The 115,343-nt window shown below is 46.7% G+C and carries 104 protein-coding genes (1 of these 104 running past the window's edge); 48 read left to right on the forward strand and 56 right to left on the reverse strand.

Annotated features, from left to right (window positions below; translation table 11 throughout):
- Nucleotides 1-159 precede the first annotated feature (159 nt).
- On the reverse strand, nucleotides 160-3,390 hold the full coding sequence (locus tag K6Y21_RS06000; protein WP_233070877.1) for a hybrid sensor histidine kinase/response regulator: 3,231 nt from the start codon (nucleotides 3,388-3,390) through the stop codon (nucleotides 160-162).
- A 108-nt stretch (nucleotides 3,391-3,498) separates the two neighbouring features.
- On the opposite strand from K6Y21_RS06000, the gene K6Y21_RS06005 reads away from it, so the two are divergent.
- A complete protein-coding gene (locus K6Y21_RS06005) occupies nucleotides 3,499-4,695 on the forward strand; it encodes an EAL domain-containing response regulator (RefSeq protein WP_233070878.1) in 1,197 nt (398 codons plus the stop codon).
- A 38-nt stretch (nucleotides 4,696-4,733) separates the two neighbouring features.
- On the opposite strand, the gene K6Y21_RS06010 is transcribed toward K6Y21_RS06005, so the two are convergent.
- The 5 genes from K6Y21_RS06010 to K6Y21_RS06030 all read right to left on the reverse strand — a co-directional run bounded on the left by K6Y21_RS06010 (nucleotide 4,734) and on the right by K6Y21_RS06030 (nucleotide 10,944).
- Nucleotides 4,734-6,014 (reverse strand): peptidoglycan DD-metalloendopeptidase family protein, encoded by a 1,281-nt coding sequence (locus tag K6Y21_RS06010; protein ID WP_233070879.1) that lies wholly within the window; start codon nucleotides 6,012-6,014, stop codon nucleotides 4,734-4,736.
- 519 nt (nucleotides 6,015-6,533) lie between these two features.
- Nucleotides 6,534-8,105, reverse strand: a complete 1,572-nt coding sequence (locus tag K6Y21_RS06015) for a GGDEF domain-containing protein (RefSeq protein ID WP_233070880.1) — start codon at nucleotides 8,103-8,105, stop codon at nucleotides 6,534-6,536.
- Nucleotides 8,092-9,564, reverse strand: a complete 1,473-nt coding sequence (locus K6Y21_RS06020; RefSeq protein ID WP_233070881.1) for a tetratricopeptide repeat protein — start codon at nucleotides 9,562-9,564, stop codon at nucleotides 8,092-8,094. The genes K6Y21_RS06015 and K6Y21_RS06020 overlap by 14 nt, the downstream gene beginning before the upstream one ends.
- Nucleotides 9,565-9,610: 46 nt before the next feature.
- A complete protein-coding gene (locus K6Y21_RS06025) occupies nucleotides 9,611-10,363 on the reverse strand; it encodes a hypothetical protein (RefSeq protein WP_233070882.1) in 753 nt (250 codons plus the stop codon).
- Nucleotides 10,364-10,458: 95 nt separating this feature from the next.
- Nucleotides 10,459-10,944, reverse strand: coding sequence for a GNAT family N-acetyltransferase (locus K6Y21_RS06030; protein ID WP_233070883.1), 486 nt, complete (start codon nucleotides 10,942-10,944; stop codon nucleotides 10,459-10,461).
- Nucleotides 10,945-11,091: 147 nt separating this feature from the next.
- Between K6Y21_RS06030 and rlmA the strand changes: the two genes are divergently transcribed.
- Nucleotides 11,092-11,940 carry a 23S rRNA (guanine(745)-N(1))-methyltransferase gene (gene rlmA, locus K6Y21_RS06035; protein WP_233070884.1) on the forward strand — a complete coding sequence of 283 codons (849 nt, stop codon included), beginning with the start codon at nucleotides 11,092-11,094 and terminating at the stop codon, nucleotides 11,938-11,940.
- Nucleotides 11,941-11,943: 3 nt separating this feature from the next.
- Here the strand turns inward: rlmA and K6Y21_RS06040 are convergent, their stop codons facing one another.
- A complete protein-coding gene (locus K6Y21_RS06040; RefSeq protein ID WP_233070885.1) occupies nucleotides 11,944-12,903 on the reverse strand; it encodes a hypothetical protein in 960 nt (319 codons plus the stop codon).
- Between the two features lie 192 nt (nucleotides 12,904-13,095).
- Nucleotides 13,096-14,475: an OprD family outer membrane porin gene (locus K6Y21_RS06045; protein ID WP_233070886.1), complete on the reverse strand. Its 1,380-nt coding sequence runs from the start codon at nucleotides 14,473-14,475 to the stop codon at nucleotides 13,096-13,098.
- 422 nt (nucleotides 14,476-14,897) lie between these two features.
- Here K6Y21_RS06045 and K6Y21_RS06050 point away from each other — a divergent pair, with 422 nt between their 5' ends.
- From K6Y21_RS06050 to K6Y21_RS06060, 3 genes are all read left to right on the forward strand, one after another.
- Nucleotides 14,898-15,464 carry a cytochrome b gene (locus K6Y21_RS06050; RefSeq protein ID WP_233070887.1) on the forward strand — a complete coding sequence of 189 codons (567 nt, stop codon included), beginning with the start codon at nucleotides 14,898-14,900 and terminating at the stop codon, nucleotides 15,462-15,464.
- A 2-nt stretch (nucleotides 15,465-15,466) separates the two neighbouring features.
- Nucleotides 15,467-16,045, forward strand: a complete 579-nt coding sequence (locus K6Y21_RS06055; protein ID WP_233070888.1) for a YceI family protein — start codon at nucleotides 15,467-15,469, stop codon at nucleotides 16,043-16,045.
- Between the two features lie 127 nt (nucleotides 16,046-16,172).
- Nucleotides 16,173-16,490, forward strand: coding sequence for a DUF1289 domain-containing protein (locus K6Y21_RS06060; RefSeq protein WP_238486358.1), 318 nt, complete (start codon nucleotides 16,173-16,175; stop codon nucleotides 16,488-16,490).
- Between the two features lie 8 nt (nucleotides 16,491-16,498).
- On the opposite strand, the gene K6Y21_RS06065 is transcribed toward K6Y21_RS06060, so the two are convergent.
- Nucleotides 16,499-17,005, reverse strand: a complete 507-nt coding sequence (locus K6Y21_RS06065; RefSeq protein WP_233070889.1) for a L,D-transpeptidase family protein — start codon at nucleotides 17,003-17,005, stop codon at nucleotides 16,499-16,501.
- Entirely contained in the window at nucleotides 16,995-18,857 is a 1,863-nt protein-coding gene (locus K6Y21_RS06070) for a permease (protein WP_233070890.1), read from the reverse strand. Before K6Y21_RS06070 ends, K6Y21_RS06065 begins: the two co-directional genes overlap by 11 nt.
- A gap of 221 nt (nucleotides 18,858-19,078) precedes the next feature.
- Between K6Y21_RS06070 and K6Y21_RS06075 the strand changes: the two genes are divergently transcribed.
- The 4 genes from K6Y21_RS06075 to K6Y21_RS06090 all read left to right on the forward strand — a co-directional run bounded on the left by K6Y21_RS06075 (nucleotide 19,079) and on the right by K6Y21_RS06090 (nucleotide 22,623).
- On the forward strand, nucleotides 19,079-19,633 hold the full coding sequence (locus tag K6Y21_RS06075) for a PepSY domain-containing protein (RefSeq protein WP_233070891.1): 555 nt from the start codon (nucleotides 19,079-19,081) through the stop codon (nucleotides 19,631-19,633).
- A 30-nt stretch (nucleotides 19,634-19,663) separates the two neighbouring features.
- Nucleotides 19,664-20,341 carry a winged helix-turn-helix domain-containing protein gene (locus tag K6Y21_RS06080; protein WP_233070892.1) on the forward strand — a complete coding sequence of 226 codons (678 nt, stop codon included), beginning with the start codon at nucleotides 19,664-19,666 and terminating at the stop codon, nucleotides 20,339-20,341.
- Entirely contained in the window at nucleotides 20,322-21,707 is a 1,386-nt protein-coding gene (locus K6Y21_RS06085) for a sensor histidine kinase (protein ID WP_233070893.1), read from the forward strand. The genes K6Y21_RS06080 and K6Y21_RS06085 overlap by 20 nt, the downstream gene beginning before the upstream one ends.
- A 334-nt stretch (nucleotides 21,708-22,041) precedes the next feature.
- Entirely contained in the window at nucleotides 22,042-22,623 is a 582-nt protein-coding gene (locus K6Y21_RS06090; protein ID WP_233070894.1) for a TetR/AcrR family transcriptional regulator, read from the forward strand.
- Nucleotides 22,624-22,709: 86 nt separating this feature from the next.
- Here the strand turns inward: K6Y21_RS06090 and K6Y21_RS06095 are convergent, their stop codons facing one another.
- From K6Y21_RS06095 to K6Y21_RS06130, 8 genes are all read right to left on the reverse strand, one after another.
- Nucleotides 22,710-23,171 (reverse strand): DUF4357 domain-containing protein, encoded by a 462-nt coding sequence (locus K6Y21_RS06095; RefSeq protein WP_233070895.1) that lies wholly within the window; start codon nucleotides 23,169-23,171, stop codon nucleotides 22,710-22,712.
- 174 nt (nucleotides 23,172-23,345) lie between these two features.
- Complete coding sequence (coaA, locus tag K6Y21_RS06100) at nucleotides 23,346-24,302, reverse strand: type I pantothenate kinase (RefSeq protein WP_233070896.1); 957 nt, start codon at nucleotides 24,300-24,302, stop codon at nucleotides 23,346-23,348.
- Nucleotides 24,303-24,364: 62 nt separating this feature from the next.
- Nucleotides 24,365-25,504, reverse strand: a complete 1,140-nt coding sequence (locus tag K6Y21_RS06105) for a sugar efflux transporter (RefSeq protein WP_233070897.1) — start codon at nucleotides 25,502-25,504, stop codon at nucleotides 24,365-24,367.
- Nucleotides 25,505-25,716: 212 nt separating this feature from the next.
- Entirely contained in the window at nucleotides 25,717-27,084 is a 1,368-nt protein-coding gene (gene hemN / locus K6Y21_RS06110; RefSeq protein ID WP_233070898.1) for an oxygen-independent coproporphyrinogen III oxidase, read from the reverse strand.
- A gap of 151 nt (nucleotides 27,085-27,235) precedes the next feature.
- Complete coding sequence (locus tag K6Y21_RS06115; protein WP_233070899.1) at nucleotides 27,236-27,685, reverse strand: DUF2489 domain-containing protein; 450 nt, start codon at nucleotides 27,683-27,685, stop codon at nucleotides 27,236-27,238.
- Nucleotides 27,686-28,258, reverse strand: a complete 573-nt coding sequence (gene yihI / locus K6Y21_RS06120) for a Der GTPase-activating protein YihI (protein WP_233070900.1) — start codon at nucleotides 28,256-28,258, stop codon at nucleotides 27,686-27,688.
- Nucleotides 28,259-28,261: 3 nt separating this feature from the next.
- Entirely contained in the window at nucleotides 28,262-28,900 is a 639-nt protein-coding gene (locus tag K6Y21_RS06125) for a class I SAM-dependent methyltransferase (protein ID WP_233070901.1), read from the reverse strand.
- Nucleotides 28,901-29,024: 124 nt separating this feature from the next.
- A complete protein-coding gene (locus K6Y21_RS06130) occupies nucleotides 29,025-29,648 on the reverse strand; it encodes a c-type cytochrome (RefSeq protein WP_233070902.1) in 624 nt (207 codons plus the stop codon).
- Nucleotides 29,649-29,791: 143 nt separating this feature from the next.
- Here K6Y21_RS06130 and yihA point away from each other — a divergent pair, with 143 nt between their 5' ends.
- The gene (gene yihA, locus K6Y21_RS06135) at nucleotides 29,792-30,442 is read left to right on the forward strand and encodes a ribosome biogenesis GTP-binding protein YihA/YsxC (protein ID WP_349629472.1); all 651 of its coding nucleotides are present in this window, start codon (nucleotides 29,792-29,794) and stop codon (nucleotides 30,440-30,442) included.
- Nucleotides 30,443-30,891: 449 nt separating this feature from the next.
- Here the strand turns inward: yihA and polA are convergent, their stop codons facing one another.
- Nucleotides 30,892-33,654, reverse strand: coding sequence for a DNA polymerase I (gene polA / locus K6Y21_RS06140; protein ID WP_233070903.1), 2,763 nt, complete (start codon nucleotides 33,652-33,654; stop codon nucleotides 30,892-30,894).
- Between the two features lie 886 nt (nucleotides 33,655-34,540).
- Between polA and K6Y21_RS06145 the strand changes: the two genes are divergently transcribed.
- The gene (locus K6Y21_RS06145; RefSeq protein ID WP_233070904.1) at nucleotides 34,541-34,984 is read left to right on the forward strand and encodes a DUF3010 family protein; all 444 of its coding nucleotides are present in this window, start codon (nucleotides 34,541-34,543) and stop codon (nucleotides 34,982-34,984) included.
- 895 nt (nucleotides 34,985-35,879) lie between these two features.
- The gene (locus K6Y21_RS06150; RefSeq protein ID WP_233070905.1) at nucleotides 35,880-37,892 is read left to right on the forward strand and encodes a methyl-accepting chemotaxis protein; all 2,013 of its coding nucleotides are present in this window, start codon (nucleotides 35,880-35,882) and stop codon (nucleotides 37,890-37,892) included.
- Between the two features lie 68 nt (nucleotides 37,893-37,960).
- Here the strand turns inward: K6Y21_RS06150 and K6Y21_RS06155 are convergent, their stop codons facing one another.
- Entirely contained in the window at nucleotides 37,961-39,592 is a 1,632-nt protein-coding gene (locus K6Y21_RS06155) for a hypothetical protein (RefSeq protein WP_233070906.1), read from the reverse strand.
- A gap of 272 nt (nucleotides 39,593-39,864) precedes the next feature.
- Complete coding sequence (gene epd, locus K6Y21_RS06160) at nucleotides 39,865-40,899, reverse strand: erythrose-4-phosphate dehydrogenase (RefSeq protein WP_233071094.1); 1,035 nt, start codon at nucleotides 40,897-40,899, stop codon at nucleotides 39,865-39,867.
- 198 nt (nucleotides 40,900-41,097) lie between these two features.
- Between epd and K6Y21_RS06165 the strand changes: the two genes are divergently transcribed.
- The 4 genes from K6Y21_RS06165 (at nucleotide 41,098) to K6Y21_RS06180 (ending at nucleotide 48,626) form a co-directional block, all read left to right on the forward strand.
- A complete protein-coding gene (locus K6Y21_RS06165) occupies nucleotides 41,098-44,328 on the forward strand; it encodes a transporter substrate-binding domain-containing protein (RefSeq protein ID WP_233071095.1) in 3,231 nt (1,076 codons plus the stop codon).
- A gap of 136 nt (nucleotides 44,329-44,464) precedes the next feature.
- Complete coding sequence (locus tag K6Y21_RS06170) at nucleotides 44,465-45,193, forward strand: glutathione peroxidase (protein ID WP_233070907.1); 729 nt, start codon at nucleotides 44,465-44,467, stop codon at nucleotides 45,191-45,193.
- 252 nt (nucleotides 45,194-45,445) lie between these two features.
- Complete coding sequence (locus K6Y21_RS06175) at nucleotides 45,446-46,894, forward strand: dihydrolipoyl dehydrogenase (protein WP_233070908.1); 1,449 nt, start codon at nucleotides 45,446-45,448, stop codon at nucleotides 46,892-46,894.
- A 427-nt stretch (nucleotides 46,895-47,321) separates the two neighbouring features.
- The gene (locus K6Y21_RS06180; protein WP_233070909.1) at nucleotides 47,322-48,626 is read left to right on the forward strand and encodes a hypothetical protein; all 1,305 of its coding nucleotides are present in this window, start codon (nucleotides 47,322-47,324) and stop codon (nucleotides 48,624-48,626) included.
- 13 nt (nucleotides 48,627-48,639) lie between these two features.
- Here the strand turns inward: K6Y21_RS06180 and K6Y21_RS06185 are convergent, their stop codons facing one another.
- The 8 genes from K6Y21_RS06185 to trxA form a co-directional block, all read right to left on the reverse strand.
- Nucleotides 48,640-49,653: an FAD-binding oxidoreductase gene (locus tag K6Y21_RS06185; protein WP_233070910.1), complete on the reverse strand. Its 1,014-nt coding sequence runs from the start codon at nucleotides 49,651-49,653 to the stop codon at nucleotides 48,640-48,642.
- A 209-nt stretch (nucleotides 49,654-49,862) separates the two neighbouring features.
- Complete coding sequence (locus K6Y21_RS06190) at nucleotides 49,863-51,656, reverse strand: choice-of-anchor I family protein (protein ID WP_233070911.1); 1,794 nt, start codon at nucleotides 51,654-51,656, stop codon at nucleotides 49,863-49,865.
- A gap of 310 nt (nucleotides 51,657-51,966) precedes the next feature.
- Nucleotides 51,967-52,662 (reverse strand): NAD(P)H-flavin reductase, encoded by a 696-nt coding sequence (gene fre / locus K6Y21_RS06195; RefSeq protein ID WP_233070912.1) that lies wholly within the window; start codon nucleotides 52,660-52,662, stop codon nucleotides 51,967-51,969.
- A gap of 15 nt (nucleotides 52,663-52,677) precedes the next feature.
- A complete protein-coding gene (locus tag K6Y21_RS06200) occupies nucleotides 52,678-52,941 on the reverse strand; it encodes a 2Fe-2S iron-sulfur cluster-binding protein (RefSeq protein ID WP_233070913.1) in 264 nt (87 codons plus the stop codon).
- 18 nt (nucleotides 52,942-52,959) lie between these two features.
- Entirely contained in the window at nucleotides 52,960-54,441 is a 1,482-nt protein-coding gene (gene ubiD, locus K6Y21_RS06205) for a 4-hydroxy-3-polyprenylbenzoate decarboxylase (RefSeq protein WP_233070914.1), read from the reverse strand.
- A 123-nt stretch (nucleotides 54,442-54,564) separates the two neighbouring features.
- Nucleotides 54,565-55,695, reverse strand: a complete 1,131-nt coding sequence (locus K6Y21_RS06210) for a hypothetical protein (protein ID WP_233070915.1) — start codon at nucleotides 55,693-55,695, stop codon at nucleotides 54,565-54,567.
- A gap of 125 nt (nucleotides 55,696-55,820) precedes the next feature.
- Complete coding sequence (gene rho, locus K6Y21_RS06215) at nucleotides 55,821-57,086, reverse strand: transcription termination factor Rho (protein ID WP_233070916.1); 1,266 nt, start codon at nucleotides 57,084-57,086, stop codon at nucleotides 55,821-55,823.
- A gap of 237 nt (nucleotides 57,087-57,323) precedes the next feature.
- Nucleotides 57,324-57,650, reverse strand: coding sequence for a thioredoxin TrxA (gene trxA, locus K6Y21_RS06220; RefSeq protein ID WP_233070917.1), 327 nt, complete (start codon nucleotides 57,648-57,650; stop codon nucleotides 57,324-57,326).
- Nucleotides 57,651-57,760: 110 nt separating this feature from the next.
- Between trxA and rhlB the strand changes: the two genes are divergently transcribed.
- Together rhlB and gppA are read left to right on the forward strand one after the other, a co-directional pair.
- A complete protein-coding gene (rhlB, locus tag K6Y21_RS06225) occupies nucleotides 57,761-59,041 on the forward strand; it encodes an ATP-dependent RNA helicase RhlB (RefSeq protein WP_233070918.1) in 1,281 nt (426 codons plus the stop codon).
- Nucleotides 59,042-59,173: 132 nt separating this feature from the next.
- On the forward strand, nucleotides 59,174-60,673 hold the full coding sequence (gene gppA, locus K6Y21_RS06230) for a guanosine-5'-triphosphate,3'-diphosphate diphosphatase (RefSeq protein WP_349629473.1): 1,500 nt from the start codon (nucleotides 59,174-59,176) through the stop codon (nucleotides 60,671-60,673).
- Nucleotides 60,674-60,724: 51 nt separating this feature from the next.
- Here the strand turns inward: gppA and K6Y21_RS06235 are convergent, their stop codons facing one another.
- From K6Y21_RS06235 to yjeH, 4 genes are all read right to left on the reverse strand, one after another.
- Nucleotides 60,725-61,618, reverse strand: a complete 894-nt coding sequence (locus tag K6Y21_RS06235) for a cation diffusion facilitator family transporter (protein ID WP_233070919.1) — start codon at nucleotides 61,616-61,618, stop codon at nucleotides 60,725-60,727.
- A gap of 347 nt (nucleotides 61,619-61,965) precedes the next feature.
- Complete coding sequence (locus tag K6Y21_RS06240; protein WP_233070920.1) at nucleotides 61,966-62,844, reverse strand: LysR family transcriptional regulator; 879 nt, start codon at nucleotides 62,842-62,844, stop codon at nucleotides 61,966-61,968.
- 12 nt (nucleotides 62,845-62,856) lie between these two features.
- Entirely contained in the window at nucleotides 62,857-63,888 is a 1,032-nt protein-coding gene (gene hemB, locus K6Y21_RS06245) for a porphobilinogen synthase (protein WP_432757978.1), read from the reverse strand.
- A gap of 82 nt (nucleotides 63,889-63,970) precedes the next feature.
- On the reverse strand, nucleotides 63,971-65,224 hold the full coding sequence (gene yjeH / locus K6Y21_RS06250; RefSeq protein WP_233070921.1) for an L-methionine/branched-chain amino acid transporter: 1,254 nt from the start codon (nucleotides 65,222-65,224) through the stop codon (nucleotides 63,971-63,973).
- A 196-nt stretch (nucleotides 65,225-65,420) separates the two neighbouring features.
- Here yjeH and K6Y21_RS06255 point away from each other — a divergent pair, with 196 nt between their 5' ends.
- The 10 genes from K6Y21_RS06255 to K6Y21_RS06300 all read left to right on the forward strand — a co-directional run bounded on the left by K6Y21_RS06255 (nucleotide 65,421) and on the right by K6Y21_RS06300 (nucleotide 78,671).
- Nucleotides 65,421-66,266, forward strand: a complete 846-nt coding sequence (locus tag K6Y21_RS06255) for an outer membrane protein (protein WP_233070922.1) — start codon at nucleotides 65,421-65,423, stop codon at nucleotides 66,264-66,266.
- Nucleotides 66,267-66,332: 66 nt separating this feature from the next.
- Complete coding sequence (locus K6Y21_RS06260; RefSeq protein WP_233070923.1) at nucleotides 66,333-66,605, forward strand: hypothetical protein; 273 nt, start codon at nucleotides 66,333-66,335, stop codon at nucleotides 66,603-66,605.
- A gap of 63 nt (nucleotides 66,606-66,668) precedes the next feature.
- Nucleotides 66,669-68,336, forward strand: a complete 1,668-nt coding sequence (locus K6Y21_RS06265; protein WP_233070924.1) for a L,D-transpeptidase family protein — start codon at nucleotides 66,669-66,671, stop codon at nucleotides 68,334-68,336.
- 147 nt (nucleotides 68,337-68,483) lie between these two features.
- Nucleotides 68,484-68,642 (forward strand): trimethylamine N-oxide reductase system protein TorE, encoded by a 159-nt coding sequence (gene torE, locus K6Y21_RS06270; protein ID WP_233070925.1) that lies wholly within the window; start codon nucleotides 68,484-68,486, stop codon nucleotides 68,640-68,642.
- Nucleotides 68,643-68,688: 46 nt separating this feature from the next.
- On the forward strand, nucleotides 68,689-69,870 hold the full coding sequence (torC, locus tag K6Y21_RS06275) for a pentaheme c-type cytochrome TorC (RefSeq protein WP_233070926.1): 1,182 nt from the start codon (nucleotides 68,689-68,691) through the stop codon (nucleotides 69,868-69,870).
- A gap of 58 nt (nucleotides 69,871-69,928) precedes the next feature.
- Nucleotides 69,929-72,394 (forward strand): trimethylamine-N-oxide reductase TorA, encoded by a 2,466-nt coding sequence (gene torA / locus K6Y21_RS06280; protein WP_233070927.1) that lies wholly within the window; start codon nucleotides 69,929-69,931, stop codon nucleotides 72,392-72,394.
- Nucleotides 72,394-73,041, forward strand: a complete 648-nt coding sequence (gene torD / locus K6Y21_RS06285; protein WP_233070928.1) for a molecular chaperone TorD — start codon at nucleotides 72,394-72,396, stop codon at nucleotides 73,039-73,041. Before torA ends, torD begins: the two co-directional genes overlap by 1 nt.
- A gap of 222 nt (nucleotides 73,042-73,263) precedes the next feature.
- Nucleotides 73,264-74,262, forward strand: coding sequence for a DUF6929 family protein (locus K6Y21_RS06290; protein ID WP_233070929.1), 999 nt, complete (start codon nucleotides 73,264-73,266; stop codon nucleotides 74,260-74,262).
- A gap of 102 nt (nucleotides 74,263-74,364) precedes the next feature.
- Entirely contained in the window at nucleotides 74,365-74,640 is a 276-nt protein-coding gene (locus K6Y21_RS06295) for a peptidylprolyl isomerase (RefSeq protein WP_233070930.1), read from the forward strand.
- Between the two features lie 110 nt (nucleotides 74,641-74,750).
- Nucleotides 74,751-78,671, forward strand: a complete 3,921-nt coding sequence (locus K6Y21_RS06300; protein WP_233070931.1) for an AsmA family protein — start codon at nucleotides 74,751-74,753, stop codon at nucleotides 78,669-78,671.
- 3 nt (nucleotides 78,672-78,674) lie between these two features.
- Here the strand turns inward: K6Y21_RS06300 and K6Y21_RS06305 are convergent, their stop codons facing one another.
- The 7 genes from K6Y21_RS06305 to ubiE form a co-directional block, all read right to left on the reverse strand.
- Complete coding sequence (locus K6Y21_RS06305; RefSeq protein ID WP_233070932.1) at nucleotides 78,675-79,454, reverse strand: TatD family hydrolase; 780 nt, start codon at nucleotides 79,452-79,454, stop codon at nucleotides 78,675-78,677.
- On the reverse strand, nucleotides 79,455-80,213 hold the full coding sequence (tatC, locus tag K6Y21_RS06310) for a twin-arginine translocase subunit TatC (RefSeq protein ID WP_233070933.1): 759 nt from the start codon (nucleotides 80,211-80,213) through the stop codon (nucleotides 79,455-79,457).
- Nucleotides 80,214-80,618, reverse strand: coding sequence for a Sec-independent protein translocase protein TatB (gene tatB, locus K6Y21_RS06315; protein ID WP_233070934.1), 405 nt, complete (start codon nucleotides 80,616-80,618; stop codon nucleotides 80,214-80,216).
- A gap of 6 nt (nucleotides 80,619-80,624) precedes the next feature.
- Nucleotides 80,625-80,870 (reverse strand): twin-arginine translocase TatA/TatE family subunit, encoded by a 246-nt coding sequence (gene tatA, locus K6Y21_RS06320; RefSeq protein WP_233070935.1) that lies wholly within the window; start codon nucleotides 80,868-80,870, stop codon nucleotides 80,625-80,627.
- 108 nt (nucleotides 80,871-80,978) lie between these two features.
- Nucleotides 80,979-82,613, reverse strand: coding sequence for a ubiquinone biosynthesis regulatory protein kinase UbiB (gene ubiB, locus K6Y21_RS06325; RefSeq protein ID WP_233071098.1), 1,635 nt, complete (start codon nucleotides 82,611-82,613; stop codon nucleotides 80,979-80,981).
- Complete coding sequence (locus tag K6Y21_RS06330) at nucleotides 82,613-83,227, reverse strand: ubiquinone biosynthesis accessory factor UbiJ (protein WP_233070936.1); 615 nt, start codon at nucleotides 83,225-83,227, stop codon at nucleotides 82,613-82,615. The genes ubiB and K6Y21_RS06330 overlap by 1 nt, the downstream gene beginning before the upstream one ends.
- Before the next feature lie 9 nt (nucleotides 83,228-83,236).
- The gene (gene ubiE / locus K6Y21_RS06335; RefSeq protein ID WP_233070937.1) at nucleotides 83,237-84,007 is read right to left on the reverse strand and encodes a bifunctional demethylmenaquinone methyltransferase/2-methoxy-6-polyprenyl-1,4-benzoquinol methylase UbiE; all 771 of its coding nucleotides are present in this window, start codon (nucleotides 84,005-84,007) and stop codon (nucleotides 83,237-83,239) included.
- Nucleotides 84,008-84,565: 558 nt separating this feature from the next.
- On the opposite strand from ubiE, the gene K6Y21_RS06340 reads away from it, so the two are divergent.
- The 4 genes from K6Y21_RS06340 (at nucleotide 84,566) to K6Y21_RS06355 (ending at nucleotide 91,299) form a co-directional block, all read left to right on the forward strand.
- Nucleotides 84,566-87,679 (forward strand): HAMP domain-containing sensor histidine kinase, encoded by a 3,114-nt coding sequence (locus tag K6Y21_RS06340; RefSeq protein ID WP_233070938.1) that lies wholly within the window; start codon nucleotides 84,566-84,568, stop codon nucleotides 87,677-87,679.
- A 221-nt stretch (nucleotides 87,680-87,900) separates the two neighbouring features.
- Nucleotides 87,901-90,033, forward strand: coding sequence for a protein-disulfide reductase DsbD family protein (locus K6Y21_RS06345; protein WP_233070939.1), 2,133 nt, complete (start codon nucleotides 87,901-87,903; stop codon nucleotides 90,031-90,033).
- A gap of 9 nt (nucleotides 90,034-90,042) precedes the next feature.
- A complete protein-coding gene (locus K6Y21_RS06350; protein ID WP_233070940.1) occupies nucleotides 90,043-90,795 on the forward strand; it encodes a DsbA family protein in 753 nt (250 codons plus the stop codon).
- 3 nt (nucleotides 90,796-90,798) lie between these two features.
- A complete protein-coding gene (locus tag K6Y21_RS06355; protein ID WP_233070941.1) occupies nucleotides 90,799-91,299 on the forward strand; it encodes a protein disulfide oxidoreductase in 501 nt (166 codons plus the stop codon).
- A 17-nt stretch (nucleotides 91,300-91,316) separates the two neighbouring features.
- Here K6Y21_RS06355 and K6Y21_RS06360 read toward each other — a convergent pair whose 3' ends face one another.
- Nucleotides 91,317-91,607, reverse strand: a complete 291-nt coding sequence (locus tag K6Y21_RS06360) for a GNAT family N-acetyltransferase (RefSeq protein WP_233070942.1) — start codon at nucleotides 91,605-91,607, stop codon at nucleotides 91,317-91,319.
- Between the two features lie 207 nt (nucleotides 91,608-91,814).
- The gene (locus tag K6Y21_RS06365; RefSeq protein ID WP_233070943.1) at nucleotides 91,815-92,381 is read right to left on the reverse strand and encodes a DedA family protein; all 567 of its coding nucleotides are present in this window, start codon (nucleotides 92,379-92,381) and stop codon (nucleotides 91,815-91,817) included.
- A gap of 246 nt (nucleotides 92,382-92,627) precedes the next feature.
- Between K6Y21_RS06365 and K6Y21_RS06370 the strand changes: the two genes are divergently transcribed.
- Entirely contained in the window at nucleotides 92,628-93,149 is a 522-nt protein-coding gene (locus tag K6Y21_RS06370) for a DUF874 domain-containing protein (protein ID WP_233070944.1), read from the forward strand.
- Here the strand turns inward: K6Y21_RS06370 and K6Y21_RS06375 are convergent.
- On the reverse strand, nucleotides 93,146-95,308 hold the full coding sequence (locus tag K6Y21_RS06375; protein WP_233070945.1) for an exonuclease domain-containing protein: 2,163 nt from the start codon (nucleotides 95,306-95,308) through the stop codon (nucleotides 93,146-93,148). The two genes, K6Y21_RS06370 and K6Y21_RS06375, sit on opposite strands and share 4 nt — an antisense overlap.
- 291 nt (nucleotides 95,309-95,599) lie before the next feature.
- Here K6Y21_RS06375 and K6Y21_RS06380 point away from each other — a divergent pair, with 291 nt between their 5' ends.
- Nucleotides 95,600-96,454, forward strand: coding sequence for a delta-class carbonic anhydrase (locus K6Y21_RS06380; RefSeq protein WP_233070946.1), 855 nt, complete (start codon nucleotides 95,600-95,602; stop codon nucleotides 96,452-96,454).
- Nucleotides 96,455-96,654: 200 nt separating this feature from the next.
- Here the strand turns inward: K6Y21_RS06380 and K6Y21_RS06385 are convergent, their stop codons facing one another.
- Nucleotides 96,655-96,933, reverse strand: a complete 279-nt coding sequence (locus K6Y21_RS06385) for a DUF1330 domain-containing protein (RefSeq protein WP_233070947.1) — start codon at nucleotides 96,931-96,933, stop codon at nucleotides 96,655-96,657.
- A 114-nt stretch (nucleotides 96,934-97,047) separates the two neighbouring features.
- On the opposite strand from K6Y21_RS06385, the gene K6Y21_RS06390 reads away from it, so the two are divergent.
- Nucleotides 97,048-97,950, forward strand: coding sequence for a LysR family transcriptional regulator (locus K6Y21_RS06390; RefSeq protein ID WP_233070948.1), 903 nt, complete (start codon nucleotides 97,048-97,050; stop codon nucleotides 97,948-97,950).
- A gap of 237 nt (nucleotides 97,951-98,187) precedes the next feature.
- Here K6Y21_RS06390 and K6Y21_RS06395 read toward each other — a convergent pair whose 3' ends face one another.
- Nucleotides 98,188-98,886: a VC0807 family protein gene (locus K6Y21_RS06395; protein WP_233070949.1), complete on the reverse strand. Its 699-nt coding sequence runs from the start codon at nucleotides 98,884-98,886 to the stop codon at nucleotides 98,188-98,190.
- A gap of 307 nt (nucleotides 98,887-99,193) precedes the next feature.
- Between K6Y21_RS06395 and K6Y21_RS06400 the strand changes: the two genes are divergently transcribed.
- From K6Y21_RS06400 to K6Y21_RS06410, 3 genes are all read left to right on the forward strand, one after another.
- Nucleotides 99,194-99,670 carry a hypothetical protein gene (locus K6Y21_RS06400; protein WP_233070950.1) on the forward strand — a complete coding sequence of 159 codons (477 nt, stop codon included), beginning with the start codon at nucleotides 99,194-99,196 and terminating at the stop codon, nucleotides 99,668-99,670.
- Nucleotides 99,671-99,736: 66 nt separating this feature from the next.
- Nucleotides 99,737-100,015 (forward strand): hypothetical protein, encoded by a 279-nt coding sequence (locus K6Y21_RS06405; RefSeq protein ID WP_233070951.1) that lies wholly within the window; start codon nucleotides 99,737-99,739, stop codon nucleotides 100,013-100,015.
- Nucleotides 100,016-100,096: 81 nt separating this feature from the next.
- Nucleotides 100,097-100,651, forward strand: coding sequence for a GNAT family N-acetyltransferase (locus K6Y21_RS06410; RefSeq protein WP_233070952.1), 555 nt, complete (start codon nucleotides 100,097-100,099; stop codon nucleotides 100,649-100,651).
- Between the two features lie 234 nt (nucleotides 100,652-100,885).
- On the opposite strand, the gene K6Y21_RS06415 is transcribed toward K6Y21_RS06410, so the two are convergent.
- The 3 genes from K6Y21_RS06415 to K6Y21_RS06425 form a co-directional block, all read right to left on the reverse strand.
- Complete coding sequence (locus K6Y21_RS06415) at nucleotides 100,886-101,359, reverse strand: DoxX family protein (protein WP_233070953.1); 474 nt, start codon at nucleotides 101,357-101,359, stop codon at nucleotides 100,886-100,888.
- Nucleotides 101,356-101,505, reverse strand: coding sequence for a hypothetical protein (locus K6Y21_RS06420; RefSeq protein ID WP_233070954.1), 150 nt, complete (start codon nucleotides 101,503-101,505; stop codon nucleotides 101,356-101,358). The genes K6Y21_RS06415 and K6Y21_RS06420 overlap by 4 nt, the downstream gene beginning before the upstream one ends.
- Nucleotides 101,506-101,625: 120 nt before the next feature.
- On the reverse strand, nucleotides 101,626-102,573 hold the full coding sequence (locus tag K6Y21_RS06425; protein ID WP_233070955.1) for an AraC family transcriptional regulator: 948 nt from the start codon (nucleotides 102,571-102,573) through the stop codon (nucleotides 101,626-101,628).
- A 71-nt stretch (nucleotides 102,574-102,644) separates the two neighbouring features.
- On the opposite strand from K6Y21_RS06425, the gene K6Y21_RS06430 reads away from it, so the two are divergent.
- From K6Y21_RS06430 to K6Y21_RS06455, 6 genes are all read left to right on the forward strand, one after another.
- Nucleotides 102,645-102,776 carry a peptide deformylase gene (locus K6Y21_RS06430; RefSeq protein ID WP_233070956.1) on the forward strand — a complete coding sequence of 44 codons (132 nt, stop codon included), beginning with the start codon at nucleotides 102,645-102,647 and terminating at the stop codon, nucleotides 102,774-102,776.
- Nucleotides 102,777-102,923: 147 nt separating this feature from the next.
- Nucleotides 102,924-103,178 carry a hypothetical protein gene (locus K6Y21_RS06435; RefSeq protein WP_233070957.1) on the forward strand — a complete coding sequence of 85 codons (255 nt, stop codon included), beginning with the start codon at nucleotides 102,924-102,926 and terminating at the stop codon, nucleotides 103,176-103,178.
- Between the two features lie 238 nt (nucleotides 103,179-103,416).
- Nucleotides 103,417-103,896, forward strand: a complete 480-nt coding sequence (locus tag K6Y21_RS06440) for a GNAT family N-acetyltransferase (protein ID WP_233070958.1) — start codon at nucleotides 103,417-103,419, stop codon at nucleotides 103,894-103,896.
- 72 nt (nucleotides 103,897-103,968) lie between these two features.
- Complete coding sequence (locus K6Y21_RS06445; RefSeq protein ID WP_233070959.1) at nucleotides 103,969-104,778, forward strand: AraC family transcriptional regulator; 810 nt, start codon at nucleotides 103,969-103,971, stop codon at nucleotides 104,776-104,778.
- A gap of 44 nt (nucleotides 104,779-104,822) precedes the next feature.
- Nucleotides 104,823-105,221 (forward strand): VOC family protein, encoded by a 399-nt coding sequence (locus tag K6Y21_RS06450; protein ID WP_233070960.1) that lies wholly within the window; start codon nucleotides 104,823-104,825, stop codon nucleotides 105,219-105,221.
- A 128-nt stretch (nucleotides 105,222-105,349) separates the two neighbouring features.
- A complete protein-coding gene (locus K6Y21_RS06455) occupies nucleotides 105,350-105,973 on the forward strand; it encodes an HD domain-containing protein (protein WP_233070961.1) in 624 nt (207 codons plus the stop codon).
- A 76-nt stretch (nucleotides 105,974-106,049) separates the two neighbouring features.
- Here K6Y21_RS06455 and trpB read toward each other — a convergent pair whose 3' ends face one another.
- The 3 genes from trpB to K6Y21_RS06470 form a co-directional block, all read right to left on the reverse strand.
- Entirely contained in the window at nucleotides 106,050-107,273 is a 1,224-nt protein-coding gene (gene trpB, locus K6Y21_RS06460; RefSeq protein ID WP_432757979.1) for a tryptophan synthase subunit beta, read from the reverse strand.
- A gap of 167 nt (nucleotides 107,274-107,440) precedes the next feature.
- Nucleotides 107,441-107,746, reverse strand: coding sequence for a hypothetical protein (locus tag K6Y21_RS06465; RefSeq protein ID WP_233070963.1), 306 nt, complete (start codon nucleotides 107,744-107,746; stop codon nucleotides 107,441-107,443).
- A 69-nt stretch (nucleotides 107,747-107,815) separates the two neighbouring features.
- A complete protein-coding gene (locus tag K6Y21_RS06470) occupies nucleotides 107,816-108,226 on the reverse strand; it encodes an NUDIX hydrolase (protein ID WP_233070964.1) in 411 nt (136 codons plus the stop codon).
- Nucleotides 108,227-108,445: 219 nt separating this feature from the next.
- Between K6Y21_RS06470 and K6Y21_RS06475 the strand changes: the two genes are divergently transcribed.
- Nucleotides 108,446-108,880: an MAPEG family protein gene (locus tag K6Y21_RS06475; RefSeq protein ID WP_233070965.1), complete on the forward strand. Its 435-nt coding sequence runs from the start codon at nucleotides 108,446-108,448 to the stop codon at nucleotides 108,878-108,880.
- 1 nt (nucleotide 108,881) lies between these two features.
- On the opposite strand, the gene modC is transcribed toward K6Y21_RS06475, so the two are convergent.
- The 3 genes from modC to modA are packed head-to-tail and all read right to left on the reverse strand — an operon-like array spanning nucleotide 108,882 to nucleotide 111,451.
- The gene (gene modC, locus K6Y21_RS06480; RefSeq protein ID WP_233070966.1) at nucleotides 108,882-109,988 is read right to left on the reverse strand and encodes a molybdenum ABC transporter ATP-binding protein ModC; all 1,107 of its coding nucleotides are present in this window, start codon (nucleotides 109,986-109,988) and stop codon (nucleotides 108,882-108,884) included.
- Nucleotides 109,985-110,680: a molybdate ABC transporter permease subunit gene (modB, locus tag K6Y21_RS06485; RefSeq protein WP_233070967.1), complete on the reverse strand. Its 696-nt coding sequence runs from the start codon at nucleotides 110,678-110,680 to the stop codon at nucleotides 109,985-109,987. Before modB ends, modC begins: the two co-directional genes overlap by 4 nt.
- 18 nt (nucleotides 110,681-110,698) lie before the next feature.
- Nucleotides 110,699-111,451, reverse strand: coding sequence for a molybdate ABC transporter substrate-binding protein (gene modA / locus K6Y21_RS06490; protein WP_233070968.1), 753 nt, complete (start codon nucleotides 111,449-111,451; stop codon nucleotides 110,699-110,701).
- Nucleotides 111,452-111,610: 159 nt separating this feature from the next.
- On the opposite strand from modA, the gene K6Y21_RS06495 reads away from it, so the two are divergent.
- The 3 genes from K6Y21_RS06495 to K6Y21_RS06505 are packed head-to-tail and all read left to right on the forward strand — an operon-like array spanning nucleotide 111,611 to nucleotide 113,195.
- The gene (locus K6Y21_RS06495) at nucleotides 111,611-112,021 is read left to right on the forward strand and encodes a bactofilin family protein (RefSeq protein WP_233070969.1); all 411 of its coding nucleotides are present in this window, start codon (nucleotides 111,611-111,613) and stop codon (nucleotides 112,019-112,021) included.
- A gap of 48 nt (nucleotides 112,022-112,069) precedes the next feature.
- The gene (locus tag K6Y21_RS06500) at nucleotides 112,070-112,978 is read left to right on the forward strand and encodes a DMT family transporter (protein ID WP_285229724.1); all 909 of its coding nucleotides are present in this window, start codon (nucleotides 112,070-112,072) and stop codon (nucleotides 112,976-112,978) included.
- A 10-nt stretch (nucleotides 112,979-112,988) separates the two neighbouring features.
- Complete coding sequence (locus K6Y21_RS06505; RefSeq protein WP_233070970.1) at nucleotides 112,989-113,195, forward strand: DUF3565 domain-containing protein; 207 nt, start codon at nucleotides 112,989-112,991, stop codon at nucleotides 113,193-113,195.
- Between the two features lie 112 nt (nucleotides 113,196-113,307).
- Here K6Y21_RS06505 and K6Y21_RS06510 read toward each other — a convergent pair whose 3' ends face one another.
- Nucleotides 113,308-113,835 carry a P-loop NTPase family protein gene (locus K6Y21_RS06510; protein ID WP_233070971.1) on the reverse strand — a complete coding sequence of 176 codons (528 nt, stop codon included), beginning with the start codon at nucleotides 113,833-113,835 and terminating at the stop codon, nucleotides 113,308-113,310.
- Nucleotides 113,836-113,931: 96 nt separating this feature from the next.
- A protein-coding gene (locus tag K6Y21_RS06515; protein ID WP_233070972.1) for an efflux RND transporter permease subunit crosses the window boundary here: on the reverse strand, nucleotides 113,932-115,343 show its final stretch. It continues 1,792 nt past the right edge of the window; 1,412 of the gene's 3,204 nt are visible here — the last part of the coding sequence; the start codon falls outside the window, past its right edge; the stop codon is at nucleotides 113,932-113,934.

A 115,343-nucleotide genomic window follows, 5' to 3' on the forward strand; every position in this document is an offset into this window, starting at 1 on the left:
ATGTTGCTGTAATGCGTAAGTATTTAACGGGATTGTGGGCAGTTTATAAAGAAGGTCAAGCATTTGACTCCGCAAAATTATTCAATTTTGAGAGTAAAAATGCTTGAACTTGGACAGAGTATCTACAAACAGCAGCTCCCACAATACTGTTACCCGCAATCATCGCTGTAACACTTGGGAGATTTCCTGCTCCAGCTGGGTTAGCAAAGGCGCTAATTCGGTTAGGCCTTGTTGCGCTTTGGCCTTATCGCCTTCTTTGCAGGCTTGCTCTATGGCTTGGCATAGCTCGCCTACCGCTGTCGCTCCCATCGTCAGGCAAGAGGACTTCAGCTTATGAGCCAGATCCTGCATAGTAGGCAAATCAAAATCTTGCTCTTGCATGCGCGCCATTACCTTTAATTGGGGTAAGCTAAGCTGCTGAAAATCCTCGAGCGAATCATAATAGTCTTCCATATCATCAGCAAAAATATCACTGATCACACTGCTATTTAATTGTGATCCAGCTTGCATTGCGTCAGCCTGTGGGGCTTTGCTGGCTAACGCTGTGGTAGCAACCTGATCAATACTTTTAATTTTCAACCATTTATACACCATGGCTTGGAGTTTACTTAACTCCACCGGTTTAGATAAATAGTCATCCATTCCGGCAGCGAGGCATTTTTCTGCCTCACCCAGTAAGGCGTTGGCGGTAATGGCAATAATAGGCACACTCTGATGCCGTTGACGCTGCTTAATCTTGAGTATGCGAGCCAGCTCGTAGCCGTCTCGGTTAGGCATATGGCAATCTGTTAACACCAAAGCCACTTGATACTGTTCGTAAAGTTTTTCAGCTTCAATACCGTCTTCAGCCACGACGCAAGTAAAACCTATTTTGCGCAGTTGTTTGCGGATCACCTCTTGGTTGGTTTGGTTGTCCTCTGCAACCAAGATCAATTGCCCAGCAGCTTGTGCTTCCTCAACGGACAGCTCCACCTGCTGAACCTCAAAGCTGGTATCTTGAAACGCATCGATTGGGCTTTCACGACCTATTGCCACATTAACACCATGATACAAGGTGCTGCGTTTAAGGGGTCTAGCACCGATGGAAAAGGCTTGCTCAGCCACGATGCCCTCACCGCGCGAGGCGGATGACAACACCAAATAACGCAGCCGTAATGCAACTGATGCCGGAACATAGCGTTCTATTTTGCTGCTACAGTCGTCATAGTTATCGGTGACCACAATAAAGAACTGGCTTTTCTCACTGTGTAAATGACCGGCAATATCTTGATAGGTGCAATCAATCAACTGGGCATTAACCGCCGCTAAATACTCAGGCACATAACGTGACATCCAGTTATCTTTGATAAAAGAAAATGCGCAAACATCACTGAGGTCTAACGCTTTTTCGCTGCTAGTATGAGAGACGGCAAAATTCAGTTGCAAATGGAAGGTTGAGCCGACGCCCACTTCACTTTCTACACGGATATCGCCGCCCATTAATCGTACTAGGTTATGACAAATAGCCAAGCCCAAACCTGTGCCCCCAAAGCGCCGTGTGGTAGACGATTCTGCTTGGGTAAAAGGCTGGAATAAATCATCAATATCGTGCTCTTTAATGCCAATGCCATTGTCTTTAATGGCGATATCTAACTTAATGCTGCGCGCTTCATGGCTAGGTTGCATTTTGGCACTGATGGTGACTAAACCTTTTCGATCCAAACCACTGGAAAATTTCACCGCATTGCCCAATAAGTTAAATAACACTTGCCTGATCCGCACAGGGTCGCCAATTAAGGCGTTGGGAATATGGGGGTCGGTGTAAAGCTGCACTTTCACTTGTTTCGCTTCCGCTCCCGGCACTAAGGTATCCACCACCCCTTCAAGTACATCTATCAATGAAAAATCGATTTCTTCTAACTCTAATTTACCCGCCTCAACCTTAGAGAAATCCAAAATATCATTGATGATGTTCAGCAGCGAAAAAGAAGAGTCACGAATGGTGGTACCCATGTCTTGCTGCTCTCGCGTCATTTTCGTGGTCATCAGCAAGTCTATCATGCCGATAATACCGTTCATCGGCGTGCGTATCTCATGGCTCATGGTCGCTAAGAAGTTAGCCTTGGCTTGAGAAGCCGCTTCGGCATTATCACGCGCGGTGACTAACTCTTGCTCAACGCGATCGCGTTCAATGATGTTTTGTTTAAACACCTCAAGGGATTTTGCCATGTCACCCACTTCATCAGCCCTATCTTGATAGGTGATGGCGATATCGGTATTGCCTCGCGCCAGCTCCCGCATGGTGTGATTTAAACTGGCAATGGGTAAACTAATGGTGCGATAAGAAAAATAAATGATGGCAATACAGCACAATAAAACAAGCAATAAAGAAATGGTCAGAAAGTACTGATTTGAAGCAGTAAGTGAACGTAACCCCTCTAAGGAATCTCGCGCATTTTTATCGGCTTCAAGCGCTAAGTTATCCAATATGGTTTCTAATCGAGAGAATACTTGGTGCTCCAACACGTCAATGGCAATGATAGCGCGTTTCTTCTGAGCTGAATCGTACCGAGCAAAAATTTCTAAGCCACCATCTCGTAGCACGGTATAGAGCGCATTCACTTTAGACAAGGCTTCAACCTCTTCATTTTTTTGCTCTAGCGGCTTGAGTTTATTGAAATAATACTCGAAGTTCTGACTGCTTTTGATAAAGGTTTTCTTGGCGTTAAAGTCACCATCAACGTAATCATTTAAACTACTGACCATGTCGCCGGCAGCATCTCGAATCTCAAGGTAATACTGCACCCCCGGCAAATCATCCTGTAACACCTCTAAGAAGTTTTGTTCTACGCCTTCACTGCTACTTCCCGCATCTTCAAGCTCACTGTTTTTCAGATCATCTAATAATGTTTCAAGCTCAGCACCGGTCACTTCAATCAACCCTTCTAAGCGCTGATTGGCCCAAAACTCTATCTCGGGATCATAAATATTCAGCACTTCGGCTCGTGCTCGGGTCTGATATTCTGAAAATAAGTTCTCAATTTCCTCTAGACGAGGGTTAACTTGCCCCCCTTGAGCTATTTCAGCCTCATTGGCTTCGCGTAACTGGATCAAATACTCCCTGAAGGAAATCATATTGATATCGAAATCTTCTTTTTCATCAGACTCCCCTAAGGTGTACTCCAAAATATTAGAGTTCATATCCCCTAATTCATCCAACATATTAATGGATGACAGGGCTTCGGGGATGTCTGAACGACTCACTATGGTGGTATCGGCTTGCACCCGAGTATTTAGGAAGTAGCTGGAACTGGCTTGAATAATCACCAAAAAACTGATGGCGCACATGGCCAATGCCACCTTACCGCCGATGGTGTTAATTGAGAAAATACCCCTTTTTCTCTCTTGCATATCGGTTCCTGTTAATTTTTGATTATGATTTCGGCAACTTAAATTAAATATAGCTATAGTTATTTTATTTGGGGCAACATCAAGGCAGTTAATTTAAGAAGAGCAGTTATGGCCGAGAGAAAATTACAAGATATGCGCATTCTGGTGGTTGACGATGACCCCTTTATTTTAAAAACCCTAGAGCGAACCTTATTAAAAGCAGGGGTCAGTAAGCTGATTTGCACTGACATTTCTAGCCACGCCTTGAAATACTTGAGCTCGCGATTAGAGCCCGTCGATATCTTGATCACGGATCTGAATATGCCGGATATTGATGGAATTGAGTTGATTCGCTATGTCAGTGAGTTATCCCACCCTGTTGCCTTGGTGTTGATCAGCGGCGAAGATGAGCGCATTTTGGCCACCGCCGAAAGCATTGCCAAAGAACGCTCTGTTAATGTGCTTGGCGCATTGCAAAAGCCCATCAATGCACCGCTCTTACTTGAAATGCTATCCAGCCCTGAATTGGTTAACAACGTCAGATCCCGTGATGTACTCAGTTCGGACTTGGCGAACGAACTCAGGCAGGCGATTAAAGCAAAACACATAGTTCCCTTTTACCAACCTCAGGTATGCGCCCACAGTTTAAACGTGGTTGGCATTGAAGCCCTCGCTCGCTGGCATCACCCCGAACGCGGCCTCATCCCGCCAAATTGGTTTATTCCTTTGGCTGAAAAGCTGGCGTTAATTAACGAGCTGACCGAGCTAATTTACCAACAAGCCATCGCCGATTTAGCCACCTTGCACCAGCAGGGCTGGAGAATACAGCTATCCGTCAACTTTTCGGCCCAGTGTTTAGCTTGGTTGGATGTACCAGAGCGATTACAACAAGCCCTAACTAGCCATAAAATCCTGCCCAAATACCTGACGGTTGAGGTCACCGAATCTTTATTAAGCCAAGATTTAGCCACCAGCCTAGATATATTGACCCGATTAAGGTTGAAGGGGCTTGGCTTGTCCATTGATGATTTTGGCACCGGCTTTTCTACTATGGAGCAACTTAAACGCATTCCCTTTAATGAGCTTAAAGTCGATCAGTCCTTTGTTCATGGTGCAACCCATAATCATGTCAGTGGTGCCATCTTGGAATCGAGCCTCAATCTGGCGCAAAAACTCGATATCACCACGGTTGCAGAGGGCGTTGAAGATCAAGCCGATCTCGATTTTGTTAAACAACTGGGTTGCCAACGCCTACAAGGGTATTTATTTGCCAAACCGATGCCGATGGATGAGTTATGTAGCTGGTTAAGCCAATATCCCCATTAAGAGAAGATACTGACTTACTAGGTAGGTTGGCAAAAGAGTTAGGATGACACGCCCATTTTTGCTTTCATTTCAGCCACTCTGGCTTTGTAAATCGCCAATCGCTGTTTCGACATTTCGGTCGCAAAAGGTAGCTTCACCTTGAGCGGATTAACGCGGCGACCGTCAATGTGAAATTCAAAATGTAAGTGAGGCCCAGTAGAGCGACCCGTATTCCCGGTTTTGGCCACCATTTGCCCCATCGACACACGCTCGCCCTTACGCACGAGTATTTTACTTAAATGCAGGTAACGTGTGACATAGCGACGGCCGTGTTTCAATACCAGATAACGCCCTGCCAGTGGGTGGTTCTCTACCCGTTCAACCACACCATCACCAATGGAATAAACCGGGGTGCCTATTGGTGTGGCCCAGTCAGTACCATAATGAGGACGAATTTTACCGGTGACAGGATGACGTCGTTTTAAATTAAAGTGCGAGCTAAGGCGGTATTTGCCATTGAGAGGGCTTTTACGATATGCCTTACTTAAACCACTGCCTTCTTGGTCATAATAGTTACCATCATCATGTAAGAACGCGCTGTAGGTGGTGCCACGGCTCTTGATCACCACACCCAAGACTTCTTCTTGGTAATATTCGCCCTTGATGCTTTGCTGGTTAACTAACACATAGTATTTATCACCCGCGCGTAGCTTTTTAAAATTCATCCTTTTTTCTAGCAGCTTTCTGATATGGGCGATACTCCCCATACTGAGTTCGTTGCTGTTAGCACTGACGTTAAACGAGCCATGAATGGCACCCGCAACCACTTTCTCCTGCCATTCGCCAGGGTCGGTGAATAGCTCGGCGTCATAGCCATCTTCCGTTAAGGTAAAGGTCAGTTTATTCGCAATATCTATCCCTAATACCAGCTTAGACAATTTGCCCTTGGCATCTAAGGTAATGTTTAAAGTTTGCCCCGGTAAAACGTTACCTAAGCGCAGGTCTTTTTCGTCCGCCACCAGTAACTCTGGTAAGGCGCTGTAAACGTTAAGCCCACTTAAATACTTACCTACCGTATCGCCCTTTTGCAGGGTGATAAAGTGCTCCGATGCCCCTGACATATCAGGAAAGTCGGCATGAGCACGTAACACTTCGTTGGGATCCGGCATGGCTTGCTGCGCTTGCTGCTCCATGATTTTATCAATATCAAGGGTCAAGCTACGCGTGACCGGCTTTTGCGTTAAAGTTTCATGGCTCGGAAACATGAATAACAGAACAAGGGAAATAACAGCAATGGCGATAATAGCCAAAATATGAAAACGAGGCAGTCGGGACAACATTGAAAGCATACTCAGGTTAAGGTTATAGAGTAACAGGTGTTATAGAGTAACAAAAGCGCTCAGTTTATAAGAATTTCCATGGAGAATATAGCGGTATCTAGTAAGTCTCAATCCATAATTTGAAGTTGATTACGTAATCAAAGCATCGGCCAAGGCGGACAAATGACATAGTTCAGGAAGAATGATTGGCTAAACCACATTTGCAACCTTACCTATTTCACATTATTTACCCAAACATCAAAAGCCAAATAAATAGTCTTTCAGGCTATATATATGTTTTTAATATACATTCACAAAAAACTCGGAATTAACGATAATTACAACTGTAAATCGCGAATTGTTCCGAAGTGTTAGTCCGATTATAAATGCACCTGAGCAAGCGGATGTGTTCGCTTACTCACTCAACCCTTTGCATCCTTTTGTCATATGGGACCAAACCTTCTAGGTCCCATCTTTTTTTCCTCAGCATCAATAAGTCAATGAGCTAAGTGGTTTAGCCAGTGATGACCGTCCTTCTACCTAAGCCAAGGTAACCCGGTTTCGCCCATCGTTTTTCGACTGATACAAGGCTTTATCGGCTAACTCAAAAATTAACTTGGCATCGGCATCCGCTTGCCTAATCGCCACCCCCAAACTGATGGTGATATTGCGACCTGGGGTAATGTCTTGCCATTGATGCGATGACACCATTTGTCTGATCCGCTCTGCGGTATTAACCACTTTATCCAGTTCGGTTTCGGCCAATATAATCACAAACTCCTCACCGCCATAACGGGCTACATAATCACCACTGCGAATGCTTTGCTGTAGGATGAAGGCCAACTCTTGCAGTACTTGATCACCCACTTGATGGCTGTAGTTGTCATTCACCATTTTAAAGTGGTCGGCATCGATAAGAATAATGGCGTAGCTGTCATCGCGCTGAGCAAATGACTTATCAAGCCAACGGCGATTGTAAAGGCGAGTCAAAGGATCACGATACGCATCACGCTCTAGTTTACTTACGACTTCTTGCTGACTGATCGCTTGGTCTTTAAGTGCGGCGTTTTCTAACCGTGTTTTTTCCATATCAAGCCTTGGCTCCCAACGCTTGAAACGACGTAAACAATGTTGCCCTAATTCACTTACCGGCACGCGACTCAATAGCTCAACCGCAATCACGTGAGCCGCTTTTTCACTTTCTAAGGCTTTTTCATAATCTTTGCCAGCATCATAGGCTTGGCTTAATGCCTCGTGGATCTCGCACTTCAAGAGTGGCAAACTCAGAGCTTGGATTGAATCTAATGTTTGCATCAACAAGCTAATCGCTTGCTGAGGCTGGCCTTGCTCAATCAAGCACAAGCTCACTTCAACACTGATTTTATTGGAGATCCATTTAAGCTTTAAGCGCTCGCTTGAGGCCTTCGCTTTTTCAAGCAAGTTCATCGCGATATCTAGCTGGCCAACACTGCGGCAAATCTGGCTATGATAAAGGTAGATTTCTGCCAGATACGCATCTGCAAAGCCGTTATCAAGTAAGGCTTGGGTTTCGCAATCGGCTAACAACTGCCTAGCATCTTGATAAAGCGTCAGTGAAATTAAGCATGACACTTCACACAAGTTCAGCCTAAGCTTGAGCTGTTTCGAGTTGAGATTATCGTAATGTTGGCGCGCCTGATGATAGAACTGCAGCGCCCTTTGATGATCGCTGACAATCTCAAGCAGTAACGCAATGCCAATCAGCCCTTCAGCAAAGTGGTCAACATTGCCTAAATTGGCCGCCTCAGCCGACATGCTCAACCAAGTATTCATGGCATCTTCAAAGCGAATATCATCCGCGTAACGTTGTGCCAAGGTATTTTGCACAATAAGCAGCTCCACGCTACTGGCCTGCTCTGTTAGCTTGGCTTGCGCGGTTTCCAGTAGGTGGATCGTGGTATCAATTTTACCTAAGCCTAAATAGATATCAGCCAAAATACGTAACCCCAGAGCGCATTGCTCTGGTTGGTCATGGGTTTCGTCAATATATTGCTCGCAATTGGCGATGGCCCGCTTTTCATCACCTTCTGCTAATGCCTGACTGGCCAGATTAAGTAAGTTAGTTGGCGTCATTGTTAGTTTGTTTCCCCAGCTCAGGTACTTGCTGCAAAAAATCTGCAATCGTGCTTATTTCAATCTTAAAATCCGCTTTACTTAGCTGGCTACGCCACCAAGGGTAATGATCGAGCAAGCGTTTAATATTCTCCAGTAAGCGCTCAGTTTCAAGTTCAGACACGGTGAGCTTAAATACTAAGGTATTTACATCCCAAACTGCAGCGCGGTCGTCACCCTGTAGCATACTGTGTAACAAGGCCACCGCCAGTTCAGCATGCACAGCGCTAGTGAAACGAATTTTAACGACCACACTGTTGAGTTCCTCCACGCGTAACCGGCAACTGAACAACCACGCCCCCTTGTGTCGCATATAGGGTAAATGCTGTATTTGATTCACTTGATCGGAAACGTTAATGCGCTTGATTAATTGTTTTGAGCGTAAATCCAACTGGCCACGAGACGATAAGTATTCATCATTTCCTTTTGAGATCGACTGCTCTTTAATCAGGTTTAATTCATAACGTCGAAAATCTCGGTAGTGACGTAGGGCTTGTCCCCCTTGACCTAAACGCTGACAAATTTCAGAGCGTTCTAAACAGATCTGAGACAACAACTCACCTTGGTCAAACTCCTTGGCCAGTTCTTCCGCCCGCTGCAAAAAGTCATTGGCTTGGCTTAACGCGCCTTGTTTCTTGGCTACCCGCGCACTCGATACCGAGGCATGGGCCGACATCCAAGCCAAATTATGCTCAGTGGCAATGGTTAATGCTTGTTTAATTTCTAACTCGGCTTCACTGACACTGCCTGAGTAAAGTAAAGCTAACCCGCGAAAGTCATGAATTTCCGCATGCCAAGTTTGATCGGGACAATCTTTGAGTAATTCATTACAACGTGCTAACAAGGGCAGCATGTCGACATATTTTTTCTGCAAAAATAATGTCCACGCTAATAAGATAGATGCCTTACCCGCAATCCATTCATAATTTCTTAGCAGTGCTGTATCTAAGGCAAATTTCAGGGCAGCTTCAGAATGGGTTAAATTGGCTGTGATCCGCCAAACGTTCCCCAACCCGATCAAGGCCTCAAGCTGCAGCTCAAACTCATTGTGTAAGATTGATTTTTCAAGAGCTTGGTTCCAGTAATGCTGAGCTGAGCGATAACGGGCTAGCCCCCAATTCAAGGTGGCTATGCGATGAAATAATTGGGTCGAAAATTGATATTCAAGCTCAGGCGTCAAAATCGATTCAACCCGCCGACACACTCTTAGCCCCGCTTGGTAATCCATGGTATGCCAGTAAACCTCTGCCATTTTTAGCAGTGCCGTGACATAGCCTTGATCGTTTTGGGTTTGCCTAACAGCCTCAACCAGCTGTAACACGCGCGGCAACGCGGCTTGTGGCGAATGAGATAAAAGGCTGTCAATGTTTGCCAGCTCAGCTTTAATATGACTGTCTTGTTGTGAAAAAGAAACGGGCATGGCTTTCCTATTTAAAACGCAAACGGATCATCATCGTGTTAGCTCACTATTTGGGCATCTCATCAAGATCTATCACCTCACTGTGGCTGGCACCTTGTAACAACTGGCGATAAACTTTATGGCTATCACCGCGTTGCTGCCACCATTGAACTTGCTGGACCGAAGGGCAACGCAAGCGCGCGGCGCTTAACTTCTCTATATTAGCGCCAGCAAATGCACTTAGATTACTATAAAACAAGCTCACTACGCTGTCGTAAATCTTCAGCTGATTGACCTTGGCATACTGCTTTGCTAATTGCCAAAAGGTTTCCCCCTTAGTTCGCGCAATACTACATTGGCCGTCATCAACCTGACTATCGGCGCTGCTCAAAGTACCAGAGGCGCGTTGAGCCTGACTAGGTTGTGGCGCGATTTTTGGCGTCAATTCCGCCAATAAAATGGGCCGAATAACCTGATATGCTTGCAACTGATAACGTTGCGCATCGTAATCCACCTTGGCGGAAGACACTTCGAACATATATTGGCTAGTGCGACGTTGCTCTAACCAAATCACCTTACCCGTAACCCCATCACTTAATGCAAACATCAGCTCCATGGCTAATGACTCATCACCGATATAATTCACCCGTGCCCGAAACGGCTTAGAGCTGACAATCGCATTTAAACTAATGAAGCTAGTGCCCTCTACCTGAGCTGGCACCGTTTCATCCATTTGCACACGCGCAGCGCCATGACTGCTCTTGGGCACCCCATCATCAGCTTGTGCTGCAAACGCCAGTAGCCACCCGGCCCAAGCCATGCACACATATCTATAACACAACAATTGACTGTCCTTATCTTTTTATCTTTGTTGAGTTGGCAGGGATTCAAACCACCCCACAGGCATTTGCCACTTTAATCCGTTTCCGTTTTATAGATACAAAGACCCCGCCCTTGATAATTCGCCAAGGCGCTAGGGTGGTCCGTATCACAGGTGTGAACCCACACCCGTTTTGCTTGCCATTGCCAAGCTTGTTGAATGGCTTGGGTAAGCAAATACCCCCCGAGGGATTGTCCGAGAAACTGCTCACTTAACCCAAAATAACGAATCTCAACCTGTTCATTCTCTTTATGTAACTCAAAATACCCAGCCGGCGCCCCGGCATAATAAAGTACCCAGGTCCTTAACTGGGGTGAGTTAACATAGTCTTGCCACTGCTTATCACTCCAACTCGACTTATCCGTCCATGACCAAGCGGTGCCGACCAGTTGGTATAAAAATCGATTGTATTGATACTCGTTTTGCTCCACTTCCAGCAACTGTAAGGGTAAATTATCCGGCGCCGGTTTCGGCTTTAATTGCGCGGGACTGTTTGATTCTAAATACCAAATGGTTGCCACATCACTGCCTTAAGTACTTCGATAAAAGCTTACGTTATCATAGCACTATTCACTTTTCAGTCAGCACTTTAATCACCCTATTAAACCTGAATCATGCTGACTCATCACTGAATACGCCTTATAATGATGCCTTTTAGGCCTATTATAATGCTTTTTTCATGTCCTATCTGCCAACGCCCTTTGCTAGCACAGCAGGCCAGTGCGCGCTGTTGCAACAATCACTGTTTTGATTTTGCCAAAGAAGGTTATTTAAACCTGTTGCCAGTACAAAAAAAGAACTCGATCGATCCCGGCGATAACAAAGCTATGATGCAGGCTCGACGTGATTTTCTCAATGCGGGTCACTATCAACCACTGGCGTGCCAAGTCAGTCAGTTAATTCAAGATTATTGTGTTCAAGATCAGGCGACGGCTCAGCCCTGGCAAGGATTAGATTTAGGCTGTGGAGAAGGCTATTACAGCCAGTTTTTTGCCGAGCAAAGTAGTGGAAAGATTGACTGGCATGGACTCGATATTTCTAAAGCGGCGATCCGCAGTGCGGCGAAACGAGCCAAAACCATTCAATTCTGTATCGCCAGTGCCTTTGATTTGCCGTTTCCTGCCCATAGCTTTGATATTATCACCCGCATCTATGCCCCTTCCTCTGCATCAGAGCTTGCTAGGGTAATTAAGCCAAGCGGGCACCTCATTACGGTCAGCCCAGGACCTCGGCATTTATTCCAGTTAAAACAGGTAATCTATCAAACCCCGCAGTTACACTCGGAGCAAGCGTCGCATATTGAAGGTTTTAAGCGCCTGCACAGCCAGCAACTGGCACAGCAAATCACCTTGTCGAATGCGCAAGACATCAATAACTTACTGGCTATGACGCCATTCGCCTACAAGCTGACTGAAACGCAAAAGCAGGCGCTGACACAGCAGCCTCTTTGCTTAGATTTGGATTTTAAAATTGAGGTGTTTGCGCTGGACAATAGCCAAGTGGCCACCCCTGCATAAGTATTAAAAGCTGGGTTGCTGCGAGGTCACTTTACGACTGAGCTTGCCACTGACTTCATCCCACAACCATATGTTATCTGCAGTGAGGTGGACGCCACCAATCCAGTAATCGGGAGGCAGTAGATCTACCGCATGACGTCGTCCGGCCAATACTTGTTGGCCAAGCTCGGTGATCGCCACGGGGCTATCCCAGCTTGGCGCACTCCAACTGATAATGCGTGCCGCGTTGAGTGACATTAAACGTTGAAAAAATACGGTATCGGCCATAAAGCGACGCGCTTCTTCCACCTGGTATAAACGAAACAGGGTCTTTGGGTCTTGCTCACCCTGGGCAATATGACTTAGGGCAATTTGCTGAGCCAAGCCTAAGCCATTGTCGGTTGATGGATATTCTTGCAGCAAACGTTTCACTGCGCCATTTAAATAAGGTAAAGCTGTGGTATCTAAATCGAGTAACGAAGCCAGTAACTGCGGATTGTCTTGGCTAAACACTTGCCAGGCATAACTGGCCACGTCCAGCATCTCATGGCTAAGGGCTTGCTCCTGATTTAACATGCACAATAGCTCAACATCGCTGCATTCCGATAAATACTTATCGACACATATCACCCCAATATCGACGTTCAGTGAACGCTGCTTGTTAAACCAATCAAGGATTTGCAGCATTTGCAATTGGTCATACAAGTCAAACTCAAACCATAAAATGATTTTTTTGTAGTAAGTAAAGCGCTGCAACTGCTGATCGCGCGTGCGAAAACTGTCGAGCACTTGCTGATAGTCACCCCAACCCATTTGTGCGATGTACTCGGCCCGGATCCCAGATAAGGCTTCCAGTGTGAGTCCGTGAGGGACTGGGCCTTCGTGTAATAAATCACGCCAAGGTAAAAAGTCACCAATGATGCCTGCATGACGCATGGCATCGGCAGCACAATCACCGTTGGTAATATTGAGTATCCGTGACATAACTATCCCTCTTAATTCGCCTGACTCTAAAGATAGCAGTAAACCTCCAACTGCCAAACTGAGATTTATTTCATTTTTGATTTATTGTCGATTTTTCAAATGCGTAGTATCACAGGAAGTAAAAAAATGAGACTAATAAATAGCAAAAAGCCCCGCGAATGCGAGGCTTTGAAGTCAGCTATCTCAACTCAATTATAGCGAGAATGGCATGATGATCATGAACTTAAGATCTTGCTCATCTTGGAAAGCGTTTTTGTATGCGCCCCAGCTTGGCTGATCTGATTCATTTTCGTACTTGGTGTAGTGTAGCTTAGCCGTGGTACCTTTAAACGAACCATCTTGTACCGTGTAAGCAATGTCTAGGTTCCAAGCATTTTCTTTTAGCTCGTCAGTCGGTGCTTCGATTGATTCACCACCCCAACCGTAAGCGTAAGATACACCTGTGCTCCAACCCGCTGCGCCTAAGTCAGCTAGGTCACGCCAAACACCGATAAATACCGCTTTCTCTTCGTTGTGGTTCCAGTCAGAGCGCGCATCCCACCATGGTTCGTAAGCACCGTTTGAACCACCGTAAGCACTAGTTAGACGGTAAGCAAATTGACCTTGGTGATACGTTTCACTTTGTGGTGCCTTCGTATACAAACCTTCTGCACGCACTGTGTATGGGCCAGTATTATAACGTGCGCCAATGTAGTGCTGGTATGCGGTGCCATCAAAGTTTTCATTCGCATTGTTATGGCTATTAATGTCGCTCATCATGTAAAGCTGATAAGTCATGTATAAGCTGTCTTTCTGACGCACTGCCATATCATGTTTCAGTTTTAGGTGACCATTACGTAGATAATCATCCGATTCACCGTAAGCCAGTTCTACTGAGGTGCCAAAATCAAAGGTGTAGCGACCACCGATAGAGTAAAGGTAATCCACCTTAGTGGTGCCGTCATTCATACGAAACTCGTAGGTATCTTTAAACCACGGCGCTTTATATTCGGTCGCGACAGCGGCAGCAAAATCAAAACCATTGATAGAGAAACCGGCTTCACCACCTAGGTAAGTACCTGGCATAAATGACCAGTTCACACCCATTACACCCGGGCCTGAAGGTTGGAAGTAACCGGCTTTTGCCCATGCTGGGCCACCTTTTACTTTTACGGCCGCTTTGTATACAGATACACCTGCTTCGTCTTTACTGCCCCAGTCTGTGCCACCCCAAGGCGTACCACCTGGGAAGAATGACATTTCGTGGCCGGTTAACCCGTCATTACGTAGGTCGCCCGCAAAGAACACACCAAAATCAAGACCGATGATGTCGTTAGCATAACCTGAAGTAAAATCTAAGTTAGCGTTGATCGTGGTATGGGCAAGGTTCGTTTCATAGTCTGCACCATCTTCTGGGCCACTGCGACGGTCACGATTACGATCCCACAGGTACAAACCACCTGTTAGGCTAGAGTCTTCCATAAAGCCATTAGCTTGAGCCTCAGGTGCGTTTGCCATTGATAGGCCAGCTACAGCAGCAAGCACTGCCGCGCCTACAGAATTTAATCTAAAAAAGTTTGAACCTTTTTTCATTTCGGTACTCCTACGTATGTAACGTTTAAAAGTTGTCACTGTCATGTATTGGTTTGGCCGCCGAAATGACAGTGATAATATTTATGTCAGTGATAGTACTACAATTCTGCTTTCCAATCACTTGATTCCAAACAAATACTATAGCCTATATTGAAGACAGCAACCGCTTCGTCTTGGATCTGAGCGAGTCTTAACAAATCCCGAAATTAAACTCTTAACCTGATTTGTGATTAAGCTTAGGTTCAGCTTGCGTTGATTATTGTCTAGATTTCCTTTCCATTCTGGCTCATTTCCCCTCCATTCCAATCTCAAATGTTCTATTTTTTAGAACAAAAAATGCCATATATTGCTCTTTTGTTCTAAATTAAATTACACCATGATATAAATCTAAATCGTTATTATTTGCTAGCGAGGTTTCACCGGTGCTCAAAAACTCTCAACATGGCTATGGCCTCATTACCATCGGTTTACATTGGCTAAGTGCGTTGGCTGTTTACGGCTTATTTGCTCTGGGCTTTTGGATGGTTGATCTCAGCTATTATTCCGAATGGTATCAAACGGCACCTATGCTACATAAAAGCATTGGCCTTTGTTTGTTTACCCTAGTGCTGTTTCGCCTGATTTGGCGCTTTATTAATCCCGCCCCCAAAGCACTCGATAGTCATAGCCAATGGGAACAAGTGGCCGCCAAACTAGGGCATAGTTTGCTATACCTAATGCTATTTACCTTGATGTTGTCTGGTTATTTAATATCGACCGCGGATGGGCGTCCTATTTCTGTGTTTGGTTGGTTTGACGTACCCGCGGTGATCAGCGGCTTACCACAGCAAGAAGAAATAGCCGGTGATATCCATGAACTGGTCGCTTGGGCCTTGGTTATTTTCAGTTTGGCCCACGCCATGGCAGCACTTAAACACCATTTTATCGATAAAGACTCAACCCTCAGCCGGATGCTTAACCCGGTAAACGCGACATCAAAAAGGAAATAAAAATGAAAAAACAACTGACTGCAGCCATTCTTTCTGCTGGACTATTCACCGCTGCTGCACCTGCATTAGCAGCAGACTATGTGATTGATACGCGCGGTGCTCACGCCTCGATTAACTTCAAGGTTAATCACTTAGGTTACAGCTGGGTGATTGGCCGTTTTGATACCTTTAGCGGTGAGTTTAGCTACGACGCAGAAAAGCCAGGCGATGCCAAGATCGCGGTGACCATAGACACAAAAAGTGTTAACTCTAACCATGCAGAGCGCGACAAGCATTTACGCAGCAAAGACTTTCTAGAAGTTGATAAGTTTCCAGAAGCAAAATTCGTGAGCACTAAGTTTGAAACAACCGATGGCAAAACGGGTCAACTACACGGCAAATTCACCCTACGCGGTGTGACCAAGGATATCGTGATTGATGTAACCAAAGTAGGCGAAGGCCAAGATCCTTGGGGCGGTTACCGCAGTGGCTTTGAAGGCTCAACCACGATCACCATGAAAGATTATGGCATTCCGATGGATTTAGGCCCTCAATCAGCCACTGTACAACTTGATCTGCACGTTGAAGGCATTAAGAAGTAATCTCCTTCCTACCTAGGCTCCCTCCCCCTTGCTTGTGCCTGTGGGAGGCGAGCTATAAATACAACCCTCCCCCTCTGTAGGAGCCGCAGTCAAGCGGCGATCTAGCTAAGCGCGATAGCCAACTGCAATGCAATCGACAGTTCATTTTTCCAGCAAACCCTGCTATGTTGAAATCATGGAACAGTTAGAGTTTTTTAACATCCCGAGCCCTTGTCGCGGTATCTGTCGTACAGATAACCGGGGCTACTGTGTTGGCTGCATGCGTAGTCGGGAAGAAAGATTTAACTGGCTTGAATTTACCCCAACCCAACAGAGAAATATCATTCGATTATGCCGTCAGCGGTTGATCAGAAAGCTGCGCGCCGAAAAGGCTAATGCGCTGGCCGATGCCCAAGCCAATGGCCAAGACGCGCTACCCGATAACCCACAAGAAGAGTTGTTTTGATGGGAGATTTAAGGACGAATTTCAATCTCGGTACCATCGGCAACCAAATTCCATATCTCTAGCATTTGCTCGTTAAGCACCGCAATACAACCATCTGTCCAGTCAGTGCCCTTGTATTTATGCACTAAATGCTCTTTACCATTGGGTAAGCCATGAATATAGATAGCCCCACCTGGGTCGTAACCCTTTTTCTCGGCGTAGGCGAGATCTTGCTCATTAGGGTAGTTGATATGAATGGAGCGAAAAAAGTTACTTTCAGGGTTACGAAAATCCAAGACATAGCGCCCTTCTGGCGTTCGCTTATCCCCCTGCCATTTCTTATGCCCTTCGGGCCGTTTGCCTAGGGATATATCATACTTTTGCAAAATACGACCGTTGTTCAGTAAATACATGGTGCGGGCACTTTTGATGACCAATACCTTATCCACATTACTGGCTTGTACTTGCGGTACATGAACAATCAAAACCAATAAAGAAGAAAGTAAATAGAGACACGTTTTAATGCTAATGGCCATGGTGATGTCCGTGCTGATGCCCGTGGTGGGCATGCTGGTGTTGATGCTTTTTCAATAAGTTTACCGGTATCAATTCAGCCAAAAACGCCCTAGCGCCACGCTTGAATAAAGAGACCGAGAACAGCGCACATATTACCGCTAAACTAATATATTCCAACCACTCTTGAGTCCAATTGTGATCGTGCTCTAGCCACGGAATAGGGGTGACTTGAGCGTATTGATTCAGCACCATTCCCGCGCAGAAAGCAAAGCCTATAACGGCGACGAACAAACTCACAGCAACCATTTGTCCTTGTTGCTTTTTAATAAAATGAAACAAGGCAAAGTTGATGGTTGGCCCCACTAATAACAAAGCCAATGCTGCGCCAGGAGACACCCCCATTAACAATAGCACAGCCACTATTGGCGTTAACCCTGTTGCGCATAGATGTAGCGGCAAAGCCACTGCAATTACAAGGATAATCTGCAACCATAAGTGGTCAGCAAAGGCTTGCCAACCGGGCGTTGGGGCGAGCGTGGCTGCCACCGTCCAACCCAAAATTATCCAAGGGGCAGTGTGATCCAGTAAATGCTCGAAACTGTGCCGAATGGCCTGCAGTAAGCGTGAGCCTTGTGCTTGGCTGAGTTCAACGGGAGCGGTGATCTTGGCTAGATCTTCCTGTCGTTGTAACCAACGGCCAAGTAACAGCCCAATCAGCAACACTAAACACAAAGCCAACACTAAGCGCAGCATCAACCATTGGGATCCCAGCAGGGGCCAAGAAAGCAATAAAGCATCAAAACTCAGTATGGGAGCCGCTAATAAAAAGGACAATGCGAAGACTTGGCTTGCTCCCTGACCTTGCAATTGCTGATACATGCGCGCCGCATCAGGCACACATATCGGCATCGACAACCCTAAAAAAGCCCCTTTAATGCTGTCACTTGGGCCTTGCCGGCGATTCAATCTAGCCAACCAGCGAGTGGGAACCTGTAAATAGTTAATTAAATAAGTAACGAAATAGGCTAACAACAAAGCCGGTGAACTGTGAAGGGCCAAGCTAATAAAGCGCTGCAAGGCAAGTGCGGTTTCTTGACCATGATGCGCCCCGCCTTGTTTCCACATTTGCGCGCGATCCCAAATAGAATCCATATGAACATGATTATGTGCCACATAACCCAGCCAATGAGGCAATAACACCGCCGCCAAACACACCAAACCAAATAGGGTACCCCAGCCTGCCATGCGCTTTTCTTGGCGCGCACCCAACTGCTGATTTTTATCCTGATAGGGACGATGAAACACCACATGCAATATCGACCCCGTGACCAAGGCTTGGAACCAAGCCAACCATTGGTTACTCAAGTGTGGAATGACTTGCCCACCAAAATAGCTACCCGCGATGGTAGCCAAAGACATGGCGGTGAGCACCGCAAGGGGTAAGGCCCGTCCATATTGCGGCCGCAATAGCCACCACACCGTTAACCCAACGGGCAAGCGATGTAAAATCACCCCTAGCGCCAATAACCAAGCCGTTTGCGACTCGCCGACCACCAAGGCACCGCCATCAGTAATGGCATGAATAACAAGCCCCCCCACCCCAAATAGCAAGGTATAGTTATGAGCTTGATTGGCTATACGGTGAAAGTATTTTTCGACTAAACCCGGCCCAAACAAGCCCAAGGCAACGAAAAGCAACGAAATTAAACCACCGTGATACAAGGCTTCGGGCAGAATATGAAACAGTACTAAGCCGCTGATGGTCACAAAGATAAACGCATCCAATAGGGTAAACCAACCTTGGCGGCGTTGGATGGTCTGGCAAATAAGTGGCCCGGTAAATAAGGCGACGATACTAAGGATGACTAGCATGGATCGTTAACTCTAAAAACTTGGAACGTGATAATATAACAAATGCTCCCTGATTGGCTTATTTTTGTTGCTCTTTTAGCCCAGTTTTTTTCACCCTTGATCTCACAGAAACCGTCCCCAGATCTAAATATGAACAATGATTAATACATCGCATATCCATGATTTACAGAAAATTAGCTAAAATGCCATAGAGTTAGCCGTTAATTTAAGAGAGCACGACCATGAAACACAACTTGCTTGCAGCCTGTTTACTTGGCCCCGCATTACTTCTTAGCGCAGGTGCCAGTGCTGATATGAACGAAAGCGCTGCGGTCGCAGAATTAATCGAGCAGCATCAGCAACAAGGGCCAAAACAAATATTGGAGCAAGTGAGCGAGCAATATGCTGGTGTGATCACGGATTTCGAGCTAGATGATGACGAAGGCCAGCTGATCTACAAAGTTGAGGTCATTAACCTCAACGACAATATCAAACATAACTTGGTCTTTGATGCTCACACTAAAGCCCAAATTAGCGCCAAACAAGTCGCGATTACCGGTTGGTTCAATGATAACAACAACATCAAAGCGGTAGAGCAAATTCAAGCCAATGGATTTTCCATGATCAAAGCCCTTGAAGTGGTTCAAGCGCAGCACCCGGGGTTTCTGGTGGAAGCCGAGCTCGACCACAAAAAAGGCATCAACTTATTTGAAATTGAATTGGCGACCCCATCAGGCAAACAGAACTGGTTAGTTGATATCTCAACCCAAGACCTGATTCCGGTTTATCGCAAGTAACCATGCCGCAAGGTTACCACAAGGAACAAAATGAAAATCCTCACCATCGAAGATGATAAAACAACCTTAGAGTACATCCAAAAAGGGTTTCAAGAACAAGGGCATACCGTAGATACCGCCAGCGAAGGCCCAGATGGGCTTTTTTTAGCCACCACCCAAGAATACGATCTTATTGTGCTTGATCGCATGCTTCCCAAGATGGACGGGCTTAAGCTCTTGTCAGCACTGCGCGCAACAGGTAGTCAAACCCCAGTGATCTTTTTAAGTGCGCTGAGCCATGTCGATGAGCGCATCAAAGGGCTTAAAGCAGGCAGCGATGACTACCTGACTAAACCGTTTTCATTTCAAGAGTTATTGGTGCGCGCTGAAATTCTGATGCAGCGTAAACAGCATCAGCCGCAGCAAGTCACCGAGCTCAGTATCGATGATCTGGTGATGGATTTGGTGGGCCACAAGGTCACCCGTGGCAACCGAGAAATTCGCCTGCAACCCAAAGAATTTCAGCTATTACGCTACTTACTTGAACATCAAGACCAAGTGGTGTCGCGCACCTTGCTGTTTGAATCGGTCTGGGATTATCACTTCGACCCCAAAACCAATGTGATCGATGTGCATGTCGCTAAACTGCGTAAAAAATTAGAAGAACAAGGAGAAAGCCAACTGATCCATACCGTGCGTGGTGCTGGTTATGTTGTCAGAACACCTTAGTATCTTCACCCGCACCTCCATTTGGCGCTTTACCCTCGCCTTTACCTTACTGGTACTGTTTATCAGCGGCGGTATCTTGGCGATGGTTTATCACTTTTCCATCGCCGGCCAACAAAGGGAGCAAAGCCAGCGTTTAAGCCTCGCGGCAGAAGGCTTTATCTCATTGGCCAGTGCCAACAGCATGACCACCCAAAGCTTTATCCAATCTGTGGTCGCACGGGCATCACAAACCAACAACATGGTACTGGCGCTGCGCCGTGACAGTAAAGTTTACGGCAACCTCAACCACTTACCACAAAACATCCCGCAATACCCTAACGTGCTGCATTTTCCTATCTTAGCAACCAACTACTTAGGTGAAATGGAGCTGAAAAAAGTCATGGCTACGCGCCTTAAAACTCCTTTTGGTACCTTACTCGTTGGGTTAATTGACGACAGCCAAGATGCCTTAGATCAAAGCTTTACCACTGCCAGTTTAAGTGCCCTCGGCGCCGGCATGATCTTTACCTTAGTGGTAGGGTTTATTTTTAATGCGCGCGTATTACACAGAGTAAGGCAAATCAACCGGTTAACCTCAGAGGTTAAGGCTGGGCGATTGCAAGCGCGCCTCCCCATCAGCAGTGAAGCCGATGAGTTTGACCACATTGCCATGCAAATCAATCAAATGTTGGATGAAATAGATGAATTGATCGGCTCGGTTTCCAGTGTCACCGACAATATAGCGCACGATCTTCGCACCCCGCTGTCACGACTGCGTATTCGGGTCGAAGAAACCCTCACCCAAGACAATTTGGATGAACAGGATCTGGAATGGCGTCACGCCCTGCTGCAAGAATTAGATCATATTATGGACACCTTCAATGCCATGTTAGAGCTGTCGCGGCTAGAAAAAGGGGTGTCGGGCGCAGAGCATAAATCCTGTGACTTACTGGCCATTTGCCAGGACGTGCAAGACCTGATTCTTCCCATCGCAGAAGATAAAGATCAACAAATTGAACTTAAGCATAATGCCCCTTGTAAGCTTAATGGCGATCCTAACTTACTGTTTCGCGCTATTTATAACCTCGTTGACAATGCGGTTAAATATGGCCCACCCGAAACCAAGATCAGCATAGAGCTACACAGCGACGGCGTCACCATTGCAGACAATGGCTTAGGGATCCCTGAGGAAGAGTTTGATCGCGTGTTTCGACGTCTCTATCGTTTAGATAAAAGCCGTCATAGTAGCGGATTTGGTATGGGGCTCTCTATCGTTAAAGCCATCATCAGCCTGCACCAAGGTACCATAGAATTGAGCGATAACCATCCCGGGCTACGTATCGACATTCACTTTTCTGACAACGTATTACAACCCCAGCCTCAATAAGATTGAAAAAATAGTACGAGCGCACTATTACTTAATATACCCAATCAACTTGAAGATGCATGTTTCAGAGCGCCACCGTGCTTTCAATACTAGGCACGCTAATGCAGGAATGTAGGCACCTTCTAAATTAGCGTAACTACGTAGTGGAAGCACGATGGCGCTCCCAAAGGGCAAGTTTTACAGGCGTTTATGCCACGTTATTGATTTTGATAAGGGAGCAACCCTTAACTGCAATCAATGCCTTGCCTAAACGCCTGTAAATTCTTGCTGAAATCAAGCATATCCAGGTTGATTGGGTATACATGGCACAAGTAACTGATTTAAAGAGATAGCAATGAAAAAAGGCACGGTCACCCGCATGGCCATTTTACGAACAGCGCTCGATCTGGCCAGCCGAATTGGCCTTGCTAGCCTCACTATCGGGAACTTAGCCAAGGCACGTGGCATGTCAAAGAGTGGCGTGTATGCCCACTTTCAATCTAAGCAAAAACTGCAACTGGATCTGGTGCAATATGCGCAAATGGTTTTCAGCGAACGCGTGGTCAAGCCCACCCGCCATCTCAGTGATCCCATTGAACGATTAACGCAACTGGCTGAACATTGGTATCAGTGGAATAACCGCTTTAGTGGTGGCTGCTTTTTTATTGGCGCAGTGATCGACTTTGATGATGTCGACGGGGCCGTGACCGAAGAGCTCAAGCTACAGCAACAAAGCTGGTGTGACCAGCTTAAACAAGTCGCCCAGCAAGCCATCAACCTAGGTCATTTTAGAGCCGACCTGGATTTAGACTACTTTGTATTTCAATTCAACAGCCTATACCTTGGAGCTTGTTGGTACCAATGGCTCGAGCCAGAACAAAGCCACCCTCATTACCAACAAGCCTTCAGCCAATTGTTGGCTAGCAGTAGGAAATAAAAAGATCCGTGGGAGCTCAGTCATGCAGCGATTTGAGCTCATAGTTAATCGCCCCATGACTGGGGCTCCCACAGTAATAGAAGCTGTTACTTTTTACCGTAGCCCGATTGCTTTAATGACTTGCCTTGGCTATTAACCCAAGCGTCCAATCCACTGCGGGCATTACCTGCAACAAAACAGGCCGCCATACTTGGACTCGTAAATTCAACTTCGATGTTAAAGTGAAGCAGCTCACCCTGCACCGACACCTTACCCTCGGCAATGAGCTGGTCGCGTAATTGCTTAATCGATGGGCGTAAGGATCCGACATTTGAGTAGTTCGCGGTCGAACCACGCAGTACCACAAAACTCGGTTTAGTCACGTCGCCTTTTGGGTAACCCGTCGCCAACGCCTCTTTGCTTTGAAACTCATAGCTTTCCTGTTGGGCGGGTTTAAGGCTGGTTATTTCTTGTTTTAACGTGATTAACTCATTGTATAAATCGATGGGGATCACCACCGCTTGGCGCACACCGTTGGCATCAACTAAAAATTGCACTGAGTTATTCACATCAACCTTCCCTTGCCAAATTAAAGCCGCCTGCTTGCAGCTTGTCACTGATGAATGAAGGCGTTATTACAGCAAGAAAGAAGATCAGGGACAAGGTGATAGAAAACAGAAAAAAGCAAAACTGTGCGCTAACAGTTCACCAAATGTTGAGATTGCTTGTTCAATCACAAGCCATTATTTTCGTAACCAGACTCGCTCGACTTGATGGCCCGCGCCCTTGGTTAAGATCAGATTAGCCCGCTCACGCGTTGGGCTAATGTTTTCAATCAGGTTAACACCATTAATCTCATCCCAAATCCGACTGGCCGTTTTGGTTGCCTCGGTTTCAGAAAGGCTGGCATAGTGGTGGAAGTAGGCCTTAGGATCCGTAAAAGCACCGCTTCTAAATTTTAAAAATCGCTCGATATACCACTGCTTTAAGTGCTTTTGCTCGGCATGAACAAACAATGAAAAATCAACAAAATCAGAAACAAACACGCGATGTAATTGATCCGGGTAATCCATGCCACTTTGCAGTACATTCAACCCTTCTAAAATCAAGATATCCGGCTGCTCAACCACCTGAAACTGATCCGGTACGATGTCATATTGCAGGTGTGAGTAAACAGGCGCGCTCACCTTAGGCTTACCTGATTTAATGTCAGACACAAACTTAACCAAGCTGCGAATATCATAACTGGCGGGAAAGCCCTTTTTCGCCATCAACCCACGCTGTTCTAACTCATGATTCGGGTGTAAGAAACCATCTGTAGTCACCAGCGCGACCTTAGGGTGATCGCTCCAACAAGACAATAAGGCTTGTAAAATACGCGCCGTCGTACTTTTGCCGACGGCAACACTGCCGGCAATGCCGATAATATAAGGAACGTGAAAGTCCTTAACCCCCAAAAACTGCCCCTGCACCGTACTGCGCTTTTGTCTGGCTTCCACATACAAGTTTAGTAGCCTAGACAGGGGTAAATAGATTTCGACCACCTCTTGCAAGGAGATATCTTCGTTTATCCCCTTTAGGTTCGCCAGATCTTGCTCCGACAAGGTCAAGGGCACGTTATCGCGCAGTTCAGCCCAGCTTTGGCGGGTGAATTCTAGATAAGCTGAGTGCACCAGCTCTTTATGGTCGAGTATAGGCATGGCAAATTTCCTGTCCGGCAAGGGCGCAACATACAATAGAGTGCGCCTTGATCACAAGGGTTTTACACATGGCGCACCCTTAATACAGTGGCAAATGCCAACAAGGTGAGCAGTGCACAAGCAACAAACACAGCATAAAAACCAAAACGATCGGCAATAAAACCCGCCATAACACCACTTAAAATGCCACCCGTTTTAATCGAGTTAGAGTATAGTGTGGTGACCTGCCCCACCTTGCTTGGTTTTAAATCTTGAAAATAGGAAATTCCTAATGCCGAGGTCACGCCAACAAAGATGCCGTTGAACAATTGCAGCGCCAAAAACCCCCACAGGGTTTGATTCACCAACATGCCGACATAGAACACAGTGCCTGCTAATATCGAGTAGCAAATCAGCTTATGCTTACCAAAGCGCAGGGCATAACTTCCCGACATCAGCATCACGGGAATTTCTAACAGCGCAGCTCCGCCCATCATCATCCCTGCCAGTTCAGGTGCCAGACTTAGCTCGTTGACTATGTAAAGTGGCATACTAATCAAGTACATATTGTTAGCGGCATACATAAATACAAAAGCCGCCGACAAAGCCAATAAGTCTTTATCGCGCCATAAACTGATCTGCGGCGCATTAGCATGAGTCGGGTGACTCACTGGCTCTAAACTAGGTAGTTGGCAATAAGCCACCATCGCCAGTACCACATACATAAAAGCAGCAAATAAAAATAAAAAGCGAAAGCCAAAACCATCGGCGATAAAAAATGCCAATGGCGGCCCAGCCACCCAAGCCAGGGCTATCTGAGCCCGTAAGAAAGAACTGAATTTTTCCGCATTTTGACCTCGCCTATCTAAAATATCTCGCGCCAACGCAAACATTTGTGGCAACGCCGCCGAAGAGGTACTCATAAAAATCAGCGCAGAGAACAGCAATATCCAATAATCGCGATTAAAGGCAAAGACGGTAAAACCAATCACCCCCATGATGTTACAAGCTAAGATCAACTTGCGGCGGTCGATACCTTTATCCGACCACCACCCAATTAACTGGCTTACCACCACGCCCGAAATAGCCAAACAAGCAAAAAAGGCTCCTAATAAGGCGGGACGAACGGCCACTTCATCATTCATAAACAAGCTCATGGTTGGGATGGTAAACGAGCCCGCCACGCCAATACCAAAGCAGCAAAATAATAACGACAGCGACACGGAGTCAACCTGTTGATTTGGAAACAGAGAACGCCAGTAACGAGTGATCACAATAGATGAGAGTAATAACGAAAAGAGGGCTGCATTCTACCGCTTTTAGACAGGGAATGCAGCTGTGAATCTGTCGATTTTAGCGGTATTTCGCGATTACCTACCACTAGCACCGAGCGTACCGAGGGGAAATCCCTAAACCAACTAGCTATTGCTCAGGCCTAAATAACCCGAGAAAACTGTTGTTGATGAGCGCGTTGACGCAAGTAGACGTCAAAACACATGCAGATATTGCGGATCAACAGCATGCCTCTGGCCTCAACTTGAATACCTTGCCCATCAAGGCTCACCAATTGATCATCGACAAAAGGTTTAAGTAAGGCTAAATCCGTCTCAAAATAGCGTTTAAAATCAATATTAAATGCTTGTTCTATCTCGACAAATGATAATTGGAAGTTACAAATCAATTGCTTGATCACGGCGCGGCGAATTAAGTCATCTTCACTTAAGGCCACCCCTTTCCACTGGGCATGGCCTAATTGATCAACCTGCTGATAATACGCTTTTAAGTCTTTTTGGTTTTGCGAATAGCCATCGCCAATTTGGCTGATGGAAGAGACGCCTAACCCCAATAAATCCGTATCCCCTTGAGTGGTATAACCCTGGAAGTTGCGATGCAAGATCCCCTGCGCCTGAGCGCGTGCCAGCTCATCATCGGGTTTAGCGAAATGATCCATCCCAATGAACACATAACCTTGGTCGGTGAGGTATTCTATGGTGTGTTGCAATATGCTCAGCTTTTCTTGCGGGCTAGGCATATCCGCTTCTTTCAACTTGCGCTGCGCGGCAAAGCGACTCGGCAAATGGGCATAGTTAAAGGTCGTGAGTCGAGCAGGCGCAATCTCCATCACTTTTTCCAAGGTACGCGCAAAGCTGGCCTTGGTTTGGTGCGGCAAACCATAAATGAGGTCTAGGTTAGTAGAATGAAATCCTTGGGCCTTAGCGCGCGCCAGTAAGGTGAAAATAAAGTCTTCATCTTGTTCACGGTTAACGGCTTGCTGCACTTGCTTATCAAAGTCTTGAATACCTAAACTCAAGCGATTAAAGCCCTGCTCGGCTAAAAGATCTATGGTTGTCAGCTCAATTTCACGCGGATCGACTTCAATGCTGAGCTCTGCATCAGGCAAGAAATCAAATTCACTGCGCAACACGCTCATCAAACGTGTAATTTGTGCTGGGCTTAAGAAGGTGGGGGTGCCGCCACCCCAATGCAGTTGGCTGATTTTGCGCTGCTTAAAATGCTTGGCTTGGCTTTTGATCTCCCGCTCTAGGTAATCCAGGTATTGATCTGCTTTATGTTGATGGCGTGTGATCACCTTGTTGCAACCACAGTAGTAGCACAGCTTATGGCAAAACGGGATGTGCACGTATAGCGACAGCTGGCGATCGGGATAACGTTGCGCCGCTTGCAGTAAGTCTTGGTAACCAAAACTTTCAGCAAACTCTAACGCGGTCGGGTACGAAGTGTACCTTGGCCCACTGTAGTTATACTTTTCAATTAACCCTTGATCCCAAACTATCTTTTCCACTGACTTTACCTTGTGTTACAGCTTATTAGCAATTCTGTGACAAATTATGGCATAGCTAAACCCATGCAAAGCTGAGCAAGAACAAAAAACCAGAGATAAGCTGAATTTAAATGGGGGTCTTGGCAGTGCCAACGCACCGCCAAGAAAGGGATTATGCCGGCAACTGCCAGTCTTGCAATTGTTTCATTTCTTCTATGATGCTGGCTTCTAAGCGCTGTTCATGCTTTTCGCGCTCGGCATCCAGTTGACGAATTTCTTTTTTAGTTCTTTCCTTACGCACTTCATGGGTCGGCATATCTTTAACCACCTGATACAAAGCGTGTAGATTCGGATATTCCGCGTCAAAGTTGATCGGTTGGGACAGCCTTAATTCATTAAGTAAAACAGTCAGGCGAATTGCGCCTTCCGATAAGTTACATTGCCCCTGCACCATGGCCTTGGCAATCAAGTTTATACTGTCCATTAAGGTTGCATTACGTTTGTTAATCACCTTTTGTAATGCAAGCTGTTGATCTTTAACACGACGTAACAAGGTACCCGCATAAACCGAAAGCCCTAAAATGACCACTAGGCCGACGCCGGCCAATACCCACCACAACATCTATTTATCCTTATCTAGGTTATCCATCCAAGCGTTATCTAAATTGCTAAACGCATCAAACATGGCATCCTCATCGGGTGCACCAGTTTCGTCTTCTTCAAGTAGCCCTAACTGTTCAAGTAAGGCTTGATGGCGTGCCATTTGTTGATTGACCCACTTCATATCTTTTGCATTTAGTTGCTCACCGTCATCCAACCTATCTAATAACGAGGCTAAACGCTCATCGGATTCTAATTGGGCTAATTCTTTTTCCGGTGACAGTTTCGGCTTAGGCTTGCTATTAACGAGCTTGGCCTTAGGCTGATGCTGAGCAAGCTGCACAGGTGCTTGTTGCAATGCTTGCTCTGGTGTCAATGCAATGGGCTTTTTACTGCCTGCGCGCGGATCTTTCGGGGCGCTTTGTTGGCTAACCACAGCCTCCTTTGCTTCCATGGCATTCCGGTTACCCGCCTTTAAGCCCTTACGCTTTGATTGCTTTTTTTGCAATTTAGCTTGTTCTTGATTTACCTTAATGCGCTCACCCAATTTAGGGCCGTTGGCATTCACTTTACGTGTCTTTTTCTGACGTGACATATTTTATTCTCTACGTTGAAACAGCATAACGTCTGCATCATAAAATGCGATGTGACAATTGAATTGCGCAGCAATCCAGTTCATCGTGGTTTGACTATAAAAACTCACATGGGTCGGATCACCTTTGTAATACCAGCGCTGAAATTGCGCATCATTACTGGCGAGCTGTGTCATCACGGCCAACCAACCATGGGGTTTTAATAGGGCAAATAATTTCGGCCAATCCCTCGCCGGTTGATAAAAATGCTCAACTACCTCGGTACAAGTTACAAAGTCATATTGCTTTGTCAGTACATCCTTATTGGGGTAGTAGAAAGGATCATACAAGGCGACTTGGTGACCCGCTTGGGCTAACATCTGAGACACCGTTGGCCCTGGTCCACAGCCATAATCTAATCCCACTGATTGCGGCGCTAACTTAGCCGACAAGGGGGCTACTAAGCGATTTAAAAAAGCTTGATAGCGTTGATCATCCGGGTCGTTAATGTGGCAGTCGTAGATGGCTTTTTCCGCCTCGCCATACAAAAAATGCAGGGCATCGGCAAAGCGTAAGTCACAATCTTGGCAGCAAAAATAATCTCGCTTTTTGTCTACAAGAAAAAAGCGTACTTGCGAACTTCCACATAATGGACACGCGTCCAAATTAACAACCTCCAGAAACACAAAAGACTGTACTAACTATAAAGCCAGTACAGTCAATCAGTTGCAGCCATTTCATAGTCAGCTGATGGTGAGGCGTTTAGCCAGCCAAGCAGCTTAAAAAAGACTAGTGTAAACCTGCAATGTATTTAGACAAGATAGCAATATCTTCGTCTGTTAGCTTTTTCGCTATGTCACGCATCATGCCATTCATGTCATTATTACGCTCACCGCTGCGGAACTGTTCAAGTTGTGACTTGATGTAAGCAGGGTACTGGCTTGAAATTTTCGGAAAGCCAGATAGCTCAGTGCCTTCACCACGTGGGCCGTGACAGGCAGTACAAGAAGGAATGCCTCTTGCGATATCGCCACCCATATAAAGCTTTTGACCTGCTTCGACAACGTCAGCCGGAGTGGTCGCAGGAGACATGGTTTTACTGGCGTAATAGGCAGCCAAGTCCGCCATATCTTGCTCGGTCAAGCCGGCAACCATGCCACCCATAATGGCGTTATTACGGCCTTTCTCACCACCCGTTTCTACCGCTAACTTAAATTCTTTAAGTTGCTTTTCTAGGTACTTTGGGTGCTGGCCTGCGAGTTTAGGGTACATATCAGTTGGTGAATTACCATCTGCCCCGTGACAAGCAACACACGTTGCTGATTTCGTTTCTCCTGCAGCAGCATCACCTTGTGCTAAAGCGGCACCGCTGAACCCGATCATTGCTACTAGAGCTAGCGCTATGTTTTTCATGGCTATCCAATTTTATTATTAAGCTTCCAGATCACATGCGAATCCGCGCATGCTACAATCGTTATTTTTATGAACTTGCATATTTTACACAATTTTAAAAAAAAGTAATCAATACGTAAAACATTCCCGCTGGAGACCGCATTTTGACCAAGCAAACCATGAATTACAACCTGGCTCACTTTATTACCAGTGCCCCTGATATTCGCCAAATGCCTGATGATACGGGGATTGAAGTGGCATTCGCAGGTCGCTCCAATGCCGGTAAGTCTAGCGCACTGAATGCCCTCACCCGACAAAAAACCTTGGCTCGCACCAGTAAAACACCCGGTCGCACCCAGTTAATTAACGTTTTTGAACTAGCCGAAAACAAGCGCATTATCGATTTACCCGGTTATGGTTACGCCAAAGTACCCGAGGATATGAAGAAAAACTGGCAAAAAGCCCTCGGCGAGTATTTGCAAAAACGTGAATCTCTTAAAGGTTTAGTGGTATTAATGGATATTCGCCACCCATTTAAGGACTCTGACCAAGATTTAATCTACTGGGCGGTGGATAGCAATCTTCCTGTCTTGTGCTTACTGACTAAAGCTGACAAGCTCAAACAAGGCTTACGTAAAACCACCGTCACCAAAATGCGCCAAGAAGCCAAAACCTTTGAGGGCGATGTTACGGTTGAAGCATTTTCCTCCACTAAAGGCATCGGCTTAGATCGCCTCAGAGCTGTACTTGATACTTGGTACTTTAATGAAGCAGAAATAAATGAGCAGGATGATGCTGAGTCAGCAGCAGAATAACCAAGCTCTGCTTCTAGTGATTAGTAAGTGGTTTTGAGTTTGTGTAGGTATTATTCGCCGAGCAAGCTCGCCTCCCACTAGGCCTGAATGCGCTTGTGAGCTTAACTCCAGTTTGTTAGCAAGCAACAAATTTGTATTTTGAATTCAATCTATCCACAATATTAGTCTACCAAATTACAGATAAAAAAAAGCCTTGGCAAACTGCCAAGGCGCTTAATATAGCTTTATTCAATACGTGAAATAAAAGGTCTGAAAGATAAAACTCTAGATAGAGTGTCTAGAACTATCCTTCCCTCTGTACCCTACAAGACAAACTATAGACAAAGCTTTTGCTTAGATAAAGTGCAAATTTGTAATTTATTTACATCTTTTGATCTAAAACAGTAAATCCATACCCACGCGACTTTGTTGTTAAACACAGCCCAGCAAAGTAGCGCAAGCAGCGGTTTTTAGTGCGCTTCATTCCAATTATCACCCACTCCCGCTTCTGCCACTAACGGCACATCTAAGGTCATGGCTTGCTCCATCAAGGTTTGCAACTGTGGCACATAGTCAGCCACGCAGGACTCGGCGATTTCAAATACCAGTTCATCGTGCACTTGCATGATCATCTGAATTGAGTCAGCAGGTTGCTGCGCAATCCAATCGGCCACCTTGATCATCGCCAACTTGATAATATCGGCCGCGGTGCCTTGCATGGGGGCGTTGATCGCAGCGCGCTCGGCGGCTTTTTTACGCATCGCATTACGTGCCTTAATGTCGGGCAAATGTAAGCGGCGTCCTTTTAGGGTTTGCACATAGCCATCTTGCTCGGCGTCGGCGCGAGTCGATTCCATATAGCGCAACACACCGGGGTAGCGTTCAAAATACAGATCCATGTATTGCTGCGCTTCTTGGCGGCCTATACCAAGCTGCTTAGCTAAACCGAAGGCACTCATGCCATATATCAAACCAAAGTTAATGGCCTTAGCACTGCGGCGTTGCTCGCTAGTAACGTCATCAAGGGCAACTGAAAACACCTCTGCTGCGGTGGCGCGGTGAATATCTTTACCTTGAGCAAAGGCCTCTAATAGGCCCTTATCTTGGGATAAATGTGCCATGATCCTAAGTTCAATTTGACTGTAGTCGATGGCGACAATTTTATTACCCGGCTTGGCAATAAAGGCTTCGCGAATACGGCGGCCTTCTTCATTGCGAATGGGGATATTCTGTAAGTTAGGATCGCTTGAGGACAACCGTCCCGTCGCGGTGACCGCCTGATGATACGAAGTATGCACTCGCCCTGTGGCCGGATTAACCATTTTAGGTAACTTATCGGTATAGGTGGATTTCAGCTTGCTTAAGCTTCGGTATTCTAAAATTAGTGCCGGTAATGGGTAATCATAAGCCAGCTCTTGTAACACTTCCTCTGCGGTTGATGGGGCACCTTTAGGTGTCTTTTTCAACACTGGCAACTTCATCTTTTCAAACAGAATTTCTTGTAACTGTTTAGGTGAGCCAAGGTTAAACGGTTGCTCAGCGATGGCGTGGGCCTTATTTTCAAGGGCAATGATTTTTTCACCCAATTGCTGGCTTTGTGCCTGTAACAACTGGCTATCAATCAACACCCCTGTGCGTTCAATGTTAGATAAGACGCCAGCTAAAGGATGTTCTATCTCCTGATATAACGGCTCCAGACTCGATTCTTTCGTCAACTTAGGCCACAGGGTTTGGTGCAGTTGCAGGGTAATGTCCGCGTCTTCGGCGGCGTAGGTAGCTGCGGTGTCGAGTGGCACTTGGTTAAAGGTCAGTTGTTTTGCGCCTTTACCGGCCACATCTTCAAAGCTAATAGCTTTATGACCAAGATACTTAAGCGCCAAACTGTCCATGTCATGACGATTAGACACACTGTTAAATACATACGATTCCAACATGGTATCAAACTGCGCACCGCGTAACTGCACGTCATAGCGCGCTAATACGCTGGCATCATACTTTACGTTCTGGAGCACCTTAGCTTGGGTCTCATCTTCCAGTATTGGTTTTAATTGCGCCAACACATCATCCAATGCTAATTGCTCAGGCGCATCGGGATAATCATGAGCCACAGGCAAGTAGGCCGCCTCACCTGGGGCAACGGCAAACGAAAAGCCCACCAATTGCGCGACCATATAATCTACACTGGTGGTTTCGGTATCAAAGGCAAACAAGGGGGCTTGCTGTAATTTTTTTAGCCACTCATCCAGCTGAACTTGGGTCAAAATCGTTTCATAGTTAGCACTGCTTAAACCGCTAACCAGAGGCGCATTGTCTCCCTCTTCCTCTGTTACACTGGTCGGTGCCGCACTCGAACCGTCTAATACTTCCGCCAGCCAACGTTTGAACTCCATTTTACCGTAAAGCTCAATCAGCTTGTCTTTGTCTTTTGGCTTCGCGATCAAATCATCATAGCCTTGGCTTAGCTCGACATCGGTTTTGATGGTCGCCAAGGTATAAGACATTCTTGCTTCCGTCTCATGCTTACGCATTTTTTCTGGCATGGATTTAGCGCCTCGGAATCCCAGCGCAGGCAGTTCATCCAAGCGTGAATAGATCTCATCCATGCTACCTATGCCTTGCAACATGGCGATGGCGGTTTTTTCGCCCACCCCAGGCACGCCGGGAATGTTATCCACCTTGTCGCCCATCAAGGCGAGATAATCAATAATTAATTCTGGGCCGACGCCAAATTTTTCCACCACGCCGTCGCGATCTAGCACGGTATTAGTCATGGTATTGATCAGCAATACATGCTCATCGACTAATTGCGCCATGTCCTTATCGCCAGTGCTAATCAGCGTAGGGATCCCCTGAGCACTGGCTTGTCTGGCTAGCGTACCAATCACATCATCGGCCTCAACCCCTTCATGAATAATCATCGGCAAACCTAAGGCGCGAATAATGTTATACAAAGGCTCTACCTGAACCCGTAAATCATCCGGCATGGATGGACGCTGCGCCTTATATTCAGGAAACATCTCATCACGAAAGGTTTTACCTTTAGCATCAAACACCACCGCAATATGACTAGGTGAAAACTGATTCATCAAACTGCGCAGCATATTGACCACGCCATATACCGCCCCCGTTGGCTCGCCAGCCGAGTTCGTTAAGTGAGGAGGAGCGAAAAAAGCACGGTAGAGATAAGATGAGCCATCAACAAGAATAAACGGATTTTCGGGTATTTGCGGCATAGTAGCTATCTGTCGTTAGAATGAATGGCGTTAGCATGCCATATCAACCGCATCGGCTCTATGCCTATCATGGGATTTTTTCTCCGTGTAGCACATTGGGCCGCACCTAAAACGAGCCCGCAACCTCTCCTAAAGTCAGTGTTGCCGGATCAATCAAAACAATCGACTAGCCTGTGGATATCTCTGTTCACAAAAACATCTTAAATGTAACATTTTGTTAATAGATGCCAACCACAAAAACGTAAACCAATGAAATAGAACAAAAAATAAGACATTCTATTTCGTATCATCCTCTTTTTATTTTCAATTTAATTGTGGAAAAGATTTGTTGATTTTTTACAACACTTGATATTCACTCAGAAATACAGCCGAAAAAACTAACTATGCGGGGCAATTTTGGTGAGAAATGTTGCGAGAAAGAAAAGAGTTGGAGGCCACTGTAAGATTAACTGGATAGTGAATGACAGAAGTTAATTAAACAGCAGCCCCCAAATTCAACAAAATGCTGAGAAAAAGCAATGTGAGCAAAGTCGTGCTTGCGTTAACTCTTTTTACACCATGCCAGATGCCAATGAATTAACGCCAACAAGTTAACGATAATGAATATCATTTAGATTGTAAAGCACTATTTTACTCGACTTACATTTCTTTGAGCGAAAAAAAACCGACCCTAAAAAGAGTCGGTAAACTGGAAGCAATGTGAGCAATGTCGTGCCATGTATCAAAAAGCAATTTGCTTTACGAGTATCTGGACAACGAGATAAATAGTAATGATATTAATTATCATTTGCAAGTGTTATTTTTGTTTTTCTCGATTCATTGCAACACAAGCATCTTGTTGCGGTTAAGGTTATACTCTCAACGTTAATAAATATGAGGTATCAAAATGAGAGTTTGTGGCGTTGAAATCCAAGGCAGCGAGGCCGTTATCGCACTATTAGCACTCGACAAAGGGCTATTTGAATTACCAGAATGTCGCACGCGTAAATTTATTTTGAGAGATGATAGGGATCAAGCGCAACTCGCCAAGTTTCAATTTGACGTGGCCAAGCTAGTTGAAGACTACAAAATCGAAAAGCTAGTGATCAAATCAAGACCCCACAAAGGAAAATTTGCTGGCGGTGCCGTGGGTTTTAAAATAGAAGCGGCGATTCAGCTTATCGACGGGGTCACCGTTGAGTTTATCAATGGCAATGAAATCAAAGAGCAACTAAAACGTAATCCTGTCGCCATCGACTTTACGGCAACGGGCCTGAAAAAATTCCAAGAGCACGCATTCAACTCCGCTTACGCTAATATGATACACGCTATGTATAACAAGGAAGATTGATCATTCAAGTTGATTGGGTATATACCCAATCAATTTGAAAATGCATGTTTCAAGCATATCCAGGTAGATAGGGTATAGAACAAAGAAAAGGGGCGATGTCTTAACAACATCGCCCCTGATAGTCATAACATCAAATCCATGACGTATGGTGCTCCCTGCACTTTGACTATAACAGCTACCTATCCTTAGGTTGCATTTCCCGGTCTTCCTTAACCTAACAAATCATCCTGATTTGCCTTCTCTCTCCATCCTGGAGGTGTCCCTAACCGCATCCTGCGGCGTTCCTTACATCTTCCTTGATTGCCAAACATCCTGTCTGACGACGATGTTCAACGTCCTGTTAAACATCATTTGCTTCCTGCAGTTATAAATATAAGGGAAAACCAGAATAAAAATAGCGTTAAACCCTAACCTTAACGGCCAAAGAATCATTCAGATATGACAATTAATAGTAAATACCCTTAAATAACAACATATTAAATGTACTAAGCACTCGTTTTACGCAATCATAAAACGACATTGCAGCCACAAAATGGGGCAATAAACGCCATCACGAATAGTCAATGTCTCACAACAGGATTGACTGCCACCCAGTACACGCCACCAACATAAAACTTCGTTTAAATTCAACTGTACAGCACAACCCATACTTTTGACTGATTAAAACCGGTTTCACTATTTTTTTGCGCGTTCAAGAGACCTTCAAACAAAACAATCAACTAAACAAAATAGTAACGAGAAATGAAAGGCGAGTAGCAAAAGATAAATGTAAATGAGAAATATTATTTTGTAATAAAAACGATATTTATCAGTCTAAATTAATCGAAGCACAGCCTGCAGAGTGGTCAACGACGGCTAGAATTAGATCAAAATGACTAAATGGTGACCAAAATCAATGCAACTTAAATTCAAACTCGCGCTGTTGTTTATTGTTATTGGCTTAGTTCCTGCGATACTCAGCAGCCTTATTGTCGAAAATATCGCTTCTAAGGCTTTAAAAGACCAAGCCTACGAGCAACTGTCCGGACTGTGGAAAATCAAACAAACCCAGCTCAACAACTACTTTAAGCAAAAACAAAGGGATCTAAATGTATTGGATAGTTTGTTGCTGAATTTGCAACAAGAGAATGCCAGCAAATCAGCAGAACAGTATGCCGCTAACTATCATGCTCTGTTCACTCAGTATATTGAGCAAAAGCAATATTATGATTTTTTTATTATTAATCAGGCAGGTGATGTATTTTACACCGTCACTAAAGAGCCCGACTATCAGACCAACATGCTTAACGGCCCCTATCGCGACTCCGGCCTAGGCCAAGTATTTAAAAAAGCGCTGGCGAATACCGGGTTTAACATTGTTGACTTTTCACCCTATGCGCCCAGTAAAGACGCGCCAGCGGCCTTTATTGCCCATCGTATTACCTTGGCTGATACCCCTTATGTGATCGCTTTGCAGCTCTCTATCGATGAAATCAATGCCATGATGCAGGTGCGTGAGGGGCTGGGCGAAACTGGAGAGACCTACCTGGTTGGAACCGATAACTTAATGCGATCGGATTCCTTCCTCGACCCAAGTAATCGCAACATCCAAGCTTCGTTTGCTGGCGATGTCAACAATAACGGCGTTGATACCGAGGCAACCAAGGCGAGCTTTAGTGGTCAACAAGGCTTTGCTTTGATCCAAGACTACAATAACAACCCGGTATTATCGGCCTACGGTGCAGTGCAATTTGGTGATGTGCAATGGGCTCTGCTGGCTGAAATTGACGAAAAAGAAGCCTTAGCGCCCGTTGCTAAACTCACCAATACCACCTACTCCATTGTTGGTATCTCAAGCATCATCATCTTAGCTGTGGCTTGGTTAACCACGCGAAGTATTACTCAACCCTTGGGGGGTGAGCCAAAAGACATGCTTGACCTGACAAGCAATATTTCCAGTGGTGATCTCACTTATCCCTTTGAATTTAATCCACACGACACCAGCGTGTATTCAAGCCTAGGTAAGATGCAGCAAAACTTGTCGGACCTATTAGGCAAGATAGCCAGTGCTAGCCAAGTGATGGCACAAAAAGCAGAAGAAACCTCCGTTGTATCGAATCAAACGCGTATCTCGGCCGCCGAGCAGACCAAAGAGATCGAGATGATGGCCACCGCAATGGAAGAAATGAATGCCGCAGCCAATGAAATTAACCACCATGCTAATTTGGCCGCATCCGAAATCAACGACATCAACCGTCACCTCAATGATGTTGATACCGCCATAGATGACACCTTACATTCGATGTCTGATGCCCTTAACCTTAACACCACGACAGCATCAGAAATGGAAGCCCTTAACTTACATAGCCAAAAAATCGGTCAGGTACTTGAAGTGATCCAAACTATCGCCGAGCAAACCAACTTGCTTGCCTTAAATGCGGCTATCGAAGCAGCGCGAGCAGGCGAGCAAGGCCGCGGATTTGCCGTGGTTGCCGATGAAGTACGTGAACTGGCGAAGAAGGTACAAACCTCGACCAAAGATATTGAACTGGTGATTGGCGAACTCAACCATCAAGCCAGCCATGTCTCCGCATCGATGCGCTCAAGTGCCAGCCAATCTGAGCATACGTTTGAAAAGGCCAAAGAAATGCAGCTAGCCTTACATGAAGTAGCCAAGACCATGAATCAAATCAACGAACACGCCATGCAAACGGCGGTCGCTGCTGAGCAGCAATCGCAAGTCACTGCCGATGTCGCCCGCAGCATTACAAATATCGGTGTCGCTGCCGAACAAAGCAGCCAAGGCGCAACACAAACCTCACAAGCCAGTGGTAACCTAGCGCAACTGGCCAGCGAGCTAGAAGCCGCCACCCAGTTCTTTAAATTTAAAGCCACCAGCACGGTAAGCAATACGTTAGAGCCGAGCTAACCAAAACCCTGCGTTAGGAAGGGCGCCAAGCAAGGTAAAGCAAACACTCCCCTTGCTTGGCACTTTACTTATGGTAATGTGATTTCACGACTGACAGGCTCGCTGCCATTCACAGACAAGCTCACATTCAATACTTGCCCCGATGTTAAAACCGTATTCAAGTTGGCGTCATAGTTAAAGGTGACTCGAGTAGAGATCCCAGCAAGGAAACCACCAAGCTGACTCAGATCGGTCACTTCAAAGTATTCGCTACCTGTCTCACTAGAGATACGTTTCATATCCACAATATCAGAGCGAGAGAAACCTGTACCTGCTGCAATCACAGTAACAGGGTAGTTATACTGCTGAGCTCGCGTGATCACTTGATCGACATTGACATTTGAACTGTTATCGCCGCCATCGGTCAGTGCAACAATGGCAGGCTTAGTAGGATTAACATTTTCTAAGGTTGAAATCGCCACATCAATACTTTCTAAGAAAGCGGTTGCACCACTAAACGGATAACCGCTGATACGATCTATATTATCGGTGCGATCTGGATGGCGCTGAATCAGTGGCTCTTGGTAGCTTCCGTACGTACTCGAGTAACGGTTGTAAATGTCGATTAGGGTATGTAGGGTGGCAACATCTTGGGTAAAGTTGCCCGTACGGCCGGTATCTAAGGTAATGTTATCGCCATTACTGTCAAACATATTCAGTTCGGCATTAAGAATTTGGTCGGTAAACGGGTAAACATCAGAGCCAAACGAAATGACAGCTAATTCGGAAGCGGGGTCATTGGCTTTAGTCATGTCGATAAGCTGATGGGCGGCGGCCGCCGCAAGTGTATGACGACGATGAGGATTACCATCAGGAGCGAGGACATAGTCACCATTCTCATCTTCCACTCTCGAGATCATAGAGCCACTCGCATCCAGCGTGATGACAACAGAGGCGGAATCACTATCGGTGCTTTGTGAGCCTGTAATAGAAGGATTAACTACCGTTTGGCCATCAATAGTAAAGGTAAATGCGGAATCTTGAATACCGAGAATAGCTTTTTTAGATTCACTATCAGTCACGATAAAGTTGATTGTTTGGGTACCACTTTTTTTCAAACCTGTGATTTCATAGCTGGCTTGCTCCGAAATGGTTGATGCAATGCGTGAGGCGTTACTTTCAAGAAAATTGTCGACATCGGCAATAATATTTTTGAAACCCGCTTTTGCTGCCACAACTTGACTAATATTCTCAACGAGCGTTTCTGGCACGACAAATTCAAATTCACCACAATCATCAGTGGTGGCTGCAGGCTCAAGACTATCTCCTGCTGCCCCCTTCAATTCAACAATCGCATTTTGCAATGGACTGTAACCATCAGGAATGCCAGGACACGCTTGAGAACGCGCTTTAACTGGGATCAATGCGGATTTCGCATTCGCTGTAATGGTTAAAGGTACAACAAGCTGACCATTAATTGTGGTCATGACTGGCTCGGGTGTCGGGGCAACAGTTGGCTCAGGCGTTGGCTCTTCAGTAGGCGTAACGGTTGGCTCTGGAGTTGACTCTGGAGTTGGCTCTGGAGTTGGTGCTGCTGTGGGCTCAGCTGTTGGTACAGGTGTTACTTCAACCGCTTTTTCATCTGTTGATGAGCTGCTCCCGCCACAGGCGGATAAAGATAAGCTCAGTAGCACAGCCAGCGCAATACAGGATTTGTTCATGATATAGCCTTACTTTCAATGAAAAAAAAGTAAAACTATTATACATGACGAGTAAAGTAAAGATGGCTGCCTTGATGGCGATTGGGATTAAGCGCTAGCGCAAAAAATGAAAAAGTATCACTTGAATAATTACTAAGTCGCCAGCTTGCAATCACTTTCAATTTGTCCAAGCGGGGGGCAATAAAGGGCTGGCCAATATTCTTTGACCCATCGCTCATGGACAACTTAGCAAACCCAATAGTTAAGTCAGGCAGATACGCTCGGGCACATGATTAAGATTGACTGACCCTTTCCCCCAACGGCGCGAAGTGCATGGCCAGTGCGGTATCTAGCATGCGGTTAGCAAAGCCCCATTCGTTGTCACACCAAACAAGCGTTTTCAATAAGTTACCATTACTGACTCGGGTTTGTGTGGCATCGATAATGGCGCTATGGGGATCGTGGTTGAAGTCTACCGACACCAGCTCAGCCTCACTAAAATCAACGATGCCTTGATAGAAGGTTTGGGTTTGCTGTTTTAGCAGGTTATTGACGGTCGCTACATCGACTTGGCTTTTTAAACTGACACTTAAGTCCATGGCAGTGACATTGATGGTCGGCACACGCACCGCGATGGCTTCAAATTTATTGGCAAATTCCGGCATGATCCGCTCTATACCGCGGGCCAGTTTGGTATTTACCGGAATAATTGAAGTGCTGGCGGCGCGGGCCAAGCGCAGATCTTGATGATATGCGTCAATCACTTGCTGGTCGTTCATCGCCGAATGTATGGTGGTGATAGTGCCTGATTCGATGCCAAACGCTTGGTTAAGCAAGTGGATCACCGGCACGATGCAATTGGTGGTACAAGAGCCATTGGACACGATTTGGTGCTGCTGCGTCAGGGTTTGATGGTTAACGCCATAAATAATGGTGTGGTCTAAATCAGCACTGCCCGGATGAGAAAACAGAACCTTGCTGGCGCCGGCTGCGATATGGCGCAAACCATCGGCGCGACTACCGTATTTGCCGGTGCAATCTAACACGATGTCCACTTCAAGGTCATGCCAAGGCAACAAGTCGATTTCGGTTTGATGGAAAATGGCAATTTGTTGCTGCTCGATATAAAGGTGCTGCTGATCAAAATCCACTGCTGACTCAAATCGACCATGGCTGGAATCATATTGCAACAGATGCGCCATGGCTTTCGGGGTGGCCAATTCATTAATCGCAACCACCTGAATTTTGCCCACGTAGTCATTTTCATAAATTGCCCTAACAACACTGCGGCCAATACGGCCAAATCCATTAATGGCAATTTTTAACATTTTCTTATTCACTCCAAGGCACCAAACGCCTACTTTGCTCAACACTAGGGTATAAAGTGTGAACCTAGGCTATATCATTTCTAACTACTATATTTAATAATTTAAGCTAATTTACATTTACTTTACATCTAAGGCATTAGTTTTTTGATTGGCTCGCGCATTTGTTTGTTTCTCGCTTGGCTCGTTTGCTTTTTGTTAGTGAACCCACCGAGTGTGGCCAACGATCTTGCGCTCACCGAAGCCGAAGAAGCGTTTTTAACCGAGCACCCTGTTTTTCGCGTATCCAATGAAACCGATTGGCCGCCATTAGACTTTGTCGATAAGGGAGTGCCGGCTGGTTATTCCATTGACTACCTGAATTTGCTCGCTGACAAAATGGGCGTCAAGTTTAGTTACGTCAATGGTTACAGTTGGTTTCAGTTACTCGAACAAGCCAAAGCAAAAAAACTCGATTTAATGCACTCCATTGTCAAGACCCCAGAACGTGAAGATTATTTGCTGTTTTCAACCCCCTACTTTGAGATGCATCAAGTTATCGTTAGCACCCAGAAAAACAAGCATTTATCCCATTTGGCGGCATTGCAAGACAAAACCGTGGCCGTGATTGCCGGGTATCACTTCACAAAATTTTTGACTCAGCACTACCCCAATATCAAGCAACTTAATGTCGCCTCCCCCTTAGCGGCGCTGCGCGCGGTGGCGACAGGGCAAGCCGATGCTTACGTCGATAACTTAGCCACCGTCAATTTTCTCATCGAAAAACACCTGATGGGCAACTTATTTGTGTCAGGCAGTGTTGAGTTAGACGATATGCAATCCGGGTATTTGCATGTCGCGGTGCGTAATGACTGGCCCATCATGCAAAGCATCATTAATAAGGCCATCGCGCAAATTAAGGAAAGTGATTTAATTCCGCTGCGACAAAAATGGCTGGGGGAGTTTAACCGGATTAACCGAGCCAGCAGCTTAAATTTAACTCAAGTTGAACAAGATTACCTCAATCAACTGGATAGCTTAAGCTTGTGTGTCGATCCCGACTGGATGCCTTATGATCAAATCGATCAACACGGTCAGCACCAAGGGTTATTTGCCGATTACCTCACCGTGATGACCAAGCGATTGCAGCTATCCCTCTTTCTCAACCCAACGTCAAGCTGGCAAGAAACCCTGACCAAGGCGCAACAGGGTGAATGTGACCTCATTTCCGGCATCATTAACACCCCCGAGCGCCAACACTATTTGAATTTCAGCCAACCCTTTTTAAGCTCACCCGTTGCCATTATTAGCCAACAACAAACGCCTTATTACACCCTAGAGCAACTATCAGGAAAAACCTTAGCCTTGGTGGCTGGCTACAATGATGAAGTTGAAATAAGAACAAACTACCCCGAGATCAATATCAAACTGTTTAATGATGTCACCAGCGCACTGGACGCCGCTGCTAAAGGCGAGGTTGATGCAACACTGGGAACCTTATTTGTCAGCTTGTACCACATTCAAGAACAAGGCTTGGCCAACCTGAAAATGCATGGCTTTACCCCATTTAAAAACCACTTCAGCATCGGTATTGGTCATAAGGATCCGCTGCTCACCAGCATAGTAAATAAAGCCCTCGCCAGTATCGCGCCCGAAGAGCACATCGCCCTACGTAAGCAATGGTTGAGCCTAGATCCACAGCAACACAACGAACAGCTGGTTGAAAGCAGTCTCAAAGAGGGCCTTGATATTGACAATGACAACGCCATCTTTAATTTAGAGCAACAAGCTTATCTGAGCCATAAACCCTGGATCACCATGTGTGTTGACCCTGATTGGGCCCCATTTGAGTGGATAGATGATAACCAGCAGCACCTGGGGATTGTTGCCGACACCATGAAACTTTACCAACAAAAGCTGGGTAAAGAATTCAAGCTGATCCCAACCCGAAGTTGGACCCAAACCTTATCTAAGGCCAAGCAGCGCGAATGCGATATTATTTCTGCGGCTGCCATCACCCCAAGTCGAGAGGAATACCTGGATTTCGGTGAGCCTTTTATGAAGTTACCCGTTGTGGTGATCACCCGAGAGCTGCCCTATTTCATCGGTAACCTAGGCCAAATCGAAGGTAAACCAATCGGGATTGTCGCAGGCTACTCCCTAGTGGAGATGGTCAAACAACAGTATCCCAATGCCAATATTATTGAGGTCAGTAATGTTGAAAAGGGCATAGAGAAAGTCTCCACCGGCGAACTGTTTGCCTTTTTAGGCACAGTGGCATCCACTAGTCACGTAATCCAAAAAGGTAAAATCACCAATGTTAAAATCAATGGTGCAACCGGATTGGAGTGGTCGGTAGGCGTGGCAACCCGCAATGATGAACCGCTCCTTAGGCAAGTATTTGATATTGCGACTCGAGAAATCAAACCCACAGAGCACGATGAGATATTTAACCGTTGGATAAATATTAAATACTTATATGAAGGGGATTACCGTAAGCTCTGGCCCATGGCATTATCCTTGTTGGTGCTACTCAGCTTATTTGTCTATTGGAATCGTAAACTCAGCCGCTTGAATCGGAAAATTAACGGCTACCTAGATATCATTGACAATCATGTACTCAACCTGAAAATTGATCGCGACCAAACCATCATAGATGTCAGTGATGCCTTTTGCCAAGCCATTGGCATCGCCAAATACAAACTCGTTAATAGTGACTTTCGTTTGCTCTACAGCAATGCCAATAGCGATGACGTTGACACCGCCTTTCATGAGGCGATTAATCAACATGCAAACTGGCAGGGCGAATTTAGCTATGTGAAGAAAAATGGCAAACTGCTCAACACAGAAACCTACCTCTCTCCGATAAAGCGTGGTCAAAGGGTGGTTGGCTTTAGTGTGATCCAACAGGACATCACAGACAAAAAACGGATTGAAAACATTACCCGTATCGATGAGTTAACGGGTTTGTTCAACCGCCGCCATTTCAATGAAATTTTCCCCAAAGAGCTTACCCGGGCAAAACGCGATGGTAAGTTATTTGGTTTTATGATCATCGATGTCGATCACTTTAAGGCCTTTAATGATACCTACGGCCACCCCAAAGGCGATCAAGTATTAATCGATATTGCTAAGGCACTACAAAGTAAATTACACCGCGCTTGTGACTATGTGTTCAGACTGGGCGGTGAAGAGTTTGGTGTGATAGTCTCTGGCGCTGCGATCGACAACGATGTGTTAGATATTGCCTATCGATTAAAAGAAGCAGTGGAAGCACTCAATATTACCCATATTCGTAACCAACCTTACAACATCATCACCATTTCTATTGGTGTCAATATCGTCTCAGCAGACCAAGAGACAAATCAAGAGGCGATTTATCAACAGGCCGATGACGCGCTTTATCAAGCCAAAGGGCACAATCGAAACTGTGTACTCCTAGCTAACAAGTAAAAGCTATCAAAATCATAATCACGATAGCTTTTATCTATCAAGGCTATTGATCTAAACCATTTCAACGCCGCGTTATTTTCTTCCATAATGGCTACATCAAAACGACAAACCTTTTGCAAAATACAAGGAACATAAAATGTTAGAAAATAAAGAAGGCCAATCAGTACCTCAAGTTACATTCCACACTCGCGCTAATGATGCTTGGGTAGACGTAACGACAGATGAAATCTTTAAAGGCAAAACCGTCGCCGTATTCGCACTGCCTGGCGCGTTTACCCCGACTTGTTCATCAACACACCTACCACGCTATAACGAACTCGCTGGCGTGCTAAAAGAAAATGGCGTTGATGAAATCGTCTGTATCAGTGTCAACGATACCTTTGTTATGAATGCATGGTTGGCCGACCAAGAAGCCGAAAATATTCGTGTTATTCCTGATGGTAACGGTGAATTCAGCGCAGGTATGGGCATGCTTGTTGATAAAGATGACTTAGGTTTTGGTAAGCGTAGCTGGCGTTACTCTATGTTAGTTAAAGATGGCATTATCGACAAAATGTTCATTGAGCCAAACGAGCCTGGCGACCCGTTCAAAGTATCGGACGCAGACACCATGCTGAATTACATCAACCCGAATGCCAAAGCACCAGAAGCGATCAGCATTATCACTAAACCAGGCTGTCCTTTCTGTATCAAAGCCAAGGAACTACTAAAAGATAAAGGCCTTGCTTTTGAGGAAATCCTATTGGGTAAAGACGCCACCAGCGTAAGCTTAAAAGCACTGAGCGGCCGCACTACTGTACCTCAAGTGTTTATTGGCGGTAAGCATATTGGTGGCAGCGATGATTTAGCGGCTTACTTCGCCTAATACCGACAGCCGCCGCCCCTGTTCTTCAAGTGTTTATCGGCGGTAAGCACTAAACAGATCGGCGGCAGCGATGATTTAGCGGCTTACTTCGCCTAATACCGACAGCGGCAGCGATGATTTAGCGGCTTACTCTGCTTAAGCATTGCCAAACAAGGGCAAGTCTCTTGCCCTTGTTAATTAAACCAGTTCACTTACCTGATGTTATTGCTCAGTAATTTCAGGTAAGTAAATTACCCCCTTAATGAGGTTGTTATGAAAGTAAAACAATTAGACGTAGCGGTTATTGGTGGTGGCACCGCAGGCTTAGCTGCTTACCGTGCAGCAAAAGAAACCACAGATTCGGTTGCCATCATTGAGGGTGGCCCATTTGGCACCACTTGTGCCCGAGTGGGTTGTATGCCAAGTAAACTATTGATTGCAGCTGCAGAAAACGCCCATCAATACGAAAAATCTGCCGCTTTTGGCGTCCACCTTGGCCAACCGCAAATTAATGGTCAGCAAGTCATGTCCCGCGTCAAAGCCGAGCGCGACCGCTTTGTTGGCTTTGTGTTGGAATCCGTTGATGGCATTCCAGCGCAAGATAAGATTGCAGGTTACGCTAAATTTGTTGATGCCAACACCTTGCAAATCGGGGAAGATCTGCAAATTCAAGCCAAGCGCATTGTGATCGCCACAGGCTCTCGTCCTAGCTGGCCTGCGCCTTGGAATGTGTTAGGGGATCGACTTGTCATTAACGATGACATTTTTGACTGGGATGACTTGCCCGAATCGGTCGCCGTGTTTGGCCCAGGTGTGATTGGCCTTGAGTTAGGCCAAGCCCTACATCGTCTTGGCGTAAAAGTACTCATGTTTGGTGTCGGTGGCCAAGTCGGCCCACTAACCGACCCAGATGTCATGGCTTACGCCTACCAAACCTTTGCCAATGAGTTCTACTTGGATGCCGACGCTAGGGTCAGCAAGATTGAGCGCCACGGTGACAAGGTATTGCTCCAATACACAGATAAGCAAGGTAATGAACAACAAGCCTCAGTGGATTACTTGGTAGCAGCCACTGGCCGACGCCCTAATGTGGATAAAATTGGCCTTGAGCAACTCGACATCCAACTAGATGATAAGGGGGTGCCAGTTACAGATAAGTTCACCATGCAAACGTCTATCCCCAATATTTTTATTGCTGGGGATTCGAGTAACCAAATCCCCTTGCTCCATGAAGCGGCAGATCAAGGGAAAATTGCAGGCCACAACGCAGGCATTTACCCCGACATACGTGCAGGCCTGCGCCGTACGCCGATTGCTGCGGTGTTTAGCGACCCACAAATTGCCATGGTAGGGGAAAGCTATCGTGAAATAGAACGTCGCTTAGGCAGTTGTGGCTGTTTTGCTAGCGGTGAGGTGAGTTTTGAAAATCAAGGCCGCAGCCGGGTTATGTTAGTCAATAAAGGGCTACTTAAAGTCTATGGTGAAAACGGCACCGGTCGCTTCTTGGGAGCCGAGATGACAGGCCCCAATGCCGAACACTTGGCCCACTTGTTAGCATGGGCTCACCAAAACAAAATGACCGTGGCACAAATGCTGGATATGCCTTTTTACCATCCGGTGATTGAAGAAGGTGTGCGTACCGCACTGCGGGATTTGAATGCCAAGCTACACCTTGGGCCAGAAATGACCCAAATGTGTATGGAATGTGGCCCAGGCTGCTAACCCTTGCACTCGAGCTGCTCTATACCCAATCAACCTGGAGATGCTTGATTTCAGCAAGAGTTTACAGGCGTTTAGGCAAGGCATTGATTGCAGGTAATGGTTGTTCCCTTATCAAAATCAATAACGCGGCATAAACGCCTGTAAAACTTGCCCTTTGGAAGCGCCACCGTACTTCCACTACGTTGTTACGCTAATGTAGAAGGTGCCTACATTCCTGCATTAGCGTGCCTAGTATTGAAAGCACGGTGGCGCTCTGAAACATGCATCTTCAAGTAGATTGGGTATAGATCCAAAACGGCTTGTTGAGCGGCTCACTATTTTGCCTTTCAGTCTGCGCTAACCCTCGCTTACAATGACCTTTAGTTGACAGGAAAATAAATATCCTGAAAATGTAAACCTCTATCTCATTTTCAAAGGATGTTGGGCAATGATGGTGTTACGATGCGGGCTACTAGCCACCATTTTACTTGTTAGTGGCTGTGGCGGTGGCTCCCTTGATTTATCGGGTAAGCCCAGTGACGGCGGCGGAGGCTCGACGCCTGAAGTGCCAAGCGATAGCTTAATTTTAGCGCGAAGCGATAGCCCCTATGCCGACAAGCTTATCCCCTGTGTTCTTGGCTTACAGGCCAATAACGCTTGTTCCTTAAATGAACTGAACTTTATCTACCAAGCGACCCCTAATCCTACTGTTGAAGACATCATGAACCGGGTAGTGGTGTCAGATATATGGATGGCACGGCGCTTTGAAGAGATGCTCAAGCACCCTAACATGCCTAATACCATGTTGCCCTTGTTCCAGAGTGTGCGCGCCGTGGTGATCAGTAAAGACATTCGCCCTGCCTTTTTTAGCCTTTACTCAGGGGCCATCTATTTAGACCCAGACTTTATTTGGCTAACCAACGCGGAAAAAGCCACCATTAACAAAGATGAAGATGCGCGCGCCGAATTTGCTCGCCAATTTGACTTTTTAGCTACCCAGCGCTTTGTCAAAAATAATGCCCGTGCGTTTCCAGCAGGCACTCTCAGTGATCGAACCGAACGCAGTTTAGCGGCAACAGTTCCCTTATTGGCAAGCCTGCTATTTCATGAATTAGCTCATGCCCGTGATGCATACCACAGTACCTTTCTCGATACCCTAACCCCTTCCGATACGCGCTTATCGGACATCTTTCAAAACCGCACGATTAAGGTGATGAACCAGCAGCTATTTGTCGACACATTTGCCTTAACCGACAAAAATATGAAGTCATTATCTCAGGCACTCTACGGGGGCCAAACACCAACGGCAGAGCAAAAGGCTTACACCGCAGCCGAGGTGGGCGCGATGCTTGAGGGAGAAGGGGCCAACGATCAATACGCTTATTACACAGGCTATGAAGATTTCGCCATGTTGTTTGAAGAAACCATGATGAAATATCACTACAACATCGACCGTGATGTTGTTTATCTTGAAGTGCCTGATGAGTTGACTAAATGTGACGATTATGTGGTGGGTTGGGGTCAACGTAATCGCATTGCCGCCAGTGAAGTTCGCCCTCGCGCCCAAATGGTGGCAAGAAAAGCATTAGCCAATATCAGTGGTAATGAATTGTTAGAAATTGATGCATTCTTCAGTCGCCTAGGCTCACCCACAAGTCTACCTCTAATCGGCTACTGTTCTTCAATTAATCCAAATAGTCGCAGCTTAAGTGACAGTCAATTTGACCCACGCTTAGACAGCATTCGCTACTAATTGTATCGAAGAGTTAAGCGGCAGATGAACGCTTAACTCTTCTTAAGTCCCGATAGTCAAATGGATCTATCAGTACATTATTAACCTTAGCGCCTTGCGCGATCGCTTTTTCTTTGGTTGTTCTTACCATGGCTGGATCGCCAAATAAATAAACCTTAAACGCCGCCAATGAACTAAACCTTGCTAGGGCCAACTCTGCCATATTGCCCTGAAAATACTGTGCAGGTAAGTCTTCCCTCACTTGGTGCTGGTCATCTAAACAAGGCCGATAATGAAAGTTGTCAAAGGCCTCATCCATGCTCAACAGCTGCTGGTGAAAGTACAAACCCGCTAAGGTTTTACTGCCATGATAAAGATAAATTTGGCCGGCAAACCCCGAATCCAAGGCATCACGAATAACCCCCAATGCGGGAGCGAGCGCGCAGTCATTGGCAATTAATAACAAGTTCATATGACTAGGCGTATCATAATAAAACGCACGTCCATACGGCCCTTGAATGTCGATACAATCTCCCACCTTAGCTTCGTCAATTAACCAGTTACTGAGCACGCCATTTTTCATTCGCTCAATATGAAACTCTAAAGCCCCACCGCGCGCGGGCAAGCTGGCAATCGAGTAGCTACGCGTTTCACCATCGTCACGGCGAAAATTAAGAAATTGCCCAGCATGGTAATAAATGGGATTAGCAGGCTCTAACTCCAACACACAGACCTTATTATTGATCATGCGTTTAGCCGTGATCACGCCCCGCCCAAGATAATCGGCGCGCTTGCCTGTGGTTAACACCACATCCGAGTCGCAAAAAGCACTGCACGTTTTGTAATAATCTTGTAGCGCAAGAGTCTCGCGTAAGCCTTGCTGCGCTTCTTCATCTATCTCGCCGCTGACTTTTTGAAGGATGCAGCTTTGGCAAACCCCCGTTTTGCACGAATAGGGGATACTAACCCCTGCTGCCAATAGGTTATCAAGAAGTGATTTACTGGTATCGAGCGGGAAAGTCTGGCCGTTGAATGTTAGGGTTGCCATAAAAAACCTTTAGCTATCGCTTACTCATCTGAACTCGCCCGAGAGCGTAAACAGAGAAAAGTAACGCACGTCCATTTGTACTTGTTTTTTAGGTATAGAAGAAAATGAAGACTTGAGCGAACGTTTAATGGTCAAAAAAACACCACAAAAAAGCCACCCGTTCGGGTGGCTTCAAATCAGCACCAAAAAGGCTGTTTGTTTTCTTAGGCTTATTTCAGCTGGTAAACCGAAGTAGAGCCACTCACTTCATTACCAATAATCAGTAGCGGGTAACCCGTTGGGCTGTCTTTTTGGCTAACAAACAACATGCCTTCAGGCCCCACATCACCGGCCGCTTCTTTGGATGGGTCTTTACTGAAGTCGCGATTGATAGTGTAGCTGACAAATTTCGCTTCGGCAGGCACGGTCACATCGTACATCATAAAACCACCGACACGCTCTAAGCCGATAAAGGCATAAGTACGACCATCGATTTCACCAATAGTGAGCGCTTCTGGCTCAGGGCCTTTGGCACTTGAGCGGTCGTTTTTCTTGTGGGTTTGTGCACGATCATTGCTGGCGTTAAAGTTCTCTTTAACACGCTGCGCGGTGATACGTTCAAAATCGCTGCCCGAATCAAAAACCAGCTCACCCGACTCAGACCAAATTGAGAAAGAGCGCGCACCATAAGAATAGAGAGTTTCATATTCACCGTTGGCGTTCTTACCTAAGGTATTGGTAATTTTCAGTCGACCCAATTGAGTTTCATCGGTTTTATCCTTCAGAGCGGCGCTGAACTTCTCGCTATCGACTAAGTCTTCAACGCGGTATTCTTCATTGAAGGCTAGGCAGCCATCATCTTCGTCCCAAGCTAGACCGCCCTGTTTAGTACATTCGGCCTCACTGGCATCGAAGAAATATTCACGAGCATCACCTTCATTCGCCGTCACAAAGTAGTGTTGGCCATTCACGCTGTAGCTGGCAATGGAATCCGGTTGATACATGCCCACCACATTGTTCCATGGGCGGATGTTGATCTTAGCCTTACCGTTCGCTAACACCACGCCATCAATGCTATCGATATTGTCACGATCATTAAGATCAAGGGCATTATTAACTTGGCTGTAATCTTTGTAACCTAAGGCAATCAGTTGCTTGATCTCACCGTTTTTAACATCCACGACGGCAACGCCGTTGTTTTCTTGCAGTGACACAAAAGCCGTGCTGCTATCAGCCGTTACACTGATGTACTCGGGCTCTAAATCTTGTGCCAAGGTGGATGCAACGCCTTGCATGCTCTTACCATACACACGTAGGTCAGCCGGCACTTCACCCGCGCGCTTGCCACCTTGGTTAAACTCAGCAAAGCTCAGTTCAATGGCTTCGCTTGGCTGGCCTTGGTTGATTTTAATCAGGCTGATAGAGCCTTCAGGATCCACATTGTAGTCACCCGACGGCTCACCTTCGTTCGCGACTAAGACCGTTTTACCGTCAGGAGCAAATGTGATCATGTCAGGTAAGTAGCCTACTTTTACGGCCTTGATAAAGGTGATCTTGCCATTCTTAGCCACCTTATAAAAAGCAGCATAGCCACGACCTTGTCGTTTATTGCCATTACCATCACCCGCTTCAATAGCCACCGCTAATAAATCACCCGATACCGAGACGCTGTTGGCCGCCCCTACCAGTGGATCTGCCACATCTTTTCTAACGTCTAAGGTTGTTAACTTAGGTAGATTATTCAGTGTTAAAGGGTTATTCACCTTGGCCTTAGCCTTAAGTTTACGGCCATCAAGCACGTCGATAGCACCACTGTTAGCATTCACCACAAAAATTTGTTTGGTGCGTTTATTAAAGCTAACAATTTCTGCCGCACTTTCATCAAAAACACCCGTTGCATGACGTGCAATTAATGTCGGAACAGGTGCTTTCGTCGCCGCCGTTTCAGCGCCAGCGACAGCCAGACCTTGATAAGCTAACGCCAGACTGCTGATTAAAAGTGTATTAATGCCCTTAAATTTCATTATTTTCCCTAATTGTTATGGTTATCAAATTCAGCTAATGCTAATGATTATTTATTACAATTAAGTTTACTTTTTGTTTCACCCAAATGACAACAAAAAGCCGCTAATAATTAAATAGTTATAAGAAAAGAGTTGGTTTTTGGTAAGAAAAATAAGACAAGCTAAGTCTCAAGCATGATCAATTAAAAGCTCAATACCAGCCAAAAGCATGAATAGAAACCGCCCTTTTACGGGGCTAGGATTCACCCGTTAGGTGGCAGTGGAATCGGTTCCACTCCCACCAAGATCAATTTAACTTCGCTATCAGTGACTACTTAATAAATTCAAAAGCATCACCGTATAGATGAGCTTCTTCGATGCCCTGAGCGCGAAAATCTTCACGTGCCGCGCCTGACATCTCAAAGCGGCCCGCGATGTAAACGTCATAGCCTTCAAGGCTAACAAAATCGGCGAGTACGGCCTTATGTACCAGACCCGTGCGACCACCGGCGACCTCACCCTCTTCAACCACAGGGATATACGTGATATGTGAATGTTGCTCAGCAAGCTGAACAAGCGTTTGGTGAGCATAGAGGTGCTCAGGCTGTTTAACACCCCAATAAACAAATATTGGCTGTTTGTTGGCCGTGGTTAGGCTGTAATCGAGGATCGATTTAACGTAAGAAAAACCCGTACCGCCGGCAATTAAGATAACAGGGCGTTTTGATTCTTCACGGTAAAAAGCCTTACCCGAGGCAATTTCAACAGTGAGTTCACCCGTTGCTTTGACTTTGTCGATCACTTCCATCGCATACGGATTATGCTCAGAGGCGCCAATATGTAGCTCAATCACGTCCGAAGTTGGGCTATTGGCAATAGAAAAAGGTCGTTTGTCTTTTTCTCCCATCACGACAGTTAAGTACTGGCCTGCAATAAACGGGGCGTCTTGATCCGGTTTAAGCACCAACTTATACACAAAATCGGTGAATTGAGAGAGTTCAACTAATTTACAACTATATGATTTCATAACCCTTCCTAACGCCTAAAGCTTAATTTCCAAATCTGATAATGGCTTGGCTAGGCAAGCATAAGTCCAACCTTGCGCCTGCTCTTGCTCAGTTAACCAAGGCTCCATGGCGCCGTATATCACCTCGCCCTTAACTCGTTGACAAATGCAACTTTGACAACCGCCTGTGCGGCAACGATAGGGAAAAGCCACATCCTGTCGGATCGCCGCAGCCAAAATGGTTTCGTTTTCAAAAATGTCGAATTCTACCCCATCTGGTAGCAATCTGGCTTTAAACATTTAACATTTTGTTCATTTTTATCGCTTTAATGGCGTTTCTATGCCTAAATCATCCCAAATCGCATCGATACGCTGGGTCACTTCGGCATCCATCACAATGGGCTCGCCCCACTCTCGATTGGTTTCCCCCGGCCATTTATTGGTCGCGTCTAGGCCCATTTTGGAGCCCAAGCCAGAAACCGGCGAAGCAAAGTCAAGGTAATCAATCGGCGTATGGTCAATCAGAGTGGTGTCACGGGTTGGGTCCATCCGAGTTGTGATCGCCCAAATCACATCATTCCAATCTCGCGCATTAACGTCATCATCACAAACAATCACAAACTTGGTGTACATAAATTGGCGCAAGAATGACCACACCCCCAGCATCACACGCTTGGCATGACCTGGGTATTGCTTCTTGATAGTGACCACCGCCATGCGGTATGAACACCCTTCAGGAGGCAGGTAAAAGTCTACAATTTCAGGAAATTGCTTTTGGATTATCGGCACAAACACTTCATTTAGCGCCACCCCTAAAATCGCGGGCTCATCGGGTGGACGGCCGGTATAAGTACTGTGATAGATCGGGTTTTCCCGCATGGTGACATGGGTGACGGTAAACACAGGGAACTCATCCACCTCATTGTAGTAACCAGTGTGGTCGCCATAAGGCCCCTCAGGCGCCATTTCATCTGGATACAAGTAGCCTTCTAACACAATTTCAGCACTGGCAGGCACTTCTAAATCGTTTGAGATACTTTTCACCACTTCGGTGCGCCCACTCCGTAACAAGCCCGCAAAGGCGTATTCACTTAAGGTATCGGGCACTGGAGTCACGGCACCTAAGATGGTGGCAGGATCGGCACCTAACGCCACCGAAACCGGATAGGGTTGGCCAGGGTTTTGCTGCTGAAATTCACGAAAGTCGAGCGCGCCACCACGATGGGATAACCAACGCATAATCAGTTTGTTCTTACCTAGCACCTGCTGGCGATAAATACCTAAATTCTGACGCTTTTTATTGGGACCTCGGGTAATGGTTAATCCCCAAGTCACCAACGGAGCCACATCGCCCGGCCAACAGCGCATCACAGGTATCTTGGTTAAATCGACCTCGTCACCCGCCAGCACAATTTGCTGACATGGGGCTTTGGATAATTTCTTAACCGGCATATTCAGTACTTGTTTAAAGATGGGGATTTTTTCCCACAACTCTTTTAATCCCTTCGGCGGCTCAGGCTCTTTTAAGTAAGATAACCAAGTGCCCACATCACGCAAAGCAGATACTTCTTGTTGACCCATACCCAAAGCAACGCGCTCTGGGGTACCAAATAAATTAGCCAGTACGGGCATGTCATAGCCCACTGGGTTTTCAAATAATAATGCTGGCCCCCCGCCCTTCAAGGTGCGGTCTGCGATTTCGGTCATTTCAAGATTGGGATCAATCGGCTGACTGATCCGTTTTAGTAAACCACGTTGCTCAAGCAGCGCAATAAAATCTCGTAAATCTTTATACTTCATGTGCGAAAACCTGTGTTGCGAAGGCAATAGTATATACTCAAGCAAAAATTAATTCAGAATTTGCGTGAGGAATGAAAAGTCAGACGAGAATACGGCCAAGCAAATATTTTAGCTTAAAACAGATTAGCGCTGCGGCACTGGACCATAGTTTTTGCGGATATCATCCAATTCAAACAATTGCTTAATTAAACGTTTGGCTTCCGGTGAAGTATTCAAGAACAAACTGAGCCAAGCATTTTGGGTATCTGTGTTGGCTGGATCCCCCTCGGTCACCAAGATAACGAGGCGAGAGAGAATATTATGATCCGTTAGCTGGGCTAACACCTGCGCGGCCACTTCACCCATTTCCTCATTAGCAAGGGCGCCCACTAAGTAGGTTTCCGCTTGTTTCGGCATAGGTTTTAGCTCAGCCATCAACTGCCAAGCATGTTCGGTTAACTCAGGGTTTTGTGCTGCGATCCAGAGTAAATCAAATGCTTGCTCTGCCGGATAATTGTGCTTTACCCACCAAGCCGCCTTCATACTGTGTTGATCAACCGGCCGCAGCCATAAGCGACGATAGAGATCCTCACTGCCATTGAGCATGGCCATGTTAGCGATCACTAAATTGTCGGGGAAAAAGATGTTCGGATCATCAAACTCACGCTCTAACCACTGCAAACGTTTCGGGTTTTGCATGGGTAAAACCTTAACCAGAGACTCTTGCTGATCTTCAATATAAGGATTGTTGCTATTAAAGATGGCTTTAACATCTAATTGCCCTTGGCTTAACTGACGATGAAACGTTAAGTGTTGGTTATTCACCCGCCATCCTCGCAAAGCGGCGCGAGCCAGAGCGGGATAATCAAACGCAGGCTCACTTACCACAAAATCATCATTTCGTTGTTCTATCAATACATGAGGGCGTGATTGGGATAACTCGACTAACCAATGGCGGAGCTTGTCATTAATATGGTCCATTGCCATGGCTTCTTTACCCACCAACAGCAGCAGGTACTCATATTGCTCACGTGGCATGCTTTCCATGTTACTGATTACCTGATTAATTTCACCTTGCTCAAGCAAGGGTAATAGCGAATTAAATCTGTCTTTTAGGTGAGAGCTGCGTTCAATCGCAGCAACGCGCGAGCCATCAATGATAAAGGTCGTATCATGATTAGTACTGGAGACATTTGACTGGGCAACAATCGGCAAGCTAAACAACCAAACAATCAGCCAGATCCATTTGGCGAAAGTCGCTTTGGTGAAGGCCATTAAACACATCCTAATTCGGCATTTACCACTCTAGTGTGCGCTTAATTTAGCAGAAATACAAACAAGGGGGAGATTTGGCGGGTCAATTTTAAAGGGAGGTCACAAAGACCTCCCTCACCAATGAATTACGATTTTTGGCGCTTCATCGCTTCAAAAAACTCGTCATTCGATTTAGTCATCGACAATTTATCGATCAAGAATTCCATCGCATCGATTTCACCCATAGGATGGATGATCTTACGCAGGATCCACATCTTCTGAAGTTCTTCAGAGGTGGTGAGCAATTCTTCACGACGCGTACCACTGCGCGTAATGTCGATCGCTGGGTAGACGCGCTTTTCTGCAATCTTACGGTTTAAATGTAACTCTAAGTTACCTGTACCTTTAAACTCTTCGTAGATGACTTCGTCCATCTTCGAGCCAGTGTCGATTAGCGCGGTTGCAATAATGGTTAAGCTTCCGCCTTCTTCAACGTTACGAGCAGCACCAAAGAAACGCTTAGGACGGTGCAACGCGTTTGCATCCACACCACCTGTCAGTACTTTACCAGAACTTGGGATCACGGTGTTGTAAGCACGGGCTAGACGGGTGATAGAGTCGAGTAAGATGATCACATCTTTCTTATGTTCAACCAAGCGTTTCGCTTTTTCAATCACCATTTCAGCCACTTGAACGTGACGGCTAGCTGGCTCATCAAAGGTAGAGGCAACCACCTCACCACGCACTAGGCGCTGCATTTCGGTCACTTCTTCTGGACGTTCGTCAATCAACAACACCATCAGCACAGCATCGGGATGATTAAACGCAATGCTCTGAGCAATGTTCTGTAACAACATGGTTTTACCCGCTTTTGGCGGTGCCACCACCAAACCACGTTGACCTTTACCTATCGGTGATGCCAAATCAAGAATACGTGCAGTAATGTCTTCGGTGCTGCCGTTGGCGCGCTCCATACGCAAACGCTCGTTCGGATGGATCGGCGTTAAGTTTTCAAATAAAACTTTATTGCGTGAATTCTCAGGCTTGTCGTAGTTGACTTGGTTTATTTTCAACAAGGCAAAATAACGCTCACCTTCTTTTGGCGGTCTAATTTTGCCAGCGACCGTGTCACCTGTACGCAGGTTAAATCGACGAATTTGGCTTGGCGAGACATAGATGTCATCTGGACCAGCAAGGTAAGAACTGTCTGCGCTACGTAAGAAACCAAAGCCATCTTGAAGGATTTCTAACACACCATCGCCAAAAATATCTTCACCGCTTTTAGCATGAGCTTTTAGAATCGAAAAGATAATGTCTTGTTTACGTAAGCGAGCTAGGTTTTCTAGCCCCATTGATTCACCCAGTTTGATTAACTCAGGTACGGGGGTATGTTTAAGGTCGGTAAGATTCATAGTTGTGGGGTTTCAATGTGAGAACTTGAATTAAGGGGTTAAATAATAGTAAATAAACAGGTTACAAAGGAATTGCTGTTTGGAAATAGATTATCGGGTTGTAAATTAGCACTAAAACGCCAAGGCGTCTACTAATTCACCAAAAACAATTAAAACTTAATCACAAATTTGGCTAAAAAACGGCCAGCACTTCGTTGTGATAACGATAAGACATGACCGTTAGCTGTCATTTTGTAATTAGATGTTGTCGTCAAGAAACTCTTTTAATTGAGTCTTAGACAGAGCACCGACCTTAGTCGCTGCAACTGCACCATCTTTAAATAGCAGTAATGTAGGGATACCACGAATACCAAATTTCGGTGGAGTTTCGCTGTTTTGGTCGATGTTTAATTTACCCACCGTCAATCTGCCTTCATACTCAGCAGCCACTTCGTCTAAGATCGGGGCAATCATTTTACAAGGGCCACACCACTCTGCCCAAAAATCAACCAATACCGGTCCGCTGGCATTAACCACATCTGCATCAAAGCTTGCATCTGTAAGCTGAACTATCTTGTCACTCATTTTTTACTCCAAAAAATTTAGCTTCTGATGGATTTTTATCCATAAAGAGTTGCCTTATTTGAATAGATCCTGTTTCTTATTGCAAGCTTTACCTGATATGCTAACTAACTATGAGCAAAACACACTTAACAGAACAGAAGTTTTCAGACTTTCCACTACGTGCTGAAGTTATTTCTGGATTAGAAGCCAAAGGCTTCCACAACTGCACTCCGATTCAGGCGCTTAGCCTTCCTGTTGTACTTGACGGCAAAGACATTGCTGGCCAAGCGCAAACCGGTACAGGCAAAACAATCGCTTTTTTATCGGCCGTTTTCCATCACCTTTTAGAAAACCCAGCTCCAGAGGGCCGTAAACAAAATCAGCCTCGTGCGATTATTATGGCGCCAACCCGTGAACTGGCCATCCAAATTCATAACGATGCGGTGACGATGGCGAAAAGCTGTCAGCTTAGCCTCGGTCTGGTATACGGCGGTGAAGGCTATGAGAGTCAACGACAGCAATTAGAAGATGGCGTTGATGTCCTCATAGGGACCACTGGCCGTATCATTGATTATTTCAAACAAGGTACCTTCTCCCTTAATGCCATTCAATGTGTGGTATTAGATGAAGCCGACCGTATGTTTGATCTTGGGTTTATCAAAGACATACGTTACTTGTTCCGGCGCATGCCTGAGGCAAAATCACGCCTTAACATGCTGTTCTCTGCCACGCTATCATTTCGTGTGCAAGAGCTCGCCTTTGAACACATGAACGACCCTATCCACGTTAAAGTGGAAGCCGAGCAGATGACAGGCACACGGATTAAACAGGAATTATTCCGTCCGTCAAATGATCAAAAAATGCGTTTATTCATGACGTTAGTTGAAGAAGAATGGCCAGATAAAGCCATTGTTTTTGCGAATACCAAGCATAAGTGTGAGCTGGTTTGGGGTCAACTGGCGGCCGACGGTCATCGTGCCGGATTACTCACTGGTGATGTGCCACAGAAAAAACGTCTCAAAATTCTTGACCAGTTTACTAAGGGTGAGTTGGACTTTTTAGTCGCCACAGACGTGGCCGCACGCGGTTTACATATCCCATCGGTAACCCATGTCTTTAATTATGATTTACCGGATGATGCCGAAGACTACGTACATCGTATCGGACGCACCGGGCGTGCTGGTGAAAAAGGGATTGCGATCAGCTTGGCCTGTGAAGAGTATATTTTTAATCTTCCCGCCATTGAAGACTACATCAAAGATGAAATTCCAGTCAGTGAGTTCGATGAAGACGCATTACTGGATGACCTTCCCCCACCGTTGCGTTTGCATAAAGCGAAGTCACCTAATTCGCAAAAATTTAGAGACAAATCGCAAAGCAGAAAGCAAAATCAGCACAGAAATCATCGGTAAACCTCGGCTCATGATCTTGGTTTACCCATTGCTGGCTTAATCGTTAAGCCAGCCTATTTTGTAGGCCAACCTTCAGTTGCTCTAACAAATAAACTGATAGTGAACTGATAGGTGAACGGATAGGTGAACAAAGTGAGCAGTAAATCTCCCCTCTATGCCGCGATTGATCTTGGCTCTAACAGCTTTCACATGCTCGTGGTGCGTGAAGTTGAGGATGCCATTCGCACTCTGGCCAAAGTTAAACGTAAGGTTCGTTTGGCAGACGGGTTAGACGATGACCTAGTGTTAAGTCACGAAGCCATGGTGCGCGGTTGGCAATGCCTTAGCCTGTTCGCTGAGCAGCTACAAGATGTACCGCCAGAAAACGTCCGCATTGTGGGGACCGCTACCCTCAGGTTAGCGAAAAATGTGGATATGTTTATCGAACGTGCCGAACAGATCCTACAAAATAAGATCAACATCATATCTGGATTAGAAGAAGCCGAAACCATTTATTATGGGGTGGCGCAAACCAGTTGTGGCGAAGGTAACCGCTTGGTCATCGACATAGGTGGAGCCAGCACTGAACTCGTGGTAGGCAAATCATCCCAAGCCTTGTTACTTAACAGTCTAGACATGGGGTGCGTCACTTGGCTGAAACACCATTTCAAGGATCAAGCCCTCACTCACAACAACTTTGAGGCTGCCATTAACGCCGCCAAAGCCAAGCTACAGCCCATCGGCCAAGAATACCTTAGCTTAGGGTGGCAAACATGTTTAGGCGCTTCAGGCACGGTGCAATCACTGCAAAGCATACTTAAGGCCCAAGGTTTAAGTGAGCAAGTCACACTCGAAAAACTGCAAGAATTAAAACAGCAGAGCATCGATTGCGGCCACATCAACCAACTGGCATTACAAGGTCTGTCCAGTGAACGCTTGGCAGTCTTCCCTAGCGGTTTGGCGATATTAATCGCGATCTTTGAATTTTTTGAAATAGACACCATGACCTTAGCGGGAGGCGCCCTCAGAGAAGGCTTAATCTATTCCATGCTGGGCGAATCTAAATACCCAGGTGTACAAGAGCGCACCCTAAGAAGCCTGATCAGCCGTTATCAGCTCGATCAAAAACAGGCCAGCCATGTTCGTAGTACCGCCAGTCTGTTATACCAAACCTTAGTGAGCCAATCACAGCAAGACGACATTAGCCTGACCATGCTCACCAGTGCAGCAACCTTATACGAAATTGGTTTATGCATTGAATATAAAAAAGCCCCGCAACATGCGGCTTACATTATCGACAATATCGATCTGCCCGGTTATACCCCGGCGCAAAAACAACTGCTTGCCGCCTTGCTGTTTAACCAAAGAGGCAAATTACAGCTTGAGATGTTTAACCAGCAGAACGCGCTAGAAGTGGCGCAAGCCATCCAACTGTGCCGCTTATTACGCTTGGCCATTATTCTTTGCATGCGTCGCAGTAAAGGTTCAATCCCTGAGCTTACCTTAGAGTGGCAACGCGATGTGATGTGCTTATCTTTACCCCATGGCTGGCTAGAAGGACATGCCTTACGTGCGGCGGAATTAATGCAAGAGGTGGAGTACTTGGCAAAATCCGACTTGAAACTCAACGTCATTGAAGTTGATAAGATATAAACAAAAAAACCGGCGAGAAAATACACCTCACCGGTTTGACCCCCTGTCAAATCAGGTTAACGCGAGATTAAGCTGCGCTCGAAACGGTAATCGATCTAATTCCTTTTCAACGGCTAACTGCGCTTTTTGAATATGTTGTAATTGTAAGCCGGGCTGAGTTTTTAGATCATCTAATTCAAGCTGGATATGCAACTCTCGACCCACCTTAGTCAGCCCCGCCAAACGAAATTGCACTGGGCTTTTACCATCTAGGCTATGCACACATTTATCGACCTGCTTTTCTAAGCTTTCATCGGCTTTCATGTGTAAAATTTCGCGCACCGCTTGCGACACCATCTCAATAGGCATCCGCAGGAAGTAACAGCTTACCAATAACATCATCACTGGGTCGGCATAACGCGCCCAAGGCGCCAATGGCGAAGATTGCAACAATGCCGAAATCACAAAGCCAATCAATACCGCTAAGCTTAAATAGCCATCCATTTTCCACTGTGCGTTTTCGGCATGAAGCAGACTCGAATCAACCCCTTTTGAAGCGCGTGTTAAATAGGTGAAAATAACAAAACAACCCACCGTATTAATAACACCAATCAGCAAGGAAATATTCACATCTATGATACGGCCTCCTTCAAACAGAGACACAATAGCACCATAAAATGCATAGGCACAAAGGAGGAAAATAACACTGCCTTTGACGATCAACACTAAGGGTTCAATGATCGCTCGGCCGAATGGAAATGCTTGATCGCGAGGAGCGTCAACTATTCTGACTGCCAAAACCGACAATAATGTCAAAGCAACACTCACCAGAGAATAGAAACCATCAAACGCGATAACCAAAGACCCCAGCATTAAGCCGAATACAATAGACATGATTGCAAAAAAAGCCGCCAACCATGCCGATAAAATCAGCAAACTTCGCTCTTTATTTGCGCTGTTACTCATAAATCCCCCAACACCATAAGATGTTAAGAGTGTCTGCTCAAAACGAACAATGATCAAAACAAGAAAGAGATAATAAGCGTTCAAAAAACAGCCAAAGATTGTTATTCCTTTATAAACAACAGGTTACAATGAGATTATTGCGACAACATTTTTGACGCTCAGCGATAGCTTTTTTGAACCCCGATCGACGCCAAACCATTTTAGGCTAAATAACAAACGATTTTGCCACCGTATTAGCAACGGCGGTTGGAGTTGCAGTCATGCAGCGATAAATGGTGAGAAACAATAAACCAAATCGCCCCATTACTGGGGCTGCTACCAATCATTGAGCCCCACAAGGCACGGATTTAATAAGAAAAGAGGTATTCGGTGACGCGTTCAGCTAACCACTCCATTGCGGGGTGGTTTTGTGAATAATCCGGAGTGAGCAAACAGAATTCTTCCTGCACTAAACCATAGGAGTGGCGGATCACCGCCAGTTTTTCTTCGCGCAAAAAGGCTTTGATCAGGGGCTCAGGCAATACCCCCCAAGCCGATTCACGCAAGATAGCATCCAGCATGTGCTCAAAACTGTTAAAGCCGATAAAGCGGCTGGCCATTGGCGCTAATTCAGGGTTTTCTTTTAGATTCAGGTACGCCAAACACACCTGCAGTTCACGGCGTAAGTCGAAATCTTCTACGCGACGCATTTTGGCTAGCTTATGCTCAGAGCGACATACCGACATCATACGAATTTTACCCAGACGCTGATACTTTAGGCTGGGCATGTCGTCCAGCACATAATCAATGCCAAAGGCATAATCGACTTGCTTGAGCTCTATCATCGACGCCAAGTCGCCACTGGATGCCTGCACTAAGCTAAAAGAAGTGGCCGGGTACTTTTTACTCAACTCGAGAGAAGTATCACGCCAGAAATCACCGGGTAATGAATCGTCACGGGCAATCCAAATTTCTGCGGCAAAGGTTTCTTCCCTCGCCTGACACATATTACGGATCCGATCAGCGGTAGAAACCAAGTTTTCACAATCGCGTAAGATGGTTTTACCGGCTTCACTTAACGCCAAGCGATTGCCGGTTCGAACAAATAAATCTACTCCCAGATCTTTCTCTAAACTTTTGATCGCCATGCTAAGGCGGGTACGGTTGCTGTTAAGCAATCGCGCCGCCTCGGCAATCGAGCCGGATTCAGCCACCCGACAAAAGATATCAACCTGATCCAGATTCATGTTGGGCGCTTATTACTCCGCTGCCTCATCAACCTTGGCTTCATTGAGCCAAGTCGCGACATCTTTAGCAAAGTAAGTCAAAATGCCATCTGCTCCCGCACGTTTAAAGCATAATAGCGACTCCAACACACATTCACGCTCTTTTAACCAGCCGTTAGCAATGGCCGCCTTGTGCATGGCATATTCGCCACTGACTTGATACGCAAAAGTGGGCACGCCTAACTCCGATTTCACGCGTTGCACCACATCCAAATAGGGCATACCCGGTTTCACCATCACCATATCCGCCCCTTCTTGAATATCCATTGCCACTTCTTGCAAGGCTTCATTACTGTTGGCAGGATCCATTTGGTAGGTAGACTTATTTGCCCCTTTTAAATTGCCCGCACTGCCGACGGCATCGCGAAACGGGCCGTAATAGTGAGACGCATACTTGGCACTGTAGGCCATGATTTGGGTGTTCACAAAACCGGCTTGTTCTAAGGCATCACGGATTGCACCGATACGCCCATCCATCATGTCTGAAGGGGCCACCACATCAGCCCCCGCCGCGGCATGGGATAACGCCTGCTTAACTAAAATCTCGGTGGTCACATCATTAAGCACATAGCCATTTTCATCTATGATGCCGTCTTGACCATGTACCGTAAAAGGATCAAGGGCCACATCGGTGATCACGCCAAGTTCTGGGTAAACCGCTTTTAATGCACGCACCGCTTTTTGCGCTAGGCCTTTTTCGTGATACGCCTCTTCTGCCATCTCGCTTTTCAATGCAGCAGGCGTCACAGGGAATAATGCAATCGCAGGGACGCCCAATGCCACCAGCTGCCCAGCTTCTTCTAACAACAAGTCGATCGACACGCGGTTTACTCCCGGCATCGACTCCACTGGTTCACAACGGTTATTGCCCTCAACAACAAACATAGGGTAAATCAAATCATTTACGGTCAGCGTATGCTCCGCCACCAAACGACGAGAAAAATCATGCTTGCGTAAACGGCGAGGACGACGGCGAGGAAAATCACCCACAATATTAATCGACACGCTGTTGCTCCTTAAAATGAATAGGGTAAAGTGATCTGCAAGTTATCACACTTAAGGCCAATAATCTGCACTCCCGACGGTATCAGGTTTGCTCCGTCATCGCTTTGTTTTGCTTCATGCTGTCAATAGCAAAAGCGACGACAAACACCCCCACCCCGTAAAGCACATCCTCAGCCATAAACATGGCAATTAAGCTGCAAAACAGCGCCGTGAACCAAGCTAAATAACGCTGCCTGCCCGGTAATAATTTAATCGCGGATAAACCTGCTGCAAGATAAATCAACACAAACACCGCATTGGCATAAGCGAGTAAATGAGCAAATGACCAAGCAAACTGGTGCTTGAGTACCAATATCAACGCGATGGCAAGGGTAACAATCAACACCGCAAACACCGGGCTTTGATTTCGATTCTGCTTGCCTAAGCTCGTCATTACCTGCCCTTTTTCTGCCATGCTAGCCAGCATTCGCGCAAAACTTAAAACATATAAATTCACCGCGCAAAAACAAGCCACAAAGCCGACCAGCGCAATCAGTTTGCCCCCTAACGGACCTAGTGCTGCTTGCGCAATCTGGATCACCGAAAGTAAGTTCGTGGCATCATCACCATAAGCGCCGTATTGCAACACGGCAATGCTTAATAGCACATAGATGGCCGCCGCCATGGCGACCCCCAGCACAACCGCGCGCGGAAAGTCCTGTTTAGGGCGGTTAAATTCATTGGCAACATGGCAAATCGCTTCGATGCCTACAAAGCACCAAAAAATCGCCGCCATTGACTGCCCGACATCGCTCCATTGCAATTCCCCCGACGGCAGTGATGCCTCACTTCGACTCAATGCCACCACACACACGACAATGATGATGCTAGTGACACTGTAACTAAGCCAAGTTTGCAGCCTGACCGAGGTGGTGAGCTTGACTATATTGAGGACAAAAATAACCCCTAACATCAATAGCTCAAGCCACAATGCTAACGACATGGATAGATTAAACAATTGAGCAAAATAAGCAGCCCCCGTTATGATCACCACAGGCGGCCCAATAGGGGCAATAGAAACATACAACCAAGCAAGACTAGCCGCGGCCCGTCGACCAAAGGCTAATTGCACAAAGTGCGCTGTGCCCCCTTGATTGGCATAGGCCCGACCTAATGCAGCAAAAGTAAAGACTATCGGCAAAACCGCCAGCGCCATTAGCGACCAAGCCAGTAGCGAGTAAACACCCGCATAAGAGGCAACCAAGGCCGGCACCAACAACACCCCGGAGCCCAATAAGGTCGCCAGCAACATGCCCGCCCCTTGGTACACAGTAATGCCCTGCTGTGATCGTTTCATAACGCAGAAATTTCATCAAATAGAAAACAATATGCAAACTTATTAGTATTAAGTCAATTTGTGCCTATTGCATTCACTGTGTCGGTTCAATTTTCAATTGAAAACAAATACAAAGCCGCTAAGATTGAGTGGCATGACCGCAATCAAAGTCAAGGCTGCATTGCGTGCCAGTTCAACATCATCATTAGGGAAGCCGATGAAAACTAAATCACTTATTTTGGCAGGTGCGCTTTGCTTGTCCCACACCCCACAGGCCATGGCTGGCGAATGGAATATCTCCTTAGGCGGCTTTTATACTACCTCCAACACAACGATGGACGTAACATCACCACTTGGAGACAGGGATTTTGGCTTAAACTTTGAAAAGGATCTTAAGCTGAGTGAAGACAAATGGTTACCCTATGCCAACCTCAACTACCAATTCAATAACAAGCACAGTATCTATTTTGACTGGAAGCGCCTGCACCGAAACGCAACCCAAGAGCGTATTACCAAACCGTTTGAAACCGACTTAGGCGGCGATACCACTTACATTATTCAAGCGGGAGCGCGGATCAAAACCACATTGAATATCGACATTGCTACCCTCGGCTATGGTTACTCGTTTTATCAAGATGAAAAATGGGACCTTGCTGCCACCTTAGGCATGCATATTATGTGGATTGAGATTGGTCTTAATGGCGAAATGGGAGCTTGCGTTAATAATACTTGCACCGGAGCAGTGCCCATTTTACCCAATACTGAAGCCTTTAAAGACACCACCGCGCCGCTCCCTGATGTGGGGCTTAAAGGCCGTTACCTGATCACCCCCAATTGGGCCCTTACAGGCCAGGCGCAATATTTCTACCTTTCTTTAGACGACCTTGATGGAAGCTTGATAGACCTTAACGGCGGTGTTGAGTACCTGTTTAATGAAGATTTTAGCGCTAGCGCTAAATACGCCTACTATGATGTTGATGCCAAGTTCAAAGGTAATATCTCCGATCTTAAACTGAAATTTAACTATCACGGCCCGATGTTCCAGTTGCACTATCGCTTCTAGAACTCAGGTTTGAATATGTCTTGATCCTCCTTTTCGATCTATACTAACGAAAGGGAGGGATCTACCATGCAGATTGGATCAACTCAAAACCTAAACAGCTCTCCTGCACAGAGCCAACCACCTGCTGCCATTAAAAAGGCTGCAACCCCGCTCGTGCCCCCGCAACAAGAATTTATTAAGTTATCGCAACAGGCCGAACAACTGGCCGAGCAAAATCAACGCCAAAGCCAAACCGATTCGGTTAAGGTCAGTGCTTCCACCGGGCAAAGCCAAGCTCAAGGATCATTAACAGAACAACAAGCAATCGCCTTGTATCGAAAAATAGCCAGTTTACTCTAAGTTCACATGCTAATTGGGCCGAATGAGTTAGCTTAAGTTCAACATAAGATAGGTCGGGGATATATGAAGCGCACTCTCTTAGCTTGTTCTCTACTGATACTCTGGCTAAGCGCTTGCCTCGCCTACGCAGCGTTAACGCCATCCGAACAGCCCCGCCGTCAACTCGAACAACAATTACAGAGCCTAAGTGACGCCCCCTATTTAATGGGTAATAAAATTGACTATGTGCCTTGGCTAGTTGCCTTATACCGACAGCATGATTATCAACCTATTTGGACGCAATGGCAGGACCCCACTCAGCTCATCACAGCGCTTAAAAACGCCGAGCAAGCTGGCTTAAATTCAGCGGATTATTACCTCGCGACATTACAGCAACAGCTCAGCAGCCCTAGTGCCTTTGCACACCTTGGGGTAGCAAACCAAATAAACCTCGACCTGTTAATGTCGGCCGCGGTGATCAAGTTAGCGTTACATCTGCGCCTAGGCAAACTCAAGCCACAACAATTTGAACCCCGTTGGCCGCCAACCTTGCAGCCAGATATGACCGCATTCAGTGATCAACTCGTTCGCCATCTATCGCAACAGTCCTTGGTTGATTTTTTTGCTCAGCAAGAACCCAAACATCCTTTTTATCCACCTCTCAAGGAAGCCCTTGCGCACTATCAAGCTTTAGCGGATCAAAACGCCTTTGAGCCCATTGCATTAAACGTAAGATCACTCAAGCCCAACATGCCCAGCCCAGCTATTCCACTGATTAAGCAAAGGCTCATTGAATTACATCATTTGCCGGCCAACCCAGCGCAACTGGTCAACGTATCCGCTAACGTCGAAACCTTCTTTTTCAACGAGCCACTGATTGAACCCATCAAAGCCTTTCAACGCCAACATGGTCTTGACCCCGATGGGATTATTGGCCCTGCGACACTCGCCGCGCTAAACCTTAGCTACGAGACGCGCGTCAAGCGCATTAAAATGAACCTAGAGCGAATGCGCTGGCTATCATCCCATTTACAAAACCACGAATATATTCTGGTCAACTTGGCCAGCTATCAATTGGATCTGTTCCGCGAACATAGAACCATTTGGCAAACTCACGTCATTGTCGGCAAAAAACGCCATGCCACCCCTGCTTTTAGCGCAACGTTAGCCTACTTAGAATTCAACCCAACCTGGTCGGTACCGCGTAGCATAGTGCGTGAAATGTGGCCCAAGATAGAGCAAGATCCCAACTACCTGTCACAGCAAAACTTCCTTGTTTTAGATCAACAAGGGCAACGCATCGCGCTCAGTGAAAATGATTGGGCCAACTACTCTGGTCGTAATTTTCCCTTCTTTTTACAGCAACAGCCCGGGCCACAAAATGCCCTCGGCCAAGTGAAGTTTATTTTTCCTAATTCATACAGTATTTTTTTGCATGACACACCAGATAAACATTTATTCAACCGTACCCAACGTAACTTCAGCCATGGCTGTGTTCGTGTCGAAAAACCGTTGGTACTTGCTGAGCATCTACTCGCCCCTTTGCCTCAATGGACACCAGCGCGGATCCATCAGGTAGTGAACAGTCAAAAACGCACGCGAATTCAGATAGCACGTCCAATAGATGTTTTTTTATTCTACTGGACGGTCACAGCAAAAGCCTCAGATAACGCCAATAGCCACGACCTCACTCGCGTTCAGTTTCACTTAGACGCTTATAGCAAAGATGCCAAGCTGCTGCACTACTTCTAACTGATGGCCCTTCAAACCCAATACCCCTAGCTAAAGCAAATAAGCCCATCACTCCCACTAATTACCCATGCCGATTAAGTGGGTACTTGGACAAAATGCAACCTCAGGGCTACGCTTAAACAACTTGCCGAAAATTGAGACACCAGCATGCAAGAGAATACCCCCACCAGTCGCGCGCAGGAGTGGAAAGCCTTTCTATTTATTGCCGTCGTCCTGTTTCCCTTACTCAGCATTATTTTAGTTGGCGGATATGGCTTCGCTATTTGGTTTTTGCAGATGTTAATGGGCCCGCCGGGTCACGGCTAAACCGTTCGCGAGACCTTGAACACACATTAATCAATGGACTTTTGCCATGAAAAACACCGTACGCCGCTTTTGGCAAATCGTTAGTAAACCCAGTGTTCATCTTAGCTTTGGCTTTCTCACCATGGGCGGGTTTATTGCTGGGATCATCTTCTGGGGCGGGTTCAACACCGCACTCGAAGCCACCAACACCGAAGAGTTTTGTATTGGCTGTCACGAAATGCACGATAATGTCTATGTCGAGCTGCAAGAAACCATTCACTGGCAAAACCGCTCTGGCGTGCGGGCCACCTGTCCTGACTGCCACGTTCCTCATAACTGGACCGATAAAATAGCACGCAAAATGCAGGCATCTAAAGAGGTCTGGGGGGCGATTTTTGGCACCATAGACACCCGCGAAAAGTTCCTCGCTAAACGTGGCGAGCTTGCCCAACACGAATGGGACAGATTGACCGCCAATAACTCCCTTGAATGTAAAAATTGCCACAATTACGACAGCATGGACTTCAACATGATGTCCGAACGCGCACGCGTGCAAATGAAAATGGCCGCTGAGCGCGACCAAAGCTGTATCGATTGCCATAAGGGCATCGCCCACCACCTGCCCGAAAACATGAATTCAGGAGACGGCATGCTCGCCAAACTCGAAGCCATGGCTACCTCTGGCTACCAAGTGGGCCAAGCCTACTACAGTGTGCGCCAACTGCCGATGTTTACCGACAGCACCTTGACCACAGAAGCCGGCCAACTTAACGCTGCAACTAAGGTCACCATTCTCGACGTAAAAGGGGATGCCATCCAAATTGAAATCGATGCTTGGCGTAAAACCAAGGGGTTTGGTCGCGTGTTATTTGAAGACTTCGCGATGAACATTAACGACGGTTACCTAACCAAAGAAGTGGCGCAAAGTGATCAATATATGCAACAAGGGGAGTCCAAAGAGGATGACCTAACCGGCCTGCCTTGGCAAAAGGTCGCGGTCACCTTATGGCTGCGTAATGGTTCACTGACCGATTCACGCGATCGGCTCTGGCAGTTTGCTAAAACCACTTACGACACCAGTTGTAGCGTTTGTCACACCCAACCAGCGGAAGCGCACTTTGATACAAACACTTGGCCCGGCATGTTCAATGGCATGTTGTCGTTCGTCAATTTAGACGGCGACACGCAGGCTTTGGTACTGAAATACTTACAAAAACACTCATCGGACTTTGCTGATGGTGCGCATTAAATCGCTTACCCAATATTGAGCAGCGAACGAGCAACGACGGATAAGCAAGGATATCAACATGACTATTTCACGTCGCAGTTTTCTAAAAGGCATCGCCGCCACCAGTGCAGCGGGTTTAATTGGCCCAAGTTTACTACAACAAGCAGTGGCAGCCGCATCAGAATCACCCGGTCAATGGCAAGTTTCAGGCTCACATTGGGGCGCATTTAGAGCACGCGTTTATGCGGGTAAGGTACAAGAAATTAAACCGTTTGAAGCCGATAGCTACCCCACCGAGATGCTCAAAGGGATCAAAGGGATCATCTACAGCCCCTCACGGATCCGCTATCCCATGGTGCGCTATGATTGGTTTCTCAAACGCCACCAAAGTGACACCAAGCAACGGGGCGACAACCGCTTTATCCGCGTCACTTGGGATCAAGCCATCGACATGTTCTATCAAGAGTTGGAACGAGTACAAACCCAATACGGCCCTTGGGCGCTGCACACAGGGCAAACAGGCTGGCGCCAAACGGGACAAGTGCATTCATGTGGCAACCATATGGAGCGTGCCATCGCGATGCATGGCTACTCGGTGAAAAAAGTCGGTGATTACTCGACGGGAGCAGGTCAAACCATCATGCCTTATGTATTGGGCTCAACCGAGGTCTATGCCCAAGGCACCTCTTGGCCCCTCATTTTAAAACACAGTAAAACCATCGTGTTATGGGGCAGTGACTTAGTGAAAAACTTACAAGTCGGCTGGAACTGTGAAACCCACGAAGCCTATGAATATCTGGAACAATTAAAAGAGAAAGTCGCCAAAAAACAAATTCGTGTTATCAGCGTGGATCCGGTTCGCACCAAAACCCAAAAATACCTTAACTGTGAACAACAATACGTCAATCCACAAACCGATGTGCCCTTTATGCTGGGTATTGCCCACACTCTTTACAGTGAAAAACTGCACGATGAAAACTTCCTGAAAACCTATGCCCTTGGGTTTGAAGACTTTATTCCCTATGTCATGGGTAAAAGCAAAGACAAGGTAGAAAAAACCCCTGAATGGGCCGAATCGATTTGCGGCATTGCCGCCGATGACATTCGTGAATTTGCCCGCCTGCTCGCCAAGCAGCGAACGCAAATTATTTTTGGCTGGTGCGTGCAGCGCCAACAACATGGCGAGCAGCCCTATTGGATGGGGGCAGTCATTGCGGCCATGCTCGGACAAATCGGCTTGCCGGGCGGTGGCATCAGCTACGCTCACCATTACAGCTCCATTGGCGTACCTTCCACCGGCGCGGCAGGGCCTGGCGGCTTCCCGCGTAACCCAGACAACCCTGACGACAGGATCCATAAAAACAATGACTTTAAAGGCTACAGCAGTACCATCCCCGTTGCCCGCTGGGTTGATGCGATTATAGAGCCGGGTAAAAAAATCAATGCCAATGGTGCAACCATCACCCTGCCCGACTTAAAAATGATGGTCTTTTCCGGCTGTAACCCATGGCATCATCATCAAGATCGCAACCGCATGAAGCAAGCATTCCAAAAATTAGAAACCGTGGTGTCGGTTGATTTTACTTGGACCGCCACCTGTCGTTTTGCCGACATCGTGCTGCCTGCCTGCACCCAATGGGAACGTAACGATATTGACTTATATGGCTCTTACAGTAGCCGTGGCATCATTGCCATGCACAAGTTGGTGGACCCCTTATTCCAATCTAAAACCGACTTTGACATCTTTACCCTATTGGCAAAACGTTTTGGCAAAGACAAAGCCTACACCCAAGGAAAAGGCGAAATGGAGTGGGTGAAACAGCTTTATGATGAATGCGCCCAAGCCAACAAGGGTAAATTTGAAATGCCCGACTTTGCCACCTTTTGGCAGCAAGGTTGGGTTGATTTTGGCAAAGGCGAAAACTGGACCCGCCAAGCCGACTTTAGAGAAGATCCCGAAATCAATGCACTCGGCACGCCATCGGGATTTATCGAAATATTCAGCCGTAAAATCGATCGCTATGGTTACGATGACTGCCAAGGACATCCGATGTGGTTTGAAAAAGCCGAACGCTCCCATGGCGGCCCGGGCTCAGATAAACACCCCATTTGGCTACAATCTTGCCACCCAGATAAACGCTTGCACTCACAAATGTGTGACTCCGAAGCCTTTCGCGCCACTTACACGGTACAAGGCCGCGAGCCTTTATATATGAACCCCAAAGACGCAGCCCAGCGTGGCATTAAAGATGGCGACTTGGTCAGAGTGTTTAATCAACGCGGGCAATTGCTTGCTGGCGCCGTGGTCTCAGACGATTACGCTCCCGGGGTTGCGAGATTACAAGAAGGCGCTTGGTATGGCCCAGAAAGCGAAGCCATCGGCGCCCTTGATACTTATGGCGACCCTAACACCCTCACTATGGATATCGGCACGTCACAATTGGCACAAGCTACCAGCGCCAACACTTGCTTGGTAGAGATTGAAAAATATCAAGGTGATGCCCCCGCCGTCACCGCCTTTGGTGGCCCAGTGGAGATATCGTAATGACAACAAAGATAACCGAACAAGATGAAACCCGAGCTAGCTTATATTGGTGGTTTGCAAGCTTGTTTAGCCAAGAGTTAACGGCGGAGCAACTCAAGCAGTATCGAGCAAGCCCCCTTGGCCAAGGGCGCGCGCTGCTCAATGCATTAGCCGAGCAAAAAGAATTTAACGATGCCGCCAACGCGGTCATCACAGCCTTAGATAATTTGGTCAAATTACCCCACCCCGAGCTAGAGCTCGCCGCCGACTTTAGTCAACTGCTATTAACGGATCTGAAAACCGGTGCCCCCCCTTATGCCTCCCTCTATCTAGATCAAAAAGGATTATTATTTCAGCAACCCCACGACGACATGCAGGCCTTATTGCAAGATCAAGGCTTAAGGATCACCCCTGATTTTAACGAGCCCGCCGATCACCTTGCCATTCAACTTGACTACCTTGGCAACTTGATTTTGCAAACCAGCACTCAAGACCCCCAAGCGCAGCACCAATTTATACAGCGTCACTTGTTAAATTGGCTGCCGCAGTGGGTCACACGAAGTCGCCAAGTGCGACGCAATGGTTTTTACCCAGCACTGGCCCAGCTGCTATTACAATTCATTGAGCAAGACAGCCAGCAGCCACAACCTGTGGCGGCACACATCTAAGCTAACAACGCCAACGAAAGACCAAGATGTTAGCTATCCAGCCACCCGTCACCGCCCCTTTACTAGTAAAAACAATTACTTGAGTTAGATCTCATTCTCAACAGAATCAAATTGACCACCTTAGGCTTGCAAAGATACATTCGTGACCGAATTTTTAATGTCATAAAAGTGTAACATTTCGCTGAATACCAAGATGCTTTATTTTAAAAACAAGGAGTTATAATGCTAAATAAGATTGTCGTTGCGATGCTCGCGGCGGGCGCCATGGTTCAAGCCAACGCCAAAAACATGGATCAAGTTTCACTTGATTTAGAGCTCGGCCCATCGGTATTGAATACTGAATTGTCTTCCGCTTCTGGTTTGGTTGCTGATGGTAAGGCGTTATACGCCGTGGGTGATGATTCACCTTGGTTATTCAAGCTAAATAAAAAGTTTGATATCAAGAAAAAACACCTAATCAAAGACTACCCAATGACAGATGATGGCCGTATTGTAAAAGCGGTTAAACCCGATTACGAAGCCATGGCCATGGTTGAACACGATCTGAAAGATTGGTTCCTCGTATTAGGCTCGGGTAGTAAGGCCGAGGTACGCGAATGGGGTTATTTGATATCAAAGAATACCAAGCAACAAATCGAACGTTCATTGGCTCCGCTTTATGCACAACTATACCAGGCAGGTGGCTTCACGGGCGATCAAGAGCTCAATATTGAAGGCCTAGCCATTGCCAAAGATAAAGCCTTTATCTTTAACCGCGGTAACTCGGGTGGAAACCTGATCTTTATGCTAGATAAAGCCGAGCTGGTTAACTACATGGTAGGCGAGATCAACCAAGTGACTGAACTAAAAACCTTCACCGTTACCCTACCAACAGTAGCAGGCTTCGAAGCTGGTTTATCAGGTGGTGAGTTTTGGGTAGAGGGCAAATCCTTGGTCTATACCGCCTCGGTCGAAGCCACGGGTGACGCCTATAACGACGGTGAGATCTTAGGCAGCTTTATTGGTTTGATCCCACTCAAATCCTTTAAAGGCGCGAACCAACATATCGACCTGACCAGTGCAGCAGTGCCGCTGCTGGACAAACAAGGCCAGCCATTAATCACTAAGGTAGAGTCCATCGCTATCGTTGAAAGTGATAAGGAAGAAATCTCAGGCGCCTTAGTCAGTGACAACGATGACGGTACCAGTGAGTTCTTTTCTTTTGAATTAGAGCTCGACTAACTCCTCCCTCTGAAGACTAGCGCAGTACCTACCCTTATCCCAAGCTGTTCCTAGTCAACAGAGTAAGATACCATAGCCCTTTATTTGCTTAAGGGGCTATGTATGAAAGCCAGTGCCGTCCATATCCTGGTCAAACAACGTGACAAGTGTGAACAAATTAAGAAACAACTCGAAAAAGGCGCTGATTTTGCCAAGCTCGCCAAACAGCACTCTATTTGCCCATCAGGCAAAAAAGGGGGCTATCTGGGTGAGTTTCGCAAAGGCAGCATGGTCAAACAATTTGACGATGTGGTGTTTAAAAAAGAGCTCTATACGGTACATGGCCCAGTCAAAACCAAATTTGGTTTTCACCTTATAAAAATCTTATACCGTGGCTAAAACCACTTTAAAGATTAACTAGTTAAGTCAAAAAATCAGACTTTTAACGGTGACGTTGATGGCGCAATTCTCTATGCTTAGATGAGGAATCTAATCAGAGCTAAGCATTGATGCCAGACCAAGCCACTGCGAACCCACAGGCCAAGCGCCATCATAAAATCTGGCGTTGGTTGGGGCTGATATTCGCTTCCTTGACCCTGCTGATCACCCTGTTAGGGGTCTTTCTCTGGTTGGTACAGCCAACCATCAACCTAACTCGATATAATGCTGACTTTGCGGCATTGGCAAACCAGCAGCTTGAACATCCGATCAGCATCCAAGGCGATACCTTACTGCAACTTTCCCTCACACCGCATTTAACCGTCAACCAAATCAGCATCGCCAATCCCGCTCCTTACCCTGACCAGCTTGCCAAACTTGAGCAAGCCGAAATCGCATTAGCCTTGATCCCTTTGCTTTCAAAGCAAATTCAATTCAACACCATTAAGGTCACAGGGTTAACCACCAACCTGTTTGGCGATCAGCAACAAAACAATTGGCAATGGTTGCTCGCTAGCCAACAAACCAGTGATGCGCCAACCGCACCTTCTGATTGGCGCTTAACCCAGTTAGGACACATCGCCATTCACGATGTCACCATCAATCATCAACGAGACGCAGATACCTTTATTGATTATCGCCTTGACCAACTCACCTTTGGTGGTGATCAACAGCAAGATATTCGCCTTGATGCCAAAGGCAGTTTTGCTGGTTTGCCTTATCACGTTTCACTCTTGGCCAGTCCCCAAGCGCAACAAAGCCCCTACCAACTCAAGATTGACGTTGCCGGCATCAAGAGTGAATTTAACGGCACATTTGATCGCCATACTCACCAGGGGCAGGGTCAATTCAGCCTCACCTTAAAAGATGATACTTATCTAGCACCTTTATTTGGCGCCAATATTAAACCCTTGCTACCACTTAATTTTGCTGCCGAAATCAGTAACGCAAGCAAGCAGGTCGAAATGATGATCACCCAGATGCAGCTAGGCGGTACCCAATTGGATGGTCAAGCCAAAATCAACTGGCAGCCACCTCTGCCTGTTATCACCGGCCAACTTCATGGCGACAGCATTAATTTAAATCACTGGCTTGAGCCCCCAACTGACACGTCACCCTCAGGTCCAGCAGCAGAGAGGCAAACCCAACCTACCCCGCAAAAAAGCAAGGTAGATAGACAGATTCAGCAGGAGCAACAAGCCTTACTCCAACGCTTACGTTATTATTTTTCGTTACTGGAAGGAAACATCAGCTTTTCTCTGGACGAGCTAACCGGCCTTGGAACCAGCATAAAAGATGCTCGGCTCAAGGTTCGCTTAAAGCAAGGCAAGTTCACTGTCCCCGCTAAAGTCACCATCGCCAAGGTGCCTTTCAGTGGGCGCATTACCCTGCAGGCAACAGACACCATCAAGGCAAAGGTCAACCTTAAAGCCAAAAATGCAGAAATAGGCGATTTAGCCAAGCTGTTTCTAGGAGCATCTTCCGTCAAGGGTCAGGTCGAATCCTCGGTCTTAAAAATCAACAGCAAGGGCCACAATCTGCTTGCTCTGGTGCAAAACGCCAAGCTTAACTACCAATTAAAACAGGCTCATTTGCAATATGGCACCCCCAACCCCGTTCACTTTTCTGTGCACAATGCTGAATTTGTTTCGGGCAGCTTACTTACCTCAACCTTGAACGTCGATGGCCAATTATTAGGCGTCCCTGTGACCATCAAAGGTGAAGGAGAGCCAACCCAACAACTCGCCAAAGGAGAGCCTTGGCAAGTATCACTCAAGGTGAGCGCGCCACATAGCCATTTATCCCTTGCAGGTGGTATTCAACAACTCGGGCAACTTGATGGTAGCAAACTGACCCTAAACGCCGAGATCCAGCAACTCGGCGCACTCGCCAGCTGGTTTGCCATCGATCCAAGTAGCCGAGACAGCATTTCATTAGCAGGCCAACTCAAAGGCGTAGCCGATCACTTCGAGCTCGATTTAGACACCCTTAAGCTGGGTCAGACTCAAGGCCGGGCGCACCTTTATTGGCAACCCGATCAAGATAACGCCTACGTTAAACTAAGCAGCCACTTTGCGCGGATCAACTTGGCACAAATGAGTCGCATGACTCACCAACCGAACAAGCCCGTGACGCCGCAAACCGGGCTTACCCTGTCAGCGCCCATTCTGCCAAGTGAGATCAAGATCATGGATGCCGACTTGGAACTGAAAATAGATCGCCTTAACAGCCAAACCTTAAACTTTAACAACATCATACTTAACGGCAAGATTCGCGATGGCTGGCTTAAACAAGCTCCTTTTGGTGTTACCCTAGGCAGTAATCGTTTTAATGGCGATATCAGTGTCGACTTACGCCACTTCCCGCCCCAAGCGAGCTTTGCACTGACCAGCAAACAAACCGACATAGGTGAAATAGCACGCTTACTCAAGCTCAGTGATGAGCTCGATCTTCACGCCGACCAACTCTCTTTACGCAGCCAGGTAAAGGGAGATAACATTCAAGCCATGTTATTGTCGGCCAAGCTGAACGCATCTGTTCAAGGTGGGCTCTGGCGACTGCCCAGTAAACGCCCAGGGCAAATCACAGAAATTGAGTTAAGCCAAGGCAGTCTTAGTATGGAGCGGGACAAAGATAGTCTGTTGACACTAGAAGGGAAGCTGCTTAAGCAACCGGTGCAGCTTTCGCTGCGTGCGCCTTCATTGAGGGCCAGCCATAACTCGAAGCAGCCCCTTCCCATTCAGTTAAATGCGCAGTTAAATCAGATAAAACTGGCCGCCAGTAGCCGGGTCTCTTTACCAATTTCAACCCATAATCTTCAACTTGCATTGCAACTCGATAGCCCCACACTCGCTGAGATCCAACCGCTAATCCCCATTGACTTACCACACTTTGGCCCTGTCCACCTTCAGGCCAATTTGCATACCGATGCGGTCGGCTACTATCTCGACCAAGTGAGGTTACAACTTTCTAACAGCCATTTAGCAGGCAAGATGGCTCTGTTGGCTAACACCACCACGGGTAAGCCACAATTTGATTTGTCCCTTCACTCACCACAAATTCAACTTAATGATTTTCGCGACCAAAACTGGCGCCTATTTGCGGCGTCAAACCCGCCATCCAGCGACGCTAAAGTGGGCCAATCCGCCCCTATTTCACCAGCCACGTTTCAGCGTCTCGATGCCAACATCAAGTTAAAGGTAGACAAGGTAGTGTCTGGCCAAGACCATTTAGGCCAAGGCCAACTGGATTTCAACTTAACTGACGGTAACGCCGAGTTACAACGGTTACAACTGGAAATACCCGGTGGCAATGTCGTGATAAAATCCGGCCTCAACTTCAACAATGGCTTATACAACAGTTGGGTAGATGCTCAAATTGATAAGTTAGATTACGGTGTGCTGGCCAATCGTATCGAGCCCAACAGCAAGATAAAGGGCGAACTCAGTTTGGATCTGGCGGTTAAGGGCTCAGCGCCTAAACTCACTAAACTGCTCAATCAAGCCGATGGCCATGTGCGTTTTGCCATTCACCCTCAGTCATTTAAGGCCGATATTTTTGATTTGTGGGCGGTAAGCCTAGTCAGCGCCTTGCTGCCCAAAGTCACCGACGAAGACCATGCCGAAGTGAATTGCTTAGTGGGTCGCTTTAATCTTAACCAAGGGGTACTGACACAAGAGCGGGTATTACTCGACAGCACCCGGATGCAAGCCTTTGGCGAAGTGCAAATCGATTTAAACCGCCGAGATGTTAACATCAAGCTCACACCAAGGGCTAAGCGTGCGCAAATTTTCGCCCTGCAAACTCCCATCCAAGTCAAGGGCAAGATAGAAGATTTCAAGGTGGGCATTGCGCCGGGCGGTCTAATAGGCACCACCCTTAGATTTATCACCAGCCCCGTCGTCGCGCCACTAAAATGGATGCTTGAGACTCCCGTCAACAACAATGGTCAACCGCAATGCCAACAAGCTTGGCAGGGGGACGTCAACTAAACCTTAAAACGCAAAAAACTCACGGCTGGTGCGAGTGGTATTGGCAATCAAATCCGCTAAGGGTTGGCCTTTAATGTCGGCGATGGTTTGGGCGATATGGGGTAAATATTGCGGTAGGTTACGACTGGATTTGGGTTTTGGTCGCAAGGTGCGAGGCACCAGATAAGGGCTATCGGTTTCTATCATTAAGCGATTATCGGGGATCACTTTGACCGCCTCATGCAAATGCAGGCCACGGCGCTCATCGCAGATCCAACCTGTAATCCCTATGTGCAAGTCTAAATCTAAATAGGCGTGAAGCTCTGCCTGTGTGCCGGTAAAGCAATGCAAGACGGCCGCGGGCAAATCATCACGATAGGGCTTTAGGATGTCAATAAAGCGCGCGCTGGCGTCACGCTCGTGTAAAAAAACCGGTAATTGTAATTCCACCGCCAACTCGAGTTGCTCGGCAAAGACCTTATCTTGAATTGGGCGCGGTGAAAAATCACGGTTGTAGTCCAGGCCACATTCACCCACGGCTTTCACCTGAGGCAAGGCCCAAAGCTCACGCAGCGCCTGCCAAGTCGTTTGATCCACGGTTTTAGCATCGTGAGGATGCACCCCTGCGGTCGCGTATAAATAATCGGGATAAAGCGCGGCCAATTGCGCCGCCTGCTGGCTTTCGACTAAGCAAGTACCGGTGACCACCATGGCACTCACGCCCGCTTGTTGCGCAGCGGCTATCACCTCGGCGCGATCTTTATCAAAGCGCGCGTTGGTTAAGTTAATGCCAATATCGATCATCTAGTCTGTCGCCTCTTGCTCGTCTTCGTTCTTTTTGACATAAAAACGCGAGAACAATAAACCTAACTCAAACAGCAGCAACATGGGAATCGCCAGCATGGTTTGGGAGATAATATCGGGCGGTGTGAGTAACATGCCAATGACAAATGCAGCGACCACAATATAAGGGCGCTTGGCCTTTAACTGTGCAGGCGTGGTGGCCCCCGTCCAACAGAGTAATAAGGTGGCAATGGGAATTTCAAAGGCTAAACCAAAGGCGAAAAACAGCTTTAACACAAAGTCTAAATAACTGCTGATGTCCGTGGCGATGGTCACGCCCTCGGGCGCCACCGAAGTGAAAAATTGAAACACCAAAGGAAACACCACGTAATAAGCAAACGCAATGCCGCCATAAAACAGCAGAGCACTAAAGAACACCAAAGGAGCAATGAGTCTTTTCTCGTGTTGGTACAAACCCGGTGCGATAAAGCCCCAAGCTTGATACAACAAATAAGGCATGGCCAAAAATACGCTTAATACTATGGTTAGCTTAATCGGCGTAAAAAATGGTGTTGCCACATCGGTCGCTATCATGCTTGCCCCTTCAGGCAAATGGCTGGTGAGAGGCTCTGCCACAAAATAATAAATCTCATTGGCAAAATAGACTAAGCCCGCAAAAATCAGGGCAACCGCGATCACCGCGCGCAGCAAACGATTTCTTAGCTCCATTAAATGGCTGATAAGGGGGGCAGCAGAGTGCTCAGGTAACGGCTCTGACATTTATTTTTTTTCCTGACTCGCAACTGAAGCAGTCGGCGCTTTTGGTGAAGGTGATGGCACAGAATCGGTTGATGCCGAGGGCGACGGAGACTCAGTGGTCGGCTTAGATTCATCGCTGTAAGGACGCGTCACCGCTTGTGCGGCTTGTTTCAAGCTCTCCACCGATTCATTCAGTTCGGGTGATAAACCTTCCAACCCTTGCTGCTCAGCTTTGCGTAAGTTTTCGTGCATCTCGTGGATCTTAAGCTCTTGCGATAGTTCATTTTTCATTGAGTTCGCCGTGCCTTTAATGGCCCGCACCCAACTCATGACGGTGCGAATGGCCACGGGCAAGCGCTCAGGCCCTAATACAATTAGGCCGATCACCGAGATAAGCACGATCTCCCAAAAACCGATATCGAACATGGCGGTTTAACCCTGCTCTTTTTGCTTGTTCTTCTCGTCGTCAGCAGCCAGATCCGCTTGTTTTTTTTGCGCCGGATCGGCCAAGTTTTTGGTCTCTGTCGTGCTGGCATCGTCATTATCGTTCATGGCTTTTTTAAAGCCCTTGATGGCGTCGCCTAAGTCACCGCCCATGCCGCGTAATTTTTTCGTACCAAAAAGTAAAATCACAATGGCTGCAATAATCAGTAATTGCCAAATGCTAATACCACCCATAATGTCATCCTGTATTTATTAAATGTTAAGTTATTTTGTCACTTTATTGTTTCAAGTATAAGGTCATTGTTCACTAAAAGCTTATTACGGCGCAACGATTTACCGACTCTACCCTTTAGCGGTATGCCAATAGGCCTTAACACAGGCAAGCACACCCAGCACTGCCGCCACTTTGGCTGCTCCTTCTTGCTCACCATATAGCACCGCGCCCCCCACCAGCATGGCCCCGCCGACGATGACCCAAAAGCGGCTCTTGGCCATATTGCGACTGTGTTGCTGAAAGGCTTGCTGCATTTGGTTAAGCTGTTGTTGCTGGGTTCTAAATTGCTTCAAACCATCATAAATCAACTCGGGAAACTCGGGTAATTTTTCTGCCCAAAACGGCGCTTTATCCTTCACCGCATTGACCACGGCTTTTGGCCCGACTTGCTGCATCATCCAGTTTTCGAGAAACGGCTTAGCGGTCTTCCATAAATCTAACTCTGGATAAAGCTGGCGACCTAAGCCTTCAATATATAACAAAGTTTTTTGCAGTAATACCAGTTGAGGCTGCACCTTCATATTAAAACGGCGGGCGGTGTTAAACAGGTTGAGTAGTACATGGCCAAAAGAGATTTGCGCCAGTGGTTTTTCAAAGATCGGCTCGCAGACCGCGCGAATGGCAAACTCAAACTCTTCCACCTTGGTATCCATAGGTACCCAGCCAGAATCCAGATGCAGTTGCGCCACCTTGCGATAATCTCGGTTAAAAAAGGCGAGGAAGTTTTCCGCTAGGTAACGCTGATCTTCTTTATTTAAGGTACCCACTATGCCGCAGTCGATGCCGATCCACATCGGGTCTTCGGGGTGTTCACGCGACACAAAGACATTGCCGGGATGCATATCGGCATGGAAGAAACTATCGCGAAATACTTGCGCAAAAAAGGTTTCAACACCGCGCTCTGCCAGTAACTTCATATTGGTGCCTTGGGCTTCAAGGGCCGCAATATCCGATACGGGAATGCCGTAAATACGCTCCATCACCAACACCTTGTGGGTGCAGTAATCACTGTAGATTTCTGGCACATAAAGCTCTTTAGAGCCTTCAAAATTACGCCTTAGTTGGATCGCATTAGCGCCTTCACGCATCAAGTCCAGCTCATCGATGATGGTTTTTTCGTATTCTTCCACCACCTCAACAGGACGCAGACGGTCAGCTTCTGGGGCGTATTTTGCCAGCACTTGCGCCAATAGCTTCATCAGTTGAATATCGGCCTTTATCACCTTATCGATGCCCGGGCGGATCACCTTGATCACCACCTCGCGGCCATCTTGCTTTAAGGTAGCAGTATGAACTTGGGCTATGGAGGCCGACGCCAAGGGCTTAGCATCAAAGTTATCAAACAGTTGGCCAACCTTGGCGCCCAGATGGCGTTCAATCTCGGCAACAGCGATATCACCACAGAAGGGCTCAACCTGGTCTTGCAGCAAGGCTAATTGTTCGGCATATTCGGGCGGCAATAAATCACGGCGTGTTGACAGCATTTGGCCTAGCTTAATATAAACCGGCCCTAGGGCTTGCAGCGCTAACCGACAGCGCTCGGGTAAGGATTTGTCTTTGTGCTCATTACCCAACCAAAACAGCGCCTTACGCGCCAGGCGGCTGCCCATGGGCAAATGCTCGTAGGGGACGAGCTCATCTAAGCCATAGTTTAAAAAGGTTTTACTAATCGCATATAGCCGGCCTAACTCGGCAAATTTCATCATTTCACCACTCGCCCTAGTAGCTTATCCAACCGAGCGAACACTTGTTCACTGTGCTGTTCTAATTGAGTCACTTGATCGCAAAAAAATGCCACTTCTAATGGGCTCGGTGCTAAACGGTATTCTTCGGTGATCACCTCGGCCACATTGCGCTGAATACGGCACAGTTGCCGACCGGCCACGCGCCTCGCTTGGCCAAGGCCGTAACATAGCTTATGGGCCAGCACATCACCTAGATAGCGGGATAATTCATCTTCCCAATCAATGTCCATTTCGGTGAGCAGCTGGGCAAACTGTTGTAACAGCTGAATATCCCCTTCCACCTCTAGTTTATCTTGCTTGATCAAACTGGTCGTTTTAGCGCTATCTTTTAGTTCATCTAGAGCGGTTACCGACAGCTTGACCCGCACATCCGGCGTGCCTTCATATTCCCCCAGTACATCCACCTGCTGGGTACTGATCACAAAATAAAACGGCTTTGGCAGCTCTTTTAACTCGATGGAAAATACCTTACCGGCTAATTTCTTGCGTCGTGCTTGCCCTTGTCGATCCCATTGTTGCAGCGAATTGATGCCAGTTTCTACACCAGCGCTAATCAGATTCAATAAAGGCATAGCTGACTCCTAGAATTTGTAACCACGATGCAATGCGACAATGCCACCTGTCATATTGTAGTACTCAACCCCTTCAAAACCGGCCTGCTCCATCATACCTTTTAAGGTTTCTTGATCTGGGTGCATGCGGATACTTTCTGCTAAATAACGATAACTTTCTGAATCGTTAGCCACGACCTTGCCCATGGCAGGTAAAATATTGAAGGAATAAAAGTCGTATAGCTTGCTCAGCATCGGCTGCTCGGTTTTGGAAAACTCTAAGACCAACAAGCGGCCACCCGGCTTGAGCACTCGAAACATAGATCGAATCGCCTTGTCTTTATCGGTAACATTGCGCAAACCAAACGCAATGGTGACAAGATCAAAATGATTATCAGGAAATGGCAAGGCTTCCGCATTGGCTTGTACATATTCAACATTGCCTTCAATGCCCAAATCACGCAGTTTAGCCCGGCCGACTTTAAGCATGGAGTCGTTAATATCGGCTAGCACCACATGGCCTTGCTCACCAACCACACGAGAAAACTTAGCGGTTAAATCTCCCGTACCGCCGGCCAGATCCAACACTTTTTGACCGGGACGAATACCTGAGCAATCAATGGCAAAACGCTTCCAAACGCGATGAATGCCTAATGACATAAAATCATTCATCACATCATATTTTGTCGCAACTGAGTGAAATACCTCAGCCACTTTTTCAACTTTGTCAGCCTTAGCAACAGTTTGATAACCAAAGTGAGTGGTTTCTTGATTGATAGCGTTGTCAACCTGCTCCGTCATGGTGCGTCCTTAAAATCCTAACTGGACCGCTAGTTTACTTGATGGGGCGCTGTCACTCCAGCACTTAGCAAACACCAAGACCGCACGCAATCAATCCGATTAAAACGACTCCTGCTTTAATCAAGCCTTTTGATCTTTCTAAAGCATGAAGACTGTATGAAAGATAGTTAATGTTAATCCTAAAAGTAAATTAAATACAATAAGTTAAAATATAGGCACTAGAAAAGACTGAGAAAAATACAGCTTATATTCAGCTTATTTCGGCTAAACTAAATTTTGTACACATTAGAGAGTTTTTACGGTCTCTCTAAGCGTCTAACGTATTGCAACAACCAATAGCTTGCTTGTTCATGATTTACAAGGAATTCGTACTTATGGGGATAAGGGGCGGATTCCAGTTTCTAGGCGAGAGTGATCATGACAAGTGAGCTGCTTCAAAGATATCTCTTTATTGCACTCAGCCCCTTTCACAGCCATTAAAATCTCAACTACACTGGTTCTAACTATTTATTAAATCAGATTTTTTATTCCTGATTACTCAGCTAGTTTCGAGTGTGTATGTCCTTAGTATCCAAATTACTGCTGCTAATTAGCACTATCGTTCTGGGCGTCATGCTCACACTCGGCTTGTACATTCTTCAAAATGTAAAAAAGGTCGACGATGAGCAATTGCAACAATTGCTTTACAGTTATCTCAACATGACCGAAAGCCGGTTTAACGATCGCGCACAATTTTTGATTCATAACGCCACCGTCACGGCGCAAAATCCAGATATTCACGCGGTGCTCCAGCGCTATCAACCGCAAGATATCGCCAGCCAATTGAACAACATCGTCGCCCTCTACCCCTACCTCACTTATATTTTAGTACTTGATTTAGATGCCGATATTCTTGCCGCCAGTAACCGAAATAGCCAAGGCTCTCCCCTTAACACCTTTACCTGGCTAAGTCGAACCACTAAAAATCACCCGTTGTTTCCGGGGCTTTCGACTAATCAAGCCTTAATCAGCAAGCCGGATATGGATCCGTTACTGCAACAGCAAACACTGCACCAGTGGATCATTGCCCCGGTAAAACAAGAAGGTGACCTACTCGGTTGGGTCGTACTGTCGTTTGATTGGCAAAGTGCCAGCGAAAACACCCTACTTGAGCTCACCCAAGAACAACAAGATCACGGCTCCGCTATCCTTGATGCGTTAATCACAGACAGCAACAACATCATTATTGTCAGTTCCGATCCCCGTCAAGAAGGCAGCCCTTTTACCCCCAGTGACAAGGTCCGCGTGATCGGTAAAAACATCATGGTCGCCAACCAAGAAATGACCATGTATATCATTCACGATAAAGCCCGACTCAATGCCACCATAGAAAAATCACAAACATTATTATTCAGCGTCGTGCTGCTGATGACACTATTGCTGCTAGTGGGGCTATATTGGGGGCTAAAACGCCAGCTATTTCGCCGCATCGAAGTGCTACAACAAGGCACGGAGCAACTTGATCAAGGCAATTTCAATTACCAACTGCCCGATCTAGGCAAAGACGAGCTGGGCCACCTTGGCAAAACCCTTAATCATTTAGCCCACAACCTTGAGCATTCACGTCATTTACTTGAACAAGAAAAACAAAGCTTGGACGAAAAGATCCTCGCGCGCACCCAAGAGCTCGAAATTGCGAATGAAAAAGCCGAGGCAAGCACTAAGGCCAAGAGCGAATTTTTAGCCGCCATGAGCCACGAAATTCGCACCCCACTCAATGGGGTCCTCGGCATGGCTCAGTTACTGCAAAACTCCGGCCTAACACAGCAACAAAAAGAATACGCCGATATCCTGTATCAATCCGGCTCTTCTTTATTAATTATTATCAATGACATATTGGATTTTTCTAAGATCGAGGCGGGCCACTTAAGCTTAGATAACATGCCTTTTGACTTAGAGAAGGAGTGTTACGAAACCTGCCAATCCCTATCATTACAGTCTGATGAAAAGGGACTCGAACTTATTCTTGATTATGAAGTGGAATGCCCGAGCATGGTGATCGGCGATGCTTACCGCATCCGTCAATTACTGATCAACTTAATTGGTAACGCCATCAAGTTTACCGAACAAGGGCACATCACCGTCAAGGTAAACGCAGAGCAAGATCAGTATGGACAATACCTGTTCGCTATTTCAGTCGAAGATACCGGCATCGGCATTCCTCACCATATTCAACCTCATTTGTTCTCCTCATTTACGCAAGCCGACTCTTCAACTACCCGTAAATATGGAGGTACGGGGTTGGGCCTCGCCATATGCAAGCAGCTGTGCGATCTCATGGGTGGCAATATTTCACTGAGTAGTGAGCCCGGACAAGGAACCTGTTTTACCCTTCACTTACCTTTGGGGCTACATCAAACGAGCCAATTCAAACCCAGCACCGCCACCAAAGGGGCCAAGGTATTAGTCGTCGATGACAACCCGCTTAACCTACGTATTCTTGAACGCTTACTCGCCCCATTAGCGCTTGAACTGACCTTAGAAGCAGACCCCTTGGTTGCATTGGCCCAGTTACAGCAACCAGATAACCATTACCAATTGTTGATCACCGACTACCAAATGCCGGCCCTTGACGGTGCAAGCTTGATCCAGCAAACCAGAAACCTGACCCAATACCACGCTTTACCTATTCTGGTGCTCTCTTCCTCCTGCCAGCTGCAAGACAATGAAAAACTTAAGCAAGCGGGTGCGTCTAAGATTTTAAGCAAACCCATTATTCGCACCATATTATATCCCGTCATCGACAACTTACTCAGGCATAGCCAGGCATCAACCACCTTTTCTCAGCATGAAAATGAGCCCCTTGCCCAACAGCTAGAAGGGCGGATCCTATTGGCCGAGGACGTCACCACCAATCAACTGGTTGCCACCGCCATGCTTGAAAAGTTCGGCCTAAACGTAGACATCGCTCAAAACGGCCAGCAAGCCATAGAGAAATGGCGCCAGCAAGACTACGACTTGATCTTGATGGACTGCCAAATGCCGGTGCTTGACGGCTATCAAGCAACGATAAGAATCAGGGCCGAAGAGTTAGGCGATCCTATTCCTATTATTGCCTTAACAGCCAATGCCTTAGATACCGATAGAACACGTTGCTTTGATGTCGGCATGAATGATTTTCTTGCTAAACCCTTTGAACAGCAAGCGTTAATACGCATGTTGCAACATTGGCTTACCCCAAAAACCAAGCCAGATGCTGATGCCGCGGCTGCAACCGATACTCAGGTAACTGAAGTTGCTACGCAGCCATTACAAAATAAGGAGTCAATGATGGAATCAAATACCTCAATGCAAAATGACAGTCACTTTATTGACCAAAATGCGTTTGACAGCTTGAAGAAAGCCATGGGACAAAACTTCAACATACTCATCGACGCATTTGTGACTAGCCTAGATGAACAGCAAGCAAATCTGCCAAAACAAATCCAAGAAAATGATTTGGAAGCCTATATTCGCGAAGTGCACAGCATGAAGTCGGCCAGTGCCAATTTTGGCTTTACCGATTTTTCTAACTTAAACAAACAATTAGAATTAGCTGGCTCGAAAGAAGCCCATTTTGCTAGCGAAGCCGAACTCGCCGAACTGACTCAGCAGGCAGAGCAAATTAAACGATGGTTAACCGAGCAAAGCTAAACCAAACCCGCTCAATCAAAAGATAAATCAAAAGAGATATGTAAAGCTAAGTAAGTTTCCCGCGATTAACTTGTAATTCCCCTAGCGCAGTAATACAAAGCTACTGCGCGATCATTTTTTTAACATCATGAAAGAAATAAGCATCCGCACGGTCTATTTCAATAACACTGTCATTTTCGGAGCTTAATAAGTTGGTTCGACTCTTTTGGCTGCTAAGTCTAATGCTTAGCCTACTCTCCTTTAACCTTGCCCATGCCACCAGCACAGGCTGGTTAACCAATCCGCAGCACCCGCCGCTGCAAGTGCAACTAGCACTCACGGGGCAAAGCGATGCCGCCAGCCAAACCGTAACGGGTGTATTGCAAGTCAAACTCAGAGATGATTGGAAAACCTACTGGCAAACACCCGGCGAAGGCGGCATCGCGCCAAGCGCCAATTGGCAAGCTTCCAGCAATATAGATGAAGTTAAATGGCTGTGGCCAGCGCCGCAGCGCTTTAAAACCTTAGGGCTTGAAACCTTAGGTTATCTAGAAGCGGTCAGCTTTCCACTGCAGATTAAGGTAAGCCAATTTAATGCACCCAGCCAGTTAACAGGCACCTTAACCTTACCCAGCTGTACCACAGTTTGCGTGCTCACCGACTATCAATTACAGCTAGATTTCAATCCCAGCGAATTGAGCATCGACAGCGATGCCATGTATGCCTACAACAAGGCCATGGCGCTAGTGCCAGTGCAAGACCCCAAGCTGGCCAAACTAGATCAGCTGATTTGGCAACAAGAGCGTCAACAACTCGCTTTTGATATCCAGCTACCAAGTCAAGCCATCAGCTTGTCTAGCAGCACCCAAGTTTTTGTGGTGGGCGATGGCGATACCTATTTTAAGGTTGAGCCATTACAACTAAACCAAAACCAATTAGGCCAAAACCAATTAGGCCAAAATCAATTACGCGGCCTGATTAATGTGTCCGGCTGGCTTGGTGAAGTCAATTTAGACCAGCAAGCCATTAGTCTCGTGATCTTAGATGAAGCCAGCATGCCAGCGGTTGCCTTAGAAGTGGCAGGGGTCGCCCAAGCAGGGCAGTTTAGCGCCGCGGATTACCAAGGCGGTGCCTTCAATACCCCGTTTAGTTGGCTGAGCATGTTGTTACTGGCCTTAGCCGGTGGCTTGATCTTAAACGTGATGCCCTGCGTGCTGCCCGTGCTAGGCATCAAACTCAGCTCGATTGTCACCGCCAAAGCGCAAACCAAACAGCAAACTCGACTGCAGTTTATTGCTTCGGCAGCGGGCATTATTAGCTCATTTTGGCTATTAGCCGGGGCGGTTTGGCTACTCAAACTAAGCGGACAAAGTATCGGCTGGGGCATTCAATTTCAGCAGCCTTGGTTTATCGGCTTTATGGTTGTCGTCACCGGCTTATTTGCCCTTAACATGCTGGGCTTGTTCTCTATTCACTTACCCAGCTCGCTGCAAACCAAGCTAGCAACGACTGGGGGCCAGCCGACTGGGGGCCAGCATTATGGCGGGCATTATTTACAAGGCATGTTTGCCACCTTATTGGCCACCCCTTGTAGTGCGCCGTTTTTAGGCACAGCTGTCGCCTTTGCGCTAGCAGCCGACACGCCTAGCTTATTTATTATCTTCACCGCATTAGGTATCGGCATGGCTTTGCCTTGGCTGCTGATTGCTGCCCTTCCACAACTGGCCAGATACCTGCCCCGCCCGGGTCGCTGGATGAACCACATTAAGCTGCTGTTTGCCTTTATGCTACTGGCCACAACGGTATGGCTGTTAAGCTTACTGGCTAGCTTTATTGGGCCTTGGTTATGGGTGATCTACGGCGCGCTGGCCATTGCCATTTGCGTGTTAGTCAAACGTAAGTTTGGCGCCAAAATCGCCCTGATTGGCATTAGCCTGAGCTTTCTCGGTTTAGGCCTAGTGGGCATCCTTGCCGCCGTGACCAGTGAACATTGGGCGACACCACTCAATCCCGATCTGGCTTGGCACATGCTGGAGCAACAAGACATAGCGCAGCAAGTTGCCAAGGGCAATACAGTTTTTGTCGATGTCACCGCCGACTGGTGTATTACCTGTAAAGCCAACAAGGTAGGCGTACTGCTGCAACAACCCGTTTACGGCGCTTTGCAACAGCCAAATATGTACTTAATGAAGGGAGACTGGACCAAGCCTGCGCCGCATATCAGCGACTTTTTAGCGCAATACGGCCGCTACGGTATCCCCTTTAACATTGTCTTTGGCCCTAACGCGCCACAAGGCATCCCTTTACCTGTGATCCTCAGCAGCGATGATGTGCTCGATGCCATCAACCGCGCTGGCGCCCCATTAACTCAATAGGAACTAGCCATGAACTCATTAACTCGTCTTTCAATTAGCGCCTTATTATTGGCTACTCCTTTAGCCAGCCCCTTGGTTTATGCCGAATCATCTAGCTTTAGCGACGCTCAACGCGAGGAGCTAAAAACCTTGATTAAACAAGCTTTGGTTGAAGATCCTAGCATCCTCAAAGAAGCCATTGTGGCATTGCAAAACCATGAAGAAGCGCAAGCGCAAAATGCCCAGCAAGATTTTCTTAAAGGGCAAGCCGATGCGATTTTCGCCAGCCCTACCGACCCTTGGTTTGGCGCCGAAAATCCCAAATTAGTGATGACCTACTTCACCGACTTTAACTGCCCTTACTGTAAACGCATCGAGCCTCATTTGGATAAACTTGTTAAAGCCTTTCCTGAGCTGCAGATCCGCGTAAAAATGGTGCCGTTACTGGGCGAAAGCTCCACCGAAGCGGTCAGATTTGCCCAAACCGTGTGGCAGCATGAGCCAGAAAAATACTTAGCGCTGAAAAAGCTATTAATGGCCAAGCCGACCCGCCTCGATAGTGCCAGCATTGCCCAAGCAGCCAAAGCCACAGGTACCGAGCAATGGCTAGATAAAGCCGATGCCGGCATTCAAAATGTCATCAATAACAACATGAACTTAATGCAAGCTCTTGGCCTGCGCGGCACACCCAGTCTGGTCTTTGCCGACCAAATCGTACCCGGCTTAGTGGATTACGATCAGCTGCACGCTGGCGTAGAAAAAGCACTGGCGATGCAGGAATAAGCCATGGTTAAGGGAAAACTCATAAAATGGGCCAAGCAGGCCCTGTATTTAGCCATCATTCTTACCCTAGTGACCGTCGCCATGGATTGGTGGCGCGGCCGCCATTTGGATAAACAATATTTGCCGCCATTAACGGCCACCAGCATCAGTGGCCAAACCATCGACTTGGCCGAGCTAAGTAAAGATCAAGCCGTGCTGGTGTATTTTTGGGGCACTTGGTGTCAGGTGTGTAATTATGTTAGCCCCGCCGTGAGCAGTATGGCAGAAAACCACCCCACGGTGAGTGTCGCCATTCGCTCAGGGGAAGATGAGAGGCTTAACCAATACATCCAGCACCATGAATATCAGTTTAACGTCATTAACGATACCACAGGCCAGCTAGGCCAAACTTGGAACATCAGCGTTACGCCCACCATCATGGTGGTCAAGGATAACAAAATCGTTCACTACACCACAGGATTCACCAGCTTGCCCGGGCTGTGGTGGCGAATGGTGTTTGCCTAACTCAATCAAGCCAACGGCTATACCAACGGCTGGTGCAATAAAGGTTGCCATTGTGGATGGCGTTTAAACATCGCCTCCACATAGCTGCAACGCGGCACCACCTGCAAACCTTCCAGCGCAGCGAAGGCGACCATGGCTTCCATCAATTGCATTGCAATGCCCTGACCACGAAACTGCTCTGGCACTAAGGTGCTGTTGATATAAATAACTTCTCCCTCACGAGTGTAAGTCATCTCGGCGCTATCAGGGCCATCAGGCTCGGTATAAAAGCGGCCAGACTGCGCTTGTTGTTGATGCCCTATCGACATAATTCCTCCTCAGTGAATAACGGCTAGGGTAGGCTGTGGTAGATGCAGCCATGCTGTGGGAGCTGCAGTCATGCAGCGATAAATGAACAAACCAAATCGCCCCATTACTGGAGCTCCCACAGGAATCACAGGCCAAATCGCTCCATCACTGGGGCTCCCACCGGAATCACAGACCAAATCGCCCCATCACTGGGGCTCCCACCGGAATCACAGACCCAATCGCGATTGCCGCCACCATAACCGCAACATACCTAATAAAAATAGCACTAATAACAGCACTGTGAAGGCCGTAAAATGAGTGACTCCTAAGGCATCAAAGGTCGCACCAAAGCTGTATCCCCCACCCACTAACAGAGTTACCCAGAGCAGAGCAGACGCCCCGTTGAGCCAAGTAAATCGTGCCCAAGGCATATCGGTTAGGCCAATGGGCAATGAACCGACCGTGCGCAGCCCCTTAGGGTAACGGTAAATAAAAATATAATAGCTACCATAGCGCTGGGCCAATTCACGGCCATGGCGAAATAAACGACCGAACCAGTTGGGCTTATTTAACCACGAATCACCGTATCGACGGGCTAAGACAAACCGTAATTCATCACCTAAGTAACCACCAAGAAACGTCACTAACGCCACCCCTGCCAAACTTAAGGCGCCATGATGGGCGGCATAGCCAGCAAACAGTGGCAAGCTGCCGCTTTTGAGTGCGCAGTAAACGAATAATAGGCCATACACCCAAACGCCATACTGATTGAGCAATGCCCATACTTGTTCCATATCCCTTGCCTTGTTAGTGGTTACAACTGTGCTCCTCCTATGTATATGGGTGACACCGCGATATCGATCAGCTTTTTCAGGCCATCCCCTTTTTAACAGTGGCCAAGAATAGGCCAACTGAGGGCATATTCCACGTTATTCGCAACCGACACAGGCAAATGTAAAGTGAATACCGCCACCAATGAGCCGAATTAAAGTCATACTAAAGCTAAAGTGACTTGATGTAGCCATAGCGCGGAGGCCAAGATGCAATTTTCGCTACCTAGCTGGTTTAGAAAGGCGGGGTTTTGGTTAACACTTGGCCTAGCCATGAATCTAGGGGCGGCATTAATGAGCCATGTCGTTGTTGAAAGCTACCAAGATCAGATCAACTTGCTGCAGCATAAGCAGCAACAAAACAACCGCCTTAGCCAACTACGCTGGCAACACGTATCCGACCTCGAAAGAAAACGAGAGCTGTTATTAAGCTTGTTAAATCAAGGTGATCTCGATGCCAAAATCGCCAACGCACTGAATCAGCAAATCTACTACTACCTGCGCCAACCCTTACCTGAAATATCCCTTAGTCAGTTAACTGAGATCAACGCAGCACTAGATCAACAACAGCAACAAGACAGAGACAAGGTAAACAACTTATATCTCGCTAACCTCGAGCTCAACGAGCAAGAGCAACACTTGCGACAGCAAGCCGCCACCATGAAAAACATCGCCCTGTTGCTGCAAATGGTCGGACTTGCTTTCATCATGGTGCGAGAGCTTGGCCTTTAATCTGCGCTATCAGCATGGCGTAGATTGTTAATTTCAATAAACAGCTCCGCCGTGGCAAGGGCATCATTTAAAGCACGGTGATGGCCTTGCAGATTTATGCCTCGGGCCGAGCAAATATTGGCTAACGAATAAGAGTCATAGCCGGGTAACCATTTACGCGCTAATACCACGGTACAAAGCTTGGCGCGGCGATAATCTAGCCCGCAGCGGGCAAATTCTGACTTCACCATGCCCATATCAAAATTCACGTTGTGGGCAACAAAAATGGCGCCTTGGCTAAACTCATCGACCCCTTGCGCCAATTGAGTAAACTCGGGTGCATCGGCCACCATTTGATTGCTGATACCGGTTAGTGCGGTAATGCGCTGGGGAATATGGCGCAATGGGTTGACCAAACTGGTAAAGGTATCCACTACCTTACCGGCCACCACTTTCACCATGGCGATTTCGGTAATGCGGTCATAATCTTTATGGCCTCCCGTGGTTTCCACGTCAACAATCACATAAGGCTGCTGCGGATCCAGCTGCCACACCACCGGCTGAATGGATATCGCAAAACCTGCTTGGCTTAATTGCTGGATCCTGATCCACTGATTGCGTCGTAAACTGTCACCGGGGGCTTTGATTTCTTGCGCAAACAGCTGACCGTCCTTCACACCGATTAAGTCGGGGTAGCCATCTTTGACACTTAAATATTGCTGACTCATTAAGCGTAAATGGTTCGTCAACGCTTGGCTTGGGGCGTGATCCACCAGCAGCGCCAGATCTTGCAACAAATCGTCGTGCCAAAACATAAAACCATTGGGCTTGCCATAATGCTGCGCGACTTGCTGTACTAACCAAGCCTTGAACGCCGCAGGGGTTTGCAGCTGAGCGAGCCGCGCCTCTATCTCAGCGCTAAAGGTGGCATAAAAGGTATTGTCTTTAATGGTTTTCGGCAGCAGAGAAAACTCATTACTCAGCTGACTTTTATCATCAAGGTAAAGCTGCGGCCAAAAGGTTAAGCAAAACAGGGCTCGCCAAATTTGGTTTTCGCCGTGAATGGCGGTAACGCCTTGGCGCTGATAATGGTCAATCACGCCTTGCTCAGGCGAACCAACAAAGGCTTCGTCCAGTGCAATGGCCGGCGCGGCGTTGCGCAGCATGTCGGTTAACATTGAGGTGCGCTGAGCCGAGAATTTCAAGCGCAAAAAGTCTTGGGCAAAAAACACCAAGTGCTCATCGCTGCCATCGTCCAATATGGCGTTTAACAGCTGCTGACAAGTCGATAATTCGCCTTGCTGATATAACAGGCGAATGCGTTTTTCTTGCGCCGAGGCATGGCCACTTAATGCCAGCAGCGCCAAGCCTTGCGCCTGATCTTGTTCGAATAATTGCACGCCCAATTTATAGCTGAGTAAGTCAAACTTATCGCTGGCATAGCTGCCTACAGGTATGACGCTTGCCTCACTCAATAGCTCTTCAGCCGCTTGCTGTTTTGCCGCTTCACCCCATTGTTTTAAAAGCCTAAGTTGTTGGATGTAGTAGTAGCCAGATTGGGCTTCATCCAGCTGATCAAAGTGGGCATTTAAGCTGGGCGCTGACGAGCCAGCCATAGTTTTGAGCATCCCCAGATCACGCATCGCAAATTGCGCTAGGGTGCCACCTAGGTGACCAAAATAAAGAAACAAGCCGTACTCAAACAGAGCCCGAAAATCAGAGTGCAAATAAGCCTGACAGAGTTCATGTTGATCGGTATCGATAGCATCACTATGGTCTAAAGCGCATTGATACCAAAGCTGTTTTTTGGCGGAGGCAGCAGGCATGGCTGCCACATTCGCGCTAACGCAAATGGCTTGTAGCTGCGCCTTATTCAGCTCAGGCAATAAGTCGGTTAAGGGAGATGAAGCAGCCGATGATACTAATTGCTGCGCTTTTAACTCGGCTAGCGCGGCATCGCGGTCGGGAATTTCGTCATAATTGAGCTGCGACCACTGCACAAAGCGGCTTTTGCGATTAACAATGCGCACCAGCAAACACAAAGCAGGCTCGGTTAACCCCTGCACCTGCGCCAATTGCTGTTGCTGCGCTGGTGTGAGCAAGTGCCAGCTGGTTGTTTTAATAAAACGCAGCAGCTCAAAAAAGTGGCTCAGATAATACTTTTCGGGCAGGGTTTTCATGGCTCAAATACTGTATATAAATACACAAAAGCATAACCTAGTTTATTCTTTTATACCAAAACCTTTCCGCCTTACTCATAAAATCAATTTTAATTCATTAACTTAACTTCATCATACCGACAATAAAAAGATGATATTCATCACAATTTTAGCAACTGAAATCCTCTATTCTTGCGCCACCTTGATAACGCGCCGCGGGGATGACGGGTTCAACCAACTCTGCGGACACACCTCTCCCTGGCACGATATAACGCCATCGCGCCGCTAAACAAATTTGTTAATTGGAATAACATGATGACCAAAACACTTATCGCACTATGTACTAGCCTTGCTCTGTTACCTTTAGCTAGCCAAGCGGCCAGCGACAACAGCGTAGATGACAGCGTGATTGCACAGCAACGCGCCGCACTTGCCGAAAACACCCAAGGAAAGGGATTCGGTCCGCAATCACCGCGCGATATTGATACCTTAGCGGGTAACAACAAACGCATTTTTTCTGCGGCCCCAGCTTACACAGCCATGAACTTGTGTAACATCCACTTTCACAAAAACGCCGAGCACAAGGGCGGTGAATTTACTAAGTACGCAGGTAACGGCGACGGCAAAGGCTTTGACAGCGGCTACGTTTACAACGGCAAGCTGACCGAAGCCGAACTAGCTCCGTTTGCCCAAGAAGTGGGTAAAGGCGAGCACAACAAGCTTAAATCGGGTGACACCATTGAATTGCACTATGTACATACCACGGCACAAGTTAAGCCGGGCCCAACACTAGGCTCATGTTTAAGTGAGGCTATCGTTAACCCACAACTGCGCGTTGAAACCCAAGTGTTTGTACTAGTTAACGACAGCAAGGCGCTAGACTTTGTTAAGCTAACCGAATACGCCGAGCAAAACGGCTTGTATCAAGCGACTAACATGCTAAACAACACAGGTACGCCAATTCAATACGCAGGTTCAACCACTGGCCCTAGCTACAATGAAAAGGGCTCACCGCTACAAGTAACGTGGAGTGTGCGTCCACAAGTAGCTAAAGTGAACATAGCTACCGTTGCTAAATGGTTAGAAAGCAACGACTTCAATGAAGATCACGCCCACGGTGTACGTAACCTAGTGATCAACCCAGATCTCCTGTCTGCTGGCCACTAAGTAATATATCCAGCTCACCTCCCTCGATACCTGTGGGAGGCGAGCTCGCTCGGCGAACAACAAACACGCCTCACTGTCACTGAGCATGCAAACCCGATTCCCTGAGCAAGCTCAGGTCCCACAATTTCCCCACCTATACAACCCCACAACCCCACCAAGCCTGTGGGAGGCGAGCTCGCTCGGCGAATAACGCCACCAAATCAAACCAAATGAAACTGGCTGTGCATTGCCTTATTACGCAGCTCAGTTAATGCCTGATAAGCCTCACTGTAGTACCACGCTTTTGCCAGCTCTGGTGAGTCAAAGCGCAACACAGCTTTATGGCTAAAATCTGTTTCACCATGTAACACTTGCAACTCACCTTTACTGATAAATTCACCGCCAAAAGGCACTAAGCTTGCCGCAGCTTGTTCGCGGTATTGCGCCATCAGCTGCGCATCGAGCGGGGTTGAATCCACAATTACTAACGCTGTCATCATCTCTCTTCCCTTAGTTGTTAAACATCTCGACTAGCTCATCTAATCGATTGACTTAGCATAGGAAACCAGAACAAAATCAACAATAGCCAATAATTAAACTGATTGTTTATATTTATGAACACTATCAAGCTTGCGCCCCTGCTGCTTATTTTTGTGGAAGTTGCTAACAAGCGATCTTTTTCGGCAGCTGCGAAAAAACTGGGTATGAGTAAATCGGCCGTCAGCCAACAAATCAAACGCCTAGAGCAAGAAATAGGTCAGCAATTATTGGCCCGCAATACCCGTGGTGTTGCCCTAACCGCAGTGGGACAAACTCTATTAAACCGCAGCGAATTGCTTAGCGAACATCTAAGCCAAACCCTAAACGAACTAGACCAAGTGAAGGCCGAGCCCAGCGGCAGTTTTAAAGTGGCGGTGCCGCCTTTTTTTGAACAGCACATCGTCATTCCTGCACTCAAGCAGTTATGCCTAGCCTACCCAAAACTTAAGCCTGAATTAGTGATTAGTGGTCAATGGCAAGATTTAAGAGAACACAATCTGGATGCGGCGATTTTTGGTGGCGATCTACGCGACAGTCAATATCGCGCCTTGGCCATCGGCAAGGTAGCGGAAGTATTTTGTGCCTCCCCGCGCTATTTACAGCGCCATCAGGCCATCACCGAGCTCAGTCAGCTTAGCCAACATCAATACATAGCCACGCCTTGGCAACAGCAACATATTCAATTGCTTGAAGTCAGCACTAAGCAAGCGCAAACCCTAAACTTAGAGCATGGGATCAAAACCAACACCTTGAGCACAGTATTAGAAATGCTACTCCACGACATGGGCATCGCCCTGTTTCCCGCTTTTTTAGCGCAGCAACAATTGGCCAATCAGCAGCTGATCCAAGTGCTTCCCAACTACCAAGGCCGTGCGTGGCAGTTTTATTTTCTACATGCTTATCAAGGCGACAAGCCCGCCCATGTTGAGCGCTTCTATCAACTTATTTGCCATTACTTTAAACAGCGTAATAGCTAAGTCCCACAGTCTCCCATAACCTGTGGGAGACGAGCTTGCTCGGCGAATAACAAACACATCTTCATTGTCACCAATCATGCAAACCCGATTCCCTGAGCAAGCTCAGGTCCCACAATTTACCCACCTCTACAACCCCACCAAACCTGTGGGAGGCGAGCTCGCTCGGCGAATAAAACTAATCATAAACACAAAAGCCAGAGCAAAAAAAAGGCCGCTCACTGCGGCCTTAAATTCATTTTACTGCTTGGGTGACATCACTTCTTCTAGCGTCAACCCAGTTAAATCTCGAATGGTGCGCCATAAATAATAAAAGATCCCCAACATCATCAGCATTGATGGCAAAGCAATCATGGGGTAGCTATACAGGGTCAACTGGCCCAACTCTTCATTAAATGCAGGCGTTCCCGCGGGGCTGGTCACCAACCATTTTGCCAAGATATAGTTCATCACCGCCGAGAAGGCGAAAGAGCCAGCCACCAAGTACGTGGCCTTAAGCAGGCGCTTTTCAAATGCCGCCGTGCTGTTATGCTCTTCCAGCTTTTGCTTGATCTTCTCAACATCCATCACATCCGGATTAAACAGCAAAGCGCGCACCAGCGGATAAGGCGTAAACGCAGAAATCAACACCGCGATGCCTATCACCGCAGGGATCGCCGCCTCTTTAATCGCCAACCACTTAGTGTCTAGCTCAAACAAGCCAATACCACCGGTTAACGCCACACTGGCCAAACCCAGCAAGGCAATAAAGTTGAATTTTTTATACTTGATCAGCTCAAACAAGCCCCAGCCTAGGGGAAAAGCCAACGCCACAATCAAGCCACCACTGGCGCCCAACTGTTCGTCACCACTGAGTTTCATCAAGATAAAAGAAGGAATAATGATACTGACCAAGAGGTCAATCATAGGACGTGGTTTATGGGACGAGGAAGTTTTCATTGTGTCTGTCATTGTTTGCCAATCGAGAGCCAAGGTTATAGCGAATTATCCACCAGAACACAAATGCCACGGTTTAAGTTTGTTTGAGTGACCTTCCTCCATCTAGGCAAATCAAGCCAGTAAGCCCCCCTACCTATAAATACGCTCGCTCTCAGAGCATTTTGAATCGGTAGATAAAATCAAAAGTCTCATTTAGTTCACACCAACTTGCTTAGCCATTGACAACCAATCACAAAAACATCAAATTCTTTATTTTTCTAGCCTAACTTAGGCCCCTAGTGGCCGTACAATATTACGAGAGCTCATCATGGATAAAATTGATATTGATAGAAAGAATCAACTGGTAAGGGAGATTCTTGCTGACTGGGGAGAAACACCGTTAGAGGCTGGAGAGCACACTTCGCAACAAGATGTGTTAAAGCAAGAAGCAAGGGTGACCACTCCAACCCTTAGAACATTCATCACCGTTAAGATTTTTGAAAAAAAAGTTGAGTATTACCGTTCTCATAGCAATTATCAGGAATTGCAAGATAAACTAGCAGAGGCAAAAAACAGCTTAAAGAAACAAATAGAGCTGGGCGCTATTTTTATGAAAAATGGCTTTCACTATGAAATTGGTGGCCAAACCATCGAAATCAGCGCAGACAAGCTAAAAAACGAAAGCTTAGCCGGTGCACTCAATAATGTGGAAGCAGAAATGGATAACCAAACAGAGGAGGAGCTAAATTCAGAGTTCAATAACTTCCTTAAGGGCATCGAAATGTTTGCTGAAGTTTATAGTTGAACCTTGTAAGAACAAAACCTGCACGATGGGCAATGGGTGGGGCGTCCACCATTTAGGGGATAACTTATGCCAAAGATTGTAATAGGGTTTTACCTTCGCTTAGTCATGATGGTTATGCTTTGGCTATTGCATGTTATTTTTGGCTCGGATGCCTCATTTGCCAATGGTATGGAAAAAGTATCCATCACCTATTGGCTCAGCATTAGTTATTTTGCCTATTTTTGTTTTTATCTGATCCGATTGAAATGCAATTCATGTGGTGAGCCTGTCATCTACAAAACGGTGCATTATTCGGGTTGGCGCCTTCCCAAATCACATTGCAGTCGATGCAAAAAAGAACTGTAACTGTGGCACTATCAGAGTTACCAAATCATTTGTAAAACCAATACTAACTGATCCGCACTTCCGCATTAAATAAGGAAAACGATGAAAGCTCGTTTAGCCACAGTGGCAGATATTCCCGAAGTGCTTGAATTGCACGCTCGTTATCAGGTTGATTCCATCGCCGAGCAAGATAAAGCGGATGGCTTTATCACTACTGCGTTTACTGGGGCGCAATTGGTTGAGCTTATTGAGTCTGAGCAAGGTTTATCTGTCGTGACTAAATCAGGGAGCATAGTCGCTTATGCGATGGCGGCTTCGTGGCAATTTTGGGCTCGCTGGCCCATGTTTGCACACATGATCAAAGACTTACCTAGTCTCAGTTATGAAGGCTATCAGCTCAGCACCGACAACTCTTATCAGTACGGGCCTGTCTGTGTCGATAAATCCGTACGAGGTCAAGGCGCATTAGAGTTGGTGTTTGAGTTTTCATTGCAGCACATGTCATCCAGATACCCAGTATTAGTCACTTTCATTAATAAAATTAATCCGCGATCTTATGCGGCGCACACCAACAAAGTGGGCTTGCAAGTGATTCAGGAATTTTCATTTAATAACAATCATTATTATGAATTGGCTTGTCTGACGCAGCGAGCCTGATGAATTGAAGTTTGAGTAACTATTTCTCAGTGGGAGCCCCAGTCATGGGGCGATTTAGTCTCCCCATTTATCGCTGCATTACTGCAGCTCCCACAGGTTACGAAATAACGCGTCGAAAACCCGTTGATTCGCGGTTTAAAAACCGCTCCCACAAGGCTTGCTTTAGCCCGAGCTTGGGTGGTTTCATCTTAAATGATGCGCAATGGCTCGCACACAAAATAGCGCGTTCAAAACTCATTGGCCCTTGTTACCACCCAGTTCACCTCGCACGCAGAAGTAATACGTCCACACGATGAGTATCAACTGCAGTGGCGTGCGGATCAGCAGGTAAATCGGGCCCCATTGATGGCCACCTAAGCCAACACTGTTAAGGGCGGAATAAACATTGGCCGCAAAAAAGCAGATAAAAGTAGCGATAGCCACTTGGCCAAACAGCTTGCGCCAGCGAGCAAATAGTAAGCCCACGGCGATCACCAATTCGAATACCCCCGTAAGGTAAATAATGGAGACGCGCATCGGTAGCCAAGGCGGCAACATCTCAGCCATGCCCGCGGTTTGAACAAAGTGGCCAAAGGCAAAAAAACCAAAACAGACGGCCATGCCATAGCTGGCATAACGGTATCTATCCTGCTTTGTACGCTTACCTAACAAGTAAGAAAGCAGCAATGGGGCACAAAGCAAGGTCAAAATAATAAGTGGCGTGATCATTTTGCACTCCCTTGCTGCTGTTGCATCGCCTCTGAGTGATCAACCAACACCACAGTGAACGAACTTGGTGGCTTAGCCGTCTTACCAAAGTTGCCAACATGCCCCATCAAGCCGGTTATAACTAACACCTTATTAATAAATATCATCTTTATCTCCTTGTTTTATTCACCTTAAAACACGGAAATGCAGATGAAAACAGCGGCTAGCCCACTACGGACTCAGCATCGATACTGCTGGACGATTCATCGATTTTTTGATCAGAACGGCTATGAGCGCCGTGGCGATCTTAATTGCTGATGCTGGATCCGGTACTGTTTAGGGGTGACTTGATGAAACTGTTTAAAATTTCGGATCAGCACATCACTGGACTGAAAACCACATTCAAATGCTATCTGCTGAATAGAAAGGTCGGTTTCGGCCAGCTTTTGCGCGGCAATAAAACAGCGCCACTGACGTAGGTATTGCTGTGCTGTGGTGCCTGTCATCCGTTTAAATCTGTCGGCAAAGGCAGAGCGGGATAACGCAGAAACCGCGGCCAGCTCTTCAAGTCGCCAATCTCGACGATAATCTTGCTGCACCGCTAACACGGCGGGCGTTAAGTATCTGTCGTTAATCGCACACAACCAACTTGGGTTGATATCCAGCGCCGGTAATCCTCGGATCATATCCAACATCATCAAATCGAGTAGATGATTAAGGGCGAGCTGATAGCCTTGGGGTCGCTGGGAATTCTCTTGATAAATCCATTCAACATAGCGGCTGAGTCGCTCACTGTGCTGAATGTCGATCACCATGATTTTGGGCAACTTTGCCATCTTGGTATCGACGCCCCAATGTTGGATCATGGCAAAGGTAATGGCGCCACAAACCAAATCACACGGCTCACCCTCACCGCCCACCACCCTTTGGCTGACTTGTTCAGCCGTCTTATCATCAAACAGCTCGCTGACAAACTGACAGCCAACCCCCAGCTCACTGCTAACGCGGTATGCGTCGCCATAAGGCAGCAGCACCATTTGGCCTTGTTGCAACTCAATACTAGGCTCACCTACCACCTCCACCACGCAACGTCCACGACGCAAGTAACAAAATCTGCCCCGCTCACCTTGTCGCTGAGTCAGCCCCCATGGCTCACGCAGTTGTATCTGAGTAAACACGTCTATCTCAGGAGCAAGACGTTGAATAAACTGACTAAGGGGATCGGAATAAGACATAACAAGCTAACTATTTGATGGTAATGTAGATATTTGATAACAAAGGCTAGCATAACGGCAACAGAAAGCTTATGGTTTTGTCGGACCAAGCAGGTTGTTTATCTGTGCCTGAACATTATGCCGATGTAGAGCACTTTAGCTCGGTTGTGGTCTCAGCTTTAGATCGCCAGAGACAGCAAATGACCATTGAAAGTGATAGATAACGGCGCAGGGCTTTTCGTTAAGCAGTTTTGCAATCAAGAGTGCGAATACCAAGCTGAAACCGCCGCAAGCTAATCATCACAATGCCAGTGACATATATTTTATTTAATGGCAATCTCGCCTATATCAAAACATGCGAGAAAACTGAAATGAAAACATTTGAATTTTATGTAAAACAAGATGCTGTACTGCCTCTAGACATTAATAGCCCAAGTTTTGCCGAGGAAAAAGATCAGTTGATTGCGCAAGGGTTTGAGATTGCCGGAGACTTGGTGAAGGCAGAAACCTCGACACAAGCATTTGAAAAATTTAAAATTGCTAACCTAGATGAACTGGCAGGATTGGCCAGCTGGCATCTTATTGTGGGCGGTATTGCCGCGGTTTTAGGCTTTAGCGCAAATTAATCTCAATACAAGACCTAGGCTGTCATTTCTGGCGTTCTCCAATATTTGCCAGCCTAGCTCATCACCTGCAAACATATTCACCTTTGTACTTGATTAATCCCTGCTCCGCCATCATATCTATTTTATCGAATTACTTTTGTCGCAATGGAGAGCCCACGGGCGAGACCAACTAGCATTAAATTTAATTACATTTCAAATGATTAGCCATGTTTGCGACTTTACTTTACAAGACTGATAAATGCATAAAATAGAAATAAGACAAGCTAAAATCGAAGATGCAGCAACCATCTTAAGGTTCATCACCGAGTTAGCCACCTATGAAAAATTGGCCCATGAAGTAAAAACAAACATTGCAGCTATCGAACAGAGCATATTTTCTGCTGATTCAACCGCTCATGGAATCATATGTGAAGTAAATGGAGAGCCAGTCGGTTTTGCGGTGTATTTCTACAACTATTCCACTTGGTTGGGTAAAAATGGGCTGTACTTGGAAGACCTTTACGTTTCACCTGAATATCGCAGTATTGGTGCAGGTAAGGCCATTTTGAAATATTTAGCTAAGCTAGCCGTCGCCAAGAATTGCGGGCGTTTTGAGTGGTGTGTATTAGACTGGAATGAGCCTGCAATTGATTTTTACAAATCTATCGGCGCTAAGCCCCAAGATGAGTGGGTTATCTATCGCCTCACCGGTGATGCTCTTTTGGACTTTGCCAGCTAGTTGCTCACATCATTTGGCATCGATTTGCCAAAATGAGAGTATGAGGGTCTGGCTCAGTAAGGCGATACTCGTATGTTGTTAGACTTAGATTATCAACCAGTACAAGGGCAAGTCGCTTTGGCTGGTGCCTATCAAACGCAACCCCCCTTACCCCCGCTCAATCGTTGGGTTCAGTCCTATTGGCAACTCAATGTTGCTAAGGGCCAATTTTGGTACCACAGCGTGCCGGATAACTGTGTTGATTGGATCATCAACCTAGATTATTTTGAAGATAATTTTCTGATCCCGCCTTTTCTTTCAGCTGCCTTATTTCGTCTTGAAGGTCCTGCTTGTTTTTTTGGTATTCGTTTTCGCATTTTAGGACATCACGGTTTGATGACGACGCCATTGGGCGAATGGGGCCAAGCAAGCGATGTAAGAGCGCAAGATTTGTTAGCCAAAGTGCTGGTTTGCTCGGTGTTTGAGTCGATTGAACAGGCGAGCTTTGATACTCGCTGTGCTCAGTTATCCGCTGTTCTACTGTCAGCTATCAAACTGACCAAGGTTGATCCGCGATTGGCTAACTACATTCGATATTGTCACGCCAATGTGGGCGCCAATCTCGACCTTTCGGATAAGCAATGTGCCGAATTTGGCGTCTCGGCACGTCAACTAAGAAGATTAACCCAACAGCATCTAGGGTTGCTTCCCAAGGACTTTGCTCGGGTGTTGCGCTTTCAACGAACCTTGAACGCGATGAACATGCAAAAGCACAACACCGCATACCTAGATTATTATTTCGACCAGTCTCACTTTATTCGCGAATTTAAACGCTTGGCCGGACTCACGCCCACCCAATTTCAAAAGATGTCCGTTTTGTACAATGCTCCCATGGCTAATTAAACAATAATCTCCCCTGTCCAAACCTACGTTTAAGGAGAGAAGAGATGATCGAAATTAATGCGATGTTCCCAGTCATGGTGACTAATGATTTAACCGCCGTTAAGGCGTTTTATGAATCCGTATTTGGCTTTAACGCCGTGTTTTTTGATGCTGATTTTTATCTGCATTTGGTGTCACCAAACTCTGGGGTTCAGCTCGGATTTTTGCTACCCAATCATGCCAGCCAACCTGAGTTTCTGCAGCCACTTATGTCGCCCGATGGCTATGTGATCTCACTAGAAGTAGACAATGCCGCAAAAGCCTATGCCAAGGCACAGGCAATGAATTTAACCATAGCAATGGAGCTAAAACAGGAAGCATGGGGGCAAGTCCACTTTATGTTGCAAGATCCCGCCGGCTTTCGTATCGATGTGGTTCAACACCTTGAAGTGTCAGGTAATTAGACAAAAATCATCCCAGCGCACAATACCCTTGATAAAATAAGGCGTAAAATGGCTCTGAGTTAGTTAACTTATGCCTGCCGTGTAGGTAGGCTCATCACTTAATCATATGATTCTATTAGGATGGACGCATGAACGAAGACAGATGGATCGCACTGATGCAGGCGATGGGATTCGAGCCTGCCATTGACTGTTATCACGCGCTTTACCAAGCCTATTCGGAGCCCCAACGCTTCTACCACACGGTTAAGCATATCAATGCCATGCTGGCGCACTTTGATTCGGTTAAACATCTTGCCGAGCAACCCGCCGAGCTTGAACTTGCTATCTGGTTTCATGACGCCATTTACAACATACCGTCAAGCAGTAACGAGCTCGATAGCGCCCGTTGGGCCAAACAATTTGTGCAGAGTAAGGGATATGCTGAAGCCGGCACTCAGCGTATCTTTGACCTGATCATGGCAACCCAACACCATGAAAAATCAACCCTCATAGATGCTAACCTGATTATTGATATCGATTTGGCGATCCTCGGCTCAGCGCCCGCCACCTATGATGAATTTGAACAAAATATTCGCCGGGAATACCACATGGTGCCCGAAGCGATATACCGAGAAAAACGAGCAGAAATCCTCGCACATTTCTTAGCCACTGGGCAGATTTACAAGTTAGACCGCTTTATTAGCCAATATGAAAACGCGGCTCGTGAGAATATTAGATGCGCCATTGAAAGGTTAAAAACGAATCACCACTAAAACCATCATGGCAGCCCAGATCTGGCTGCCATTGTTATCTCCCCTTAGCAAACAAAGCCTGCTAACTTCGTAAGTGCTAACTCAGCAAGGATTCAATGCCGTATTCTGGGCCGTATTTTTCAACCACAAAGTCGATGTCTTTATCACCTCGACCCGAAAGGTTAACTAAGATAGTGCCCTTCTCTCCTTGTTGGGCCAGCTTAATCGCTTGAGCAATGGCATGAGACGATTCGATAGCGGGGATAATCCCTTCCATACGAGACAGCTCAAAAAAAGCATCAATGGCTTCTTTATCACTGATATGTACGTAATTAGCACGACCAGACTCTTTTAAGAAGGCGTGTTGTGGTCCAACCGATGGATAATCTAAACCACTGGCCACGGAATAAACCTGCTGCGGCTCACCTTCACTGTCTTTGAGCATATAAGACTTAAAGCCATGCATAATACCCGGCTCACCTAAGGTTAAAGTAGCAGCATGCTCACCCGGCTCTAAGCTGCGTCCCGAAGGTTCAACGCCATATAAGGTGACGTCTTTATCGGCTAAAAACGCACTGAACAAGCCCATGGCGTTCGAGCCACCACCGACACAGGCCACTAAGTTATCAGGTAATTTACCCGTCATTTGCTGAAATTGCTCACGGGCTTCGTTGCCGATAATGGATTGAAAATCACGCACCATGGCCGGAAATGGATGTGGGCCAACCACAGAGCCAATGGCATAAATTTGGCTGATGGGATCTGTCATATAAGCTTCAAACGCAGCATCTACCGCTTCTTTTAAGGTTTTGCGGCCATGGGTGGCAGGAATCACTCGCGCGCCAAGTATGCGCATTCGCACTACGTTCGGGTGTTCTTTTTTGATATCCACTTCGCCCATGTAAATATCACATTCTAGGCCCACTAATGCCGCGGCGGTTGCCAATGCCACACCATGTTGGCCCGCTCCCGTTTCGGCAATCAGCTTCTTCTTGCCCATTTTTTTCGCCAGCAAGGCTTCACCTAGACAATGATTAATTTTATGAGCGCCGGTGTGGTTGAGATCTTCACGTTTTAGGTAGATATCGGCACCGTATTTTTGCGACAAATTTTGCGCGTGAAAAATCGGACTTGGTCGACCAACAAAGTGCTTGTATAAACGCGCAAGCTCGGCTCGATATTCAGGATCATTTTTACATTCATCATAAGCCGCGCTGATCTGATCCATGATTTTTTGCAACTCTTCAGGAATAAAGCTGCCACCAAATTCACCAAAATAGCCCTGTGCGTTAGGCTGCGGATGTTGAAAGGTATTTTCCATTTTCGTCATGTCCTTATATTGAAAAGCGATGTCTTGTTATAACGACAAAACCACAATAAAAGTATGACTACTTTAGAGATTTGTTAGCTTGGGCATATTTTTGTGCTACCCCAAGTTAAGGAAGCCAAACAAATGGCTAAGATGCCAGACTGACTTAAGTGATTCAGCTAAGCGACTTGTGATAGATAAAACAGCATGGGATTAATGACAAGGCAAATCAGGGCGAGTAAAGATAACAGCAGCCATATTTTCACTGGATGTTGAGTGCGCACTTCAACCTTGTGATATTTAAAAATTGCAGGCACAGAAAGTAAGCCAATAAAGATGCCCCAAATCACCCCGGCTTCAATCACATCGGTGCGAGCGTTTAAAAAAGAAACTTCGTTTAAGTCATTAAAAGAAAACAGAAATCCAGCGACAGAAGCGGCTACCGAAACCAGTATGGGTAAAATGATAAAGATGATTTTCGACATAACTAATTAGACTCATCAAAGTTTTTTAAAACATCACCTTACATTAACTTATTAGCGAAATTATCGGTATCACTTAATCACTAAATTTTGCAGCCTTAAAAACTCAGCCAAAGCCAGCTTATCGGCTGGTGTATCGATCTCTTGCTCAGCCTCAGCAAAGGTACGCCAATACACGGCATCGGCTTCCAATGCGCTTATCTCACCCGACCAAGCTAGCACGGCGTAATAATGAATTAACTGCAACTCGGTACTGGGGTGATAGAGCGAACAGATATGCTGATATTGCAGCGCGCTGATACCCAATTCTTCTTTAATTTCGCGTATCAAGGCTTGCTCTGGCGATTCACCTTGCTCGATATGGCCACCGGGGATGGCGACCAAATTAGGGTCGCACGCCTTATGTTCGGCGCGTTTTTCCAGCAAAATCTGGCCATCTTTAATCAACAAAAAAGACGAACAGGGATAAATATCGTGTTGCATAAACTTAACTCCAAAATGAACATTTAATGATAAGCCAAACCACTGGGAGCAGGTAGGAGCACCAGTCATGGTGCGATTTGGTCCCCATTTATCGCTGCATTACTGCAGCTCCCACAAGACTGCAACTCCCACAAAGGAAGATATCAAGCCACAATGAACCAAGGATATGACAACATCGTAACTTAGCTATTATTTAATTATTCATAACAAGGATTTTTTATGACCGCACTTGAGCCCATGCTAGCCACCTATCACCTTAGTCTTTGGGGAATGTGGCTGATTTTATTTACCGTGTTGGTGCAATCCGCCATAGCGACTGCCGCCCATCGTAAACAAGCTAAATATATCCCGGGAATGCTAGATGAGCGTCTTGGTCATGAATCTTTTGTGTTTCGCAGCCATCGCACCTTTCACAACTCCCTTGAAAACACCCTATTGATGTTTGCCCCTGCGCTGCTCGCCATTCTTGTTGGGGTTAATCCAACTTGGCTGGCGATTTGGGTGTGGCTGTATGCCATCGCGCGTATCATCCACATGGTGCTGTATTACGTGATTGCCACCGAGCGCAACCCTAGCCCGCGTAGCTATTTCTTTATGTTAGGTTTTGTTTGTAATATCGCGGTATTTATCTTGGTTGCGATGCGGTTGCTTTAAGCTACTTCGCTACCCCAATCAGGTTGATGGCCTTGATCAAGGCGAACACTTGCTCACCGGGTCGCAGCTGCATTTCTTGCTGCGCCCAAGAGGTGATGCGCGCCTTTATTTGTTGTTGGCCCACGGCCAAGCGCCATTCTACTTGTTGGTCTTGTTCCTCGAATTCAATCAGGGTCACGGGCAATACATTTCGCATACTGGTTGCTGTTGGCCGCACTCGGCTCAGCGCCACATCGCCAGCGCGGATCTTAACCAGTACTTCTTGTTCGGCGGGTAACTGATGACCACTGCTCCATAAACACAATGCCGGCTCGCTTGCCTCATTATCTAATGCCAAGGGCAGCATACCGTGGTTATCCGCCACCTTCGCCACCTTGGCTTTGAGCAACACACTTTGCTCACGCTCACCTAGCCAAGGGCGCATTGGTTCGCTGTTCCACACTTGCTCCAAGGGGCCGTGTTGTAGCACCTTGCCGTCTGCCATTAACACCAAATAATCAACTAATTGCAGCACTTCATTAAGGTTATGGCTCACTAAAATAATCGGCAGCTTAAATTGTTGCGATAGCGCTTTGAGGTAAGGCATCAGCTCTTGCTTGCGCGGCTCATCCAACGAGGCCAGCGGCTCATCCATTAACAAGAGTTCAGGCTCAGATAACAAGGAGCGGCCAATGGCCACACGCTGTTTCTCCCCGCCCGACAACTCATTGGGATAGCGTTGTAATAAGGCCTCTATGCCCAATAACTGCACCACTTTGGCAATTTTTTGCTCACTGTCGGCGGTGGTTTTGTGGCCGTAAACCAGATTCTTTTGCACCGTGTAATGGGGAAATAAACGCGCATCTTGAAACACATAGCCAATACGCCTTTGCTCCGGCGGCAACCACCGCCTTTGTTGGCGGTCAACAAACACCTTTTGATTAAATTCAATCCGACCCGAATCAGGCTTCACTAAACCCGCGATTAAGTTGATCACACTGGTTTTGCCTGCTCCCGATAATCCAAATAACCCCACCACCCCGTGCATGGGCAAATCTAAATCGAGTGCTAATTGGCAGCTGCCTAGCTGCTTTTCACAAGCCAGCACTAGCTGAGAAACTTGGCTCATGCTGCCACCTCACGCTTAGTTTGTTCTCTGCGTAGCAGCCATTCCGAGAAAAACAGGGCCGACAAGGCCAGCACCACAGCCAAAATACACAGCCGAGCAGCGGCAAATTCTTGGCCGGGGGTTTCAATAAAGCTATACATGGCTAGTGGCAGGGTCTGTGTTTCTTGAGGAATATTCGCTACAAAGGTAATAGTGGCGCCAAACTCTCCTAAGCTGCGCGCAAATGCCAACACCACACCCGCCAGTAAACCGGGGTAAATCAGTGGCAAGGTAATAGTAAAGAACACTTTAACCGGCCCCGCCCCTAAGGTGCGCGCCGCCTGCTCTAACTTAGGATCAACATGATCAAATGCCAATCGCAGCGAGCGCACCATTAACGGAAACGCCACCACCGCGGCGGCCAACGCGGCGCCGCGCCAACTAAAAGCAAAGCTCAGCCCCAAGTGGGTTTGCAACCAACTTCCTAGGGGAGATTGCGGACTTAAACTTACCAATAATAAATAGCCCGTGACGACAGGCGGCAACACCAAGGGCAGATGCACTAAGCTGTCTAACAAGCGCTTACCCCAAAATTGATAGCGAGATAGCAGCCAAGCCACCAATAAGCCAAAAGGCAAGCTGGCAATCACGGCTACCCCTGCCACTTTTAGGCTAAGTAATAAGGCTTGGCTTTCTAATTCGGTTAATAGCACGAGTACATGGCCTCCTATTTAATTCTGCGGCTCAGTTTTAAGCTCGGTAAACCCAAATTCGCGCAAAGTGGCCCGCGCAGGCTCAGACCATAAATATTGATAAAATGCATTAGCTTCAACCGAATTGGATAACCGCGCAGCAGGGTAAATAATAGCGTCATGGCTGTCATCACTAAAACTGGCAATCACCTGCACCTGAGTGGAAGAATGGGCATCACTGGCATAAACAATTCCCAGTGGCGCAGCACCTCGCTCCACTAAGGCCAAGCAGGCCCTGACATGTTTAGCATAAGCTACCTGCTGAGCTAAGTCCTGCCATAACCCCAAGGCTCCCAACGCCTGCTTAGCATAAATACCTGCTGGGACATGTTGAGGATCAGCCATCACCAAACGCTGGCCTGCGAGCGTATGATGCCAATCTGCAAGCTGCTTAATATTAAAGTTCGGGTGTGCTTTTTTGCTCACCAGCACTAGTTTATTCCCTACTAGGCTTGCGTACTGCTGCACGCGGCCTGTGTTTTGCTTTAAATAATCCAGCCAGCGCTGATTAGCTGAGACATAAATATCTGCCGGCGCGCCTTGCTCTATTTGTCTGGCTAATGCCGAAGAAGCCCCCACAATTAACACCACTTTTTGCTCGGGATTATGTTGCTGATAAAGGCTTACTAATTGCGTCATAGCTGGCTGCAGTGATGCAGCAACCAATACCTTAATCGGCTCAGCCTGTGCCGAAAAAGCCCCTGCAATGAGCAAAATGAATATCTTAGCCATTTGTTTTATCACGGTTTAATTAACCTTATTGCGAAGCAAGCCCAGCCATTTATGAAAACCCTAACTATACCTCACTTTTAAACTTGGTCGATTGCCTAAATTTAGCTCACTTTGTAAGCTAGTTGCCTCTCTCACAAATCAAACAAAGAAAATAAGCACATGTTTAAAAAGACGAAAGAAGAAGGCTTAACCTATATTTCAGAAAACTGCTCCATCACTGGCGACTTAAACCTGCAAGGAGAGGTGATGATCAATGGTACGGTTGAAGGTACTCTCACCTGTGAAGGCAATGTCACCTTAGGCCGCAACGGTATCCTTAAGGGTGTGCTTAAAGCCAATGAAGTGTTTGTTTCCGGCAATATCGAGGGCGAAGTTCATTGCGATATTTTAAACATTGAAAACAAAGGTGTGGTTAGCGGGGAACTGTTCAGTGCCGACATTCGCATCGACAAGGGCGGCCAGTTCTTTGGCGTGCGCAAGCAAAAAGATGCCGATAAGAAAGTAGTCGACTTCGAATCAAGCAATAAAGATAAAAGCAGCAAAGAAGATAAAAAAGTCGCCAAAGCTTAATTTAGCCTGATATCCTGCCCAACACAGTGCTATCGTTGGGCTTATATTTTGTCACCATCTCCCCTAGTCAAAAATCAAAAAACGGCCGTGCTTTTTGCGTTGGCAGCCGTCGCCATGTGGTCAACCGTGGCAACAGCCTTTAAAGTGACCTTGGCCTATTTCAGCCCGGTCCAGATGATTTTGGTCGCCAGCCTAACCAGCATAGTGCTACTTGCGGGCATCTGTTGGTGGCAAAACAAACTGCCCAATGTAGTGTTATTAATCAAGCAACAAGGTAAGCTGATGTTGCTGCTTGGTTTAATTAATCCTTTGTTCTATTACTTGCTACTGTTTCAAGCTTACGATTTATTACCCGCCCAACAGGCGCAAGCCTTGAATTACACTTGGGCTATTAGCCTTACCTTGCTCGCCGTCCCCTTATTAGGGCAAAAGTTGTCTAAAGCCGACGGCTTGGCCATTTTATTAGGCTATGGCGGGGTATTAGTGATCGCCACCCAAGGCGATTTATTAGCGCTGGATTTTAACAATCCTTTAGGTGTTGCCTTAGCGCTGGCCAGCACCTTACTTTGGGCCCTGTATTGGATCTTAAACACGCGCCAACATGGCGATCCAATAGCTGCCTTACTCGCTTGTTTTATCTTGAGTTTGCCTTTTATCATCGCCGCAAATTGCTATCTGGGTGAGTTTGATTTCAGTGCTTGGCAAGGCTGGGCAGGCGCTATCTATATTGGCATATTTGAAATGGGACTGGCTTTTGTATGTTGGCTGAATGCCATGAAGTACGCCGAGCACACCGCCGGTATCAGCAATTTGATTTTCGTGTCGCCGTTTGCTTCGTTGTTCTTACTCAACTGGATCATAGGTGAGCCTATCTACACCTCAACCTTAGTTGGCTTAGGCTTAATTATTACCGCTTTGCTGACTCAGCAATGGCTCAATCGCAAACGACAAGGCTAAGGAAAACACCATGCAACAAGCTATTTGTGGCTATCATTTAGATGAAGAAGCACACTGGGTTGCCGAGCTAAGCTGCGGCCATTTTCAGCATGTTAGACACGACCCACCTTGGCAAATGCGACCTTGGGTACTGACTACAGCAGGTCGCAACACCATGCTGGGACATAAGTTAAATTGCATCAAGTGCGATGAAGGTGCGCCGAAAGATCAGCTCTAAACTGATCGACTTAGGTTCGCCAGTAGGAGCGATTTTTAAATCGTGAATAACCATCAGTTAACGCGCTGTTTCGCTGTATTAATACAGCTCCCACAAAGCACCTCGGCAAACATTATTGCTGTTCAATATAGCGCTGCGCTTGTCGCGGGCTAGTTAAGTGCACAAATTTAATATGTGCAAATTGCGGGTCGGTTTTTACCTTTAGATAACGCCGCCGGTTGTGATGGTAATTTTGCAAGCTCCATAAAATCACCGAGTCTTTACTAAAAAAGGATTTTTTAAACGTTTCCACATTGCCTGTATTCGGCCATAGTTCCTTGCCTGAAATACTGCGTTTAAGTGCACGGGTAATAGATTGATAAGCAGTGCGAGCCAAACTGTAATCCAGCCAAATAACCGTATCAACCTGCTCCCACTTGATTGGGACGGAGCGATTATAGTTGCCATCAAGCACCCAAGCGGTTGGTGCTAGCGCCTGTTTTAACTCAGTAAAGAACACTTCATCACTGGGCTGCTGCCAATTAGGTAACCAAAAAATGGCATCCATCTCTATGTAGGGTATCGCCATCTTTTTTGCTAACTGCCGGCTAAAAGTCGACTTCCCAGAAGCACTGCTGCCGATGACATTAATACGATTCATGTTTCCCTTGTTAACTAATAAGTCTTCAAACACCCATCTTCGCCGAGCAAGCTCGCCACCCACAGGTGTTTCATTCCCTGTAGGGGCGATTTTAAATCATTGACGCTCTAACAACCCATCTTCTTGATTTTGCTCTGGCTTAATGCCACGAATACGCCTCGCAACTCGTTTGATATCGTCAATAAACAAGTACAAACAAGGGATCAGGAACAAGGTCACCACGGTTGAGAAGAGCACGCCGTAGGCTAGACTGACCGCCATTGGGATCACCATTTGCGCCTGCATGCTGGTTTCCATCATGATCGGCGTTAAGCCGATAAAGGTGGTCAGCGAGGTGAGCAAAATAGCGCGAAAACGTCGGCAGCCCGAGGCCACGACAATCGCAGCCAATGGCTCTGCCAATGGCCCTGAAGACTTATCACCATGGCGATTCTTGTTAATATCATCCACCATCACCAGCGAGTCGTTCACCACCACCCCTGCCGCGGCAATAATGCCAAACAAGGATAACGAGCTTAAATCTATACCCATAAGTTGATGGCCCGCCACCGAGCCAATAATGCCAAACGGGATCACCGCCATTATCATCAAGGGCTGAGCGTAAGACTTTAATGGGATGGCGAGTAAAGCGTAAACCAACAGCATAGACAAGGCGAAGTTACGCAGCTGTTCATTGGTGTTCTCAATTTGCTGAGCTATGCTGCCCGCCACTTCGGTGCTGACCCTAGGGTATTGCAACAATAATTGTGGCAGGAAGTTATCGCGTACATCTTGCGCCAGTTTAAAGGGTTCGGCTTGGCTGGCATCCACCGACGCCCACACGCTGACGGTTTGACGGCCGTTTTCACGGCGAATTTGGCTTAAGCCATCAACAAAGCTCACCTGCGCCACCTCAGACAAGGGCACTTGCACTCCTTGAGCCGTTTGGATCAAGACCTTGTTAACATGGCTGATGCTATTTCGCTGATCTTCGGGATAACGCAGCATAACACGCACCTCATCACCACCGCGGATCACCCTTTGTAGCTCTAAGCCATAAAAGCTTTGATTCACCTGAATGGCAATATCCGCCAAGCTTAAGCCTAGGCTATGAGCTTGCGGTTTAAGGGTAAACAGCACTTCCTGACTGTGGCTTTGGCTACTGTCGTTAACATTGTTAACCCCGGCTAGGCTATTTAAATGCTGTTTTAGCTTGGCCACCACCGCATCCATTTGTTGCTGATCTGAGCCTTGTAAACGAAAGCTGATATCACCATCATCGCGCTCATTACCAAATAAGTTGTCTTCTATGGTCAAGGATTTCATCCCCGGCAAGGGCGGGATGGCTTGATGCCAGCGCTCAGCCAAGGCAAAGGTGTTCATGGGTCTTAGCTCTGGCTCAACCAAGCGCACCAAGATTTCGGCTTGCGTGCGACCACGTAAGTCCACCTGCATGTCTGAAATCATCACTTGGCCAAACTCGGCTTCAAGGTCTTGGTCCACCTGCTTCAAGGCTTGCTCGATTTTTA

The organism is Motilimonas eburnea, from assembly GCF_021295345.1.
Taxonomy (GTDB): Bacteria; Pseudomonadota; Gammaproteobacteria; order Enterobacterales; family CBDFNC01; genus Motilimonas; species Motilimonas eburnea.

Excerpts from the sequence above, each read along its gene's own strand:
- ubiE (WP_233070937.1), bottom strand. The coding sequence starts at position 84,007 with ATGACGGAGCAGGTTGACAACGCTATCAATCAAGAAACCACTCACTTT.
- K6Y21_RS06065 (WP_233070889.1), bottom strand. The coding sequence starts at position 17,005 with ATGGCCATTAGCATTAAAACGTGTCTCTATTTACTTTCTTCTTTATTG.
- K6Y21_RS06000 (WP_233070877.1), bottom strand. The coding sequence starts at position 3,390 with ATGCAAGAGAGAAAAAGGGGTATTTTCTCAATTAACACCATCGGCGGT.
- torD (WP_233070928.1), top strand. The coding sequence starts at position 72,394 with ATGACAACAAAGATAACCGAACAAGATGAAACCCGAGCTAGCTTATAT.
- K6Y21_RS06465 (WP_233070963.1), bottom strand. The coding sequence starts at position 107,746 with ATGTCGAAAATCATCTTTATCATTTTACCCATACTGGTTTCGGTAGCC.
- K6Y21_RS06045 (WP_233070886.1), bottom strand. The coding sequence starts at position 14,475 with ATGAAAAAAGGTTCAAACTTTTTTAGATTAAATTCTGTAGGCGCGGCA.
- yjeH (WP_233070921.1), bottom strand. The coding sequence starts at position 65,224 with ATGAAACGATCACAGCAGGGCATTACTGTGTACCAAGGGGCGGGCATG.
- K6Y21_RS06060 (WP_238486358.1), top strand. The coding sequence starts at position 16,173 with ATGCAATCGACAGTTCATTTTTCCAGCAAACCCTGCTATGTTGAAATC.
- modC (WP_233070966.1), bottom strand. The coding sequence starts at position 109,988 with ATGAGCCAAGTTTCTCAGCTAGTGCTGGCTTGTGAAAAGCAGCTAGGC.
- K6Y21_RS06505 (WP_233070970.1), top strand. The coding sequence starts at position 112,989 with ATGCAACAAGCTATTTGTGGCTATCATTTAGATGAAGAAGCACACTGG.
- K6Y21_RS06340 (WP_233070938.1), top strand. The coding sequence starts at position 84,566 with ATGTCCTTAGTATCCAAATTACTGCTGCTAATTAGCACTATCGTTCTG.
- K6Y21_RS06510 (WP_233070971.1), bottom strand. The coding sequence starts at position 113,835 with ATGAATCGTATTAATGTCATCGGCAGCAGTGCTTCTGGGAAGTCGACT.
- K6Y21_RS06445 (WP_233070959.1), top strand. The coding sequence starts at position 103,969 with ATGTTGTTAGACTTAGATTATCAACCAGTACAAGGGCAAGTCGCTTTG.
- K6Y21_RS06255 (WP_233070922.1), top strand. The coding sequence starts at position 65,421 with ATGAAAACTAAATCACTTATTTTGGCAGGTGCGCTTTGCTTGTCCCAC.
- K6Y21_RS06025 (WP_233070882.1), bottom strand. The coding sequence starts at position 10,363 with ATGGCTTGGGCCGGGTGGCTACTGGCGTTTGCAGCACAAGCTGATGAT.
- K6Y21_RS06495 (WP_233070969.1), top strand. The coding sequence starts at position 111,611 with ATGTTTAAAAAGACGAAAGAAGAAGGCTTAACCTATATTTCAGAAAAC.
- K6Y21_RS06455 (WP_233070961.1), top strand. The coding sequence starts at position 105,350 with ATGAACGAAGACAGATGGATCGCACTGATGCAGGCGATGGGATTCGAG.
- K6Y21_RS06055 (WP_233070888.1), top strand. The coding sequence starts at position 15,467 with ATGAAAAAACAACTGACTGCAGCCATTCTTTCTGCTGGACTATTCACC.
- K6Y21_RS06410 (WP_233070952.1), top strand. The coding sequence starts at position 100,097 with ATGAAAGCTCGTTTAGCCACAGTGGCAGATATTCCCGAAGTGCTTGAA.
- K6Y21_RS06020 (WP_233070881.1), bottom strand. The coding sequence starts at position 9,564 with ATGCCCGTTTCTTTTTCACAACAAGACAGTCATATTAAAGCTGAGCTG.
- K6Y21_RS06420 (WP_233070954.1), bottom strand. The coding sequence starts at position 101,505 with ATGATATTTATTAATAAGGTGTTAGTTATAACCGGCTTGATGGGGCAT.
- K6Y21_RS06005 (WP_233070878.1), top strand. The coding sequence starts at position 3,499 with ATGGCCGAGAGAAAATTACAAGATATGCGCATTCTGGTGGTTGACGAT.
- K6Y21_RS06040 (WP_233070885.1), bottom strand. The coding sequence starts at position 12,903 with ATGTCACGGATACTCAATATTACCAACGGTGATTGTGCTGCCGATGCC.
- polA (WP_233070903.1), bottom strand. The coding sequence starts at position 33,654 with ATGCCGCAAATACCCGAAAATCCGTTTATTCTTGTTGATGGCTCATCT.
- ubiB (WP_233071098.1), bottom strand. The coding sequence starts at position 82,613 with ATGAAATTTGCCGAGTTAGGCCGGCTATATGCGATTAGTAAAACCTTT.
- K6Y21_RS06265 (WP_233070924.1), top strand. The coding sequence starts at position 66,669 with ATGAAGCGCACTCTCTTAGCTTGTTCTCTACTGATACTCTGGCTAAGC.
- K6Y21_RS06435 (WP_233070957.1), top strand. The coding sequence starts at position 102,924 with ATGAAAACATTTGAATTTTATGTAAAACAAGATGCTGTACTGCCTCTA.
- K6Y21_RS06090 (WP_233070894.1), top strand. The coding sequence starts at position 22,042 with ATGAAAAAAGGCACGGTCACCCGCATGGCCATTTTACGAACAGCGCTC.
- K6Y21_RS06360 (WP_233070942.1), bottom strand. The coding sequence starts at position 91,607 with ATGTCGATAGGGCATCAACAACAAGCGCAGTCTGGCCGCTTTTATACC.
- K6Y21_RS06470 (WP_233070964.1), bottom strand. The coding sequence starts at position 108,226 with ATGCAACACGATATTTATCCCTGTTCGTCTTTTTTGTTGATTAAAGAT.
- ubiD (WP_233070914.1), bottom strand. The coding sequence starts at position 54,441 with ATGAAGTATAAAGATTTACGAGATTTTATTGCGCTGCTTGAGCAACGT.
- K6Y21_RS06405 (WP_233070951.1), top strand. The coding sequence starts at position 99,737 with ATGCCAAAGATTGTAATAGGGTTTTACCTTCGCTTAGTCATGATGGTT.
- K6Y21_RS06290 (WP_233070929.1), top strand. The coding sequence starts at position 73,264 with ATGCTAAATAAGATTGTCGTTGCGATGCTCGCGGCGGGCGCCATGGTT.
- K6Y21_RS06440 (WP_233070958.1), top strand. The coding sequence starts at position 103,417 with ATGCATAAAATAGAAATAAGACAAGCTAAAATCGAAGATGCAGCAACC.
- K6Y21_RS06395 (WP_233070949.1), bottom strand. The coding sequence starts at position 98,886 with ATGAAAACTTCCTCGTCCCATAAACCACGTCCTATGATTGACCTCTTG.
- K6Y21_RS06155 (WP_233070906.1), bottom strand. The coding sequence starts at position 39,592 with ATGAACAAATCCTGTATTGCGCTGGCTGTGCTACTGAGCTTATCTTTA.
- tatC (WP_233070933.1), bottom strand. The coding sequence starts at position 80,213 with ATGTCAGAGCCGTTACCTGAGCACTCTGCTGCCCCCCTTATCAGCCAT.
- torA (WP_233070927.1), top strand. The coding sequence starts at position 69,929 with ATGACTATTTCACGTCGCAGTTTTCTAAAAGGCATCGCCGCCACCAGT.
- rlmA (WP_233070884.1), top strand. The coding sequence starts at position 11,092 with ATGCTTTTTTCATGTCCTATCTGCCAACGCCCTTTGCTAGCACAGCAG.
- K6Y21_RS06210 (WP_233070915.1), bottom strand. The coding sequence starts at position 55,695 with ATGGCCTTCACCAAAGCGACTTTCGCCAAATGGATCTGGCTGATTGTT.
- rho (WP_233070916.1), bottom strand. The coding sequence starts at position 57,086 with ATGAATCTTACCGACCTTAAACATACCCCCGTACCTGAGTTAATCAAA.
- K6Y21_RS06130 (WP_233070902.1), bottom strand. The coding sequence starts at position 29,648 with ATGAAAAACATAGCGCTAGCTCTAGTAGCAATGATCGGGTTCAGCGGT.
- trxA (WP_233070917.1), bottom strand. The coding sequence starts at position 57,650 with ATGAGTGACAAGATAGTTCAGCTTACAGATGCAAGCTTTGATGCAGAT.
- modA (WP_233070968.1), bottom strand. The coding sequence starts at position 111,451 with ATGGCTAAGATATTCATTTTGCTCATTGCAGGGGCTTTTTCGGCACAG.
- epd (WP_233071094.1), bottom strand. The coding sequence starts at position 40,899 with ATGTTAAAAATTGCCATTAATGGATTTGGCCGTATTGGCCGCAGTGTT.
- K6Y21_RS06260 (WP_233070923.1), top strand. The coding sequence starts at position 66,333 with ATGCAGATTGGATCAACTCAAAACCTAAACAGCTCTCCTGCACAGAGC.
- torC (WP_233070926.1), top strand. The coding sequence starts at position 68,689 with ATGAAAAACACCGTACGCCGCTTTTGGCAAATCGTTAGTAAACCCAGT.
- K6Y21_RS06425 (WP_233070955.1), bottom strand. The coding sequence starts at position 102,573 with ATGTCTTATTCCGATCCCCTTAGTCAGTTTATTCAACGTCTTGCTCCT.
- K6Y21_RS06170 (WP_233070907.1), top strand. The coding sequence starts at position 44,465 with ATGTTAGAAAATAAAGAAGGCCAATCAGTACCTCAAGTTACATTCCAC.
- tatA (WP_233070935.1), bottom strand. The coding sequence starts at position 80,870 with ATGGGTGGTATTAGCATTTGGCAATTACTGATTATTGCAGCCATTGTG.
- K6Y21_RS06380 (WP_233070946.1), top strand. The coding sequence starts at position 95,600 with ATGATGACCAAAACACTTATCGCACTATGTACTAGCCTTGCTCTGTTA.
- K6Y21_RS06075 (WP_233070891.1), top strand. The coding sequence starts at position 19,079 with ATGAAACACAACTTGCTTGCAGCCTGTTTACTTGGCCCCGCATTACTT.
- K6Y21_RS06010 (WP_233070879.1), bottom strand. The coding sequence starts at position 6,014 with ATGTTGTCCCGACTGCCTCGTTTTCATATTTTGGCTATTATCGCCATT.
- K6Y21_RS06180 (WP_233070909.1), top strand. The coding sequence starts at position 47,322 with ATGATGGTGTTACGATGCGGGCTACTAGCCACCATTTTACTTGTTAGT.
- trpB (WP_432757979.1), bottom strand. The coding sequence starts at position 107,273 with ATGGAAAATACCTTTCAACATCCGCAGCCTAACGCACAGGGCTATTTT.
- tatB (WP_233070934.1), bottom strand. The coding sequence starts at position 80,618 with ATGTTCGATATCGGTTTTTGGGAGATCGTGCTTATCTCGGTGATCGGC.
- rhlB (WP_233070918.1), top strand. The coding sequence starts at position 57,761 with ATGAGCAAAACACACTTAACAGAACAGAAGTTTTCAGACTTTCCACTA.
- K6Y21_RS06415 (WP_233070953.1), bottom strand. The coding sequence starts at position 101,359 with ATGATCACGCCACTTATTATTTTGACCTTGCTTTGTGCCCCATTGCTG.
- K6Y21_RS06365 (WP_233070943.1), bottom strand. The coding sequence starts at position 92,381 with ATGGAACAAGTATGGGCATTGCTCAATCAGTATGGCGTTTGGGTGTAT.
- K6Y21_RS06330 (WP_233070936.1), bottom strand. The coding sequence starts at position 83,227 with ATGCCTTTATTGAATCTGATTAGCGCTGGTGTAGAAACTGGCATCAAT.
- K6Y21_RS06390 (WP_233070948.1), top strand. The coding sequence starts at position 97,048 with ATGAACACTATCAAGCTTGCGCCCCTGCTGCTTATTTTTGTGGAAGTT.
- torE (WP_233070925.1), top strand. The coding sequence starts at position 68,484 with ATGCAAGAGAATACCCCCACCAGTCGCGCGCAGGAGTGGAAAGCCTTT.
- K6Y21_RS06150 (WP_233070905.1), top strand. The coding sequence starts at position 35,880 with ATGCAACTTAAATTCAAACTCGCGCTGTTGTTTATTGTTATTGGCTTA.
- K6Y21_RS06235 (WP_233070919.1), bottom strand. The coding sequence starts at position 61,618 with ATGAGTAACAGCGCAAATAAAGAGCGAAGTTTGCTGATTTTATCGGCA.
- K6Y21_RS06305 (WP_233070932.1), bottom strand. The coding sequence starts at position 79,454 with ATGATCGATATTGGCATTAACTTAACCAACGCGCGCTTTGATAAAGAT.
- K6Y21_RS06015 (WP_233070880.1), bottom strand. The coding sequence starts at position 8,105 with ATGACGCCAACTAACTTACTTAATCTGGCCAGTCAGGCATTAGCAGAA.
- K6Y21_RS06240 (WP_233070920.1), bottom strand. The coding sequence starts at position 62,844 with ATGAATCTGGATCAGGTTGATATCTTTTGTCGGGTGGCTGAATCCGGC.
- coaA (WP_233070896.1), bottom strand. The coding sequence starts at position 24,302 with ATGCCTATACTCGACCATAAAGAGCTGGTGCACTCAGCTTATCTAGAA.
- K6Y21_RS06350 (WP_233070940.1), top strand. The coding sequence starts at position 90,043 with ATGAACTCATTAACTCGTCTTTCAATTAGCGCCTTATTATTGGCTACT.
- K6Y21_RS06080 (WP_233070892.1), top strand. The coding sequence starts at position 19,664 with ATGAAAATCCTCACCATCGAAGATGATAAAACAACCTTAGAGTACATC.
- K6Y21_RS06375 (WP_233070945.1), bottom strand. The coding sequence starts at position 95,308 with ATGAAAACCCTGCCCGAAAAGTATTATCTGAGCCACTTTTTTGAGCTG.
- K6Y21_RS06200 (WP_233070913.1), bottom strand. The coding sequence starts at position 52,941 with ATGTTTAAAGCCAGATTGCTACCAGATGGGGTAGAATTCGACATTTTT.
- K6Y21_RS06145 (WP_233070904.1), top strand. The coding sequence starts at position 34,541 with ATGAGAGTTTGTGGCGTTGAAATCCAAGGCAGCGAGGCCGTTATCGCA.
- K6Y21_RS06115 (WP_233070899.1), bottom strand. The coding sequence starts at position 27,685 with ATGTTGTGGTGGGTATTGGCCGGCGTCGGCCTAGTGGTCATTTTAGGG.
- K6Y21_RS06300 (WP_233070931.1), top strand. The coding sequence starts at position 74,751 with ATGCCAGACCAAGCCACTGCGAACCCACAGGCCAAGCGCCATCATAAA.
- K6Y21_RS06190 (WP_233070911.1), bottom strand. The coding sequence starts at position 51,656 with ATGAAATTTAAGGGCATTAATACACTTTTAATCAGCAGTCTGGCGTTA.
- K6Y21_RS06185 (WP_233070910.1), bottom strand. The coding sequence starts at position 49,653 with ATGGCAACCCTAACATTCAACGGCCAGACTTTCCCGCTCGATACCAGT.
- K6Y21_RS06070 (WP_233070890.1), bottom strand. The coding sequence starts at position 18,857 with ATGCTAGTCATCCTTAGTATCGTCGCCTTATTTACCGGGCCACTTATT.
- K6Y21_RS06430 (WP_233070956.1), top strand. The coding sequence starts at position 102,645 with ATGGTTTTGTCGGACCAAGCAGGTTGTTTATCTGTGCCTGAACATTAT.
- K6Y21_RS06085 (WP_233070893.1), top strand. The coding sequence starts at position 20,322 with ATGTTGTCAGAACACCTTAGTATCTTCACCCGCACCTCCATTTGGCGC.
- K6Y21_RS06385 (WP_233070947.1), bottom strand. The coding sequence starts at position 96,933 with ATGATGACAGCGTTAGTAATTGTGGATTCAACCCCGCTCGATGCGCAG.
- K6Y21_RS06450 (WP_233070960.1), top strand. The coding sequence starts at position 104,823 with ATGATCGAAATTAATGCGATGTTCCCAGTCATGGTGACTAATGATTTA.
- K6Y21_RS06295 (WP_233070930.1), top strand. The coding sequence starts at position 74,365 with ATGAAAGCCAGTGCCGTCCATATCCTGGTCAAACAACGTGACAAGTGT.
- K6Y21_RS06345 (WP_233070939.1), top strand. The coding sequence starts at position 87,901 with ATGCTTAGCCTACTCTCCTTTAACCTTGCCCATGCCACCAGCACAGGC.
- fre (WP_233070912.1), bottom strand. The coding sequence starts at position 52,662 with ATGAAATCATATAGTTGTAAATTAGTTGAACTCTCTCAATTCACCGAT.
- K6Y21_RS06400 (WP_233070950.1), top strand. The coding sequence starts at position 99,194 with ATGGATAAAATTGATATTGATAGAAAGAATCAACTGGTAAGGGAGATT.
- K6Y21_RS06355 (WP_233070941.1), top strand. The coding sequence starts at position 90,799 with ATGGTTAAGGGAAAACTCATAAAATGGGCCAAGCAGGCCCTGTATTTA.
- K6Y21_RS06175 (WP_233070908.1), top strand. The coding sequence starts at position 45,446 with ATGAAAGTAAAACAATTAGACGTAGCGGTTATTGGTGGTGGCACCGCA.
- yihI (WP_233070900.1), bottom strand. The coding sequence starts at position 28,258 with ATGTCACGTCAGAAAAAGACACGTAAAGTGAATGCCAACGGCCCTAAA.
- K6Y21_RS06370 (WP_233070944.1), top strand. The coding sequence starts at position 92,628 with ATGCAATTTTCGCTACCTAGCTGGTTTAGAAAGGCGGGGTTTTGGTTA.
- K6Y21_RS06475 (WP_233070965.1), top strand. The coding sequence starts at position 108,446 with ATGACCGCACTTGAGCCCATGCTAGCCACCTATCACCTTAGTCTTTGG.